Here is a 115343-nt window from a genome sequence, read left to right on the forward strand (position 1 = left end):
GATTGAAGCATTTGTTTGAGCTCTTTTTTGTTTTTTTCAAACAAAAAAAGCGAGTGCTGAAAGCTGGAAATAGCTTCAAAAAAAATTAAAAAACCAATTTTTCTGCCAAATATTTTGCGGTATAACTTTTGGTGTTTCTTGCCAAATCTTCTGGTGTGCCTTGAAATATTAGGTTTCCGCCATTTTTACCACCTTCTAAACCTAAATCTATAATATAATCTGCACATTTAATAAGTTCTATATTATGCTCAATTACAATTATGGAGTGGCCACGGGCTATAAGTGCATTAAAACTTGCCAATAGTTTTTTAATATCGTGAAAATGTAAACCTGTTGTTGGTTCGTCAAAAATGAATAATGTTTTGTCTTTTGTGGTACCTTTTACTAAAAATGAAGCCAGTTTTATACGTTGTGCTTCGCCACCAGAAAGGGTAGAGGAGGATTGCCCCAAGGTTACATAACCCAAACCAACATCTTGCAAGGGTTGCAGTTTTTTGGCAATTTTAGTTACTAAATTTTCTTTGAAAAAAGCAACGGCATCATCTATGGTTAAATTTAAAATATCATCTATGGTTTTTTCATAAAATTTTATTTCTAAAACTTCTTTTTTAAAGCGTTTGCCGCTACATACGTCACATTCTAAATGCACGTCTGCCATAAATTGCATTTCTATGGTAACTTCACCTTCGCCTTTGCAAGTTTCGCATCTGCCGCCTTCTACATTAAAAGAAAAATGTTTGGGTTTGTAGTTTCTAACTTTTGCGAGTTGTTGTGCGGCAAATAAAGCTCTAATATCATCATAGGCTTTAATATAGGTAACAGGGTTAGAACGTGAAGAACGCCCAATTGGGTTTTGATCTATAAATTCTATGTTTTTTAAGGTGTTAAAATCTCCTTTAACACTAGTATGTTGCCCAATTTTATCTCCATAACCAACTAGCTTTTTTTGCATTGTTGGGTATACTATTTTTTTTACTAATGTACTTTTACCAGAGCCAGAAACTCCTGTAATTACGCTTAAACAGTTTAGCGGAATTGTAACATCTATATTTTGTAAATTGTGTTCTCTTGCGCCAATAATTTCTATTTTGTTTTTTGAAGTTCTGCGTTTTGTTGGTACTTCTATTTTTAAATCTTCGTTTAAATATTTTGCGGTTAAAGATTCTGATTGTAAAATTTTTGCAAAATTACCTTCTGCAACTACATTACCACCAAAAGTACCTGCTTCTGGGCCAATATCTATAATATAATCTGCTTCTCGCATAATATCTTCATCATGCTCTACCACAACAACAGTGTTGCCCAAATCTCTTAAATCTTTTAAAACGCCAATTAAACGTTCTGTATCTTTTGGGTGCAAACCAATACTTGGTTCATCTAAAATATACATAGAACCAACCAGAGAACTTCCTAAAGATGTGGCCAAATTAATACGCTGACTTTCTCCACCAGAAAGTGTGTTGGAAGTTCTGTTGATGGTTAAGTAATTTAAACCAACATTGGTTAAAAACTGTAATCTGTTATTTATTTCTGTTAATAATCGTTTTCCTATTTTTTCTTGGTATTTGTCTAATTTTAAATTTTTGAAAAAATTGGCCAATTCATCTAATGGTAAAGCCACTAAGTCTGAAATGTTTTTGTTATTTATTTTAACGTAATTGGTTTCTTCTCGCAAACGTTTGCCATTACAAGTGATGCATTTTGTTTTACCTCTGTAACGAGAAAGCATAACTCTATTCTGTATTTTATAGCTTTTTTCTTCTAAAACACTAAAAAAATGGTTTATTCCGTTAAAAGATTTGTTACCAGACCAAACCAACTCTTTTTGTTTTTCTGTTAATTGAAACCAGGGTTTGTGAATAGGAATATCAAATTTATAGGCAACTTCTATTAAAGCGTCTTTGTAATGAACGTAAGACGGTGTTTTAAAAGGGAAAATTGCATCTTCCATAATAGATAAACCTGTGTTTGGTATTACTAAATCTGCATCTATTCCTATTACATTTCCATAGCCTTCGCAAGTTGGGCATGCGCCATAAGGATTATTAAAGCTAAATAAATGTGTGTTTGGTTCAAGAAAAGACATACCATCTAAATCGAATTTATTACTAAATTCTGAAACGTTATTATCTGCTAAATTCTCTATAAAACAAACTCCTTTTCCTTCAAAAAATGCAGTTTGTATTGCATCTGCCAATCTATTGTAAAAATCTTCATCGTTTTTAGTTACAATTCTATCTACAACTAAAAACAAGGGTTCGTTTTTATAATTTTCTAAAGGGAAATTTGTAATTCTATGTACTTTATTACTCCATTTTAAACGCGCGTAACCTTGCTGCTCTAAAACTTGCAAAACTGTTTTTAAGTCTCTGTTTTTATCAATAGAAATTGGTGCAAGTAAAAGTAGTTTTGTTTTGTCTTCAAACTTTTTCACAAACTTTACAACATCTGAAACCGTATCTTTTTTTACTTCGTTGCCAGAAATTGGTGAGTAGGTTTTACCAATTCTTGCAAATAACAATTTTATATAATCGTAAATTTCTGTTGATGTACCTACTGTAGATCTTGGGTTTGTAGAATTTACTTTTTGCTCAATAGCAATGGCAGGTGCAATACCTTTTATATAGTCAACCTTTGGTTTGTCTAATTTTCCTAAAAATTGGCGTGCATAAGAACTTAAACTTTCTACATAACGCCTTTGCCCTTCTGCATACAGCGTATCAAAAGCTAAAGAAGACTTGCCAGAGCCAGATAGTCCTGTAATTACTACTAATTTATTTCTAGGAATTACAACATCTATATTTTTTAAGTTGTGCAATTTTGCACCTTTTATAATGATGTTTTCTTTAGGATTAACTTGCGAAATGTCTGTCTTCATGTATCAAAATAATAAGTGATAAAATTACCAAAAAAAACACGTATTTGTAGATTTGTAAAAATCTTTTTTTGTTAAATATTTGTAATATTAGAAAATAATCTTCATATTTGTAATCATTAATCCACACAAAAACAGACGCATATAGTTAAAAATTACTTTAAAAATTATTAAAAATAATACAAAAATTAGCGGCTAGCTAATTTATAAAGTAATTCATATGCGCGAAAATAAAAACATAGATAGTATTCTTGTTAGTCAATATATAAAGGGTAAAGAAGCCTCTTTATCTGTACTAATTCACAAACACCAACAACGTTTATTTAGCTTTATTTATAGTAAAGTACAAGATAAAGATATTACAGAAGATATTTTTCAGGAAACTTTTATTAAGGTAATTAAAACTTTAAAAAAAGGAAATTATAATGAGGAAGGTAAGTTTTTACCATGGGTAATGCGTATTTCGCATAATTTGGTTATTGATTATTTTAGAAAAAATAATAGAATGCCTAAATTTAGAAATACAGACGAATTTGATATTTTTTCTGTGTTAGGTGATGGTAATTTAAATGCTGAAAAACAAATTATACAAGAGCAAATTCATGATAATGTGAGAGAGCTTGTAAATGAGTTGCCAGAAGAACAAAAAGAAGTTTTGGTAATGCGTATGTATAAAGATATGAGCTTTAAAGAAATTAGCGAAAATACAGGAGTTAGTATTAATACTGCTTTAGGTAGAATGCGTTATGCTTTAATTAATATGCGCAAATTAATAGAAAAACATAATATTATTTTGGTGAATTCATAATAAAGTAAAAAAAGCATCGTTATTAATTTAGTAACCAATAATTTAAATATAATATATGATGCAACTTTACTCCAAAAAGTCATCTAGAATTCAGATGCAACCCAAACAAGAAACAGTTCAATTTTTGATTAATTTTTCTAAATCGTTAACTATTGTAAAAACTAAATCAAAAGATTTCATTGAATTGAATTTGAATTAAGAGTGGAAAAAGCTGTAACGAAAGTTGCGGCTTTTTTTATTTCATCTTAACCTTACTAAAAGCCCCTTTGTTTTTCAGACATTTCCCCAAAGGGGAAAGTTGAGCTCATTTATGGGAAAGTTTAATATTACCTAGCAAAATAAATTTGCAACTTTTGGCCTTTGTCTAAGTCAATTTATATCACATTGAAAATCTTAGCTTCATTGCGTTTAATTTTTTTTAATAACCCTATTTTTTCTTGTAGTAATCATTTAAAACAGATTTTCTACCAATTGTTTTTGTAATAATATCATGCTCTAAATTCCAACCTCTTGCAGGAGAATATTCTCTACCATACCAAATAATCTGTAAGTGTAAATCATTCCATAATTCTTCAGGAAATAAGCGTTTTGCATCTTTTTCGGTTTGTGCAACACTTTTTCCATTAGATAAATTCCAACGAAACATTAAACGTTGTATATGTGTATCTACAGGAAATGCGGGTACACCAAAAGCTTGACTCATAACTACACTAGCTGTTTTATGGCCAACTGCAGGCAATTCTTCTAAACCCTCAAAAGATTGTGGAACTTCTCCATTATATTTTTCAATTAAAATTTTAGACAAGCCATAAATACCTTTACTTTTCATTGGCGATAAACCACAGGGTCTTATAATTGCTTTAATTTCTTCTACTGTCATTTTTACCATATCAAAAGGATTATCCGCTTTAGCGAATAATAAAGGTGTAATTTGATTTACCCGAACATCTGTACATTGGGCAGATAATAATACGGCAATTAATAAAGTATACGGATCTTTGTGATCTAGCGGAATTGGTATTTCTGGATACAATTCTTCTAATTTATCTATAACAAACTGTACTTTTTCTTGCTTGTTCATTTTGTGGTAGTTGTAAAGTTTATAATTTGTAAAGTTATAAAGTAGCTTCTAAAAATGTTAATTTAAAGTTACTTTTTTCAAAGAAGCTTTATTCAACTTTATAAACTTTGTACTTTTAAATTTTAAAACAAAATTTATGACAACACTTAAAATAGGAGATAACGCTCCAAAGTTTGAAGCAAAAGATAATGCAGGAAATACAATTAAACTTACAGATTATGCAGGTAAAAAGTTGGTTTTATTTTTTTACCCGAAAGCAAGTACTCCAGGATGTACCGCAGAAGCGTGTGATTTAAGAGACAATTACCAAACTTTTTTAGCCAAAGGTTATGATGTTTTAGGTGTTAGTGCAGATTCTGCAAAAAGACAACAAAACTTTATAAATAAAAATGAATTGCCTTTTCCTCTTTTAGCAGATGAAGATAAAGCAGTTATTGAAGCTTTCGGGGTTTGGGGCCCTAAGAAATTTATGGGCAAAGAATATGACGGAATTCATAGAACTACATTTGTTATTGATGAAAACGGAGTAATTGAAGATGTTATTACCAAAGTAAAAACAAAAGCACACACTGCCCAAATAATAACTTCTTAAAGTTACTTGTTTAAAAATGTTATAAACTCCAATTTAAATTGGAGTTTTTTGTTTTATGTTGTTTTGATTACAGCTTATTCTATTCTATCAAAAAAAGTAAGTTTATAATTTGGTAATAATTCTGGATGTGTAATTTTTAAAATATCTTTTAGCATTAAATCAGGTTTTATAGCAGAGGTTTCAAAATATAATAAACCTCCTATAGCTCCTTTTTTATTGGCATAAGTATATACCTCATTGGTTTTATAAGCATTAAAATTTTGATACTGTTTGCTAGAGTTTTGCATATCTTTTTTTGTTTCATATAAACCACAACCAATCCAATAAGTAGCATTTTTTGCTTTGTCTAAAACAGTTTCTATACTTAAAGGTAAACTGCCAGATTTTTTAGATTTTTGCCAAATGTAATTGGTGTTGGCATCTTTAAAATAGTTGGCAATAAAACTATTACCTCCAGGTGCATACCAAACATCACTAAACAAATTACCAGACAACACAGTTGGTATTTCTTTTGCTTTTAAAGCTAATTTTTTAGTAGCAAGGTATCGATGTTCTATTGCGTTAAAAATACTATCAGCCTCTTTTTCTTTATCTAATAAAACCCCAAAAAACTTTATCCATTCTGCTTTGCCTAAAGGAGTTTCTTCTAACCAATCTCCGTTGTAAATTATATTAATCCCTGCTTTTTTAATGGTTGTTAAAGATTTGTCTGTAGAAGAAACACTAAAACCAACTACTAGTTCTGGTTTTAAATCTAGCAGTATTTCTGTATTTAAAGAACTTTCTTTACCAATTTCTTTAATTTGTTTAGCATCAATTAATTTCCTAGTTTTTTCTGACGAAACGTATTTTGAGTTTGGAAAACCAATTATTGAATTTTCTTCATTTAACAACTCTAGCATTGGAATATGAGTTGTAGAAGTAACCACCATTCTCTTTACGGGAACTTTAATAATTTCGGAATTAGATTCAATACTTGTTTTCGTTTTTTTCTTTTTAATTAGATATTCAAAAACTTTATTAGAATTTTGATAAGCAGCTTTAATAATTAACTTTTTTTTTCCATTTTCTTCTACAATATTAAAACCTTTGGCATATTTAATATTAGTGTTTGATTTTTTATTTTTATCAGCTTTACTAACCTCTTTCTTACAAGAAAAAGTTATAAATAATAAAAAAAATAAAACATTAGTTTTATAGCTTTTCATTAAGAATATATTTGATTTTCTTGTTCTTGCACCCTAATAAAAGTAGTTCTTTTTGTTAATTCTTTTAGCCTACTAGCACCAACATAAGTGCATGTAGATCTAATACCACCTAAAATATCTGTTATAGTGTTTTCTGCATTTCCTTTAAATGGAACTGCAACAGTTTTACCTTCAGAGGCTCTATAGTTTGCTACGCCACCAGCATGTTTATTCATAGCAGTTTCAGAACTCATTCCGTAAAAAGCTTTAAATTTTTCTCCGTTTTTCTCTATTAATTTTCCACCACTTTCTGTGTGTCCTGCTAGCATGCCACCTAACATTACAAAATCTGCACTTCCACCAAAAGCTTTGGCTATATCTCCAGGAATTTTACAGCCGCCATCAGAAATAATATGACCACCCATACCATGAGCAGCATCCGCACACTCTATAATTGCAGATAATTGTGGGTATCCAACACCTGTTTTTAATCGAGTTGTACATACAGAACCTGGCCCAATACCAACTTTTATGATATCTGCACCTGCCAAAAGTAATTCTTCTACCATTTCTCCTGTAACAACATTACCAGCAATAATTACTTTTTTAGGATGATTTTTACGCATTTCTTGAACAAAATTCACAAAATGTTCTGAGTAACCGTTAGCAACATCTACACAAATAAAATTTATTTGTGGAAATTCTAATAAAATCTGAGATACTTTTTGCGAATCTTCTTTTCCTGTTCCTGTGCTTACTGCAATGTTGTTTAAAATTTCTTTAGATGAATTTGATGCAAAATTTCGCCATTCTTCTAAGGAATAATGTTTATGAATTGCTGTAAATAATTTGTGTTTTGCTAATGTCTCTGCCATTTCAAAAGTACCAACAGTGTCCATGTTTGCAGCCATTATTGGAATTCCTGTCCAGACAATATTACTATGTAAAAAGGTAAATTCTCTCTCTAGATTTACTTGCGATCTAGATTTTAAGGTAGATCTTTTGGGGCGAATCATAACATCTTTAAAGCCCAATTTTAAATCATTTTCTATTCTCATAAAATTTTAAAAATTATTCTGGTTAAAGATATTAAATTAGAACCTTTATTTCATAGATTATTTATAATAAAGTATATCTTTGCTGCGATTTTTGGTTTTAATATAAACATCAATTTATATTAAATTAAAAGGGAATCTGGTTAAAATCCAGAACTGTTCCCGCAACTGTAAGTTACTATTGAACTCGTTTCAGTATCTCAAAGAGAATGTTATTTATTCTTTAGCCACTGTTTAAAATTCTGAAAATTTCTTCAGCATAAAAATGGGAAGGCAAATAACATAAAAACAAGTCAGGAGACCTGCCATTAATCAAGAGTAAAAAAACTTTCGGGATAAAAGTTTATGTACTAATATTTTTCTGTACACGAAATTTACCTGATTTATTGTAAATCAAATTTATTAAAAAAATGAAAAAACAATTATTAATTGTTGGTGTATTGGCATGTAATTTTGTCAACACAAATCTTTTTGCACAAAAAAAACAGCAAAAAGAAAACGTAGAAACGTTAAATGAGGTGGTAGTTACTGCTACAAAATTTAAAACCAATAAAAAAAATATTGGTAAAGTTGTGTACAAAATAACACAAGAAACAATACAGAATAATTTAGGAAGAACGGTTGTAGATTTGTTAAACGATGTTCCTGGTGTAGAAATTAATGGTAACTTTAGTACAAAAGGACAAAATTTAGGATACTATATTAGAGGAGGACGAAATAGGCAGGTGGCTATTTTAATAGATGGTGTAAATGTAAACGACCCTTCTTCTTTTAATGGTGATTTTGATTTAAGACAAATAGATATTAATCAAATAGAAAGTATAGAAATCTTAAAGGGAGCATCATCTACATTATATGGTTCTGGAGCTGCTACTGGTGTTATAAATATTATTTTAAAGAAAGCATCAAAAAATAGTTTTGGAGGAACTTTTACAACTTCTGTGAGCACAAATTCTTCTAGTAAGAATCCTAAATTTTCTGGAGAAGAATTTACAACAAACTTTAATTTTAATGGAACTTTAGGTAAAGTAGATTATTTATTAGCATTAAATGCCAATGGTTCTAGTGGTTTGTCTGCAGCTGAAAGTACAGGAAATCAGCCGTTTGAAGAAGATAAGTTTGCAAGACAAAATGTATTGTTAAAAGTTAATTATGCTATAAATAATAAATTAAAAATTGGTTTATTGTCTAGCTATGATGAGTTTTCTACAGATTTTGATGGTTTTGATTTTGATCCTGTAACTTTTGCAAGTATTCCTGCAGATAGAGATAATAACTTGCAAAGCATTCAAAAAAGAGTAGGTGTAAATGCAGATTATACTTACAATAAAGGTGAATTAAAAATAAGAACTTTTTTAACAGAAATAGACAGAGACCAATTACCTTCTAATGATTTTTTCTATGGAGAAGTATATGGTTTTGATGTGTATAATAATTATAAATTTAGTAATCAATTTTCTTTTTTAGCAGGTTTTACTTCTCAATTTCAAGATATGATTCAAAGAACATCTTTTAGTACAATAGAAGAAGGTTCTGGAAAACAACATTTTTACGATCCTTATGTATCTTTTAATTATTTTTCTGATTTTGGTTTTAATTTAAATGCAGGAACTAGATTAAATATTCATAGTGAATATGGTAATAATTTGGTTTTTAATGTAAATCCTTCTTATAATTTTAAAATTTCGGAAAATGATTTTAAGGTTTTTACATCTTATAGTACTGCCTTTGTGGCTCCAACATTGTCAGAAATTTTTACAAAATTACCAACTGTAAATGAGTTGTTACCAGAAGAAGATATTACTATTGAAGGTGGTTTTGATGTAACTTTAGGTAGTAAAATCAATATAAATGCAACGTATTTTTATAGAGAAGAAACTAATAAAATTGGTTTTGATCCAACAACTTTTCAAACAGTAAACGATCTTGGAACTTTTTTAGCAAGAGGTTTAGAAACTGAAATTTCTTATACTGCCAATGAAAAATTACGATTTTTAGCAAATTACACTTATATAGACAGAGATGAGAATTTGTTGTTAAAAATACCTCAGAATAAATTCTTTTTAAAGGCAGATTACAATCTATCTCCACAAACATTTACTTCTTTAAGTTATAGATTTGTTGATGAAACCAAAGATTTTGGAAATGTAGATTTGGATGCTTACAGTCTTGTAGATTTTTTTATAAATCATAGCCTGTTAGAAAACACCGTTGTTTTTTATGGAAGTGTAACCAATATTTTTAATGAAGATTTTCAGGAAATAGCTGGTTTTACCACTCGTGGAAGAAATTATAATTTAGGGTTTAGATTACTGTTTTAATTGCACAGATTAAAAGTACTTCCCTTGTTTTATAAACCTTTATCAAAAAGCCTTCTCTTTTTTTAGAGAAGGCTTTTTAATTTTTGCTTAAAGTAGTGCTCTTACTTCACTTTTAATAAAATCTATAGCAGTTTCTGTGGGTGGTGTAGATTTAGAGTAATCTATCAAAACATTTTCTCTTAAATCGTTTGCAGAGTTAGAAGATTCAGAAACTTGCCTTAGTTTATTAATTACTGCGTTTTTTGCGGCTAAAATAGCCATCCATGTTTTATCAGAAATATAAATTTGTTGTACCAAATTGTGCTCATATTCCTGCTCTATATTTGCTAATAACAACTGTAAATAATCTTGAGTATTATCAGAAATTGGCTGAATGCGCATAAGCATTTTTACAGGATTTATGCGATCACAAAATAACAACATTCTTTCATTAGCTTGTAATTTTGTTGGTAAAGCTTCTTTTTTTCTTTGTGCTAAAATAGCTAGTTTTTTTTCTTCATTTTTATTGTTGATGAATCCGTTAAACATATAATAAGCTACAAAACCTGTAACTGCAGCAGGTAAAACGTATGCAATACTTTCTAAAATTTTATCTTCCATAATTTATAATAACGTTATTAGATGGGAATATAATATACCTATTAAAATAGCCAATCCAAAACTTAACAAAGTACCAATTAAAATGTATTCTGTTAATTTTCTGTCTTTAGAAGCTGTTAAATCTCCAAATCTAAAAACAGATTTTGCAGCTAATAAAAAACCAATAGCTTGCCAATTATTAGTTACAATAAAAGTAAAAATAAACAAGCGTTCTAAAATACCAATATACTTTCCTGCTTTGGCTAAAGAGGCATCTTTTTCTTTCTTTTTCTCTGGTGTCCATTGGCTAATAATTATTTTTATAAGTAATGGAGTTACATGCGTAATTAAAAATAGCGCCGTTAAAAAAAGTATGGTTTTATCATTAAAAATTAAAGATAAAGCAAATTTGTCTTGGTAATATAAAGTGGCTATTACTAAAGTAAAAATATGTAATATTTGATCTGTAAAAAACCAAATTCTTTTATTATGTTTCTTTTGAAAATAAAGTTTTGCAACATCAATAGAAAAATGAGAAATTAATAAGAATACAAAAGCAAAAGCATATTTTTCTATATCAAATTTAAGCAAGCACAAAAGTAATATGGTATGAATGGCAATATGAAAGTAGAGGTGTAAAGATTTTATTTTCCTCTTTTCTTTTTCTAAAACCCATTTTGTAGGTTGCAAAACAAAATCGCCAATAATATGTGCTAATAAAAGTTTTATAAAGAGTAGCATCCGTTTATTTTTTTATGCATTACCATTTTACGATATATTTTTTCGAATTGCATAATTTCATCTAAACCGGCTCTTTTTCTTCTTTCACTGGCGCTACTTTCAGAAATATTTAATTCTTTAGCTAATATTTTTTGGGTAGTACCTTTATTATTTAAATATTTTACAGCAAATTCTGCAGAATTTATGGTCCAATTATCCATAATTAACAAACCCAAAGCTAATGTGGTGTTTATTTGCATATTAAAGCTTTCATCATTCGTCAAAATTGCTAAATTTTGTTTTTTCACAAGCGTATCAAACGCTTTTCCACTAAAAATAAATGCTTCTCCGTTTCCTTCTGTTATCTGCTTGTAATTTGCTGTTTTATCACCAATTCCAATTCCAATTCTTACATCTAAATTTTTAATTTGTTTTAAGATTGCTTTTAATTTTATAGCAAAAAACAACGCGTTTTCAGGTTGCGTTATTTCAACTTGAAAGCTATCTCCTCTAAAAATTTCCCAAGTTTTTGGCGGTGTTCCTATTTCTTGAAAAGTTTCTTTTAATAAAGGCATCCAAATAAGAGTGTCTACATTTCTAGAATTTATAATATCTCCTGTAATAATACTTGTCATAAACTAATTTAGTTTTACAAATATAATAAAATTATTCGGCTCTTAACCCGAATATTTAATAATTCGGGTTAAAAGCCGAATTTTATAAAATTCGGGTTTTAAGGCGAATTTATATGATAATAACTTGTGAATAAAATATCTACTTTTAGCATAAAAATAAAAAGAGAGTTCTTAATTTAGTACCTTAAATTCTACAAAAAAATATCTCTTGAGCAATTACTTAGATTCTTTAAATGAACCTCAAAAATTAGCCGTTTTACAAAAAGATGGTCCAATGATAATTATTGCAGGCGCAGGTTCTGGTAAAACACGAGTGTTAACGTATAGAATTGCGCATTTAATGACGCAAGGTGTAGATTCTTTTAATATTCTATCGTTAACGTTTACTAACAAAGCCGCTAAAGAAATGAAGGCAAGAATTGCATCTGTAGTAGGCGCAAGCGAAGCTAAAAACCTTTGGATGGGCACATTTCACTCCGTTTTTGCACGTATTTTACGTTCAGAGGCAGACAAGTTAGGTTTTCCAAGTAATTTTACCATTTATGATACTCAAGATTCTGTACGTTTAATTGGTGCTATTATTAAAGAAATGGGTTTAGATAAAGAACGGTACAAACCCAAACAAATTTTAGGTAGAATATCATCTTTTAAAAACAGTTTAATTACGGTAAGAGCTTACTTTAATAATTCAGATTTACAAGAAGCAGATTTACACGCCAGCAGACCAAAAGTTGGCGATATTTATAAAGAATATGTAGACAGATGTTTTAAAGCTGGTGCAATGGATTTTGATGATTTATTGTTAAGAACCAATGAATTATTAGCCCGTTTTCCAGATGTTTTAGCAAAATATCAAGATCGTTTTCGTTACATTATGGTAGACGAGTATCAAGATACAAACCACTCACAATACATTATTGTAAGAGCTTTGGCAGATAAATTTGGTAACATTTGTGTGGTTGGTGATGATTCTCAAAGTATTTACAGTTTTAGAGGTGCCAACATTCAAAATATTTTGAATTTTCAAAAAGATTATCCTGATGTTAAAACCTTTAAATTAGAACAAAATTATAGATCTACAAGCAATATTGTGAATGCAGCAAATTCAGTTATTGCCAAAAATAAAACCAAGTTAGATAAAGAAGTTTGGACTAGTAATGATGCTGGAGATTCAATAAATGTAATGCGCACAATTTCAGACGGAGAAGAAGGCCGTTTTGTGGCACAGTCTGTCTGGGAAAACATGATGAACAATCAATTAACGCCAGACAATTTTTGTGTGTTGTACAGAACCAATTCTCAATCTAGAGCAATTGAAGATGCGTTGCGTAAAAAAAATATAGATTATAAAATCTATGGCGGAATTTCTTTCTACCAAAGAAAAGAAATAAAAGACATTTTGTCTTATTTACGTATTTTAATTAATCCAAATGATGAGGAAGCTTTAAAAAGAATTATAAATTATCCTGCAAGAGGAATTGGCGCAACAACCATAGATAAGTTAACAATAGCAGCAAATAATTACAAAAAATCTATTTTTGATATTGTAAAATATATCGATAAACTAGACATCAAAATAAACTCTGGAACTAAAAATAAGTTGCAGAATTTTATGAACATGATTTTACGCTTTCAGATTGAAGCCAAAACTAAAAATGCATTCGAAATTGCAGAATTGGTTGTAAAACAAACCCTTTTAATTAAAGATTTAGAAAAAGACGGTACACCAGAAGCGGTAAGTAAAGTAGAAAACGTACAAGAACTTTTAAACGGAATTAAAGATTTTATAACCGATAAAATAGAACAAGGAGAAGATGCTTCTTTAACATCTTTTCTAGAAGATGTGGCCTTAGCAACAGATTTCGATTCAGAAAAAAATGATGACAAACCTACGGTTTCTTTAATGACCATTCACCAATCTAAAGGTTTAGAATATGCCTATGTTTATATTGTTGGTTTAGAAGAAAATTTATTTCCTTCTGCCATGAGTATGAATACAAGAAGCGAGCTAGAAGAAGAGCGCAGATTGTTTTATGTTGCTTTAACAAGAGCAGAAAAAGTTGCCTATTTAACCTATGCACAAACCCGTTACAGGTGGGGTAAATTAGTAGATGCAGAACCAAGTAGGTTTTTAGAAGAAATAGATGATCAATTTCTATATTACATTACACCAAAAGTACCAGAACCTTCAGTTAATAGATTTGTAGATAAATCTATTTTTGATGATGCACCAAAAGGAATTCGTTTTCAAAAACCAATTCAACGCAAAAAAATGGAACGTGATTTGGCAAAAAAGAAAGAAGTTATCATTCCTAAAAACTTAAAAAAAGTATCGCAAGTTTCACCTAAAATGAATCTTTTTGATGGCGAAATTATAGTAGGTAATGTTGTAGAGCACAACAGGTTTGGTAAAGGTACTGTGGTTGGTTTAGAAGGTAAAGGGCCAGATAAAAAAGCAGAAATTCAATTTGCAACTGCAGGTAAAAAGAAATTATTACTACAATTTGCTAAATTAAAAGTAATTGGGTAATAAATTTCGAATTCTTAATTCTTAATTCATATTAATTATTTATTTTGCAACCTAAAATAACTACAAAAATAAGTTATCAGTTCTAAAGCAGCTTAGAACGCATAAAATTTCTAAAATTGATTAGAAATTTAAAAACTTCACAAAATTACATAAATGACATTCGATTTAGAATACAACTCAGAAAGACCGTTAATGATTATACCAGAATACGGCAGACATATACAAAAATTAGTAAACCATTGCGTAGCTTTAGAAACTAAAGAAGAAAGAGATAAAATGGCAAAAGCCATTGTAGATGTTATGGGTAATTTACAACCACATTTAAGAGATGTACCAGATTTTAAACACAAACTTTGGGATCAGTTGTATATTATGTCAGATTTTAAATTAGATGCAGAATCTCCATATCCTATTCCCTCAAAAGAAGAATTACAAGAAAAACCAGAAGGTTTAGCTTATCCAAAATCTGCTTCCAGATATCGTTACTATGGCAACAACATCCAAACCATGATAGATGTTGCCTTAAGTTGGGAAGAAGATGAAAAAAAACAAGCTTTAGTATTTACCATTGCAAATCACATGAAAAAATGTTATTTAAATTGGAACAAAGATACCGTAGATGATGCTGTAATCTATAACCATTTATTTGACCTGTCTGATGGTAAATTAGATTTAAGAAACTCAGAAGAAGTACTTTCAGAAAGTAAAAATTTATTAAAGAAAAGAAACTCACAAGGCCAAAATTATTCTAAAAGTAATCACAAAAAACCACACCATAATAACCAACACAAAAACAGAAAAAGATACTAATATATGGCATCATTTAAAATAGAAGGCGGACATAAATTAAACGGAACAATTACACCACAAGGTGCAAAAAATGAAGTTTTGCAAATACTTTGTGCGGTTTTATTAACGCCAGAAAGAGTAGTGGTAAATAACGTGCCAGATATTATAGATGTAAATAAATTAATTTTTATTCTTGGCGAGTTAGGTGTAAAAGTAGAAAAATTAAGTAAAAATTCTTATGCATTTCAAGCAGATGAAGTAAACCTACCTTATTTAGAATCTCAAGCATTTAAAAAAGATGGTAGTTCTCTAAGAGGTTCTATAATGATTGTTGGGCCTTTATTAGCACGTTTTGGCAAAGGATACATACCAAGACCAGGAGGAGATAAAATAGGAAGAAGACGTTTAGATACTCATTTTGAAGGTTTTATTCGTTTAGGAGCAAAATTTCGTTACAATAAAGAAGAATCTTTTTACGGAGTTGAAGCAGAGCAGTTAACAGGTGTAGAAATGTTATTAGATGAAGCTTCTGTTACAGGAACTGCAAACATTTTAATGGCAGCAGTTTTAGCAAAAGGAACCACAAAAATATACAACGCCGCTTGTGAACCTTACATTCAACAATTGTCTAAAATGTTAAATGCCATGGGAGCAAAAATTTCTGGTGTTGGCTCTAATTTATTAATTATAGAAGGTGTAGAAGCTTTAGGCGGTTGTGAGCACACCGTTTTACCAGACATGATAGAAATTGGTTCGTGGATTGGTGTTGCAGTAATGACGCAATCTGAACTAACCATAAAAAACGTTTCTTGGGAAAACCTAGGCCAAATACCAAACGTATTTAGAAAATTAGGAATCAACCTAGAAAAAAGAGGAGACGATATTTACATTCCAGAACAGGAATCTTACGAAATTCAAAATTATATAGATGGTTCCGTTTTAACAGTAGCAGATGCACCTTGGCCAGGATTTACACCAGATTTATTAAGCATTGTTTTGGTAATTGCAACACAAGCCAAAGGTACAGTTTTAATACACCAAAAAATGTTTGAAAGTCGTCTGTTTTTTGTTGATAAATTAATAGATATGGGTGCAAAAGTAATTTTGTGCGACCCACATAGAGCAACAGTTATTGGTCACAATTTCCAATCGCAATTAAAGGCAACTAAAATGACATCGCCAGATATTAGAGCAGGAATTTCGCTACTAATTGCAGCTTTATCAGCCAAAGGAACATCAATAATAAACAATATAGAACAAATAGATAGAGGTTACGAAAACATAGAAGCAAGACTAAAATCTATAGGCGCAAAAATTGAAAGAATAGCAGATTAATACATTTATAATAAGCATGTTAAATTAATTAGAAGCTATTTCCCGCTTTCCGTTATATCTTTTATCTAAAACCTCAATTTCATTGAGGTTTTAGATAAAAGGATGCCACTTCAATCGGGGCTAACCTTGTTTGCCAACAAAATTGAATTCAAAAGTTAGAAAATCAATTTCAAAGCACTAAAAAAGAAAGCAAAATAAATAGTTTTACTAAAAGATGTAAACCTGTAAACACGCAAAGCCATCCAAAAAAAAGGATTGATTTTAAATGATGTAATAAAAAATGTAAAAATAGTGTCAGTTTGACACTATTTTTTTTGTTGGCAACATATTTGACTAATTAAAACATACAATTTAACGATTACGTAGAAATGAGTAAGAAAGAAGAAATCAAAGAAGAAGAAGTTATAAACGAACAAGAAACTCCTCAAACTGAAGAAAATCAAGAGGTTGAGGTAGAAGAAGTAAAAGAAGAACCAACTGCAGAAGAATTAGTACAAGTAGAAAAAGATAAGTTTTTACGTTTATTTGCAGAGTTTGAAAACTATAAAAAAAGAACTTCTAGAGAAAGAGTAGAATTATTTAAAACAGCAGGACAAGAAATTATGACATCTTTACTGCCAGTTATAGACGATTTTGAGCGCGCTTTGTCACATATAGAAGAAGACAAAGAAGCAGAAGAATTAAGAAAAGGTGTTTTATTAATTTATAATAAATTTTACAACACTTTAGAGCAAAAAGGTTTAGCCAAAGTAGAAACCAATGCTGGCGATACTTTTGATGCAGAAATACACGAAGCAATTACACAAATACCTGCACCATCAGAAGATATGAAAGGTAAAATTATAGACTGTGTAGAAAAAGGATATAAATTAGGAGACAAAATAATTCGTTATCCAAAAGTGGTAATAGGGCAATAAATTAGACTTTAGTAATTAGCTATTGGTTTGCAAAATTTGCATACTAACAACTAAAAACTAACCACTAAAAACTAAATCATGGCAAAACAAGATTTTTACGAAATATTAGGCATTTCTAAATCAGCTTCTCAAGCAGAAATTAAGAAAGCATACAGAAAAATGGCAATTAAATATCATCCAGACAAAAATCCAGATGATAAAACTGCCGAAGAAAACTTTAAAAAAGCAGCGGAAGCTTATGAAGTTTTAAGTGACGATAATAAAAAAGCACGTTATGATCAATACGGTCATGCAGCTTTTGACGGTCCACAAGGTGGCGGCGGTTTTGGCGGCGGCGGTATGAATATGGATGACATATTCAGCCAATTTGGAGATATTTTTGGCGGCGGCGGCTTTGGTGGTGGTGGCTTTGGTGGCGGTTTTGGTGGTGGCCAAAGACAAGCTAGAGTTAAAGGAACCAATATGCGTATTCGTGTAAAACTTACCTTAGAAGAAATAGCCAAAGGAGTAGAGAAAAAGGTAAAAGTGCGTAGAAAAGTACAAGCAGATGGTGTGCGTTACAAAACCTGTACAACCTGTAATGGTTCTGGCCAACAAATGCGTGTTACCAACACTATTTTAGGTAGAATGCAAACTGCAACAACTTGTAGTACATGTTCTGGTGCAGGAGAAATAATTAGTAGTAAACCAAATGGTGCAGATGCGCAAGGTCTAATAATTAAAGAAGAAACGGTACCTATTAATATTCCTGCTGGTGTTACAGAAGGTGTACAACTAAAAGTTGGCGGAAAAGGAAATGATGCACCCGGTAAAAATGCTATTTCAGGAGATTTATTGGTGTTAATTGAAGAAATTCAACACGAAAACTTAAAAAGAGAAGGTACAAACATACATTATGATTTGTATGTAAATTTCTCTGAAGCCGTTTTAGGAGTTAGCAAAGAAGTAGAAACTGTAACAGGAAAGGTGAAAATAAAGATTGATGCAGGTACACAATCTGGTAAAATTTTACGTTTAAAAGGAAAAGGTTTACCAAGCATAGAAAGATATGGAACAGGAGATTTCTTAATTCATATTAACGTTTGGACGCCTCAAGAATTAACAAAAGAACAAAGACAATTTTTTGATAAAATGCAAAGTGATGACAACTTTGTACCAAGTCCTAATAAGTCTGATAAATCATTTTTCGAAAAAGTAAAAGATATGTTTTCATAAAAGTATGTTAAAATAATAAAATATTAACAATTATTTGTATGATTAAATTTTATACTATCAATTTTTGATATATCTTTGTATTGTTATTGAGAAATCGATAACACTTTTTCTTTTTCATAGCAATTTTCCCACTCAAATTTTTGAGTGGGTTTTTTTATAAAAGAAATTGTAATTTTGCAAAATATATAAAATTAAGCAGACTTATCTTATCGTCACACTTTTGTGTGAAGGAAAGTCCGGACACCACAGAGAATCATAGCGGATAACATCCGTCCAACGTAAGTTGAGGACAAGTGCAGCAGAAAGTATGTACAGGTTAAGCTGTAGTGAAACCAGGTAAACTCTATGAGGTGCAATGCCATGTATATTAGAACTTGAGGGCTTCTCGCTCGATTCTAAAGGGTAGGCAGATAGATTCTAAGAGTAATTTTAGAACTAGATAAATGATAAGAGCCTTAATAAGGAACAGAATTCGGCTTATTAGTCTGCTTTTTTTATATTTTTCTCAAAAAAATAGCTATATAATTCACTTTTACTCAGTTATTTTGCGAATAGTTTTTTTTTATCTATTAATTAAGGCTTTCTATTATTTAGCTTTCAAAATCTAAGTAAAAATAGTAGTTTTGCTTTTATGTGTTTTTATGAATTCTTAGAAAGAAACCTTATGAACAATACAAAAAATTAAACATAAAAAAAACTCCATTTATGAGCATTTATACTGATTATCTTAAGCAAATAGAAGATAGAAAAGGTCAAGGACTTCACCCACAACCAATTGATGGTGCAGAACTAACAAGCGCACTTATTGAACAAATTAAAGATGTAGATAATGAATACAGAGAGGGTTCTCTTAACTTTTTTATTTACAATATTTTGCCTGGTACAACAAGCGCTGCAGGTGTAAAAGCTAAGTTTTTAAAAGAAATTATACTTGGAGAAGAAACGGTAAAAGAAATTTCACCCACTTTTGCTTTTGAGCAATTATCGCATATGAAAGGTGGGCCTTCTATAAATGTTCTGTTAGATTTAGCTTTAGGAAATGATGCTGCCATTGCAGCAGAGGCAGCTAAAGTATTAAAAACTCAGGTTTTCTTATATGAAGCAGATATGGAGCGTTTAGAAAATGCTTTAAAATCAGGAAATACTATTGCTAAAGATATCATTGAAAGTTATGCGCAAGCAGAGTTTTTTACAAAATTACCAGAAATAGATGAAGAAATAGAAATTGTAACGTTTGTTGCAGGTATTGGAGATATTTCTACAGATTTGTTGTCTCCAGGAGCAGATGCACATTCAAGATCAGATCGTGAATTACACGGACAATCTATGTTTGAGCATAATAAAGAAATGCAACAAGAGCTATTGGCATTAAAAGAAAAACACCCAAATAAGCGTGTTATGTTAATTGCAGATAAAGGAACAATGGGAGTGGGTTCTTCTAGAATGTCTGGTGTAAATAATGTTGCTTTATGGACAGGGATTCCATCTAGCCCATACGTACCATTTATTAATATAGCGCCAGTAATTGCAGGAACAAATGGTATTGCTCCAATTTTTTTAACAACTGTTGGTGTAACAGGTGGTATTGGTATCGATTTAAAAAACTGGGTAAAACAAAAAGATGAAAATGGTAACACAGTTTTAGATGAAGATGGAGAAGCAATTTTAAAAGAAGAATATTCTGTTGCAACAGGTACTGTGCTTACCATAAATACAAAAACTAAAAAATTATATAAAGGAACTGAAGAGCTAAAAGATATTTCTACAGCATTAACGCCACCAAAAAAGGAGTTTATAAAAGCAGGAGGTTCTTACGCAGTTGTTTTTGGTAAAAAGTTACAAACTTTTGCATGTAAAGTATTGGGTATTGATGTTCCTCAAGTTTATGCAGCTGCAAAAGAAGTATCTATAGAAGGACAAGGTTTAACTGCCGTAGAGAAGATTTTTAATAGAAATGCAGTAGGAACTACTCCAGGAAAAACATTACATGCAGGCTCTAACGTAAGAGTAGAAGTAAACATTGTAGGTTCTCAAGATACTACTGGTTTAATGACTTCTCAAGAATTAGAAAACATGGCTGCTACAGTTATTTCTCCTATTGTAGATTGTGGTTACCAATCGGGCTGTCATACCGCTTCTGTTTGGGATGATAAGTCAAAAGCAAATATACCAAGGTTAATGTCATTTATGAACGATTTTGGATTAGTTACTGCACGTGATCCAAAAGGTAAATATCATGCAATGACAGATGTAATTCATAAAGTACTAAATGATCTTGCCGTTGATGATTGGGATGTTATTATTGGTGGAGATTCTCACACAAGAATGGCAAAAGGTGTTGCTTTTGGTGCAGATTCAGGTACAGTTGCCTTAGCTTTAGCCACTGGTGAAGCTACAATGCCTATACCAGAATCAGTAAAAGTAACCTTTAAAGGAGAAATGAAATCTTATATGGATTTCCGTGATGTAGTTCATGCAACACAACAACAAATGTTAAATCAGTTTGATGGAGAAAATGTTTTTCAAGGTAAAATTATTGAAGTACATATTGGTACATTAACTTCAGATCAAGCATTTACATTTACAGATTGGACTGCAGAAATGAAAGCAAAGGCATCTATTTGTATTTCTGAAGATGAAACATTAATAGAATCATTAGAAATTTCTAGAGATCGTATTCAAATTATGATTGATAAAGGAATGGATAATCCTAAGCAAGATTTAAAAGGATTAGTAGACAAAGCAAATACACGTATCATAGAAATTAAAACAGGAACTAAATCTGCTTTAAAGCCAGATGCAGATGCTAAGTATTACGCAGATGTTGTAATCGATTTAGACAAGATTGTAGAGCCAATGATTGCAGATCCAGATGTAAATAATGAAGATGTTTCTAAGCGTTATACGCATGACAACATTCAACCATTATCGTATTATGGAGGAACCAAAAAAGTAGATTTAGGTTTTATTGGATCTTGTATGATTCATAAAGGAGACATGCAAATTTTAGCACAAATGCTAAAAAATATTGAAAAGCAACAAGGTAAAGTAGTTTTTAATGCACCTTTAGTAGTTGCACCACCAACTTACAATATTGTTGATGAGTTAAAAGCAGAAGGAGATTGGGAAGTTTTACAAAAATATTCTGGTTTTGAATTTGATGATAGTGCACCAAAAGGTTTGGCAAGAACAAAGTATGAAAACATGCTATATTTAGAACGTCCTGGTTGTAACTTATGTATGGGTAACCAAGAAAAAGCAGAACCTGGAGATACAGTAATGGCAACTTCTACACGTTTATTTCAAGGAAGAGTTGTAAGAGATACAGGAGAGAAAAAAGGAGAATCTTTATTATCATCTACACCTGTAGTAGTTTTATCTTCTATTTTAGGTAGAACACCAACTATGGAAGAATATGAAGCTGCTGTGGAAGGAATTGTATTAACTAAGTTTAAGCCTTCTAGCAAAAATTTAGTGGTTGCTTAAAACAGTAAACTTAATAAAATAAAAAGCCTGAGTTAAATACTCAGGCTTTTTTTATAAATTACTTTTTTTGCATTACTCAGTATTAGTTAAAGAATTAAAAGAGTTTATTAACATAAAAAAGTTTTTGAATCGGTAATAATTATTTAATTTAGAACCTAATCTTTAAAATAATTTATATGGCTTTTGATATTGACATGATAAAAAAAGTGTACGCAGACGTTGCCAAACGTGTTGATGCTGCACGTGAAATTACAGGTAAACCATTAACATTAGCAGAAAAAATTTTGTACGCCCATCTTTGGGAGGGCAAACCAACAAAGACTTTTGTTAGGGGTAAGGATTATGTAGATTTTGCGCCAGATAGAATAGCTTTACAAGATGCAACTGCACAAATGGCATTATTACAATTTATGCAAGCAGGTAAAAGCAAAGTTGCGGTGCCTACAACAACACATTGTGATCATTTAATTCAAGCTAAAAATGGTGCAAGTTCAGATTTACAATCTGCCTTAAATACAAGTAACGAAGTTTTTAATTTTTTAGAATCGGTTTCTAACAAATATGGTTTAGGCTTTTGGAAACCAGGTGCAGGTATTATTCATCAAGTAGTTTTAGAAAATTATGCTTTTCCTGGAGGTATGATGATTGGTACAGATTCACATACTGTAAATGCTGGTGGTTTAGGAATGGTTGCTATTGGTGTTGGTGGTGCAGATGCTGTAGATGTTATGGCAGGAATGGCTTGGGAGTTGAAATTCCCCAAATTAATTGGAGTAAAATTAACAGGTAAACTTTCTGGTTGGACAGCTCCCAAAGATGTTATTTTAAAAGTTGCAGATATTTTAACTGTAAAAGGTGGTACAGGTGCTATTGTAGAATATTTTGGACCAGGTGCAACTTCCATGTCTTGTACAGGAAAAGGCACCATTTGTAATATGGGAGCAGAAATTGGCGCTACAACTTCTACATTTGGTTATGATGATGCTATGGAGCGTTATTTAAGAGCTACAGATAGAAGCGATGTTGCAGATGCTGCGAATAAAGTAAAAAATTACTTAACAGGTGATGCAGAAGTATATGCAAATCCAGAAGAATATTTTGATCAGGTTATAGAAATTAATTTATCTGAATTAAGTCCATTATTAAATGGGCCTTTTACGCCAGATTTGTCTACAAAAGCAGGTGCAGACATGACTGCAATTGCCAATAAAAACGATTGGCCTTTAAAAATAGAATGGGGTTTAATAGGTTCTTGTACAAACTCTTCTTATGAAGATTTATCTAGAGCTGCATCAGTTGCACAACAAGCTATAGATAAAGGTCTAGGCATTAAAGCAGAATTTGGTATAAACCCAGGTTCAGAAAAAGTAAGATATACAGCAGATAGAGATGGAATTTTAGAGATTTTTGAAAAATTAGATGCAACTATTTTTACAAATGCTTGTGGTCCTTGTATTGGGCAATGGGCAAGATATTCAGATCCAGCAAATGCGCCAAAAAACTCTATTATACATTCTTTTAATAGAAATTTTGCAAAAAGGGCAGATGGTAATCCAAATACACACGCCTTTGTAGCATCTCCAGAAATGGTTGCTGCAGTTACTATTGCTGGTCGTTTAGATTTTAATCCTATTACAGACAAATTAATCAACAAAAACGGAGAAGAAGTTATGTTAGATGAACCAACAGGTTGGGAATTACCTCCAAAAGGTTTTGAAGTAAAAGATGATGGATATTTAGCACCAGAAGAAGATGGAAGTCACGTGGAAGTAGCCGTTAAAGAAGATTCTGAAAGATTACAATTATTAACACCTTTTACCCCTTTAGGAACGGAATTAAAAGGTTTAAAATTATTAATAAAGGCAGATGGAAAATGTACTACAGATCATATTTCTATGGCAGGACCTTGGTTGCGTTTTAGAGGGCATTTAGATAACATTGCGAACAATACTTTAATTGGTGCAGTAAATGCATTTAACAGTAAAACCAACTTTGTTAAAAATCAATTAACGGGAGATTATGATGCCGTACCTGCCGTGCAAAGAGCGTACAAAAAAGAAGGAATTAAATCTATAGTAGTTGGAGATCATAACTATGGTGAAGGTTCTTCTAGAGAACATGCTGCAATGCAACCAAGGCATTTAGGTGTTGCTGCTGTAATTGTGAAATCTTTTGCAAGAATTCATGAAACAAATCTTAAAAAACAAGGGATGTTAGGATTAACTTTTGATAATGAAGCAGATTATGACTTAATTCAAGAAGATGACACATTTAACTTTTTAGATTTACATGAATTTGCACCAGATAAACAACTAATTTTAGAAGTAATTCATAGAGATAACAGTAAAGATACCCTTAAACTGAATCACACGTATAATGATGCACAAATAAAATGGTATCATGAAGGCTCTGCTTTAAATTTAATAAAAAAACAAAACGCTTAATTTTATTTTCAACCAAACAATATTAAAACTCCTGAAGAAATTCAGGAGTTTTTTTGTAAGTAATCGTTTTTATGTTAGACTATAAAGGTATTAAATCAAAATAAAAACATGAAAAATATATGGTTCTTTGATAATGTAAACTTATTCAAGCTGCTTTGTCCTCATAAATTTAAAGAATACCAAAAATGCCACACTTTTGATTCATACAAAAAGAGTGACTATGTTTATTTTGTAGAGGATGCAGCAAATAAAGTTTTTCTAATTCAAAAAGGAAAAGTAAAAATTGGTTATTACACAGAGGAAGGAGAGGAAGTAGTAAATGCAATACTTACTAAGGGTGAATTATTTGGAGAGAAAGCAATTTTAGGTGAAGAAAAGAGGAATGAGTTTGCTCAATCTGTAGATAATGCTACATCTATTTGTCCTATAGGTATTGATACGATGCATAATTTAATGCGAGACAACAAAACTTTCAGTTTAAAAATATATAAATTTTTAGGATTACGTTTTAAAAAGTTAGAACGCAGATTACAACTTATTTTATTTAAGGACACTAAAACACGTTTTTTAGAATTTACTAAAGAGTTGTGTGAAGAGTATGGTTATGATTGTGAAAAAACTGGCGATAAAATAATCGTTCATCCTTATACTCAGAAAGATATAGCTTCTTTAATTGGTACTTCTAGATCTAACTTAAATGTACTTATGAATGAGTTAAAAGAAGAATGTATCATCAATTTTAACAGAAAAGAATTAAGAATTTTACAAAAAATAGCCTAAGTGTTCGCTAGCTAACATTTAAAGACAATCTTAACCTTTAATTTTGTCTACAACATTAAATTAAAATAATAACAATTAAATATAAATAGTAATAAGATGAAAAAAGTATTAAATTTAGCAATGGTATTCGCTTTAACAGCATTTTTTGTAGCATGTAGCGATAATGAAGAAAATGTACCAACTACAGGTAACTTAACCGTAGATTTTACAGGTCTAGAAACTTTAGGAGCAGATTTTGTTTACGAAGGTTGGTTAATAGTAGATGGGACACCTGTAAGTACAGGAACTTTTACAAGTGTAACTTTTCCACAAACTTTTACAGTAGATATTAATGATTTAGAAGATGCAACAAATTTTGTATTGTCTATAGAACCTACAATAGATCCAGATCCTGCACCAGCAGCAACTAAAGTTTTAGCAGGAGCTTTTTCTGGAAACTCTGCAAGTGTAAATTCAGATAATATTGTAGTAGATGCAGCTGGAGATATTAAATCGCTTGGAGCGTCTTGGGGAAAGTATATTTTAGCTACACCTACAGATATGGATGATTCTAATGAAGCTAGTGGAGTTTGGTTTTTAGATAATTCTAATGCACCACCAGCAGTTGCAGGTTTAGGTTTACCAACTTTAGCAGCAGGTTGGAAATATGAAGGTTGGGTTGTTTTAAATGGTACACCAGTAAGTACAGGTGTGTTTAGCTCGCCAGTTGGTGCAGATGAAAACGCTGCAACTTCAATTTATAAAGGAACAAGTGGTAATGGACCAGGTTATCCAGGAGAAGATTTTGTAATGGGTAGTGCTGCAGGAGTAGATTTTCCAACAGACATCAAAGGAGCAACAGTTGTAATTTCTGTAGAGCCAAGTCCAGATAATAGTCCAGCACCTTTTGCTTTAAAACCTTTAGCACACATGGTACCTGCTAGCGCAGCAAACCATACTGTTATTGATATGGGAGCAGGACCGTTAGCTGTTTTAACAGGAACAGTTAGAAGATAATAATTTCAATTAGAAAAGATTTTAATTAAAAGAATTAATTAAGATTTCGAGATCAAAAAGTGCAAATATTTAATATTTGCACTTTTTTGTTTTTATAAACATTCGTATGATATGTATTGAAAATTATAACTGTTAAAAAGGAGTAAATTATCTTTATAGCCTTTTTTTAGATTGATTTACGCGAACATAAAACTAGCTTATAAAATAGAAACAAGCCTTTATTTTACTCAAAACTAAATAAAAACCAAATACTAAATCCTATTAAAAAAACAATGCCAATTACACTTATAAATTTAAGTAGTACAGAAGGTTGATGTTCTTTTGGAGTATGTTTCCCAGAAATTAGTATAAAGTTTAAGATGGCATAAAAAGGTGCTGTTAAAAAGGATAATATGGTAGCAATTTTTACTAATAAGCCCATATTAGCCAAAAAGAAATTAAGAATTAAAAACGTTCCTGAAAACAATAAAAGAATCCAAAACCAATACCCATATTTTAATTTTTTATTCAGTAATAATTTTGTAGTTCTATTCATTGCTCTAGGCGATGCGTCTAATGTAGTAATAGTGGTGCTAAACATTGTGATAAAGGCAGCTACTGCAATAAATATGTAAGAAAAATCACCTAAGTTTTTGGTGTAAAGTTGAATTAGTTGTTGTGCAAAAATGCTACCTTTATTAGAAAAAGCTTCACCAGATTTATACATTACTAAAGCGCCTAAAAGCACAAAACAGATTCCTAAAAAAAGTGCACTAATATAACCTATATTAAAATCTGTAATAGCGTCTTTTGTTTTTGTTTTAGTTACTGTAGTTTTATCTTTTTCTATAGACCAAATAGAATGCCAAATAGAAACATCTAATGGTGCAGGCATCCAGCCTAAAAAAGCGATTAAAAATGTTAACTCTGCTGTGCCAGAGGGTATAATTTGGGTTACATTAAAAGCCTCTTTTGTATTAAATAATGCAATAAAAACGGCTATAACTGTACTTATTGTTAAAATAGCAATTATATACTTCATTAAATTGTCTAACAGTTTATATTTTCCTATCAGTAATATTAAAAGACTAATTAACATTAGTACTGTAGACCAGATAACTAAATTGTTTTCTACATTAAAACTGCCAAAAAGTTGTGTTGCTAAACCTGCAGTAACAACAGTTACAGCTCCTTGAATAGTAAACATTGTGGCAAAATTTATAATATAATAAGTAATTAAAACACCTTTCCCTAACTTGTTATAGCCATCCAATAATGTTTCTCCAGTTGCTGTTGCATAGCGTGGGCCAAATTGAAAAAACGGATATTTAAAAAGATGCACTAAAAAAAGTGCCCAAATTAAACCAAAACCAAATTCTGCGCCTGCTCTTGTAGATTGCACTAAATGAGATACACCAATTGCTGCACCAGCAAATAATAATCCAGGACCTAAAGATTGTAAAAAAGATTTTTTCATTGCTTGTAAAATTTAGAAAAAGCAGTTTTTTTGTAATTTAAAATTTTGATTCTTACTAAATTTACAAGAACTAAATATTTTTAGAAATTTTTAGTATTAAAATAAAATTTTGAAATTAATTCTTCTTAATAATTTCAGAAAGTAATTTTTTTGCTCTAAGCAATTTAACTTTTACATTATTCATAGGTTCGTTTATATGCTCAGAGATTTCTTTATAACTTAATTCTTGAAAGTAACGCAATTGAATTACTTCTTGGTATTTTGGTTTTAGTTGTTTTATGTCTCTTAATAATTTTGCCAAATTTTGCTCTCTAATAATTTTATCTTCTGGAGTAGGGCTTTCATCTGCCACTAACAAAACTTTTTCTTCTTGCTCTTTTGTAGTTTCAAAAGCAATAGAGCTATTTTTCTTACGTAATAAATCAATAAATACATTTTTAGAAATGGTTATTAACCAAGTTTTAAAAACATACTTGTCATCAAAAGTATTAATTTTATCAAAAGCTTTAGAAAATGTTTGTATGGTAATGTCTTCTGCTTCATTCTCACTTTTGGTTTTTTTAAGTTGATAACCGTAAACAGCTCCCCAAAATGAGTTTAGTAAAAATCTAAAAGCAGCTTGATTGCCATTTTTAGCTTTTGTTATGTTTTCTTGAAGTTTAATTTTATTTATTTCCAATGATTGGGTTTTGAAATCAAATTAGCGATAAAGATACTAAATTGAAATAACAACAAACCGATTTCTAAAAAAGGAAGAAAATAAACAATTTTTGATTCTTTTAATTTTTTAGCTGAAAAACCAACCACTAAAAATTGCACGAAATAGTAGGTAAATACAATTGGTAAAATTATTTTCCAAGAATAAATAGAAAATGAAAATATAGCTAAAATTAAAAACAACACTTTAGTGATAAAAAATAAACCAAGTAAAAATTTATGTTTGGTTTTATAGTAATTGGCGGTAGAAATATGGCGTCTTTTTTGTTGAAACCATGCTTTAAAAGAGGTTGGTGCTAAAGATGCTGTATAACTGTTTGCCCTTGTGCAAATTGTAGTATTTTTTTTATTAGCGGCATCTTGTATAAACAAATCATCATCTCCAGATTTTATTTTTATATGTTTTATAAAACCTTTTACATTAAAAAAATCTGTTTTTGTGTAGGCTAAATTTCTTCCAACAGCCATATAAGGCGATCCTAGTTTTGCATAACTAAAATACTGTATGGCAGTTAACAACGTTTCAAAACGTACAAATAAATTTACTAAAGTTTTTTCTTTTTTATATTTTCCATATCCTAAAATAATGGTTTTAGTATCAGAGAAATTTTTTGTCATGTTTGCAATCCAATTTTTAGAAACGGGTTTGCAATCTGCGTCTGTAAACAACAAATGCTCATGTTTTGCAGCTTTAATTCCTAACGTTAACGCATATTTTTTGTTCCCCCAAAAGGCCTCAGTATTTTTTACATTTATAATTTTAATGTTTGCATTTTCTGCTTTAAAAGTTTCCATTACCTCTAAAGTCTCATCAGAAGACGCATCATTTATTAGAACAATTTCGAAGTTTTTGTAATTTTGTTCAATAATAAAAGGTAAGAATTGCTGAATATTTTGAGCTTCATTTTTAGCACAAATAATTACAGAAATAGGAATTTCTTTTGTACTATTTTTTGGTTTTTTATCAGTAAATAAAAAAGTTGTAAAAAATAGATAATAAACAATTTGAATGCCTGCAAATACCACAAGGGCGTAGAAAACTACAGGTAAAATCATTTAAAAATAAGAATTAATTATGTTGTGGTTCTGCACAATCTGCATATTGCTCTGGTGTTTTTCCACAAAAACCACAATTTTCTCCTTCTTTATTTAACATTGGATTTTGACTTGCACAAGTACCCGCAAATTTGCCATCTTTTTTTGCCCAAATTTTAATTGCAATTCCAGCAACGCCCAAACCTAATAATCCTAAAGTAAGTAGTAATAATTTCATACATTATAATTGTAAAGCAAAGATACATATTCTTATTTTCTTTTAAAAAAACTTAACAATTATTTATACGCATACTTTTATACTTGACATAGCCAAGTTTAAAGAATATTTACCTTCTTACTTTTGTAAACTTTAAAAATTAGTTTTTTAAAGATATTAAAACAGGCAAGAGAAAAACATTAAAACTATTTTCTTGAATAGCCACTAATATAAATAGTAAATTGTCAAAAAATTGAAAATAAATTTTACTTAAAAGTGTTTTGTCTTGAATGAAGAATTGAGAGTTTTAAGGACAAAAAGAAGTTAAAAAAAATAAATTTCTAAAAAATTTAAGATTTTTTGTAAGTTTTGAAAAATTATTACAACTAAACATGTATTAGTTAAAATAATTTTGGGGGATTTTATTTTAATGAAACAAAACCTATCATTAATTTGGTAGGTTTTTCTTTTTAATATTTACATCAAACTTTATATAAATTTCAATCTTTTTGAAGTGAGTAGTTATGGTTTTATGAAACATTTGAAAGTTTTCTAAAGCTTTTGCTCTCTATCTTTTAATAAGCAACAAATTAGTTCCTTCAGAAATTGAAAAAAATCTTTTTTTAGCAACAGTTATAATTCATAAAAAAAAGTAATAAAAATATAATGTATTGTAAAAATATCAACACCAGAGGTATTTTAATTTTTAACTGATATTTTTTGTAATATTTTCAATCAAATTTGTGTTGCTTGTGCAAATTTTTATTGGAATTCTAAAAACGCCAAAACTACCAAAACTAAACTAAATAGTAATAATTTGATAAAAATAGATGATTATGTAAAGATTTAATTTCAACGTTTTATAATATCCACAATGCTAAGGTGACTTTGTTAATTTTATGGTGTCCTAATTATGTGAAATAAATTATAATCAAAAAAACTATGGAAACAGTAACAGATTCTTTAAAAAATTTTTTTAACTCCATTTCTTCTGGTTTAGGAGATTGGGGTTTACAGTTAATAGGTGCAATAGCAGCATTAATAATTGGGCTTTGGATTGTTAGAATAATAATGAAAGCGGTTGCAAAAGTATTAGAAAAGCGACGTATGGATGAAACCTTACAACCATTTTTACTAACTACTTTAGGCTTTATTCTTAAATTGTTATTAATAATATCTATAGCAGGTATTGTGGGCTTACCAATGGCATCTTTTGCTGCACTTTTAGCAGGTGTAGGTGTAGCTATTGGTGCTGCATTTAATGGTTCTTTAGGGCATATAGCTTCTGGTATAATGTTATTAATTTTTAGACCTTTTAAAGTTGGTGACTTAATTAAAACGAACGGAGCTTTTGGTTTTGTAAAAGAAATTTCTGTTTTTGTAACGATTATAGAAACTTTTCAAAATGAAACTGAAATTATACCAAATTCAGCTATTACGGCTAATAAAATTACCAATTTAACAAAAGTAGGAAACTTAAGGATAGATATGCCTTTTGGAATTAGATATGGTGCAGATATTGAAAAAGCAAAAGAAATTGTTTTAAATGTACTTATTAGTGATATAAACGTACTTAAATTAGAAGGATTAATTCCTAGAGTTGCAGTGCACAATTTAGGTGCTAATGGCATAGAATTATTGGCATTACCTTATGCGAATTGTAATAATTATTGGGATGTATATTGGGATACAAGACAAAAAATTGTAGAAGCTCTTGCTAATGCAGGTTATGAGGCTCCACTACCTCAACGTGTTGTAACAATGACAAAATAAAAAGGGTAATAATAAATACAATAAAAAAAATGCAGTTATTAAAAATAACTGCATTTTTTATTAAGAATAATCTTTTAAGATTTTACGCTTTATAAAATTGGTGTTTTTATTCAATTTTGATATTTTAAACCAATTAAAGCCAATGTTTAAGCAATAATATTTACTTCAATTTCTAAAGAAATTTTAAATTGTTTTAAAATAGCAGCTTGTATTTTTTTCGCTAGTTGAAAGATTTCTAAACCTGTTGCATTGCCATAATTTACCAAAACTAAAGCTTGTTTTTCGTGCACACCATAGGCTCCAAAACGCTTTCCTTTAAAGCCAGCTTGTTCTATTAGCCATCCAGCAGGAACTTTAATTTCAGTTTCAGAAATTTTGTAACTCGGAATATTTGGGTTTTCTTTCTGAATTTCTAAAAATAATGCTTTAGAAATTACAGGGTTTTTAAAAAAACTACCACTATTTCCAATTTCTTTAGGATCTGGTAATTTAGATTTTCTAATAGCAATTACAGCATCAGAAATATTTTTAAGAGTTGGTTTTTTAATATTATTTAAAGCTAATTGCGTTTCAATAGCACCATAAGAGGTGTTTAGCAAATGCTTTTGTTTTGTAAGTTTAAAACCTACAGCTGTTAAAATATATTTCCCTTTATGAGAAGTTTTAAAAATAGAATCTCTATAACCAAATTTACAGTCTGTATTAGAAAAAGAAACTAATTTACCAGTTTTTATCTCTAATGCTTCTACTTTGGTAATTGTATCTTTTACTTCTACACCATAAGCACCAATATTTTGTATAGGACAAGTACCAACATTACCAGGAATTAAAGATAAATTTTCTATACCACCAAAATTATTATTTACACACCAAAGTACAAAATCGTGCCAATTTTCTCCTGCGTTTACTGTTAAATGTACACAATTTTCATCTTCTTTATCTATAGAAATACCTTCAATAGCTATATGCACAACTAATTTTTCTATATCTTTTGTAAGTAACATATTACTGCCGCCAGAAATTAAAAAAATATCTTTTTCTATCTTTAAAAGCTCTTGCAATTCATAAACAGAAGTAATAGAAATAAAACGTTTTGCAGAAACATCAATACCAAAAGTATTGTACTTTTTAAGTGATATGTTTTTTAAAATTTTCAATTAATTAGGGTATTGTTTTAAAGCTTCTGCTAAAATTTCTACAGAACGTTCTAAATCGCTTTTATTTAAAACATAAGCCATTCTTATTTGATTTTTTCCTTCTCCTTTGGTAGAATAAAAACCACTTGCAGGCGCTACCATTACGGTTTCATTATTTACGTGAAAACTTTCTAGAATCCACTGTGCAAAATGGTCTGTATCTTTAACAGGCAATTCTGCTACACAGTAAAAAGCACCTTTTGGTTTCGCAACTTTTACACCGTTAATTTTTTCTAATGCTGTAATTAAAGTATTTCTTCTTTCTACGTACTCTTCAATTACATCATCAAAATAAGATTGTGGCGTATCTAAAGCAGCTTCACTTGCTAATAAGGCGTATGTTGGCGGACTTAATCTTGCTTGTGCAAATTTTATAGCAGTTTTAATAAATTCTTCATTTTTGGCAACAATACAACCAATTCTTGCACCACACATACTATATCTTTTAGAAACAGAATCTATAACTATAGCATTGTTTTCTATACCTTTTACAGATAAAACAGAGGTGTGTTTTAAACCGTCGTATGTAAATTCTCTATACACTTCATCTGCAATTAAAAATAAATCGTGCTTTAAAACAATTGCTTTTAGTTTTTCTATTTCTTCATCAGAATATAAATAACCTGTTGGATTTCCTGGGCTACAAATTAAAATTGCTTTTGTTTTAGAGGAAATTAATTTCTCGAATTCTTCAATCTTTGGAAGTGCAAAATTGTCTTCAATTTTAGAAATTACAGGCACTACTTTTACACCAGAAGCAGTAGAAAAACCATTGTAATTTGCATAAAAAGGTTCTGGAATTATAATTTCATCTCCAGGATCTGTAATACTACCAATGGTAAAAAATAAAGCTTCAGAACCACCTGTTGTTGCAATGATATTATTATGATTAACGTCTATATTATTTTTCTTGTAATATTTAGCCAATTTAGTTCTGTAAGTTTCAGAACCTTCAGATCTAGCATAAGATAAGGTTTTTATATTGTTGTTTTTTACTGCATCTAAGGCAATTTTTGGTGTTTTAATATCTGGTTGTCCAATATTTAAATGAAAAACATGTACCCCTCTTTTTTTTGCGTCTTCTGCATAAGGAACTAATTTTCTAATGGGAGACGCTGGCATTAATTGTCCTTTTTTAGATATTTTAGGCATATATTTTTCTTTTTTTATTGAAGTTACAAATTTGCGAAAATATTTTGGGTTTTATTGTGAAATTGTTAAATCTTTAAAGGTTAAAGTTTTGTAAAAATGAAATAAAATAAATGAAGATGTTGTATTTTTAATAACCGAAAAAAATATTTCCTTTGAGCAAAAAACACATCTTTTTATCCGTTCTTTTTCTCTATGTTTTTTCCGGAATTTTTGCTCAGAATAATTTTAGTTTTTTAGATAAAACCCAAAAAAAACAATCCGTTTCTTTTCAGTTAATAAATAATTTAATTGTTATTCCTGTAACGGTTAATGGTAAAGAATTATCTTTTATTTTAGATTCTGGCGTTAATAAAACTATTATTTTTAATTTAACTAAAAATGATAGTATTGGGCTGTTAAATACAGAGAAAATAGTTTTAAGAGGTTTAGGAAACGGAGAACCTGTAGCAGCATTACTTTCTACAAAAAACACCTTAAAAATTAAAAATATTAAAAGTTCTAATGAAGCTGTTTATGTAATTGTAAAAGATTTTTTTGATTTATCTAGTAGAATGGGTATTACCATAAATGGTATTATTGGGTATAATTTAATTAGAGACTTTATAGTTAAAATTAATTACAGAACTAAAAGAATTACATTTTACAATTCTAAAAAATACAAACTTAAAAAATGCAAAAAGTGCGAAATTTTACCAATACAATTGTTTAGAAAGAAACCTTATTTAGATGTAAGTGTGCAATTAGATACTATAGGCAGCAAATTTACAAAAGTAAAAATGTTAATAGACTCTGGTGCCAGTGACGCTTTATGGCTTTTTGAAGATTCTAAAACAAACATAAAAACACCAAAATTATTTTTTAATGATATTTTAGGTGAAGGTTTAACAGGCGCTATTTATGGCAACAGAAGTAGAATTCCAAAGCTAAAAATTGGTAGCTTTACAATAGACAAACCCACAATTTCTTTTCTGGACACTATAGCTTCAAAAAATGCTAGAATTTTTGAAGAAAGAAACGGCAGCATTGGTGGCAATATTTTAAAACGATTTAAAGTATGGTTAGATTATAGAAATAATAAAATAATGTTGAAAAAAAATAAATCTTTTAAAAAAGGGTTTCAATACAACATGAGTGGTTTAGATGTTATTTATAACGGTAAACAATTAGTAAAAGAAAAAAAATATAACGCAGCAAAAGATGGCTACAATAATAAAGTAGGAAGTGGTAATAAAGCGGTAAATTTTGTAACAAGTTATTCTTACAAATTTAAACCTTCTTTTAAAATTAAGGCTATTTTAAAAAATTCTCCTGCAGACAATGCCGGCTTATTACCAGACGACATCATTTTAAAAATTAATAATAAAAAATCTTACGAACTAAAGTTAAGTGACATCATTGCAATCTTTCAAGAAAAAGACAATAAAAAAGTTAATCTTGTAATTGAAAGAAATGGTATTGTAAAAAAGTTTAATTTCCGTTTAAAACAAAGAATTTAATTTCCATTAAGCATGCTCTTTTCTTTTTCTAACGTAATAGGTTTATCTACAAAACCTCTAATTTTAACCATTTTTCTTGGTTGTTTAGCATTAGACATAATGGTAATTTGTTTAGAAAAACCGCCAACTCTTTTGGTATCATAAGAAACTTTAATTTCTCCTTTTTCACCTGGCATAATTGGTTTTTCTGGTTTTTTAGGCACTGTACAACCACAAGAAGATTTAATACTTGTTATAATTATAGGAGCATCACCAACATTTGTAAATACAAAAGTACGTTGGCCATTAGAGCCATTTGCAATTTTTCCATAATTAATGGTTTCTTTTTCAAATTTAAATTCTTGAGAATTTATAGAAAAACTAATAAAAAAAAATGCTAAAAATGTACCGAAAACTTTCATATGTTTAATATTTTGATGTAAAAATAATGTTATTTTTTTGTTTTAAAAAATCAACCTCTAATTTTCTCCACAAAATAGATAATTGTATTTTTGCTAACTAAATATCAAAAACGATACCAAAGTATGACAATTCCATCTAAATATGATGCTAGTAAAGTAGAAGATAAATGGTACGATTACTGGATGAAAAACAATTATTTTCATTCTACACCAGATGAAAGAGAGCCTTATACAATTGTAATTCCGCCACCAAACGTAACTGGGGTTTTACACATGGGGCATATGTTAAATAATACAATACAAGATGTTTTAGTTCGTAAAGCTAGATTATTAGGTAAAAATGCTTGTTGGGTTCCTGGTACAGATCATGCATCTATTGCAACAGAAGCCAAAGTTGTTGCCAAATTAAAAGAGCAAGGTATTGCTAAAAGTGATTTAACTAGAGAAGAATTTCTAAAGCACGCTTTTGATTGGAAAGACGAATATGGTGGAATTATTTTAGAGCAATTAAAAAAACTAGGCGCTTCTTGTGATTGGGAAAGAACTGCTTTTACCATGGATCCAGAAATGTCTGAATCTGTAATTAAAGTTTTTGTAGATTTATACAACAAAGGTTTAATTTATAGAGGATACAGAATGGTAAACTGGGATCCTGAAGCTAAAACTACACTTTCTGATGAAGAAGTAATTCATGAAGAAAGACAAGGTAATTTATATTACTTGGAGTATAAAATTGAAGGTTCTGAAGAAACATTAACCATTGCAACTACGCGTCCAGAAACTATTTTTGGTGATACTGCAATTTGTATCAATCCTAATGATGAGCGTTTTACACATTTAAAAGGTAAAAAAGCAATTGTACCTTTATGTAATAGAATAATTCCTATTATAGAAGATGAATATGTAGATCTAGAATTTGGAACAGGTTGTTTAAAAGTTACGCCTGCACATGATGAAAATGATAAGAATTTAGGAGACAAACACAATTTAGAAGTAATTGATATTTTTAATGAAGACGCTTCTTTAAATTCTTTTGGATTACATTATAAAGGTAAAGATAGGTTTGTTGTTAGAAAAGAAATTGCCAAAGAATTAGAAGAAATTGGTGTTTTAGTTAAAACAGAAGTGCATACCAATAAAGTAGGTACATCAGAGAGAACAAAGGCAGTTATAGAACCAAGATTATCAGATCAATGGTTTTTAAAGATGACAGATTTAGCAAAACCTGCTATTGATGCTGTTTTAGGAGAAGATGCTGAAATTAACTTAGTACCTAAAAAGTTCGAAAATACCTATCGCCATTGGATGGAAAACGTGCGAGATTGGAATATTTCTCGTCAACTTTGGTGGGGACAACAAATTCCTGCTTATTTCTATGGAGATGGAAAAGAAGATTTTGTTGTAGCAGAAAGCATCGCAGATGCTTTAATTCTTGCAAAACAAAAAACCAACAACCAACAACTAACAACCAAAGATTTACGTCAAGATGAAGACGCACTAGATACATGGTTTTCTTCTTGGTTGTGGCCAATGTCTGTTTTTGATGGAATTAGAAATCCAGAAAACGAAGAAATTAAATATTATTATCCAACAAACGACTTAGTTACAGGACCAGATATTTTATTTTTCTGGGTGGCACGTATGATTGTTGCAGGTTATGAATATAAAGCCGCAAAACCATTTGAAAATGTATACTTAACAGGTTTAGTAAGAGATAAGCAACGCCGCAAAATGTCTAAATCTTTAGGAAATTCTCCAGATGCCTTAAAACTGATAAGAGAATTTGGTGCAGATGGTGTAAGAGTTGGTTTATTATTAAGTGCACCTGCAGGAAATGATATTTTGTTTGACGAAGATTTATGCCAACAAGGTAAAGGTTTTGCTAATAAAATTTGGAATGCTTTCCGTTTGATAAAAGGTTGGGAAGTAGACGAAACCATAGCACAGCCAGAAACTTCTAAAATTGGTTTAAAATGGTATGAAGCAAAGTTTCAAAAAACGTTAGCAGAAATAGAAGACCATTATGCTAAATACAGATTATCTGATGCATTAATGGCCATATATAAATTAATTAATGACGATTTTTCGTCTTGGTTATTAGAAATTGTAAAGCCTGCATATCAACAACCAATAGACAAAACTACATTTAACGCTATTATTGAAGTTTTAGAAAACAACTTAAAAGTATTGCACCCATTTATGCCGTTTTTAACGGAAGAAATTTGGCAATATATTTCAGATAGAACAGCAGAAGAAGCATTAATAATAGCAAAATATCCTGTAGTTAAAGATTTTGATGCTGAAATTATTACAAATTTTGAATTTGCAACTGGCATAATATCAGGAATTAGAACCATTAGAAAAGATAAAAACATCTCTTTTAAAGATGCAGTAGAATTGTTTGTTATTGATAATGAAAAAAACACCAAACAATTTGATGCCATAATACAGAAATTAACAAATACGGCAGTTATTAATACAGTAGAAGAAAAAGTAGAGGGTGCATCTTTTAGAGTAAAATCTAATGAATATTTTGTACCAGTTTCTATTGATAACATAGATGTTGAAGCAGAAATAGAAAAACTTTCTGGCGAATTAAAAAGAGCACAAGGTTTTTTAATTGGTATTCAAAAGAAACTATCTAACGAACGCTTTGTGGCAAACGCACCAGAAAAAGTAATAGCTTTAGAACGCAAAAAAGAGGCAGATACACTTGCAAAAATCCAAACGATTAATGGAAGTTTAAAATCTTTAAAATAACAAAAAAGGCTCCCAAACGGGAGCCTTTTTTAAATTGTAGTATTAAGCTTTTATCTTAATCTTTTCAGGGTTTTTGTAGAGTTGCATTATAGTAAAAGCACTAATTACAGAAGATGCCATACCTTCTATTAATAAAGTAATTACAACTTCTGCAAGTGATAGATTACCACCAATTAGAAAAGAGTTATTCATAACCGCTAAAAAATTAGGGTTCATCAATTCAATATAAAAAATAACTCCAGTAATAGATAATAATACGGCAATTACAGCTGTTCTAATACCTATTCCTAAATTATTTATATAACTTGTTTCTTCATTTTTTAAAACACTTTCTTTTATCGCATTTTGAACTCCAAAAAATACAAAAGCTAAATTTAAGAAACGTAGGTATGGATTATCGGCTACACCTAAATACTTACATAAAAGAAAATAACTTCCAATTAATAAGGTAATATACAATGCATTTTTGGCAACAATTTGGTCGTTTTTCATTTTGTTTAATTTTTTTAATTAATAGTTAAACAAATTTAAGAACTATTCTTATTAAAAGCTCTTAAATAAATTATAAAACTGCTGTTTTTTATAATATTAAAGAAATTAAAGCACATTTTATTTTGGCAAAAACTAACCGAGAAATACTATCTTTGATTAGATAATATGTTTTTATGAAAATTATAGCAATGATTCCTGCACGATACAGTGCAAGCCGTTTTCCTGGTAAATTAATGAAAGATTTAGGAGGTAAAACAGTAATTCAAAGAACTTATGAAGCTTCTGTAAATACCAATTTATTTGATACCGTTTACGTTGTTACTGATTCTGAAATTATAAGAGAAAATATAGAAAAAGCAGGCGGAAATGTTATAATGAGTAAAAAAGAACACGATTGTGGTTCTGATAGAATTGCAGAAGCTGTACAAAATATAGCGGCAGATATTGTAATTAATGTACAAGGAGATGAACCTTTTATAGACGAACTCTCGTTGGCAAAATTAATCACTGTTTTTAAAGAAGACAAAAATAAAGAAGTAGATTTAGCTTCCTTAAAAGTACAAATTACCAATCCAGAAGAAATAGCAAACCCTAACAATGTAAAAGTAATTACAGATGTAAATAATTTGGCAATCTATTTTTCTAGAAGTGTAATTCCGTTTCATAGAGACCAAAATGTAAATGTAAAGTATTACAAGCACAAAGGGGTTTATGCTTTTAGAAAACAAGCATTGTTAGATTTTTATAACACACCAATGACGCCTTTAGAGGCTTCAGAAAAAATAGAAGCCATTCGTTATCAAGAAATTGGTAAAAAAATAAAAATGGTAGAAACTTCTGTAGAGGCTGTTGGTATAGATACACCAGAAGATTTAGAAAAAGCAAAACAACACTTAAAACTGTAAAAAATGCCTTCACAGATAAAAGTAATTGCTTTTGATGCAGATGATACCCTTTGGGTAAACGAAACCTATTTTAGAGAAGCAGAAGAAGAATTTGCAGTATTACTTTCTAAATATGAAACCAAAAATAAAATAGATCAAGAATTATTTAAAACCGAAATTAAAAACTTATCCATTTATGGTTATGGCATTAAAGGTTTTGTACTTTCTATGGTAGAATGTGCTTTAGAAATATCTAATTATAATTTACCACAAACTACCATAAATAAAATTTTAAATATTGGGAAAGCAATGTTGGCAAAACCAATTGTTTTATTAGATGGAGTAGAAGAGGTGTTGCAAAAATTACAAGGCAAATACAAATTAATTGTTGCCACAAAAGGAGATTTGTTAGATCAGGAAAAGAAACTAGAAAAATCGAACTTGCTTAAATACTTTCATCACATAGAAGTAATGAGCAATAAGAAAGCCAAAGACTACCAAAAATTAATTGGGCATTTAGATATTAAACCGAATCAATTTTTAATGATTGGCAATTCTTTAAAATCAGATGTACTACCTTTATTAGAAATTGGTGCAACAGCAATACATATTCCCTTTCATACCACTTGGATTCATGAGAAAGTTTCTAAACAAGAATTAGACCATGCAGATTATGTAACGTTAACAAATATCAAAGAAGTTTTAGCGCTCTTTTGAAATTTTAAACTAAATTTGTGCATTCAAAAAAACACACATTATGGCAAGCATTAAAAATTTAAAAAAAGACATTAATTATACTTTAGGAGATATTATTAGTTACGTTTCAGAAAAAATGCAGGGTTCTGCAGATAGAAAACAAGGCGAAGCAGTAATAGACGAAACTATTGAAACGTTTGATGCTTTAATTGCACAAGTGCATGCAAAAGCAGAAAACAAAAAAGCACATTTTAAGCAAGTTAGTGCAGATTTAGAGGCAAAAGCTTTAGCACTTATAGAAAAAGCAAATGCTTTATAAGCTTAACATATTTTAAACATTTTTTAACAGACCACTAAAGCTATTTAGTGGTTTTTTGTTTATTTTTACAAATGTTAAATACTAAATAACCATTTGTTTACGTTATCTAGTTAAAAAATAAACTATGGCAAGAGCAATGTTTGAATACACTAAAACTGTGTTGCAGAAAGTAAGTTTTAATTCAGAATTATTTTGTAGAGAATTAGATAAAGCACTAAAAAGGCTTTTACCCTATGAAGTAAGTGAATTAAAAATTTGGTTAGCATCTTTTACAGCTAACAAACCAGAACTTACCGTTTGTATGACACTAATTAAATAACAAAAAGAGGCTTTTAAAGCCTCTTTTTTATTTTTTTATATTAAGAAATTTGCTTTAGCTTTTGTAAAATTAAGAATGTAATAAGTTTCCTACAAAAAAAGAAGACAAGTTATTTTATCTAAAAAATAACAAAGCAATACAGTTAGTTAAATAATTTTCTTTTTTCTTATTATAACTATGCTGTTTGTACCAATTATTGTTTTTTAAATTATAGATCACCTTTAAAAGATAAGTTTGATAATTATAGAAACAAAACAAAAGCTAAATTCCATAAACTATTAGAATTAGCAAAAAACAAATTTAGATAGCACTAATAATATCGTACTTTGTAATTATTTGGTAATTGCCATCTTCTAAATCTACCAAAACAGCCTGATTTTCTATACTTATCAATTTAGAAATAGCTTCTAATTTAGCCGTTTTAGAAACTATAGGATAAGGTTTACCCATAATATGTTTAATAGGTTTATTTGCAATATTTCTATCATTCATAAAATGATGAATTAAAACAGATTCGTCTAAAGAACCTACAAAACCGTTGGCATCTTTTACCGGTAATTGAGATATTTTTAAGCTTTTCATACGTTCTATAGCATGAGAAACCAATTCTTCTGTTTGTACTGCCAATAATGGTTTATCATTATGGTTTGCTACCAAATCTGCCGCTGTTTTTATATCTTCTTCTACAAAACCTCTATCGCGCATCCAATCATTATTAAACATTTTACCAACATATCTACTTCCATGATCGTGAAATAAAACCACCACAACATCGTCTTTTGTAAAATGCTCTTTTAACTGCAACAAACCTTTTACAGCAGCTCCAGCAGAATTTCCTAAAAACATACCTTCTTCTTTTGCCAAACGTTGCGTGTAAATAGCAGCATCTTTGTCGGTTACTTTGGTAAAACCGTCTATTACTCCAAAATTTACATTTTTTGGTAAAATATCTTCACCAATGCCTTCTGTTATGTACGGATAAATTTCATTTTCGTCAAAAATACCTGTTTCGTGGTATTTTTTAAAAACAGAACCATAGGTATCAATTCCCCAAACTTTAACGGTTTTGCCTTCTTGTTTCGCTTTCATTTTTAGGTAACTTCCTACGCCAGAAATGGTACCTCCAGTTCCTACACCAACTACAAAATGTGTAACTTTTCCTTCGGTTTGTTCCCAAATTTCTGGTCCTGTGCTTAAAAAATGCGCTTTACAATTGCTAGGATTATCATATTGATTAACATACCAAGAGTTGGGTGTTTCTTCTCCCAAACGTTTAGAAACCGAGTAATAAGATCTAGGATCATCTGGTTCTACGTTTGTTGGACAAACCACAACTTCTGCGCCAACAGCACGTAAAATGTCTATTTTTTCTTTAGACTGTTTGTCTGCCATTACAAAAATACATTTATAACCTTTTATAATTGCCGCCAAAGCCAAACCCATTCCTGTATTTCCAGAAGTTCCCTCTATAATTGTTCCGCCTGGTTTTAAGCGGCCATCTGCCTCTGCATCTTCTATCATTTGCAATGCCATACGATCTTTTACTGAGTTTCCTGGGTTAAAAGTTTCGTATTTAGACAGCACCAAACATGGCAAATCTTTGGTTAAAACATTTAATTTTACCAAAGGCGTATTGCCAATAGTTTCTAAAATATTTTTTGCGTATTTCATAGTTATGTGTTCTATTACAAAGATAATTTATTTTTTAGGCGTTACCTCGCAGAAAAATGCGAGGTCGTGCTTTCCATTATATCTTTTTATTATTTTGTCTTTTTTAAAAAATAATTTACATTAAATAAATTATTTGCTTTTAAAGATACAAAATGAAATCGGCAATAAAAAGGATGCCATTGCAATCACTAACGCAGAAAATCTAATAGCTAATGGTTTTGCCAAAAGTTACTAGATTTTCTGCGTTAGCGATTGTAGCAATTGTTTGAACTCTTTTGTGCTTTTTTCTAGCACAAAAAGTGAGTGCGAAAAGCGCGCCCAAGCTTTTTCTGCTTGGGAACGCCCAAAATATTATTTTAAAAAGATTCTATAATCATTAAATACAATGGCATTCCTAACGTAATGTTAAACGGAAATGTAATTGCCAACGCCATAGGTATGTACAAACCAGGATTTGCTTTGGGCGCAGCTAATTTCATGGCTGCTGGCACTGCAATGTAAGAAGCACTTGCTGCTAAAATAGACATTAATAATCTGTTGCCAATTTCTTCTATAAATAAACCGCTAATTACGGCTACCAAACAACCGTTAATTAATGGAATTATAATGGCAAAAGAAAGTGTAAACCAACCTTTTTTAATTAAAGCTTTTAATTTGCCACCGCTAGTTATTCCCATATCTAATAAGAAAACAGCTAAAAAGCCTTTAAAAATATCTGTGGTAAAAGGTTTTATACCAGCTGCTTGTAAATCGTTTGTAAAATAGCCTACAAATAAACTACCAATAATTAAAACCACAGAACCGTTGGTTAAAGAATGGTGAATAACCTTTTTAAAAGACATTTTATCTTTTTTGTTTTTATTATTTAGGGCTATTAATAACACACCTACAATAATAGATGGTGCTTCCATTAAAGCCATAACTGCAACCATGTGCCCACCAAAAGGTATGTTAGAGAGTTCTAAAAAAGATATTGTGGTTACAAAAGTTACGGCACTTACAGAACCGTAAGCGGCTGCAATTGCTCCAGAATTTTCTACACTAAGTTTTATTCTTAAAATAAAGTAGCAGTAAATAGGTACTATTAAGGCTAAAAAAATTCCAAAAAATAGAGAGCCAATAATTTCTGAGGTAATTTCGCTATGTGCCAATTCTTGTCCTCCTTTAAAACCAATGGCTAATAAAAGGTATAAAGAAATAAATTTAGAAGAATTTTCTGGTATTTTTAAATCGCTTTTTAAATTAACAGCAATTAAACCTAAAAAGAAAAATAATAAAGCGGGGTTTGTTAAATTGTCTACTAAGTAATGTAAATCCATGTGTTGTTTTTTGGTGAAATACTTGTTTATTGGTTTGTTTTAATCTTGGACAAAGAAATGTTATTTATTTCATCTATTTTTATTTATAATTATTATGTAATACATAAATATTTTTTATGAACTACATTTATCATCAAAAAAAATGCGAATATTTTAATTCGGCACTTTTATGATTTATAGGAATTTGGCGTTTTTTCTTTTGTTAAATTGACTAAAAAATGTTGAAATAAGTAATTATTTGATGTTAAAATGTTTTTAAAAATGTAGTTTTTAAGCAAGCAAAACAAATAAATATCTTTACATTTATATGAATTATGTTTTACATAAAAATATTTTATGAATTATACTTTACATCAATTAGAAATATTTAGAAAAATAGCAGAAGTTAAAAGTGTTACCAAAGCTTCTGAGCAACTTTTTTTAACGCAACCTGCGGTTTCTATTCAGTTAAAAAATTTTCAGGACCAATTTAATTTACCGCTTTTTGAGGTGGTTGGTAGAAAATTATACATTACAGAATTTGGCGAAGAAATTTCTAAAACAGCTGCTAAAATTTTAGAGCAAGTTGCAGCAATAAATTACAAATCTGCACAGTTTGAAGGTGAATTGGCAGGAAAGTTAAAAATTGCAATTGTTTCTACTGCAAAATATGTAATGCCTTTTTTTTTAGCAGATTTTATGAAACAAAATGAGCGTATAGATTTAACAATGGACGTAACCAACAAAATGGCTGTTATTAGAAGTTTAGAAAATAACGATTGTGATTTTGCAATGGTTTCTACCATTCCTAAAAAGCTAAATATAGATCGTATAGAACTCATGAAAAACAAACTTTATTTTGTAGCGAATAAAGATTTTATTGTTTCTAAAGATAGGCTTTCAATTAAAAACTTAAATGAAAATGTATTTATTTTTAGAGAGCAAGGTTCTGCAACACGTTTGGCTATGGAGCGTTTTTTGGTAAAACATAAAGTACAAATAAATAAAAAGATAGAATTAACATCTAATGAAGCATTAAAGCAAGCAATTATTGCTGGTTTGGGTATTTCTATTATGCCAATAATTGGTATTAAAAATGAGTTACAAACAGGCGAATTGCAGATTTTAGATGTTAAAAATTTGCCATTAGAAACCAATTGGAATTTAATTTGGTTGAAAACTAAAAATTTATCTATGGTGGCTAAAGCATTTAAAAAACATATTGAAGAGGAGCAACAAATAATAACAGCAAAACATTTTTCTTGGGTTTTTAACGCATAAAATCTAATTTAAAAGTAGGGTAGCAGCTCTTTTTTTTGGTTTTGAAATGTTGTTTTTAACAAGTATTTAAAACTTTCCTTTGTATCTTTGTAAATCTAAATTAAACAATACAAAATGGCAATAGAATCTGCAGTATTACCAGAAAGACCTAAAAAACCAAAATGGTTGCGTGTAAAATTACCTGTGGGTAAAAAGTATACAGAACTTAGAGGTTTGGTAGACAAATACAAATTAAACACCATTTGTACTAGTGGAAGTTGCCCAAATATGGGCGAATGTTGGGGAGAAGGTACTGCCACTTTTATGATTTTAGGAAATATTTGTACGCGTTCTTGTGGTTTTTGTGGTGTAAAAACAGGAAGACCAGAAACGGTAGAATGGGACGAACCAGAAAAAGTTGCACGTTCTATTAAAATAATGAGTATTAAACATGCAGTTATTACTTCTGTAGATAGAGACGATTTAAAAGATGGAGGTTCTATTATTTGGGCAGAAACTGTAGATGCAATTCGTAGAGCAAATCCTACTACTACATTAGAGACTTTAATTCCAGATTTTCAAGGAAACACAAAACAAATAGACAGAATTATAGAAGTTGCGCCAGAAGTAGTTTCACATAATATGGAAACTGTTAGAAGATTAACCAGAGAAGTTAGAATACAGGCAAAATACGATAGAAGTTTAGGTGTTTTAAAATATTTAAAGGAAAACGGAATGCGAACTAAAACAGGTTTAATGTTAGGTTTGGGAGAAAAGGAAGAGGAAGTAATACAAACCATGAAAGATTTACGCGCTGTAAATTGTGATATTATTACCATTGGCCAATATTTGCAACCTACTAAAATGCATTTACCGGTTAAAGAGTTTATTACACCAGATCAATTTAAGAAATATGAAACACTTGGCTTAGAAATGGGCTTTATGTATGTAGAAAGTGGCGCGTTAGTGCGTTCTTCTTACAAAGCACATAAGCATGCACAAGATTTATAAAAAATATTTAATTCAAAACAGACTTTGGCATAAGGTTTGAAGTTTATTAATTGAAAGCAACCTAGTAAACTGTTTTCATTGTGTAAATTATTTGAATTAGTTAGTAAAAAAAGCCATCTCTTTTGAGATGGCTTTTTGATTGTAAAGTGTGTAAGTACTTAATTTTTTATAGGTTTTCTTCCTCTACCATATTTGCGCATTAGTTTTCTGGCAAATTCTCTTTCTGTTAATTGCAATTTTAATATTTTTTTATAAGGTAAAAACTGAGCAGCTTCTTTAACAAAATTTTCTTTTTCGCTTACCATTTCTTGCTCTAATTTTAATTTTAGCAATACCATTTTTTCTGCTGTAGTTTCATTTAAACTGCTTAAATCATCTGGGTTATTTAGTTTTTTTCTAATTTCTGCTCTTCCTTTGTTTCTTAAGTAGTTTAGCTTTTCTGTATGTTTATTATATACAGGCCAAAACTTTTGTGCTTCACTAGAAGTTAGTGCCAATTGCTCTGTTAAATAGGCAATTTTTAAGGAGTTAATTTTTTCTTTAGTTTGTATTTTATCTTGTGCAAAAGATAAAAAAGCAACTAATATTAAGGCAATACTTAAAATATGCTTTTTCATTTTAATAGTTTTCGTTTAATAAATAGGTATTGTCTGTATTAATAATATATTCTTCTATAGCATCATTTTTTAAATCTGTAAAAACAAATTCTTCTTCGTTTAAAATGGATTCATTTAAAATTGTTGCAAAATCTTCTGTGGTAAATTCGCTGGAGTTTTCTACAATCCAATTTTCTATATCTGTTTGCGCTAATTTGTTAAAATCTGCTGTGGTAGCAGTTGTATTAAAAAAGTTTAAACTTAAAAATAGTGCAATTGTGGCTGCAACACCAATAGCACTATATTTTAAAATACGTTGTTTTAAAGAAATTACTTTTACTTCTTTTTCAATTTTAATGTTGTCTAAAATAGTATCTTGTATAGTGTTAAAATAAGCATCAGGAACTTTAAAACCAGTTTTTGTAGGTAATTTTTCTTTAAAAATAAGGGTTTCTATATTATCTTCCACTTTAGAAAAATAATTTTCTGGAGTTGTAAAACCTGTTTCTTTTTTAAGAATAGATTTTAAATAATCTTCGCTATTTTTAATTTCGTTTTCCATGTTATTCTTTAGACACTAATTATTGTAAAAAGTTTAATTTTGGGTATTTTTAATATAATTTTCTATTTTTTTAACGGCATGAAAATAAGAGGCTTTTAATGCACCAACAGAGGTTTCTAAAATATTAGAAATTTCGTTGTACTTAAGTTCATCAAAATATTTCATATTAAAAACCAATTGTTGTTTTTGCGGTAAAGTTGCAATCGCTTTTTGTAGTATTAACTGAATTTCATCACCAGAAAAATATACATCGCTTTCTAAAGTTGCCGCCAACTGTTCATTTATTGCTGTAATATCTACGTTTCTTTCTTTAGCTCTTTTATTAATAAAGGTAATGGCTTCATTAGTGGCAATTCTATACATCCAAGAGAATAATTTACTTTTTCCGTTAAATTTATGGATGTTTTTATAGATTTTTATAAATGTATTTTGCAATACATCATCTGTATCATCATGAGAAATTACAATTTTACGAATGTGCCAATACAAACGTTCTTTATATTGCGTTATTAGCTGTCTAAAAGCTTTTTCTTTACTTTTAGGGTTGGTAAGTTGTGCTATAAAAGTAATTTCGTCTATCAAGAAATTGTTTTTAGGTTAGACAAAATTATTTGGTAAAGGTTTAATTATAAATTACTATTTTTTTATTCTAGTTCTAGAGTAACCAAATAAACGTTTTTGTTTTATAATTTCAGGAATGCCTTCTGGTAACATTTCTTCCCACCCTTTTTCTCCATTAACAATCATTTTTAGGACAGTTCTAGAAAAAATATCCATATTTTCTTTTTTAAAATCGTCAATATTAACCAAACGCCCATTGTTTTTAAAGAATTTGTACAATTCTTTCATTCTTGGATGCACTTTTAAGTTTTCGCTATTAATATATTCTCCAGAATCTTGGTCGTGGTAAGGGTACATGTATACTTTTAAATCTCTGTAGAATAGTTTACCAAAGGCTTCTAAAATACCACCACTTAAATTACGATAATATTTTTCATCAAAAATTTGAACTAGGTTGTGCACTCCCATAGCAAGTCCCATTCTTTCTTTGGTAAATTCACTAAAGTATTCTACCAATTTAAAGTATTGTTGAAAACTGGTAATCATTACATTTTGTCCTAAAGAACAAAGCAATTCTGCTCTATCTAAAAAGTCTCTTTCGTTAATTTTACCTTCAGCAGTAAGGTTACTTAAAGTAATTTCGAAAATAATTTGAGTTTTTTCTTCTTTAACCTTATTTTCTGCTAAAAACAGTTTTTTAGATTGGTCAAACATATCCATATTTACCTTGGTAACAGGTCTAAAACTACCTCTTAAAGCTAATATGTTCTTTTTATACAATACTTGTGCTGGTAATAAATTGTTACCATCTGGTCCAAACATAACGGCATTTGTCATTCCGTTTTTTACCAATTGTAAACTCATTAAGCGATTGTCTACATACATAAAGCGTGGTCCAGAGAAATTAATCATATCAATTTCTAATTGGTCTTGACTTAGATTATGATAAAAAGATTTTACCAATTCTTTAGGATTGTCATTTAAATAAAATGCACCATAAATAAGGTTTACACCTAAAATACCTAAAGTTTCTTGTTGTAAACGTGCGTCTGTTTCTTTAAAACGGAGGTGTAAAATAATTTCATTGTAATCTTCTAATGGATCTAATTGAAAACGAATACCAACCCAACCATGACCTTTAAATTTCTTGGCAAAATCGATGGTGGTTACTGTGTTTGCATAACTAAAAAACAATTTATCTGGATGTTTTGTTCTACTTAAACGGTCTTCCATCAAATGAATCTCATGACTCAACATTTTCTTTAAACGCGGTTGTGTAACATATCTATTGTCAGATTCTGTTCCATAAATAGCATCAGAAAAATCTTTATCATAAGCACTCATTGCTTTTGCAATTGTACCAGAAGCAGCACCAGATCTAAAAAAGTTTCTTGCCGTTTCTTGTCCTGCACCAATTTCTGCAAACGTTCCGTAAATATCAGAATTTAAATTAATGCGAAGTGCTTTACTTTTTGTAGTTGGTACACTACTAATTTCTTGATCTCCTTTTAAAGAAATGGCCATAAAATAGGTTTTTTATTAGTTCTAACAAATGTAAGTAATAACTATGCAATCAGTCAATTTTATACTATTTTTGTTTGAATGAAAATTGATAAAAAACTGTTAAAACTTACTTTTTTAGGTACAGGCACATCTCAAGGAATACCTATGATTGCTAGTAAAGATCCTGTATGTTTGTCTACAGATTTAAAAGACAAGCGTTTGCGGTCTTCAGTTTTAATTTCTTACAATGAAAAGAATTATGTTATAGATTGTGGACCAGATTTTAGGCAACAAATGCTTAGAGAACATATAGATTTGGTAAACGGTGTTTTATTTACACATGAACATGCAGACCATACAGCTGGTTTAGATGATTTAAGACCTTATTGTTATAAAATTGGAGAAATGCCAATTTTTTTAAATGATAGAACATTGCAAAGTTTAGAACAACGTTTTCAATATATATTTTCTAAAGAAAACAGGTATCCAGGTGCACCAAGTGTACAACCTAATATTGTAGAAAACGTTCCTTTTTTAATTGATGATTTAGAAGTGATTCCTATACAAGTACAACATGGTAATTTACCTATTTTAGGCTACCGAATAAAAGGAGTTGCTTATTTAACAGATTTAAAAACAATAGATAAGTTAGAAAAGGAAAAACTTAAAAATTTAGATGTTTTAGTAGTAAATGCTTTAAGAATTCAAGAACATCCTACCCATTTTAACTTGCAAGAAGCTTTAGATTTTGTGGCAGAAATTAAACCTAAAAAAGCTTATTTTACACATATTAGTCATAAACTTGGTTTTCATAAAGAAGTTTCTAAAATACTACCTAAAAATGTGTTTTTAGCTTTTGATGGCTTAAAAATAGAAATCTAAATTTTAACAAAATAAATTTTAGTGTATATTTGTTTATAATGCAAGCATTTAATTTAATTAGGTTTGCGTTACATTAATCGCATAACCAAATAAAATTTATTTAAAAATAGTATAACATGTCCGACAAAAAGAATCCTGAAGAAGATAAACAGCAAGTAGATAGCAGAATTGCGGCCGTAAGAGATCTAATCTTTGGAGAAAATATTCAACAATATAACACTGAATTTGAAGATGTTTTTAATAGAATTAAAGCATTAGAAGATAATACAGAGAAAAAAATAAGTAATTCTGTAACGGATTTAGAAAACAAATTAGCCGATTTAGAAAGTTTAATGGAGCATAAAATAGCCGATTTAAATGACGATTTGGATAAAAAAATTGCTGATTTAGAGGATGAAAAGACAGATCGTAGAAAATTAGGTAAAGCTTTAGAAAAGATTGCACAAATGTTGCAAGAATAGATGAAAGAAAAAACTGTAAATACTGTTAAAGACAATCGTTTTGAGCTCTTAAAAGAATTGCTTTTAGAAGACGATAGAGAAAAATTTACAGCACTTAGCGAAGAAATAGTTCAAAGAGAAAAACTATCAAAAAAAGTAAATCCGCTTATAGATAGTAAAATAAATGATCTTCGCCAAAATTTTCCAGAATATTTTGGAAGTACAATAACAGAAACTATAAAGACTCAAATTAGAGATTCTCAGGACGAAGTTGTAGATGCTTTATACCCAATTATGGGTAAACTAATTAAAAAAGCAATTGTTAGTGAAATTACAAAACTGTCTGAAAGAATTAACAAAACCATTTCAGAAAAGTTTTCTGTAAAACAAATGTTTAGACGTTTTATAAAAGGGAAAAACACAGATGCAGAAGATGTTTTACAAGAAGTATTTGAAGCCAGTATAGAACAAGTTTTTATTATTGAAAAAGATTCTGGTTTGCTTTCTGGTAGTTATTCTAAGGGAGATATTGCAGATAAAGATATGGTTTCTGGAATGTTAACAGCTATTAAATCTTTTGCAGAAGATGCGTTCTCTAAAGAAAATCAGAATTTAGAAGACATCAAGTTTGATAATTTTCAGTTGACCATAAAAAATTTTAAAACCATTTACATTGCTATTGCCACTTCTGGCGTTTTAACTACAGATTTTAAAGAAAACTTAGCAGATAATACCAATAATTTAGCAGAAATTATTCTTAGAGAACGTAAATATTTAGAAGATGAAACAAAGTTAAATGTAATGATTGAAAGACATTTAATAGCTTAAAAATAGAATATTACAAATGATAGCTAAAAAAGTTTTATTGGTTGGTAATTTTGGAGTTGGTAAAACTTCTTTAATTCGCCGTTTTGTTTTAAATGAATTTTCCGAAGACTATATAAGTACCATTGGAGTTAGAGTAAGCTCTAAAATTGTTTCTTATCAGAATAAAGATATAAAACTTTTAATATGGGATGTAGCAGGTACAAGCGAAGATGAAAAAATACCAAAAGCTTATTTTTTAGGAGCAAGTGCAGCAATGTATGTTTTTGATTTAAGCAGGGAAGAAACCTATAATAATATAGAAGCGTTTTTAGATTCTATAAAACAATTATCCAACCTAAAAGAAGTTACCATTGTAGGAAATAAAAAAGATTTATTAACAGCAGAAGAGTTAAAAACAGTAACAAATGCCATTACTGTACCAATTGATTTAGTTACAAGTGCTAAAGAAAATGATAATGTAGCAGACGCATTTTTACAATTAGCATCACAAGCCATAAAATAAAGTATTTTGATACCTAAGAATATTGCATCTATTTTTATACAAATTACAACTCAGTTTTCTGGGGAAATAATAAGTATAGATGCAGGTAATTTAGTTAAAGAAGAATTCAAAATACAAGATTCTATATATAAAGTTTGCCCTTTTTTATTGGGTACCTTAGAGGCTTTAGAAAAAAATACACCGTTTTTATTAGAAGGCATGCTTATTGTTGCAAAAAATAAAGAATATAATGTAGATATAGAGTTGCTTAAGCAAGCAAATGCTGTAACTGTTTTAATACATAACAGAACAAGCGTTTATAAGTTTGTAGATCAACTAAACCAAAATAGAAACGATCTATTTTTTTTGAAAAGAGAAATAGACCAGAAAAATAAAGAATTAGAGGAACTTAGAAAAATTGCAGACAAAGCTAACGAACAAAAAACCCGTTTTTTAGCAATGATGAGCCATGAAGTTAGAAACCCACTAAACGTTATTTTAGGATATTCTAAAATGATTTCTGAAGAAGATATCAATGTAAAAGTTAAAGAATACAGCAAACTCTTATCACTTTCTGGAGAACATTTAAAAGTTATTGTAAATGATATTTTAGATTTATCTAGAATCGAAGCCGGTAAATTAAGCTTAGAAAACAAACCAATACAAATTGCAGATATTGTAAAAAATTGTTTTGAAAACTATAACTATCAAAATAAAAACGATAATGTTTGCTTATCTTTTAGCAACCATAAAAACTTACCAGAATGGGTTTTAGGAGATGATGTTCGTTTAAACCAAGTGCTTTCTAATTTACTTTCTAACGCTTTAAAATTTACGGAAAAAGGAGAAATTAAAATAGAGGCAAAAGTAGTTCAGGAAACCGAAGAAGAAGTTCATATTGGGTTTTTAGTTGCTGATTCTGGAAGAGGAATGACAGAAAAACAGGCTTCTAAGATATTTGATGAGTACACACAAAACAAAAAAAGCGATAATAGAGTTTTTGGAGGAGCTGGTTTAGGTTTGTCTATCGTAAAACGACTTTTAAAAGCTATGAATGGTAAAATAACCGTAAATAGCGAACTAAATGTTGGAACCACTTTTACAGTAACCATACCTTTTTTAAAAGTGAAAAGTGATAATTATAACAATAAAGAGATTGTTATAAACGATATACCTAAAGAAATTGAATTAGAAGGAAAACGTATTTTGGTTGCAGATGATGATTTTTTAAACCAAACCATAGTTGCACACATTTTAAAGAAAGAAAAAGTAAATTTTACCCTCGTAAAAGATGGTTTAGAGGCTTTTAATATGTTAAAAAAAGAAGTTTTTGATCTGGTGTTATTAGACATACACATGCCAAATATCACAGGAGAACAATTGGTACAAAAAAAGCAAGAATTTTTTAATAATAACAAAACAATTCCTTTTTTAGCCTTAACCGCAAACACCACAAAAGAAGATTTAGAACGTTACAAAAATATTGGTTTTAAGTCTGTTATTGGTAAGCCATACACACCTGCCCAATTTACTAAAATCATTAAAACAGCTTTAAATTAAGCTTTACTTTTACGTAAAGCAATTAAACCCAAAACAGGGCCTATTGCAAGAAACACAAATATATAGATTTCTGAAAGTTGCATTTTTAAATAACCAATTAGTTGTATGCTAATTATGGTAATAGAAAATCCTAAACAATTTACTATAGTTAAGGCAGTACCTCTATCTTTTTCAGGTGCATTTTTAGCCACTAGAGTAGACAGTAAAGGAGAATCTGCAATAACAACCATGCCCCAAAAAAGTAAAAATAAAACAAAAATAATTTCATTTTTTATGCTAAAAAATAATGGTGAGATTAAACAGCAAAAACAAGATAACAATAATATATAAAATGCCGTTTTTTTAGTGCCGTATTTTTTAGCAATAAAACTACCAAAAACACAAGCTAAGCTACCAATACCAATTATTAAAAAAGATAATAATGGTATGTTAAAATTTGTTATTTGTTGTTTATTGCTATAAATTTCTAAAATTATGGGTACAAACGCCCAAAAAGCATAAAGCTCCCACATGTGCCCAAAATAACCAAATGCCGCTTTTTTAAAGTTGATGTTTTTAAAGACATCGAAACAAACAGACAAATTTAATTTTTTTGCTTTTTTTCTATAAGGACCATTAGGTACTAATAAAAACATTAAAAAACCTCCAAAAATTGATAGACTAGAAGTAGTAATTACTATAGTTTGCCAGCTAAAATTGGTAAATAAATCTTTTAATAAATGTGGCAACGCAGTGCCCAAAACCAAAGCACCTACTAAAAAACCCAAAGAGGTGCCTAAACCTTCTTTAAAATAATCGGTAGCAATTTTCATTCCAACAGGATAAATTCCTGCTAAGAAAAAACCAGTAAAAAAACGTAATATCAATAATGTAATTATAGTTTGGTTGTGAAATGTAATACCAAAATTGAATAAAGCACCTAATAAAGCACATATAAAAAACACTTTAGATGGCGAAAAACGATCTGCAATTGTAAATAATGCAAAACTTAAAGTACCACTTATAAAACCAAATTGCACAGCTACAGTAAGGTGTGCTAAATCTGTACTTTTTAAATTATAAGAAGCTATTAAATCATTAATTATTCCGTTTCCTGCAAACCAAAGAGAGGTGCAAAAAAATTGTGCAATAACTATAGTTAGTAAAATTAATTTTGGCTGTTTCATTGGTCACGTAAAAGTATTGAAAAGTAGAGAATAAACAATTTTAATTTTTTAAGAAATCCGTTTGTTTGGTTATCTTTGAAATAATGAAGAATATAAAAATCATAGAATGTCCTAGAGATGCAATGCAAGGAATAAAAACACACTTTATTGCTACAGAAAAAAAAGCATTGTATATCAATTCGTTATTAAAAGTAGGTTTTGATACTATAGATTTTGGCAGTTTCGTTTCGCCTAAGGCAATACCACAAATGAGAGATACTGCAGCAGTTTTAAGTAAGTTAGATTTATCTAGCACTCAAAGTAAACTGTTAGCTATTATTGCTAATGTAAGAGGTGCAAATGATGCCTCTCAATTTGAAGAGATTGATTATTTAGGATATCCATTTTCAATTTCAGAAAATTTTCAAATGCGTAATACGCACAAAACAATTGCAGAGTCTGTAAAAACTTTAGATGAAATTTTAAATATTGCTAGTAAAAGTAACAAGCAAGTAGTTACCTATTTATCTATGGGTTTTGGAAATCCTTATGGAGATCCTTGGAATGTTGATATTGTTGGTAATTGGACAGAAAAACTGGCTCAAATGGGTGTAAAAATTGTGTCACTTTCAGACACTATTGGTAATTCTACGCCAGAGGTTATTAATTATTTGTTTTCAAACTTAATTCCACAATACACAAACATAGAATTTGGCGCGCACTTGCATACCACGCCAGATAAATGGTTCGAAAAAGTAGATGCCGCTTTTAAAGCAGGTTGTTTACGTTTTGATGGTGCTATAAAGGGTTATGGCGGTTGCCCAATGGCAAAAGATGAATTAACAGGGAATATGCCAACAGAAAAATTATTGTCTTATTTTACTGCACAAAAGGCAAATACCAATTTAAAACCAATGAGTTTTGAGAGTGCATATAATAAAGCGTTAGAGGTTTTTTAAAAATTTTGGAACTTACTCCTTTAAAAAATCGACTATAATTTTATTAATTTCTTTCGGTTTTTCCTCTTGTATAAAATGTTTTGCTTCAATAATATGAATGTTTTCGTCTTTTATTTTTAGCGCTTTTATTAACTTATTTTTCTGTGGATTAATTTGCAGCATTTTATCATATTTTCCCCAAATTAATACAACAGGTAGGTTTAAGCTTGTGATAAGGTTACTATAATCTGGCAGCGCATTGCAGGTTTTGCTAAAAAAATAATACATTGCTTTTGTTTTTCCTTCTCTTAAAGGTATTTTGTAACCTTCAATTTCATTTTCTGTAAGATTATTTTCCATTAATCCACTTTTAAATAAACCATTTAACAATAGGTTAGTGGTAATTCCATTTCTATACATCCACATACTTGTTTTCGCAAAAAAACCTCTTTTCATTCTAATTGGTGGCTTAAAACCCTCTTCATAAATTATAGTATTCAATAAAATTAATTTTTCTATTCTTTTTTTATCCTGTTTCAATAGCTCCCAAGTCCATAAACCTCCTGCATCATGCGTTATATGAGTCCAAGTATTTATTTTTAAACCATTCATTAATTCTAGAATTCTTTTGCCATGATTATGCGCATTGTAAAGATCATAACCATCAGGATTATCACTATTACCAAACCCTAACATATCTGGCGCAATAACTCTAAATCCTTCAGCAACTAATTCATCAATCATTTTTCTATAGAGCCAAGAAGAAGAGGGTACACCGTGTAAAAGTAAAATTACGTTGCCTTTCCCTTTGTCTATATATTTTATATTTCCATCAGAAGATAAAAAAGATTTCTGGTTTTCTTTAAAACTAGCATAAGTAAGAGCAGTAGTATTAAGACTTGTTTTAGCCGATTTACAACTTGTAAAACTCATTACAATAATTAATATGTAGAAAAACTTAGTTCTCATAAAAAAACATTTAAAATTTATTAAGAACTTAAAAATAGGTTTTAAAAAAGAGTTTTGCGCAATATTCTTAGAAAAATTTAGAAATAGGAACTTTTATAGCCGTTTTAAATTTTTATTTTAATTTATTCTAAATAAGGTTTGATTAATTAAAGTTGTGTTGTATATTTGCCAAAAAACAAATAAATTATCTATAATTAATCTAAATAAAAATGAGAAAAGTAATTCTTTCCTTAGCAATTGTATCAACAATTATTTCGTGTACCAAAGATGAAGAAATTAATACAGTAGCACCTGCAACTTACAGTTTTGAGAGAAATGGAGAAACTACCGTTAATTTTAGTGGACAAACTACTAGAATACAAATGGCAGACGAGTTTGCAGCCGCTTTAAATAAACCAGAAACAGAAACAGTTGCTTCCTTAAATGCTAAATTTTCACACACGGCAGGAGAACAAAATTTTTCTAGTTTAGAGTTAAACGCGTCTTCTAAAAATGTGAGAAGTAAAGTAGCAGCTTCTATAGATTATTTTTCTGCAAATACAACAGATGCAGCTATTATAAGGGCAGATTTTGATGCGTGGATAGAAGGACAAGTAAATGAGGTATATCCAAATTGGAACCAAGATGCAGCAAAAGGAGTTGCAGGACAATTGCAAGAAGCTGGTGGTGGGCCAATTAGATGGATAAACGCAAAAGGTTTAGAGTATGACCAAGCCATTGTAAAAGGTTTAATTGGTGGTTTAATGGTAGATCAAATACTTAATAATTATTTAAGTACAAGTGTTTTAGATGAAGCTAGTAATATTGCAGATAATAATGGTAATGTTACGTTAAATGGTGAAAATTATACTTCTATGGAGCATTTTTGGGATGAAGCTTTTGGTTATTTATATGGCAAAGAACCAGATGCAACAGCGCCTGTTTTAAATGTAGATCAATATTTAAATAAATACGTAAATCGTTTAAATAACGATACAGATTTTGATAGCATGCCACAAGAAATTTATGATGCGTTTAAATTAGGAAGAGCTGCCATCGTAGCAAAAGATTACAATACTAGAGACGAGCAAGCAAATATTCTTAGAGAAAAAATTTCTGAATTAATAGGTATTAGAGCCGTTTATTATTTACAGCAAGCAAAAAACACTTTGGCAAATGACAAAGCATCTGCTTTTCATGATTTATCTGAAGGTTTTGGATTTATTTATAGCTTACAATTTACAAGACAACCCAACACAGCAATACCTTACTTTACTAAAACAGAAGTAGATGGTTTTTTAAGCACTTTAATGCAAGGTGATGGTTTCTGGGATATTACTAATGAAACTTTAGATGAAATGTCTGCTACAATTGCAGCTAAATTTAAGTTTACTGTAGCACAAGCTGGTAGTTAATTTTATTTTTAATTAAAAAAAACGTTACAAATGTTTAAAAAAATTTCAATTCTTTTTCTTTCTGTTTCCATTTTTGTTGGATGTAATTCTTCTGAAGAACCAGAACCTACAGTTACAGATAATTTTGATAGGCAAGCCATGTTAACCAATATTACAGATAATATTATACTACCTGCTTACGAAGATTTTAGTACAAAAATGAATGCTTTAAAATCTGATGGGACAACATTTGCGAGCACTCCAACCTTAACTAACCTAGAAAATTTAAGAACTTCTTGGTTAGTTGCCTATAAATCTTGGCAACATATAGAAATGTTTAATTTAGGGAAGGCAGAAGAACTGGAGTATTCTTTTTACATGAATATTTACCCATTAACGGTTTCTGATGTTGAAAACAATATAGCAACTGGAAGTTATGATTTAAACAGTTCAAATAATCACGATGCACAAGGTTTTCCTGCTTTAGATTATTTATTATTTGGAGTTGCAGATTCAGATACAGCAATACTTGCAAAGTATGAATCAACACCAAACGGAAATAACTATGCTAAATATTTATTAGATGTATTAAGCCAGATGAATACGTTAACAGAACAAGTAGTTTTAGATTTTAAATCTAATAGAGATTCTTTTGTTACAAGTACTGCTAATACTGCCACAAGTAATGTAAATAAACTAATAAACGATTATATTTTTTATTACGAAAAAGGCTTAAGAGCTGGTAAATTTGGCATACCTGCAGGTATTTTTTCTAGCACACCTTTACCAGAAAAAGTAGAAGGTTATTACAGTAAAATTTATTCTAAAGATTTAGCACTAGAAGCTTTGTCTGCAGTAAAAATAATTTTTAAAGGTGATTCAAATACTACAAGTTTTGCACAATATTTAGAAGCCTTAAATAGAGGAGATTTAGCATCAAGCATAAAAAACCAATTTGAACTTGCTAATACTCAAATTAATACACTTAATGTAAACTTTTCTGAACAAGTAAATACTGATAATTCTGCAATGTTAAAATCTTATGACGAACTGCAAAAAGCAGTAATTCTACTCAAACTAGATATGTTGCAAGCCTTAAACGTAAGTGTAGATTACAGAGATTCAGATGGAGATTAATATAAAAAACACCCAATTTATTTAAATAAGTTGGGTTTTTTATGAAGAAAAAACTATTAAAATACAACTTTAAAGAACAAACAAACGCTGCTCCTTTAGCAGTATTTCGTTTGTTTTTTGGGTTGATGATGTTTGCGAGTATTATTCGTTTTTGGGCAAATGGTTGGATAGAAAAATTATATTTAGCACCAGAATTTCATTTTTCTTATTATGGTTTTGAGTGGATAAAACCATTGGGGAATTACACATATCTATTATTTTTAATTTGTGGTTTAGCTGCTATTTTTGTAGCAATTGGATTTAAATATAGAATCGCAATAATTACCTTTTTTCTATCATTTACGTATATAGAATTAATGGACAAAACCACCTATTTAAATCATTATTACTTTATTAGTATTTTAAGTTTTTTAATGATTTTTTTACCCGCAAACGCAACTTTTTCTGTAGACAATTTCATCAACAAAAAACAATATAAAAATGTACCAAAATGGACAATTGATAGTATAAAATTACTCTTAGCAATTGTTTATTTTTATGCAGGTTTGGCAAAATTAAACTCAGATTGGTTGTTAAGAGCACAACCTTTAAAAATTTGGTTGCCTTCTAAATACGATTTACCTTTTATTGGAGAAAACTTATTACAACAAAACTGGTTTCACTTTGCCATGAGTTGGTCTGGTATGTTGTATGATTTGGCAATACCTTTTTTACTACTGTATAAAAGAACTCGTTTTTTAGCCTTTCTTGTGGTTATTTTCTTTCATGTTTTTACTAGAGTTTTGTTTCCAATTGGCATGTTTCCTTATATAATGATTGTTTCTGCACTTATCTTTTTTGATGCCAAATTGCATTTGAAAATTATTCATTTTATTAAAAAATATATCTTAAAAGGCAATTTAAAAACCACTATTTTTTCTAACAGAATTGCAGCAAACACAAACATAAAATCAGTAGAAAATTATAATTTTTCTAGAAATAAAAGAAAAATATTTGTGCCAATTTTTACCTTATTTTTTGCAATTCAGCTTTTACTTCCTTGGCGTTACTTGTTGTATCCTGGAGAATTATTTTGGACAGAAGAAGGTTATCGTTTTTCTTGGAGAGTTATGTTAATGGAAAAAGCAGGAAGCACCAATTTTAAAATTAAAAATTTAGAAACCGGTAATTATTTTATGGTAAATAATAGCGATTTCTTAACTTCTTTTCAAGAAAAACAAATGAGTTTTCAGCCCGATTTTATCTTAGAATATGCGCATTTTTTAGGAGATCATTTTACAAAACAAGGCCATAAAAATGTAGCTGTTTTTGCAGAAAGTTATGTGGCACTTAATGGCAGATTAAGTACAAGATTTGTGAATAATACTGTAGATTTGTACAAAATTAAAAGAACCTTTAAACATAAAGAATGGATCGTTCCGTTTCAATCAGAAATAAAAATAAAAGGCATTTAAAACATGAAAAATAAAATTATTATTGCCTTTTTTTTGTGCTTTCAAGCTGCAATTTATAGTCAATATAAAATTACTGGTTTTGTAGTTTCTGAAACCAATAAACCAATAAATAAGGTTCAAATTTACGACGAAAATGGCGGTTTATTAGGTCAAACAGGTGTTTTAGGTAAGTTTAGCTTTTCAACTTCAAAAAAAGAAATTCCTTTAATTTTTTATGTCGAAAACTATCGCTTAAAAAATGTGTATGTTCAATTAAAAGCATATGCCAATTTAAAGGTTACTTTATCTTATTTCTCTGAAAATTTAAGCGAAATTCAATTAAAAGCAAGAAAAGAAAAGGTTTTTGAGTTAAAACGTTTGAAAGATGTAGAAGGCACAGCAATTTTTGCAGGAAAAAAGACAGAAGTTGTTTTGGTAAATCAATCTGCAGCAAATTTAGCTTCTAATAATGCAAGACAAATTTACAACCAAATTGCAGGTTTAAATATTTTTCAGAATGATGATGCTGGTTTGCAATTAAATATTGGTGGTAGAGGTTTAGATCCCAATAGAACTGCTAATTTTAATACGCGTCAAAATGGTTATGATATTAGTGCAGACGTTTTAGGATATCCAGAAAGTTACTACACACCAGCAAGCGAAGGTTTAGATGAAATACAAATTGTTAGAGGCGCAGCATCTTTACAATATGGTACTCAGTTTGGTGGGCTCATTAATTTTATCACTAAAAAACCAAGTACAAAACCTTTAGAAGTTATTACTAGAAATACAGCAGGTAGTTTTGGTTTGTTTACAAATTTTACTAGTGTTAGTGGTACTAAAGGAAAGTTTTCTTACTATTCTTACTTCAACTATAAAAAAGGAAACGGTTTTAGACCCAACTCTAATTTTGAGTCTAAAAATGCATTTGCACATTTGGCATACAAACCCAATGATAAAAATACGTTTTCTGCAGAAATTACGTATTTAGATTATTTGGCGCAACAAGCAGGAGGTTTAACAGATAGAACTTTTAATGAAAACGCTTTGCAAAGTAACAGAGCAAGAAATTGGTTTCAGGTAGATTGGTTTTTATATAATTTAAAATGGGAATATCAACTTACGCAAAACACTAATTTTTCTTTTAATTTCTTCGGATTAGAGGCGTCTAGAAAAGCGGTAGGTTTTAGAAATAGAAGAGTAGATTTACCAGATCCAGGTGGCGCAAGAGAATTATTAATTGGTAATTTTAGTAATTTTGGTTTTGAAGCTAGAGTTTTAAAAAAATACGTTATCGCCAATAAAAAAGCCACTTTTTTAGTTGGTTCTAAGTTTTATAAAGCAAATAATAGCGATTTTCAAGGACCAGGTTCTGCAGATGCAGATGCTAATTTTTCTTCTGCAATAAATGATTTTCCAGATTATAGAATACAAGGAGATTTTAGAAATCCCAATTTAAATTTGGCTTTTTTTGGAGAAAATATATTTTATATTTCAGATAAATTATCGGTAACTCCAGGAGCAAGAGTAGAGTATATAAAGACAGCAAGTAATGGTTTAGGAATTATTACCAACCAAGATGCTGCAGGAAACCCAATAGGAAGTATAGAAAATTTTGTAGATGATGTTAAAGAACGTTCTTTTGTTTTATTAGGCATTGGTACTAGTTACAAAAAGAATACTTCTTTAGAATTTTATGGCAATATTTCTCAAAATTATAGATCTATTACTTTTTCAGATTTAAATATAATCAATCCGTCTAATGCTGTTGATGTAAATTTAGAAGATGAAAACGGTTTTTCTACAGATATTGGAGTTAGAGGAAATTGGAATAATTTTTTATCTTATGATGTAAATTTATTTGGTCTTTTTTACAAGAACAGAATTGGTTTTTTGTTTACTGAAATTCCGCCAGTAAATAATTTAGGGCAACTTAGAACCAATATTGGTGATGCAAGAATTTTAGGTTTAGAATCTGTTTTTGATTTTAATTTAAAGAAAGTTTTACAAATGAATAATGATTTTGTCTTGAATTATTTTATAAATACTTCTTTTATAAATTCTGAATATACACAAGCAATTACCAATGGTATTTTAGGGAAACAAGTGGAATTTGTACCCAATATAAATTTAAAAACAGGACTTAAATTTGGCTATAAAAATTTTAGCACAAGCTTGCAATACACCTATTTATCTAGCCAGTTTACAGATGCACAAAACTCTGGTTCTGGAGATATAAGTGGTATTGTAGGAGAAATACCTGCTTATTCTATTGCAGATTTTTCTATTGCATACAAATATAAATTTGCAAAATTAGAAGGTGGCGCAAATAATTTTTTGAATACCAAATACTTTACAAGAAGAGCAACAGGTTACCCAGGACCAGGTATTATACCTTCTGCACCAAGAAATTATTATGTAGGTTTAGAAGTGAAATTATAACAATTATTATTTAAAATCATTTCAAATAGTTAAAATTCTTTACATGATTTTGAAAAAAAGCATTTCTATTATATCTTAGTGGTAAAATTAGAAAACATGTTACAACCAATTGATATTCAGCAAAAACTAATAGAAATTAGAAGCAAACAAACCAATTCTAATAACACTTTATCTTGGGTACAATCTATCTTTGATGAGATTGATGTGCAACAAAATTCGGTTTTAGAAAGACTTTCTAAATCACCAATACAGAGAAATTTAAATTCTTTTAATATTGATAAAGTTTCTTCAGACGCTATTTTTCATATTTCTCAGATAGAAAAAATATGTGTAGATTATCGTTTACGATTCTTAGATACAAAATATTTTAAAGGAGATTATCCACAAGAAGTAATCTCTAAAATAAATGCTATAGAGAAAGAACACAATACTGTTTTAGACGGTTTTAAAATCATAGCACCTTCTAAATTATTTACTTTAAATGAAGCAGATGATCCATTATTATTTGCTCCAATGGGAAATGGATACTACTATTTGATACACAAATGGGGTACAGATTTACATCCTTTAAGAAAAGCAAAGTTTTGGGCTATTAAAAATGTAGAAAATTTACTTATTGCAGTTTTACTTGCCAGTATTTTAGGTACAGTTGTAACTAAAAATTTGTTTTATGGAGACATGTCTAACTTTGGCGAACTGGCAATTTTATTCTTATTTTTTGTAAAGGGAATTATTGGTATGTTTTTCTTTTATGGCGTGGCTTCTGGTAAAAACTTTAGTGCTTATTGTTGGACTAGTAAGTACAATAAAATATCTTAACTATTTATTTACTTCTAACTCAATTAATAATTGTAAATTTGCACGCAATTAGACTTTAATTGCACATGACAGCACACGAAAATAAAATTTTAGGAGAAGGACTAACATACGATGACGTTTTATTAGTACCCGCTTTTTCTGAAGTACTTCCAAGAGAAGTTAGCATTCAAACAAAATTTACAAGAAATATTACCATTAATGTACCAATTGCTTCTGCAGCAATGGATACTGTAACAGAATCTGCCTTAGCTATTGCAATTGCAAGAGAAGGTGGTATTGGTGTTTTACACAAAAATATGACAATTGAGCAACAAGCTCAGGAAGTTAGAAAAGTAAAACGTGCAGAGTCCGGTATGATTTTAGATCCTGTAACTTTACCTTTAACAGCAACAGTTTTAGATGCCAAAGCAAATATGCGAGAGCATGGTATTGGAGGAATACCTATTGTTGATGATAAAGGAATTTTAAAAGGAATTGTTACCAACAGAGATTTACGTTTTGAACACGATAGCAAAAGACCAATAGTAGAAGTTATGACAAGTGAAAACTTGGTAACTGCTGCTGTAGGAACTTCTTTAAAAGATGCAGAGTTAATTCTTCAGCAACATAAAATAGAAAAACTTTTAATTATTGATGATCATAATATTTTAAAAGGCTTAATTACATTTAGAGATATTACCAAGGTTACACAGAAACCAATTGCAAATAAAGATTCATTTGGTAGATTAAGAGTTGCAGCTGCGTTAGGCGTAACTTCAGATGCTGCAGATAGGGCAGAAGCACTAGTTAATGCAGGCGTAGATGCTGTAATTATAGATACAGCTCATGGCCATACAAAAGGTGTGGTAACTGTTTTAAAACAAGTAAAAGCTAAATTTCCAGAATTAGATGTTGTTGTAGGAAATATTGCCACTGCAAGTGCTGCAAAATATTTAGTTGAAGCAGGTGCAGATGCTGTAAAAGTTGGTATTGGACCAGGTTCTATTTGTACAACCAGAGTAGTTGCAGGAGTTGGTTTTCCTCAGTTTTCAGCGGTTTTAGAAGTTGCAGCTGCTATAAAAGGTAGTGGAGTTCCTGTAATTGCAGATGGTGGAATTAGATATACAGGAGACATACCAAAAGCAATTGCAGCTGGTGCAGATTCTGTAATGTTAGGTTCTCTTTTAGCTGGAACAAAAGAATCTCCAGGAGAAACAATTATTTACGAAGGAAGAAAATTCAAATCTTATCGTGGTATGGGATCTGTGGAAGCTATGAAACAAGGTTCTAAAGACAGGTATTTCCAAGATGTAGAAGCAGATATTAAAAAATTAGTACCAGAAGGTATTGTAGGTAGAGTACCTTATAAAGGAGATCTTTTTGAAAGTATACATCAATTTATTGGTGGTTTACGCGCAGGAATGGGCTATTGTGGTGCAAAAGATGTGGCTACATTAAAAGAAACTGGGCAATTTGTTAGAATTACCGCAAGCGGAATTAATGAAAGTCACCCACATGATGTTGCAATTACTAAAGAATCTCCTAATTATAGTAGAAGATAGTCTTTTATAAAAATAGATATTTAAAAGCTCAAGATTTAGTTCTTGAGCTTTTTTTTTTTGATAAAATTTAAATGTTTAAACACTTTCTTTTAAAACTGCAATTTCATCTCTTAATTTTGCAGCTTCAATAAAATCTAAAGATTTTGCGGCAGCTTCCATTTTTTTACGTGTATCTCTTATGCGTTTTTCAATTTCTTCTTTTGGTAAATATTGCAAATCTTGTTCTGCTGCTACTTGTTTCGCATTGTCGTAATGATAACTAGAAACTGCAGATTTTGTTAAAGTATCTTCTATTTTTTTGTTGATTTGCGTTGGTGTAATATTATGTTTTGTATTGTAGGCTATCTGTTTTTCTCTTCTACGATCTGTTTCATCCATGGTTTTTTGCATGCTATCTGTAACTTTATCTGCATACATTATAGCCAAACCATTTACATTTCTTGCAGCTCTACCTACAGTTTGTGTTAACGATTTTACATTTCTTAAAAAACCTTCTTTATCTGCATCTAAAATAGCAACTAAAGATACTTCTGGTAAATCTAAACCTTCTCGTAATAAGTTTACACCAATTAAAACATCAAACAAACCTTTACGCAAATCTTGCATAATTTCTACACGTTCTAAAGTATCAACATCAGAATGAATGTATCTACAACGAATATTTACTCTTGTAAGATATTTGGTTAATTCTTCTGCCATTCTTTTGGTAAGTGTTGTAGCCAAAGTTCTTTCATCTTTTTCTACACGCAATTGAATTTCTTCAATTAAATCATCTATTTGATTCAAACTAGGTCTTACTTCAATTGGTGGATCTAACAAACCTGTGGGCCTAATTACCTGTTCTACAAAAACACCTTCTGTTTTTTGTAATTCATAATCTGCGGGAGTTGCAGAAACAAAAATGGTTTGATTTTGGATAACTTCAAATTCATCGAACTTTAAAGGTCTATTGTCCATTGCTGCAGGTAAACGAAAACCGTATTCTACTAAATTTTCTTTTCTACTTCTATCTCCACCATACATAGCATGTGTTTGTGGCACTGTTACATGGCTTTCATCAATCACCATTAAGTAATCATTTGGAAAATAATCTAACAAACAGAAAGGCCTTGTACCAGGTTCTCTGCCATCTAAATATCTCGAATAATTTTCAATACCAGAACAATAACCCAATTCACGTATCATTTCTAAATCGAATTCTGTACGTTCTTTTATTCGTTTTGCTTCTAAATGTTTGCCAATTTCATTGAAAAAATCTACCTGTTTCATCATATCTTCTTGAATCTGATGAATTGCATTTTGTAAAACATCAGGAGAAGTTACAAACAAGTTTGCGGGATAAATGTGTAATTCTTCAAAAGTGTTTATAATGGCATTGCTCTCTAAATCGAACAATTCTATTTCTTCAATTTCATCACCAAAAAAGTGAACTCTATAGCCATTATCTCCATAAGATGGGTAAATGGTAACTACATCTCCTTTTACTTTAAATGTACCGCTTTTAATTTCATGTTCTGTTCTAGAATATAAACTTTGCACCAATTGATGCAAAAACTTCGTTCTAGAAATTAGTTGCCCAACTTCAATAGGAATTACGTTTTTCTTAAATTCTGTAGGATTTCCAATACCATACAAACAAGAAACAGAGGCAACCACCAAAACATCTCTTCTGCCAGAAAGTAGGGAAGAGGTTGTGCTTAATCGCAAACGTTCAATATCTTCATTAATAGATAAATCTTTTTCTATATACGTTCCTGTAACTGGTATATAGGCTTCTGGTTGGTAGTAATCATAATAAGAAACAAAATACTCAACCGCATTTTCTGGAAAAAACTTTTTAAATTCTGAATATAATTGTGCTGCTAAGGTTTTATTATGTGCCAAAACCAAGGTTGGCTTTTTTACATTTTTAACCACGTTAGCAACAGTAAAAGTTTTACCAGAACCAGTAACTCCTAATAAGGTTTGGTATTTTTCTCCACTATTTATTGCTTCAGAGAGTTCTTTAATAGCTTGGGGTTGATCTCCAGTTGGAGAAAATTCAGATACAAGTTTAAAATTCATACTGTAAAAATACGGATTGTAATTGTATTTTTATTTTCTGATTGAGGTTTTTATCTGTTAATAATTTATCTTCTTAATAAAGAAAAATTACCTTTTTTATGAATTGTAGGTTTGCTAGTATCTGCAGGAATTAAGGTGATGTTATACCAATAATCATCAGAAGATAGCAATTTGCCATTAAAAGTACCATTCCAGCCACCAGATTCTAGCGGAATTTGTGCTACCAACTTACCAAATCTATTAAAGATATTTATACTACTATTTGGATAAAAAGCTTTGTTTGCACCTTTTACTACCCAAGTATCATTTACACCATCGCCATTAGGCGTAAAAAATTTAGGAAACTGTAAAACAGATATTTGTAAAGTAGTATCTGGCGAACAACCGTTTTTATCATTTACAATAATGGTATAAATTCCACCTGCTAAGTTTTCAAAAATAGGTTCGTCTTGAAAAAGTGTTGTGGTATTATCATCATCGTTTCTTAAAGCAAATTGATAATCTCCTATGCCTAAATTATTGTTGATGACATCTATATTTACCGATAAATTATTTTCTGAACCAATATTATTTCCTTCATCTACAACGGTTACAAATTCTGGTAATAAAATAGCAGGGTTTGATTCGTTTACAGAAATAATTTCTGTTCTAGAACAATTGGTGCCGTTTGTGGTTGTTGCAGTAACTGTGTAATTTCCACCAACAACAACATCTAAAGTTTGAGAATCTCCTACAACGTTTCCAGCCATATCTGTCCATTCATAAGTATAAATTTCTCCAGGATTTTCTGCGGAAATCGTTAAAGGAGTATTATTTAAACACACAATTTGTGGCGATGTTACACTAAAATCTGGCAATGGATTTACAATAACATCAAAAGTAGCATCATCATTTACACAAAAAGTTGCTTTATTTTGGATTCTTACAAAAATGGTTTCTGTGGATAAGGTGTTTGTATAAGGAGATAAAATAGCATCAGCACCAGAAGATGCATTTGCAGGTGAATTATGAAAGGTAACAATAAAATCGTCTGGATCTTGAGCGTTTCCTAAAAGCGCAGGAATTTGACTGTCTAAATCTATGTTTTGAATAATTCCGTTTGCATCATCGCCATCAATAGCATCATCACAAAAAGAAAGATTAGAAACAGGATTAAAAGTAGGTTCTGGATTTACTAAAACATCAAAATTAGAAATACCATTGGCACAGCCTGTTGTATTATTTACAATACGCACAAATATGGTTTCTCTGTTTGGTGCTAGATTAGTATAAGGAGACATTAAAGGCAAATTACCACTTTGTGCATCTGCTAAACTTCTATGATAAGTTACAGTGTGATTTGAAAGATCTTGATTTCCTAAAATAGTAGTTGTTTGAGATTCTAAATCTATAGATTTCGAGAATCCATTTCTTGCAGAACCATCAGAATTGTCATCACAAACTTCTAAATCTGAAACAAAATTAGCCACAGGAACAGGATTTACAATTACATTAAAAGAAGTTTGACTTGTATAACAGCCTGTAACATTATTAGTAACTCTTACAAATATTTCTTGAGAATTGGCAACTGTATTTTCAAAAGGAGAAGCAATAGAAGCTTTGCCTGTGTTTGCATCTGTAGCTGTTAAATGATAGGTTACTGTAAAATCTGCAGCATCTTGTGTCCCTAAAATAGCCGTAGTTTGGTTTTCTAAATTAAAGTTTTGCACAATTCCATTGGTGTTCATTCCATCTTCGTTATCATCACATAATTCTAAATTAGATACTGTTGTTGCCATGGGTACAGGTATTGTTCTTAAAAAAAGTTCTCCAGTTCCAGAACAGGCATTGTTGTTTATATTGGTAATTTTAAAAAATATAGTTTGCCTTACATTATTAGAAGGGAAATTTGTATTTCTATAATTAGAAATATCTGTAATTGCATTAATAACAGTTGTTCTGTCTTCTTGAGTTTCAAAATAGCTTACGGTTAAGCTTGGGCGCAAAGTTGCAGGGAAAAAATTAAGAATTTCGTTTCTTGATTCACTAAAATCAAAATTTGTAATTCCATCCGTGTCATTATTTAATGGACCATCTGTTCCATCAGCTTGTAAAAAATCATCACATACTCCAGCAAATTCTCTATTATATTCAACATCATCAGAAGCATCTACTTGTAAAATAATTTTAGAAATAGCAAAGCAGCCAGCGTTAGAAATTGTTCTAACCCATGCTTCTCCTGCAGTGTCTACAGGATATCTTAATGGATCTGAAATTACATCATTACCAGCAATAGCTTGTGTTTCTGTTTCAAAATATTCAAAATCTTGATTTGCAGCATCCGTAGAAATAAAATTTTCTGCTTGTGTTAAATTTATTGTAGAAATTTGATCTAAATCATTATCACATTGTAACAAATCTACCTCACTAGCTACAACAGGTTTTTGATTTATAAACAGTGTAATTGCATTTGAAGTAAACGGACAACTGTTGCCAGTTCTATTTAATACAACACGGTATTGTTGGTTATTGAAAGCGATTGGTGTATTTGTAATTTGCAAACTGTTCGTAGTTGCTCCATTATAGGTAGCATTATTTGTAATGGTATTAAATGTTGCTCCATTATCTAAAGAAACCTCCCATTGAAAACCATCTGCTGTAGTCTCAATTTCTATGGAGTCTGTGCCATCTTCGCAGAAAATAACATCTGTAAAAGGTGTGGTAATATTAATAGGAGCAGAGGTTGTGTAGTTTGAATTTGGGTTAGTGTAACCATCTGAGTTATTTAAAACTTTTCCATTTGCATCAACAGTAAACACAGTTGAATCTAAAATTCCATCATCATTTGCATCAGTAAAGCCGGCTTCATTTGTATCAAAACAATTGTCATTATCTGCATCTAATTCTGTAAAATCTGGTTCTAAATCGCCATCTGTATTTCTAACAACATAATTTAAAGATAAAACCTTTGCATCTGGATTGGTTTCTAAATTATCTACCAAACCATTTGCGCCAACTAAAGAATTTGCATTATCTATAAAACCATCAAAATTTAAATCTAAATTATGGCCAGCTTCTGTGGTGTCAAAAATTCCATCATTATCAGCATCAATATCTATATAATTAGGGATACCATCTACGTCTGAATCTAAATTATTTGTAGTTGTAAAAACATCATCTAAACCATCTAAATTGGTGTCTGTTCCTACAAGTATTATTTCTAGCCCAGAAGCTTCTATAATATCTGGAATTCCGTCATTATCTGAGTCTAAATCTAACATGTTTTCTATACCATCTCCGTCAGAATCTAAAGAAAAACATGTAAGTTTTACATTACCATTAAATGTTGAACTTGCGGTTAAGTTTACAGATTGATGCTCAAAATTAAATTCATCTACTTGATTGGCAACAAATTGAAAAGTAGCATCTGCACCATTTAGATTTTCTTTATATTGAAATCTTATTTCTGAAGCAGAGATTTGTGTTATGTTATTCTCAAATTCATTATCAAAATTAGTGTCTACTAACAATTGATCATCTGGATCTAAAAGTGTAATATTTTTATTGTTTGGGCCAATTTTTACAATAAAATATTCACCTTCTGAAATGGTATGATTGTTAGCCGTATTTTGTGAAAATTTAATATTTACATTTTGTGCAAAATTTAATTGATAACTTAAATTAGAATCTGTAACGGGTGTAATTACAGATTGAAAATTACCCAAGTTGTCTCCTGTAAAATTGTTAGTGCTTTCTGAAGCAGTAAAAATGCTTGTAGTTGTGTTGTTGGTAGTATTATCTGTAAATATAATTACAGGTGCATTAATATTTGTAAGGTTTACATTTGCGTCTCCAATAGATTCATCACAATTTAAAATACCATCGTTGTCTAAATCTACGTCTAAATTGTCTATAATTAAATCTCCATCATAATCATCTGGACAAATACTTACTGGGATTTCTGTAGAAATAAAATCTTCACCTGGGTTACAAATAATATTACCTACAAGTCTATATCTACCTGGTTCTGTTTCTATGGGTGTGTATGCATTTGCTGTACTTCGCGTTTCCCATATTCCTGTGATTTCATTAAAATATTCCCATTTAAAACTGTCAAATAATGTAGTGTTAGAAGCCTCTAAAGTTACATTTGGTATGCAGTTACCCAAAGCCATAACGCTAGTATTAAAGTTAATTTCTGGAGCTGTTAAAAACCCAGAATAAAAACTTCCAGAAGTAGCAGCACCATTTTGATTAAAATAGGCACAATACAATTCTTCACTACTTTCTACACTAATATTACCTGTAAGTCCTGTTACTTTGTAAGTTACATAATCTGCGTTTCCAGTAACTGTGTTTGGACCAATTGGATTAAAAGTATTTATAGGGTTTCCATTAATTAAAATGGTAGCATCACTATTGGCTACTATGGTTACACCACCCGTAAAAGTTCCACCACCAATTCTATCTATTTGTGCAATATTGTCTACATTCCCTCTGCTTTCACAGCTTAAAGGCGGTACAAAAAACATTCCTTGATTTGCTTCACTAGGTTGCCCATTATTACCTAAACCACCAATACCTTGGTAAGCAAATACGGGTTTAGATGTTTCTACATACATATTATCATTGTTAGAATATAGATCTCCTTCAATAACTCTAAATTCTCCACTATTTATAATATCAATAGCATTGTTTTCCACACGAATTTCTGTGTCGTCTTCATGTGCAACAATTAAAACATTTTCCCATTGGTCTGTACCACTACCTCTCACAAAAATATATTCTGTACCAACTTTACTAAAATCTACAATTTGGTCTAAACCATAATCTCTAGCACCTCCAGTGCCAAAACTACCATTTGCAGAACCAGAATTTACCACTATATTCTTATTTGATTGTATTAGAGTTCCTATTAAACCATCTCTATTTGTAGTATTTGTATTTGCGTTTGTTGCAACAATATAACTTTCACCTTCATTTAAAGTAATGTCTGGTATATTTGCACCACCATTAAAGTTTTCTATTGCAATTCCTGTTGGTAAATCAGAAAAGTTAACTAAAGTATTGTCTTCTGTAGCCATTACAGAAATAAAATTTAGATAGTTAGATTGTGGGTTTTCGTTAGTAAACATACCTGCTCTAAAAACAGTACCTAAAGCAGCAGAACCTTTACTAACTAAAGCCCCTGCTTGCGAATTATTACCACCAGCTCTAACTCTTATAGATACGTAAATTTGTCCTCCTGTGGCTTCTACAATGTAACCTTTATCGTTGTGAACATTGCTGGTTTGGTTAGGCGCTACAAATAGTTGACTAGGACCATTACCAATAGTAATTTCTTGAGGTGTGTCTTTAGAGACAACTCCAGTAATATCATCATTAGAGCCTACTTGTGTAATTGTGTAACTTACATTTTGTGAACTTGGTGTAGAAATATAAATATATTGGTCATTAGGTCTAGAGCTACCTTCATCTGCATAGGTTAATGGTGGTATAAAATGCTTTTGACTTAGTTGTGCATTTATTTTTACAATTGAAAAAAAAGCAACTATAGATAATAAAAAAGTAGTTTTAGATATAGACATTATGCGATTTAATATTATGGAATAATTAATTAAAAATAACAAGAAATTTATATGATTAGATAATTCTTTGTAAAAATCTTTAATTATTTGTAACAAATAACGAATAATTGCAACATATATTTAAAGTAAATACTGTTTTTTTTCAAAAAAAATAACGAAATTGCTAGACTTTAAAAATTATTCAACTTAAAAACTAAATTAATATGGCTGATGAATTTGATTTGTTAGAAACAAACTCAACACAAAAAACAGAAAAAGTAGACGTAAATTGGGGTAAAGCAATTGACACCATGAAATCTAAATTGTCTCAAGAAGAAGATCCAGAAAAACGTCAAAAAATATTAAACGCCACTTTAGATGATGTGGTAGATATGGCAGAAAAAGACAGGTCTTCTTTATTAGATGCTATAAAAGATTTAACAGATTATCAAGATGAAGTTGGTATTAAATTCGAGGGTTTTTCGGCTTTAAATGAAGCAGAACAAAAAGTAATAGATGATGCGCAAAAAGGCTTAGAAAGAGCTAGAATTGAATTAGAAGACGCCCAAAATAAACCAGATACTTGGTGGAATAATCTTTGGGGACGTAAATCTAAAATAGCAAAAGAAGAGGTTGAGTTTGCAGTCGCAGAAAAGTTAAGAGCAGGAGCAGATAATAAAGCAAAAGCTTTGTTTCAGCAGCGTATAGAAAGTGCAGATGTGCAAACATTATTGGGTGAGCTTTCTTTTAAATCTCAAGCAGCAGTAAATCGTTTAAAAAATAGAGAAGTAGAAATAAAAGAAGTAGAAGAAAAACTAAAAACGGCAATTGTAGAAGCTTCTAAAAACCATACAAAAGCCTTAGAAAAAAAGAAAGAAGTAGAAGATAAATTGGAAGAGCAATATGCACTTTTAAAGCAATCTAGACAAGAGTTAGACGAAATTGCAGACAAACAATCTACAGCTTATTCAGAAGCTATTGGTAAGGTAACCAGTATAGAGCAAAAAGTAGAAGAATTAGAGGGTTTAAAAAACGCTTACACAACGTTGGCAGCTTCCAAAGATAGTTTTGTGCACAAACATAATTTAACCATTAAAGTACTAACTTCTTTACGTTCTAATTTACAGACACATAGAGCAAAATTAAAGAGTGATACAGAAGAAAGATTAAAGTATTACGATGGTTATATTGTTGCATTAAAAGCAAGAACAGATCAAGAATTTGCAGCTATTTTAGAACATTTAGGTGTAAAAACAGATGAGCATATTGGAGAAACTTTGGCTTCTATGCATTCTGCAAGTGCAAGAGCAAGACAAGATATGATGGACAATATTCCTGTGCACGAAAAAGTTATGACAGGCGTTTACAGCACATATGCAGAGGCTTTACAAGAAATCCGTGAGAAAGATGTAGACATTCAAAAGAACTTTGCAGACAGATATGGTATAGATATGAAAGAGATTTTTGAAGATTATTACAAAGCAGATGCAAATGCGCCAAAAGGTAATGATGATGAACCTACAGAAGCACCAAAAAAAGAATCTTCTAATGATGATTTGCTTTCTTAAATAAGTAAGCAGTTTACAGTAGGCAGTATTCAGTCACAAACTGACTGCCAACTGTGGACTGAATACTGCCAACTGGTTAATTATCAGTAAACTATTTTATTGTTTTTAAATACATTTAATAAATATAAATTATATTTGTAAAAAATAAATATAAAATGGCAACATTTACGTCTTCATTACCAGATAATTTATTAGATAGATTATCTAATTTGGCAAAAGAATTAAAACTTCCTAAAAATAAGTTAATGCAGCAGGCTTTAGAATTGTATTTAGAGCAGTTAGAAAAAGCTAGTTATATACAATCTTATAAAATGGCTTCAGAAGATAAAGACATTCTTGCAGTTGCAGAAGAAGGTTTACAAGATTATTTTAATCAAGTAAACAATCTAAACTAAAATGAAACAAGGTGAAATTTGGGAATTGTATCTAAATCCAACAAAGGGAAGCGAACAAAGTGGTAGAAGACCTGCAGTAATTATAAGTGGTAATATGTTAAATACATATTTGCAAGTGGTTATTGTTTGTCCTTTAACAACAAGTATCAAAAACTATAAAGGCAATCTTATTTTAGAGCCAAATAAAAATAACGGATTAGAAAAAACATCAGAAGTACTCACTTTTCATGTGCGTTCTGTTTCTAAAACTAGGCTAGATAAAAAGATTGGTAAAATTCCTATGGAAAAAGTATCAGTCATAAAAAAAACGCTAAACGATATTCTTAAATTTTAATAATGATTACAACACCTCTAGATTCTGCACTTTTAGACTCCAAAGAGCAATACGTTTTTTACCATAAAATGGTAGATTTTGTATTAAAAGAACTCATTGTAAGTGTACAACAAGAGCAATTGTGCACACAACAAGAGTTACTTCTTTTTAAGCAATATTCAGATTTGTTATTATATTCTATAGAAGCAATGCGTATTAAATATATGTATGACGAAGAGGATAATATGAAAGTAGATTTAACAGATTCTGGTTTCCCAAATTATTTAGAATTCAGGTATTTGTTTAACGATTTAGAATTAAGAAACCAATATTTAGACAAGCTTACAGATACAGAAACGTTAAAGGAAGAATTTTTAGACACACTGTTAAGAAAAAAGCAAAAAGTTAAAAGAAGTAGGCTTTTTCAAGCTTCGTCAATTATTTATTATCAATCTGTAAATCAGAGATATATTTTTAACAGATTTGTGCAAGGGAAAATCATAGAAACACCAAAGCATAAAAATGGTAATTTAATGACCAGTTGGAGCTTTTATGATGTTTCTACAAACAGACCTTACATTTGTTTTATGTATTTTACTTATGATGGAACTCGTATAAATGATGAGAAAGAAAACATTTATCAAGCATTAAAAGAGAGTGCAGACAGAGAAATGCCTTTAGATACCATGGCGTATAATATTGATAGGAAATTACCTAAAATTCAACCAAAACATATTAAAAGAATAGATTTAGGACCATTTCACAATGTATTTGCAAAAGACGAAAACGAAATTACACATGCTATTTTAGGTGGAATTGCAAGAAAAGAAATTCCTTTAGAAAGTTATGCTTTATCTCTTAAAATTGATGAGGTTTTTTCTGGAAACACGTTTACAGAAGGTGGTTTTTTCTCCAAACAAACCTTACAAAAATGGAGCGAAGTTATCCATCAAAAATATGTTTTAGCACCACACAGAATTATACAATTATTACACAATAGAGCACCAGAGGTTTTACATAAATTGGCTAAAGAACCAATTGAATTGGCGAGTTTAAAAATTGATAAAATTTAGTTTAGGCTAAAAGAGTTCAAGATTTTAAAATCTATTAGTTTTAGAAAATTTAAAAATTAGAAAAAGAAATAAATAGTTGAATTTATTAAAGGATTAAAACCATCAACTATAAACTAAAAACTGCAAACCAAATATGCAACATAACTCAACTTTCCCTATAAAACAAAACGAATTAGACATGCTTCGCGATGAAGCTTCTGGTTATTTAAAATCTATTCAATGGGAACAAAGTAATAGAGCAAAAAATAGAGATAATGATGCAAAGGACAGTTCTATTTTACTGTATTTGTCTAGAGCAAATAATGGCAGTAATGTAGAAATTACATCGGTTTCCAAAACTATTTTAGGATTAAAAAAACGATTATTACCAGATTCTATTGCTATTCCTGTCTTTTTAAATCAGACTTTATATGCTGTACAAGAAGGTATTACTTTAGGTATATGGATAAAAGATTCTTATTATGATGCGTCTGGTTTATCTTCTTTAAATGAACGTAAATCGGCTTTAGATAATTCAGAAAAAAGAGCTTACGAAAGTAAATTACAAACAGCAACTGCGTTTCAATTATTTGCGACTTCCTATAAGATTTTATTCGATTTAAAACCACATGCTTCAGACGATTTATCTGTAATGAAACAGAAATTTGCAGGCATTCCAGAAGTATCTTTTACATCACCTTTAAAAGGAATTGCCTGTGCCTTGTTTTACTATGATAAATATTTAGGACATCCAGATATTGTAAAAACAGACAAAGATGTTATTGATTTTACAGTGGTTTATTTTGAAGCTTTTATAGACGAAATTCAGCTTAGAAAAAGCACTCTAGAATATACAGAAACCATTACAGATAGAACTTACAAGTTAGAAAAAACCGATTTTGCAGTTTCTGGTTGGGAAAATGTTTTTTCTGGAACGGCGAAAAGTATTGAGTTTAATAAAATTCAGTTTGAGCAAATTGTAGGAAATAAAGATGCCAAACATTTTGCACGCAGATTAACAGAACGTATGTTAAGTTACGATTTTGATGCAAAGAAAAATCCGTTTCAAGAATTAGGCGGTTTTATGCCCGTTTTTATGGGTTATGGAATTCCAGGAACAGGAAAATCTATGCTTATTGCAGCCATTGCAACGCGTTTAAAAGAGCATGCAGATAATTTAGATATTCCGTTTTTGTTTCATCCAATGCCAGATACATTAATAAGCACTTTTCAAGGTGGTTCTGCAGAAAAAATGGTAGAATGGATGAAGCCAATGCAAGATCCAACCAAATTAATTTTTGCACCTATAGATGATGCAGAAAATAATTTACAAGAAAGAACAGCACAAGGCGTTTCTGCAGGAGTTAAAGAAGTTATTGGTGTCTTTTTGCGTTATACAGAAGGTGCTTATGCTGTTAATTATGGAAATTCATCCATAGGGCTTTTTACCAATTTGCCAGAAATGTTAGACAAAGCTGTTATTTCTAGAGTGCAAGGACGTTTTAAGATTGATGGAGCAAGAACAGAAAACGATTTTATAGATCAAGATTATATTTGGTGGAAGAAATTTGAGAAAACCATGCCAGATTTTGTGAATATGCAAAATCCAGAAAATTATAAGTTTTTAAAAGATCAAGGATTGGCAAAAAGTATGGGCGATGTTTTAGGTTCTGTAGCAAAACCATCAGAAGAAAGAGTTTTAGAAGCTTATGACAAAGCAGAAAAACAGCACAAAACAAATTCGCATTTATTTTTTGCCAGTTTGTACAAAGAAATTCAGCAGATATTTCCTTTCTTTTCATCTAGAGATGTTAGAAACATACAATCTGCCATTTCTTTACGATTAACAGATTTTGATTTAGAACCCAATTGGTTTGAAAACCCAGAAATTTACTTCAAAAAAAATTATGAAACTAAATTTAACATGTTGCAAGAATTAATGAAAGCCAATATGAAAGGTTTAGATTTTTCTGAAATTAGAAGACAAGAAGTTGTACGTTATTTAGATAATGTGGCAACTATTGCAGATACAGATTTTAAGCGAAAAGTAGATGCTAGAGTAAACCAAATGAATATCGATTTAAAAGCGAGAGAAAATTTTAATAGTGAGCAGTAAAAAAATAAATAACGTAGTTTCTAAAACTATTTCTAATATTTGGGCAAAATTAGAACAAGTCAGTTTTGATTTTACCTTTAAAAACGGAAAAACAGAACGTTTAACGCATGAAGTTTATGGAAAATCAGACGGAGTAGCAGTTTTGTTGTACAATCCAATAACAAAAAAAGTAGTTTTGTCTAACCAGTTAAGAATACCCATGTATGTTGCAGGTGTAAAAAATGGTTTTTCTATAGAGGTTGTTGGTGGTGCAATCGATAAAAATGAATCACCAGAAAAAAGTGTTATTAGAGAAACTAGAGAAGAAATAGGTTATGTTATTTCTGAAGTTGAGAAAGTAAGTACTGTTTTTTTGTCTCCAGGTTTAATGAGAGAACAAGTACATTTATACATTGCAACTTATAAGGAAGAAGATAAATTAGAAAATGAAGGTGGAGGTTTAGCAGCAGAAAGTGAAGAAATAGAAGTTATAGAAACAGATTTTTTTGATGCTTTACAAATGATAGAAAATCAAGAAATAATAGATGCAAGAACCATTATGTTATTGTATCATCTAAAAATTAAAAATTTAATTGCGTAAAAAAAAGTCCTTTCCTTTGGAAAGGATTTAGGATAGGAAACCCAAGAGATTTTAGACGTAAGAACGATTATGTTATTGTATCATCTAAAAATTAAAAATTTAATCGAGTAAGAAAAGTCCTTTCCTTTGGAAAGGATTTAGGATAGGAAACTCAAGAGATTTTAGACGTAAGAACGATTATGTTATTGTATCATCTAAAAATTAAAAATTTAATCGAGTAAGAAAAGTCCTTTCCTTTGGAAAGGATTTAGGATAGGAAAATCAAGAAATAATAGATGCAAGAACCATTATGTTGTGGTATCATCTAAAAATTAAAAATTTAATTGCGTAAATAAAGTCCTTTCCTTTGGAAAGACTTTAAGCAGAATGTATATTTAAAATAATTAGACCATTAGAATTTATATGTTAGAAGAATTTGAAAATTATTATAAAAGATTTGAAAAGGCAAGTGTAGGTAGAAGAATAGGAGCTTTTTTAATTGATTTTTTTATTTACTATGTAATAGGTCTTGTTTTGGGGCTATTTTTTGATACGAGTAGCGAAAGTATATTTAGTTATCAATTAGATGGTTTACCTGCAGTATTTGTTTTTTGTTGTATGCTATTTTTATGGCCTGTTAGCGAAGGCATTTGGGGACAAACAATTGGAAAACGTTTTTTAGATATTCGCGTAGTAAATAAAAAAAATGAGCAGATAAATTTGGGGCAAGCATTTGGCAGATTCTTTTTAGGTTTTTTAGATTTTTTCTTATTAATTGGTATTATTGTAGCGCTTATAAATAAAAATAATCAACGAATTGGAGACTCTGCAGCAGGCAGTTTTGTGGTAAAAAGTAAATTTAATGGATAAACTAAAACAAGCCAATTTATACAGAAACGAACTAATTTTAGTAAACGGAAAATTGGTAGAACGTTACAATAAATGTTTACAAAAGTTAGGTTTTACTCCAACTAAATTAATTTCTTTTTCTATAGATGGTATGGGGTGGAGCCCAGAAATTGCAGAAGAAAAACAAGAGAAATTTTATTTAAATAATGGAGAAGCAAATACACATGCAATTATAATTACACCAAAACAAAAAGGAATTGCGTTGTACAATCCTTTTCATTCTTTTGATAAAGAGTTACTAAAAATTGTTTTTAAAACACACGCAGAAAAAATAAAAAACATTACCAGAGATGCTGCTTTATGTTTAGATTTTGATCAAAAAATAGATGCTTTTTACGAACCTTTAGATATTTTAAAGTATAAAGAAATTACGGTTAAATTTCATTTAATAAATGATTTAAAAAAGGCAAAACAAGATCAATTAGCATTAATTGAAGACTTTAATAAAGATCAAAATTTTATTGATGAAAAAATTCATCAAAAATTATTAGAATCTGCAAAAAAATATGGCGATTTAAGAACCAGAACTTTAGATTTAGAACCTGTTCTTTTTAATACACAATCTTTTTACACAAAAGCTTTTGGCGGTATTTATTTGCTTAAAGATTTAGCAATACCTATTTTGGTTTTTGAAGATTTAATCGTTTATAAAGATGCTATTAAAGACACTACTCATAATGTTTTAATGTATCATATTTCACACAGAGAATTGTTAGACAAAATAAAATCTTACAATGTAATAGAATTAGATTTAGAAGAACCCATCACCAAAAAACGTCATAAAAGAATTCAGCAATTTATGCTGGCAGAACATCTGAAAGAAAGTTTACATCCTACCAAAAAGATATTAGGAGATGTTATTTTGTTTAAAAAATATTTGAATAAAATAGAGGTTACAGCACGTAAAAAAGTAATGGGCTTGTCTATTTTTTTTGAAAAACAAAAGCTCACCAAACATATAAAGCCAGAAGAGGTTTTACATACAGAAATGCTAAATGCATTATACAAACCACACTCTTCTCTAAATGCAAATGAGCAAGATTTAATTTGGAGTTTATTAGTAAATATAGCGCCAAAAGATGTGTTGTTTTTGTATTGGTACAACAAAGAACGATTTTATTCCATCTTTGCGTCTTTAGAAGATACTACACAAGATTGGGTAATTGAAACCATTAAAAATGGGTTTTAGGAGGAAGAGTTGGAAGTTGGAAGTATGAAGTTGGGAGATGGAAGAGTAAAGTTGGGAGTTTGATAAAAAAGTTAGAAAAATTGTATATTTAGAAAAAGAAAAAAATGAGTTTTAAATTTGAAAATTTAATTATTTGGCAGAAATCTATGGATTTGGGCGAACATATGAATTTACTCACAAAAAAATTTCCAAAAGAAGAAATTTACAACCTTTCATCTCAGTTAAGAAGAGCTTCAGATTCTGTTGCTTTAAATATTTCTGAAGGTTCAATATTACAATCAAATGCAGAATATAGAAAGTTTTTAGGGTATTCTATTCGTTCTTTAGCAGAAGTTGTTATTTGTTTACATAAAGCAATAAGAAGAAATTATCTTTCAAAACAAGATTTCCAAATTCATTATAAAAACGGTTTCGATTTAATGAATATGACAATTGCCTATAGAAATAAAATAAAATAATAGTCAGAAGTTTGAAGTATCAAGTTGTAGTAAAAAAAATAAACCCAGAAAATTTTAATTATAAATCATCAATAAAAAATCATGATAAACCAACTTCAAACTACAGAACATATGAGTAAGAAACTTCTCACTCCTTACTTCTAACTTCATACTTCAAACTTCCAACTTCCAACTAAAAACAAAACCATGACACTAGAACTAATTACATTTATTGCAGCAATACTTTTAGGTGCAGTAATTTACTGGAGAGAATCTCAAACAAACGCTGTTTATAGATTTTTTAATAAATTAATGAATTCTAAAGAATTACAAATGAAAGCAGATAACAAAAAAGGTTTTGTTTATCAGCAAAACTTATTATTAAGATTGGTGTATATAACATCATTATTTTTAGTTGTGGTTTTAATCACTCGTTTTTTAATTCCAATAGATATGGCAACAATATCACTTTTTGCATCTATGATTTTTGGTACTTTAATAGGAACGTATTGTGCAGGTTTTATTTTTAAATCATCAGTAATAATAGAAGAAAGCTCAGATTCTTTAGAAGGAAAACTAAAAGATGTTATAGAAAAAAGTAAAGATTTTGTAGAAGATTTAACTACAAAAGAACCAGAGGTAATAGAAAGGGCGCAAAAAGAGATAGAAAAACCAAAAAAGCAAGAGAAAAGCGCAAGAGATCGTTTAAAAGACAAAGGTTTTTTAAAGTAGCATAAACTGTGAAGTTGGAATCAGGAAGAGTAAGATGGAGGTAAGTTTAAAAAAGAATAATAAAATAATAAAATAAGAAAATAATAATTAAGAGTTGGAAACTTCAAACTTCAAACTTCCCACTCCAAGCTTCAAACTTATATTTATGATAAAAAATTACTGGAATAAAGGTGTAAAACAAAAAAAAAGAGTAGTACTTTTTAGTATTATTTTAATAGGATTGTTATTTTTTTTAAGAGACGATTATCAGCCAGCATTATTATTTATTAGAAAATTTATATTTATAACTCTCTTAGTACTTTTAGTTTTAATTTTAGGAATAAGAAACTTTAGAAAATCTGTAAGTACAGGTAAAAGAATTGGTATTTTATTAGTGTTAACTGCTTTTTTTGGTATCCTTTATTACGTTGGTTTTGGTTTAAAGTTTTACGATTATATGAAAACCTACAATGTTTTTAACGATTTACAAAAAGTTGAAATTGTAGAATTACCAATCACACAAAACGAAAGAATTCAACCGCTAAGAAATATTTTTTCCATGGCAAATGAATCTGTTGGAGAAACAAAAGACGTTTCTTTACCACATTTGGTAAGAATAGAAGACCATAATCAATGGACAATGGCCATACAGCCCACAGAAAAATATTATTGGCAAGGTTTAAAAGACAATACAGAAGAAGTTTTTTCGGTTTCTAGTACCACACCATTTCCACGTTTTTCATCAGAAAATAGAATTCCAGTTACGTTTTCTATTGGCGAATCTTTAAAGTTTAGCAGAAATACATACAATGCAGTTGTGCAACGCCTAAATCCTTGGATGTTATTCAATTATGAACCAAGTGATACCTATTATATGAAAAATGATAAAGGTGCTTGGGTGCAAGTAGTTAGCTTAATTAAATGGAAAGGTTTTTTCTTTCCATACCCAACTTTTGGTGGTGTTATGGTTATAGAAAACGGAGCGCATAATTTTAAAGATTATTTAGAAAGAATTGCCATTGGTAAAGGAACTTACATTGCGCCTTCAGAGATGAAAAATCACAAATATTTAACAAGGCAAAACACATTGGCAGAAAAAGTGTCGCGTTTGCAAGCTGAAAGTTTAAAGTTTTTAGCCGGTTTTTCAGATCCTTTACCTTGGAAAATGAAAACAGCCGTTAAAATTCCAAATTTACCAAACGACCAAAATCAGCAACCATTTGTAACCGATTTTAATTTTTCTAGCACCAATATTGGCGCTTACAATGGCTTGTATCATTGGTTTGGTTTAGAGCCAGTTGGTAAGGAAAGAACAAGTTTAACTTTTAGCGTTTTTATACCAGCAGACGGTTCAGACAAGGTGTATTATTATGATCATGCCTCTAAAAAAGAAGGATATGCAGGCGTTTCTGCAATGCCTTTAAAAGTTATAGAATCTCGTAAAGAGTACGATTGGTCTGTAAACAAACCCGTAGAATTTAGACCGTATATTAAAGAAATTGCCGGCAGAAAAAGAATGTTTTTCTTGGGTACAATTTCTGCAATTCAAAAAGAAAATGCACAGTTTGATGGTTCTGCAACGCCAGATTTGGCCTTAATAGATAGCGAATATAGAGATGTAGTTTGGATAGATGCAAAAAAACCAAGCACTTGGAAAGAAGAGGTTTACAAACAACTAAATGAGGCTTGGAGAAGTAGTGAAACGCAAAACATTTATTTCGAAAAAGAAAAAACTATTTTAGAAACCAATCGTGCTGTTTTAGACTCTATTAAGCTAATTTCTAAACAAGTAAAAGATTTAGAAAAAATTAAAAAGCTACAAAAACAAATAGATTCTATAAAATTGAATTAACTTTTTTAGAAGCTATTTCCCGCTTTTCGTTATATCTTTTATCTAAAACCTCAATGAAATTGAGGTTTTAGATAAAAGGATACCACTGCAATCGGGGCTAGCATTGTTTGCCAATTCATTTTCTATTTTAAGTTTTAATTGTTTTTCTAACTAATTTATTACTTTAGAAAAAGCTAACTTTGTTATTCTAATAATCCATCAATGAAAATTACAATATTTACCCTATTATTCTCAGTTATTTGTATGAACGCACAAGACAAACTACCCTATTATCAAATTCCAGAAATGGAAGAAAATTACACCGCACAAAATACAGTAGGTAGAATGTTAGATGGTTTAGGATTTAGATATTATTGGGCAACAGAAGGTTTAAGAACAGAAGATTTAGCATACCAACCCAAAGGAGAAGGAAGAGATTGTTTAGCAACAGTTACACATATTTACGATTTGTCTAATATGATGTTAAGACTTACAAAAACTACCGTAAAACAAACAAAAACAAAAGAAGAAATGTCTTTTTTAGAAATAAGAAAACAAACTTTGTTAAATATAGAAACGCTAAGTAATGTTATAAAGTCTACTAAAGATTTGGTCATATTTTCAGTTAAAAAAGATGGCGAATTAAGTATTCCTTTTTTTAATGTTATAAATGGGCCAATTGCAGATGCACTATGGCATACAGGTCAATTGGCAAGTTTTAGACGTTCTTCTGGCAATCCTATCAACTCAAAAGTAAATCATTTTTCAGGCACAGTTAGAGCGTAGTAATTGTAATACAAATTCATTAAAAATTTAGTATTTTTATAAATTATAGTTGCAATAAAATTAACGTTAAAATTATAAAATAGTTTTTGAAACCTATGAATGTTCAACAACAAATAGAACAACTTCGTAACGAATTAAATACACACAATTACAACTATTATGTGTTAGATAACGCTACAATTTCAGATTTCGATTTTGACATTAAATTAAAAGAATTAGAAAAGTTAGAGCAAGAAAATCCTATTTTTTTCGATTCTAATTCACCAACTCAAAGAGTAGGAGGTACCATAACCAAAAATTTTAATACACTAGTTCACAAAAACAGAATGTATTCTTTAGACAATTCGTATTCTAAAGAAGATTTACAAGATTGGGAAAAAAGAATTCAAAAAGTTTTAGGTACCACAGCAATAGAATACACTTGCGAACTTAAATTTGACGGAGCTTCTATAAATTTAACGTATCAAAACGGTCAGTTTGTAAAAGCAGTTACTAGAGGAGATGGCTTTCAAGGAGATGAAGTTACCAATAATATCAAAACAATTCGGTCAATTCCGTTAACAATTACCAAAGATTTTGTTTCAAATTTTGAAATGCGCGGAGAAATTATTTTGCCTTTAGATGGTTTCAATAAAATGAACCAAGAACGATTGGCAAAAGGAGAAGAAGCGTACAGAAACCCAAGAAATACGGCAAGTGGTAGTTTAAAATTACAAGATAGTACAGAGGTTGCCAAAAGACCTTTAGACTGTTTATTGTATCAAGTAGTTACAGAAGAACGCAAATACAAAACACATTTTGAGAGTTTAGAAAATGCTAGAAAAGTGGGTTTTAAAGTGCCAAAAACCATAACATTAGCAAAATCTATTTCAGAAGTTTTTGAATTTGTAAATTATTGGGATGCCAAAAGACACGATTTACCTTATGAAACCGACGGAATTGTAATTAAAGTAAATAATTTACAGCAACAAGAGGAATTAGGTTATACGTCTAAAGCCCCAAGATGGGCAATTGCTTATAAATTTAAAGCAGCACAAGTTGCTACTATTTTAAAAGAAATTACTTATCAAGTGGGCAGAACAGGAGCAATAACACCTGTAGCTAATTTAGATCCTGTACAATTGGCAGGAACAACTGTAAAACGCGCTTCTTTGCACAATGCAGATCAAATTGAGAAATTAGATATTAGAGAAAATGATACTGTTTTTGTAGAAAAAGGCGGAGAAATTATTCCCAAAATTATTGGAGTAGATTTTTCTAAAAGAGCAGAAAATACAAAACCTACAATTTATGCAACTCATTGCCCTGAATGTAATACTGCATTGGTTAGAACAGCAGGAGATGCAAAACATTATTGTAAAAATGAATTTGGTTGTGCACCACAAATAACAGGTAGAATTCAGCATTTTATTTCTAGAAAAGCCATGGATATTGATGGTTTAGGTGGCGAAACTGTAGATTTGTTAAGGAAAGAAAATTTAATTTCTAATTATGCAGATTTATACGATTTAAAAGTAGAACAAATTGTGCCTTTAGAACGTATGGCAGAAAAATCTGCTCAAAACATGATTTTAGGAATAGAGAAATCAAAAGAAATTCCGTTTGAAAAAGTACTTTTTGCTTTGGGAATTAGATTTGTTGGTGAAACTGTGGCTAAAAAATTAGCAAAACATTTTAAATCTATAGAAAATTTAATGGCAGCTTCTTTTGAAGAATTAATCAATGTAGATGAAATTGGTGATAGAATTGCACAAAGTATTATTGATTTTTCTGCTGATGAAGGAAACGTAAATCTCATAAACCGACTAAAATCGGTTGGTGTACAATTGGCTGTTTCTGCAGAAAGTTTAGCAAATCAAACCAACAAATTAGAAGGACAAATATTTGTAGTTTCTGGGGTTTTTCATCAAATGTCTAGAAACGAATTGAAAAAAGCCATAGAAGATAATGGTGGAAAAGTAAGTTCTTCAATCTCTAAAAAGACCAATTTTATAGTTGCAGGAGATAACATGGGACCTTCAAAATTAACAAAGGCACAAGATTTGGACGTAACAATTATTTCTGAACAAGATTTTGTAAATAAAATCAGTTAAATAGAATTTTGGCATTTATTTTGTTTCTAAAAACCTAAGAAAACTAATCATTTAAAACCTTTGAAAACTATTATTTACATATTGCTATTATTTTTATCGGCATTTGCTTTTTCGCAAAAGCAAGAGGCAGATTCTTTGCCAACAAATACCAATGTAGACGATTATATTTTTGTAAAACCAGGAGATTCTGTGGTTATTCAATTGAAAGAAATTACCTTATTGCCAAAACCAAAATTCAATTCTAAAAAAGACATTCGTTATTATTTGTGGTTTAAAAGAAAAGTGTTTAAAGCATATCCATTTGCACAATTGGCATCTGAAAGGTTAGATTCTTTAAATAATAGGTTAACTAAAATTTCATCCAAAAGAAAAAGGAAAAAGTATACCAAACAAATACAGAAATATGTAGAAGGAGAGTTTACAGACCAAATAAAAAAAATGACGACTACAGAAGGTCGTTTGCTTATCAAACTAATTCATAGACAAACAGGTAAAACTGCGTTTGATAATATTAAGGCAGTAAGAAATGGTTGGAAAGCATTTTGGTACAACACCACAGCCAATGTGTTTAAATTATCTTTAAAAGACACCTATAATCCTGCAGTTGTAAATGAAGATTTTTTAATAGAACAAATTTTACAACGTGCATTTGAAGATGGCAGATTAATTGCACAAAAATCGAAATTAGAGTTTGATTTTTTAGAAATAGCCACAAAGAAAAAAAGCGTAGTAAATGTAGAAGAGTATAAAGCTATGTTTGCAAAAATGCGAAAGAAAAAGAATAAAAAAAAGAAGATAAAGTAATGCTTTAGCTTATTATTTCGCCAGTTTTACAAGGTTTAGAAGGCTTAAGTAAAACCACGTTACCTGCAGTATTGTAAATTCCCAAAACCAAAACTTCACTCATAAAATTTGCTATTTGTCTGGGTTTAAAATTTACAATGGCACTTATTTGTTGATTTAAAAGTTCTTCTTTTGTGTATAAATTTGTTATTTGTGCGCTAGATTTTTTTATGCCCAAAGCGCCAAAATCAATTTTTAATTGATATGCTGGTTTTTTAGCTTTTGCAAAATCATTTACACTAATAATAGTGCCAATTCTAATATCAACTTTTAAAAAATCATTAAAAGAAATTTCTGGTTTCTTTTCCATAGAAATTAAAATTATTTTTTAAATAATTTTTGAATTACCCAAAGTGGTCCTATCAATAAAAATTGTAAATCTTTTATAAAAGAAGGTTTTTTTCCTTCCACTTTATGGCCCCAAAATTGACCAATCCAACCTACAACAAAAATAGCAATAGATGCAAAAAGTAAATTCGTGTGGTGTCCCAACCAAAAATTACCAACTATGCAAATAAGCATTACAAAAAGCATATTTAAGAAATACCAAAAACCTAATTGTAAGTAAAATAAAGAAATTATAAGACCAACTACCACTGCCCAATTTTCAAAAATGGGATTATAAAGACCAAAATTTTCTTCTAAAATAATTGTAGGAATACTCACTAAAAACCCAACAACACTAAAGAAAATTATGGGTACACAAATATAATGTACCAATTTGTTGGTTTCGTTTTGATGACTAATAGCGTATTCATTAAACCATTGTTCTGCAGTTTTCATAAATTAAAAAGTATAATTTAAAGATAATAATTATTTTGAATAAGTGAAATACGAATTGTTATAATGTGTTAAAAATAATTTTGTTTAATTAATATTAATTATTTTTAAACAAAATTTTTAAATTATGAAAGTTTCTATTTTTACCTACATAGCCATTACAACAGTAATTTTGTTTTTTGTAACGGTTTTGGCATCATTAAATTTTTCTTTTAGTTGGGTGTTTTATTTGACGGTTATTGGGCAATTGTTTGTGTTAATTATGGTGTACAAAGTTTTAAAAGACAAGTATACAACTAGCAAAACATTCGAAGATTTTTACGAAGATCATCCAATTCCTAAAGAAAATTTTAGGTAATTAGGTAAAGTGCATTTCAGAATTATTTTTAAATTAAAATATGTAATTCCTAATCGATTGAAAAAAAGAAAATTTAAATAATTTGTTTACTGAGCAAAGAAGTTACATCTTTTTGATTTAAATGTGTTTGTCAACTTTACTTTTATCACATACTTTCTACAAATTCTAAAAATACTTTTTTGTGCAATTCTAAATCTAATTTTGCAGAAAGAGATGTTCTTACAATATAATCTTTATCACCTTCTTTAGTAGTACCTTGTGTAGATGTTGCAGGTATGGTCCAATAACAACCTTTCAATTGGCCATAACTCACACAAAATTTACTTTCATCTGGAATTCTAGAAATCATTAAATTGATTAATTTCAAATTTAACGCTCTTTTATAGGTTTCTTTTTCTGCTGCAGAATTTCCTTTTGTAGGTAAATCTAAAGAAAAAACAGAAGGCATAAAGCCTTGTTTTGCCAGTTCTTCTGAAACAAAATTAATTTTAGCTTTGGGTAAAACGGCTTTAATATAATTTACAAAATCTCTTGTGTTTAGATAAGCATCTGCAATACGTTTGTTCATAGAAGGCAATTGCGCAGCTAAGACCTCATATTGAAATGCAGTTGCTTCATTATTACAAATGGCTAAATGTTTGGCTATATTTTGCATTAAATAAGAAGCATTTTCATTAGAAACACAATAACCAGCAGTACATTTTCCACCACTAGGAAACTTAGAGCCACTTGCATAAGCAATGGTTTTTACAGTAGATAATATTTTATTTTCACCTAAAAATAAGTAATTAGGACAAAAAGTTTGGTCTAAAATAAATACAGTACCAATTGCTTTAGCACCTGTTTTTGTAACTCTTTCTTTCGCTAAAACAGCTTTTAAATCTTCTAAATTTGGTACTTCAACCCTTGGGTTTGTAGGAATTTCTGCAATAATATAAGCTATGGCGTCTTCGTTTGCAATTTTATCTAAAACAGTTTCAAGACTGTTTACCATATCATTTTCACCATCTACAGGTAAATCTACAATGGCAACATTGTTAATACAGGCAGCCACACGTCTTGCTTGGTCATTTGTGCCACCATAGCAATTGGGCGGCACAACAAATTTTATAGCTTTTTTAGGATGTTTTTGTTGCGCATCAGCAACTAAACCCATCATAATTGCATATTGCATAGATAAACCACTAGAAGCTACTAATGGTTTTGTGGTAGTTCCTGTAATTTGTTGTAATAAATTATTTACACTTTTTTTATTTTGTTCAAACGCGTCTGTATCCAGTTTATTTTTAACACCAGAAACCAAATTTTGTAAGGCTAGTAAACAATTTTCTGGTGTTATAGCAATAGATTCTCTTCTTCGTACATGCTGAATTGCTGCAACGTATTTTGTGTTCTTTGTTTCATTGATCAATAAAACACTGCCCAATGTAGTGTTGGTATTTACGTAAAAATCGATATTGTTGGTTAACTTAAAATTGGTAATATGCTCTTTTTCTTGAATAAAAATAGTACTTCCATTAAAAGCAGGTATAGCTTCACCTTGTTTAACTTTTACAATTTCAAAATTAAAATTGTAAACAGTTTTTAAAGTTTTTTCATCAAAATTGGCTGGTAATGCAGTGGTGTAAAGAATTCTAGTTTTTGTATTTGATAGTAGGTTTTCTCTTAAAATGGCCAAAATTGGCATTGTTTTAGAGTCAAAAGCAATTACATTTTCATTGGGTAATTGTTGTGTTTTGGCAACAAACCATTCCAAAACACAAGAAAGGGGATGGCCTAATCTTATATAATCATAAGCCGTTGGCAAATTAGCTAAGGCTTTTGTGTTTGTACTATTGTTTTCAAACAAAGAATTGAAACCTTCTAAAAAAGCTGTTTTGGCCAATTTTTCATTGTAAATATCCAAACGATGCGTGGTAAGTTTTAGCCAATCTTCTGGTATGTTTTTTAATACATTTGTTATAAAATCTATGGTTTGTTGAATTGGCATTTCAGTTCGTTTTTTATCAAATCAAAGATATAATAATTCCCTTTTTTTTCTGAAGTATTAAAGGCTAATTATTTACTAATAACTTTATCTGTTATGGTGTTTAAAGCATTGCTAATCTTTTCTAAAACAGCATCATTTCCTTGTATATTGTGTCTTTCTTTTAAGTATAAAGGACTGTTATATGCAATTTTAGTTGCATTATCACTACCTAAATATACTATTATTTTTTGAGGTAAATCTAGGCCAATTGTTTGGTTTTCTTGCATTAAAGGAGTTCCTAATTTGGGATTTCCAAATAGTATAATTCGCGTGTCATTCAATTTTAAATCTACAGAAGCTGCGTTATTGCTATGATTTAATTGTAGTAGTATTTTTAAATTTGGATTGTTTTCTAAAATTGTTTTTAATTTTGTGTAGGTAGTTTCTACATTAAAAGGGCTGGTTTTAATAATAAGTCCGTTGTTCATCTTTTTAGTATTACATGATATTAAAATAAGGCTGTATAAAATAATCCATTTGATAGATTTCATTGTGATATGGTTTTTATTTTTGGGTTTGACGCTTTTTTAGCTATTCAATTACATTATTAAGCTTGTTATTTTAGTTCCTTAAAAACAAAGCCAATTTACTTTTTTTCTACAAGCTTTTATTTTTCTAAAGTAAAACTTTTTGGTTTGGTGTTCTTATTTTACTTGTTTTAATTAAAATTATTTGGCTTGTAAACTTGTTAGACCTAAAGTTTTTATTGATTTACTTTTGCAAAATCATCATTTTCAAAGTGATTTTTTACCATATTTTTCGATTTTCAACAATAAGTTTAAATGGATGTATTTTTGTTGTTTTGTAGCAGTTTAGATTGAATAATGTGTTTTAAAAACGATAAGCCCTAGATTTTAAAACAATTGAATCATCTTAAAAACAAAAAGGGAAACGCTTCAAAATAACTACTATACATATTGAATTAGCAACAAAATCGAATCTAAACTTTATAAAGTTGAATAATAGAATTATTTCTAAAAATAAAATGAATTACAGAAGCAAATGGTATTATAATCTATAAATTTGTAATCAATTAAAAATGCAAAAGAATATGTTTAAAGGAGTAATTTTTGATTTAGATGGCACGCTTGTAAACTCTTTAGGAGATATTACTAATGCCATAAATACAGTGTTAAAAACACACAATTTTCCAACACTTACCGTTCAAGAATGTCAAAGTTTTATTGGTCATGGTGTTAAAGATTTGGTGGTAAAAGCTTTACCTAAAGATCACAGGAGTGATGAATGGATTAACCGTTGTTTTCATGAAATGTTGGCGGTTTACAGAGACAATTGCACAATAAAAACAGAATTGTACCCTGGTATTAGTAATTTGTTGGATGAGTTAACAGCGCGTAAACTAAAGTTAGCCGTATTTTCTAATAAAGCAGATGAACTTACTAAAAAGGTTGTAAAAGCAGTGTGTTCTAAATGGAATTTTGAAGTTGTAGAAGGTTTAAAAATAGAAGCGCTAAAAAAACCAAATCCTACTGTTGCCATAGAAATTAGTAAAAAGTTAAACATACCTGCAGAACAACTTATTTTTGTTGGAGATACAGATGTAGATATAATTACAGCTAAAAAATCAAATATGTATCCCGTTGGCGTAGTTTGGGGCTACAGAACTAAAGAAGAATTAGTTTTAAGCGGAGCAAAGTATATGTTAGAAAACCCGCTAGATTTAATTCAGCTTTTAGAAAGCAACAAAGCTTCATAATTATTTGTATTTTTTTAGCAAAAACTAGTGTATTTTTTAAATATCATTTTAAAGTGATGTTTTCTTTGCGTTATTATTACATTTTATAAGAATGTGTACTATTTTAGTTTTAATGAAATTATGATCTTAATAAAAGAAAAATTAATTTTCTAAAAAGTATAGACGTCATATTTTAAAACAATTTAAATTATTGATAAACAGTATTATAAAGTTAAATTTAACCGTTAGAAATAATACTTGAACCCTGATTTTTATAGTTTAAACTCAATAAATCCTTATTTTTGAAGTTAGAATATAATTTCAAGAAAAAAAGCAAAAAAAATGGCAAATACATTATTTGACAAAGTATGGGATTCACACGTTGTACGTAAAGTTAAAGACGGACCAGATGTGTTTTTTATAGATCGTCATTTTATCCATGAAGTTACAAGTCCTGTAGCTTTTTTAGGATTAGAAAGTAGAGGAAACAGTGTTGTATATCCTGCAAAAACTTTTGCAACTGCAGATCATAATACACCAACAATAAATCAGCATTTACCAGTAGCAGACGCTTTGTCTGCAAATCAATTAGATGCTTTAGAAAAAAATGCAGCAAAACACGGTATTTCTCACTGGGGTTTAGGTGATGAAAATAACGGAATTGTGCATGTTGTAGGTCCAGAAAACGGAATTACGTTACCAGGAGCTACCATTGTTTGTGGAGATTCTCATACATCAACTCACGGAGCTTTTGGTGCTATTGCTTTTGGTATTGGTACTTCTGAAGTAGAAATGGTGTTGTCTACACAATGTATAATGCAACCAAAACCAAAATCGATGCGTATTAACGTAAACGGTAAATTAGGTTTAGGTGTTACTCCTAAAGATGTTGCTTTATATATAATTTCTAAGCAAACCACTTCTGGCGCAACAGGTTATTTTGTTGAATATGCTGGTGATGTTTTTGAAAACATGTCTATGGAAGGACGAATGACTGTTTGTAACTTATCCATAGAAATGGGTGCCAGAGGAGGAATGATTGCTCCAGATGAAAAAACATTTGAATATTTAAAAGGACGTTCTCAAACGCCAAAAGGAGCAGATTGGGACAAAGCCATGAAATATTGGGAAACTTTATATTCTGAAGACGATGCAAAATTTGATGTAGAATTTAATTATGATGCAGCAGATATTGAACCAATGATTACTTATGGTACAAACCCAGGAATGGGAATGGGTGTTACAAAATCTATTCCAAATGCAGAAAATGTAGAAGGTGGTGTAGAAACGTACAAAAAATCTCTAGGATATATGTCTTTTAGTGAAGGCGATGCTATGATTGGTAAAGAAATAGACTTTGTGTTTTTAGGTTCTTGTACTAATGGTAGAATAGAAGATTTTAGAGCATTTTGTTCTATTGTAGAAGGACGTAAAAAAGCAGATAATGTTACAGCTTGGTTGGTACCAGGTTCGCATAAAGTTGTAGATCAAATAAAAGCAGAAGGTTTAGATAAAATTATAGACGAGGCAGGTTTTGTATTAAGAGAACCAGGTTGTTCTGCATGTTTGGCAATGAATGATGATAAAATTCCATCAGGGAAATTATCTGTTTCTACTTCAAATAGAAATTTTGAAGGAAGACAAGGACCAGGATCTAGAACATTATTAGCATCTCCATTAGTAGCAGCAGCATCTGCAGTTGAGGGAGTTGTTACAGATCCAAGAACGCTTCTTGTTTAGTTTGCAGTTCCAAGTAAGCAGTATTCAGTCAAAAACTGATCTTCTGTTTATTTAATAATATTTACAATAAATAAAATTACTGCCAACTGAATACTGGCAGAACGAATACTTAAAAACATGGCTTACGATAAATTTAATGTACTAACAAGTACAGCATATCCATTACCAACAGAAAATGTAGATACAGATCAAATTATTCCTGCGCGTTTTTTAAAAGCTACAGAGCGTAAAGATTTTGATATCAATTTTTTTAGAGATTGGAGATTTGAACAAGATGGAACACCAAAACCAGATTTTCCATTGAATAAAGAAATATATGCAGGTTCTAAAATTTTAGTAGGAGGTAGAAACTTTGGTTCTGGTTCTTCTAGAGAGCATGCAGCTTGGTCTGTGTATGATTTTGGTTTGCGTTGTGTAATTTCTTCTGCATTTGCAGATATTTTTAAAAACAACTGTTTAAATGTTGGGGTTTTACCTGTACAAGTTTCTCCAGAATTTGCAGATACTTTGTTTGATGCTATTATGGCAGATCCAAAAACAGAAATTAAAGTAGATTTACCTAACCAAACCGTTACTTTAGTAGCAACTGGTCAATCAGAATCTTTTGATATCAATAGCTATAAAAAAGACAATATGTTAAATGGTTTTGATGATATTGATTATTTAAAAAATATCGAAAATGAAATTTCTGCATTTGCAGAAACAAGACCGTTTTAAAGAAAATAATCTTTTACAAACTCAAAGAAACATACAGTTTACTAATGATAAGCTTACTTAAAAATGTTGCACTGAGTTTGTAAAAGTGATTTAAGTTGAAACTGTTATTTCTGTAGAAGTAGGAATCGGATAAAAATTGTACAAGATTTGTTATTTCATTCAAAACAAGAAATCACATAAAGTTGCATCATTTTTAAAACCAATATTATAAGATTTCTCTTAAAGTCTAAATGACAGAGTTCTCTTTTTTGTTCTTTTGATAAATAAAAAATAATGGCCAAAAGAAAAATAGAAATAATGGATACGACACTGCGTGATGGCGAACAAACATCAGGAGTGTCGTTTTCAGTTTCCGAAAAACTAACAATTGCTAAACTATTGTTAGAAGAATTAAAAGTAGATCGTTTAGAAATCGCCTCTGCTCGTGTTTCTGATGGTGAATTAGAAGCAGTAAAAAAGATTACTGCTTGGGCAACTACTGCTCAATTTTTAGAAAAAATAGAAGTGTTAACCTTTGTTGATGGCGGAAAATCTATAGATTGGCTGTTAACTTCTGGTGCTAAAGTACAGAATTTATTAACCAAAGGTTCTTTAAATCACTTAACCCATCAACTTAAAAAAACACCCAAACAACATTTTGCAGATATCAAAGCAAACATTGCTTTAGCCGCAAAAAACGGCATTAAAACTAATGTTTATTTAGAAGATTGGTCTAACGGAATGCGAGATTCTAAGGCTTATGTTTTTGAATATTTAGATTTTTTGGTTACCCAAGATATTGAGCGTATTTTATTACCAGATACTTTAGGTGTGTTAACACACACAGAAACGTATAATTATATTACAGAAGTTCGAGAAAAATACCCAAATGTACATATCGATTTTCATGGTCATAATGATTATGATTTGGGTGTTGCCAATGTTCTGGAAGCTGTAAAAGGAGGTGCAGATGGTTTGCATTTAACCATAAACGGTATGGGAGAACGTGCAGGAAATGCACCAATGGCAAGTGTTATTGCTGTTATTAATGATTTTTTAAAGGAAGTTGAAGTAAATGTTAACGAAACTGCTTTAAATAAAGTAAGTAAGTTGGTAGAAACGTTTTCAGGATTTAGAATACCTGTAAATAAACCGGTTGTGGGTGCTAATGTTTTTACACAAACAGCAGGAATCCATGCAGATGGAGACAATAAAAAGAATCTTTATTTTAATGATTTAATGCCAGAGCGTTTTGGCAGAAAACGAAAATATGCTTTAGGAAAAACTTCTGGAAAAGCTAATATTCAAAAGAATTTACAAGATTTGGGCTTAAGCTTAAATGATGAAGATTTAAAGAAAGTTACCAAAAGAATTATAGAATTAGGAGATAAAAAAGAAGTGGTTTCTCAAGACGATTTACCTTATATAATTTCTGATGTTTTAGATTCTGATACCATAGAAAAACGTGTGGTTGTAGAAAACTATGTTTTAGGCCATGCAAGAGGTATGAAACCGTCTACAACTTTACAATTAAGGGTAGAAGGTGTGCAATATGAAGCACATGCACAAGGAGACGGACAATTTGATGCATTTATGAATGCATTGCGTAAATTGTACAAAACGCATAGCAAAAAAGACTTACCAGATTTAATAGATTATGGAGTTAGAATTCCTCCTGGTAGTCACTCAGATGCTTTATGTGAAACCATTATTACTTGGAAAAGAAACGAAAAAGAATTTATAACACGTGGTTTAGATTCAGATCAAACAGTATCTGCTATTAAAGCCACAGAAAAAATGTTGAATATAATTTAAAATAGCTGTCATTACGAAGGAAGAATAACTGAAGTAATCTTTGTTTAATTATCAGATTGCTTCTTACCTCGCAAAGACTAAATAACAAACAAACATGAAATTAAATATCGCATTATTAGCCGGAGACGGAATTGGACCAGAAGTAATAGATCAAGCAGTAAAAGTATCTGATGCTGTTGCAAAAAAGTTTAATCATGAAATTACTTGGAAACCAGCCTTAACAGGTGCTGCTGCCATTGATGCAGTTGGAGAACCTTACCCTGATGAAACGCATGAAATTTGTGTATCTTCAGACGCTGTATTGTTTGGTGCAATTGGGCATCCAAGATTTGATAATGATCCTTCTGCAAAAGTAAGACCAGAACAAGGTTTGCTTAAAATGCGTAAAAAATTAGGTTTATTTGCAAATGTTAGACCAACATTTACATTTCCTTCATTATTAGATAAATCACCTTTAAAAAGAGAACGTATTGAAGGTACAGATTTGGTTTTTTTACGTGAATTAACAGGTGGAATTTACTTTGGTGAAAAAGGTAGAAGAGACGAAGGAGAAACAGCTTATGACAATTGTGTTTACACAAGAGCAGAAGTGCAAAGAATTGCAAAAAAGGGTTTTGAATTGGCAATGACACGTGGTAAAAAATTATGTTGTGTAGACAAAGCTAATGTTTTAGAAACTTCGAGATTATGGAGAGAAACAGTGCAGGCAATGGAAAAAGATTATCCAGAAGTTGAGGTTGCTTATGAGTTTGTAGATGCAGTGGCTATGCGTTTGGTACAATGGCCAAATAGTTATGATGTTTTAATTACAGAAAACTTGTTTGGAGATATTTTAACAGATGAAGCTTCTGTAATTTCTGGTTCTATGGGTTTAATGCCTAGTGCTTCTTTGGGAACAGATATTGGTTTGTTTGAGCCAATTCATGGTTCTTACCCACAAGCAACAGGTTTAAACATTGCCAACCCAATGGCTACCATTTTATCTGCAGCCATGATGTTTGAAAACTTTGGTTTACAAGAAGAAGGAAAAGCCATTAGAGATGCTGTAAACAATGCTTTAGATAAAGGTATTGTAACAGAAGATTTAGCAGATGGAGGTAAAGCTTACGGAACCAAAGAAGTAGGAGATTGGTTAGCCGAAAATATCTAGAAATAGATTTATAAAGAATTGAAAAGCGCTCTAAAAAGAGCGCTTTTTTAGTTTTGTAAAGCGAAAGTTAAAAATGTAGAACTGCCTTTTCAAATAAAAAACTCTCAAGTTTTCACTTGAGAGTTTTTCTGTTTTTTAAAAATAAAAACAATTTACATTGCGCCCCATTCTTTTAAAGAAGCTTTGTTCATTTTTACATAACCAGCATTGTTTGCTTTTTCCGCTAATGCTAAAGATTGTTTTGCGGCAGCAATGGCAGTAGCTGTTTTACCTGCTTTTGCATGTATTAAAGATTGTTGTCTTAAAAACCAAAAACGAGGCTTGTCAGATGTCATTTTTACAGCAGTATCAATCCATTCTTGTGCTTTATTAATGTCTTTTCCTGCTTGTAAATAATATACAGCTGCGCCATACATATCGTTTGCAGTTGGCCCGTTCATTACTTTATTAATACTACTAGAAACCATTTTATCTGTTGGCGTTTCAAATTTTAAACCTACATAAGTGTTTTCCCACATGATACCTAAAACTGCAGAATTGTTGGTTAAATCATCAAAAGTAATGGTAAAAGTTTCAATGGTAGATTTTACTTTTTGAGCATCTACAGTTACTTTTGCAGCAACTTTAGCATCATCCCAATTTCTTGGTGTTCCCCAGTTTGTAGCGTCTGTATACAACATAATATCCCAAGTTTTTTTACCAGGAATGGTGTATACAGCATAAGTACCCGCTTTTAGCGTTTTACCATTAACCATAAAATCTGTAGAGAAGGTTAATTTGGTATTTGCATTAGCACCTGTTCTCCAAACTTTACCATAATCTTGTAGACCTCCAAAGATTGTTCTTCCTTTCATACTTGGTCTAGAGTATTCTAAAGTTACATCTGTTAACCCAACTTTCTGCTCAATCTTTTGAGATGGACTTGGTGCAGGAGTTTCAATTTGTGCATTGGTTACATAAGTTACAGCCAATACAAATAAGCTTAATATTATTTTTTTCATGATATAAATTATTATTTGCTTCAAAATTACAATTTCAAAAAACTGAATCTGTTAACAAAAGCTTAAATTAAAGTGCTGTATCTTTGCTTTAATAATTTTAGAAATAGTTATTATAAAAATGGATAAAATAAGTATTTTAGGCTGTGGTTGGTTAGGGAAACCCTTGGCAGTTTCTTTTTTAGAAAGTGGTTTTTCTGTTAAAGGATCTACAACTTCTATAGATAAAATTAAAGTTTTAGAAAAGCTAAATATTGAAACCCATTTAGTAAACATTACAGAAGTAAAAGGGTTAAATGCTTTTTTAGATGCTGATATTTTAATAATTGCCATAACTTCCAAAGATATTGATGCTTTTAAAAATTTAATTGCTCAAATACAAGAATCAACAATTAAAAAGGTGATTTTTATAAGTTCTACGTCTGTTTATCCTAGAAAAAATAAGGTTATGAATGAGGAAGATGAGGTTGTAGAAAATCATCCTTTAGTAACTATTGAAAATTTATTTACAGAAAACACTTTTTTTACAACAACAATTATACGTTTTGCAGGTTTATTTGGTGGCGATAGACATCCTGCAAATTGGTTTAAAAATGGTAGAAAAATTCCACAACCTAAAGGTTTTGTAAATATGATTCATAGAGAAGATTGTATTGCTATTATTCAAGAAATTATCAAACAAAATTGTTGGAATACTACGTTTAATGCTTGTGCAAATCATCATCCTACAAGAAAAGATTTTTATTTGAACGCAAGAGCAAGTAAAGGTTTAGAAATGCCTGTTTTTGAAGATAATGAAGTGTATGAATGGAAAATTATTGGTTCTAAAAGGGTACAAGATGTTTTAGGATACACTTTTAAACATGATAATTTATTGCAGATATAAGTTGGTTGTTTCAACTTAAAGATGCAGCATTTTATTAAAAGTTTACAAGTTTTTTCTTTCAAAAAAAAATGCCGTATAAAGTTTTCTAATGAAGATAACTGCCAATTGTTAACTGTACTTTATTTTTCTAAAATAATTAAAAATAAAGCCGAAAGCAAATAACAAAACTAAGGGCAAGCCAACATTTAAAAATTGCCAAAAACTACGTTCTTTAAACGTTTTTTGTTTGTCTAACATTCTAATCTGTAAAGATTTGTTTCTCAAGGTCATTAAGCCAGCATCGTCTAACAAATAATCTACAGCATTTAGCAGAAAATCTTTATTTGAAAAAGTTTGGTTGGTCCATTTATCACGATTTAAATCAAATGGTTTTCCTTTTAAAAGTTGATTTTTACTAACATCGCCATCAGCAATTACAATCATTTTATTAGCTGTAGACTTTTCTTTAAATAAATTGGTTACAAAAGGTTTTACACGGTTTTTGTATGCCGAATTAAATTCGCCTTCTAACAAAACAGAGAATAGTTGATAACCACTTTTATAATCACTTTCTACCACTTCATTGGCAATAGACTGTAGCTCAATTATGGCTGGTGTACCTATTTTTTGTGTTAATAAAGAACTAACCAGTAAAGGTGTTTTTTTAAGATTGTTTTTTAAGGTATCTATTTGATTTGCAAATTGTAATCTTAAATTACCAATATTTTTGGTAATGGGATGTTTTGCATTACCATTTACCAACGGATGATAAAACCAATCTAAATTTTTAAACTGTGTTTGGTTGCCAATAACACCTGTAGCTACTGGTATTTGTGCGCTATATAAATCTTTTACCAAAGCATTATTAATTCTTATGCCGTAAGCAAATAACAAATCGGTTAAATTTAAATCTACTGGATAGGCTAGCATTTTACCATTATTGGCTAAACTATCTTGTTCAGCTTGTAAATTGTCTAACATCCACAAAGTTTTACCACCATTTGTAATAAATTGATCTAACGTAAATTTTTCTTTTTCAGTAAACGCCTGTGTAGGTTTTGTAATTATAGCCAAGTCTAAATTGTTTAAATCTGTTAAGGTTTGTTGGGCATTACTAGCAACAGAATCTAAAGTAAATTTGGCTAATCTGTATTTTTTAGCAACTTGGCTTAAAAAACTATATTGATAAATGTCTTCCAATTGACCATTACCTGTTATAATGGCAATTTTTTTTCTTTGTTTTGACGTAACATTGTTAATTGCATTAGCAAAACCATATTCTAAATTTTCTATAGCTTTTTGCAATTGTTCTTCCTGTGATGTTGCAATGGCAGTTGGTAATAGAGATACAATTTCAGTTTTTTTACCATAATTTATTGCTGCCCAAGGAAAAATAATGGCTTCAGATAATTTGCCATCCTCTTCCACAGTTAATTGACTTGGCATCATGCCTTTTTTTATCAATTTTTCTCTTATATTATCTGGGTTTTTAAAAGAAAAGGTAATGTTTTTATTTACAGCACTTAATTCTTCTAAATATTGGCGTGTTTCTGTTTGTAGTCTTTTAAATTCTGATGGGAATTCGCCTTCTAAATAAACAGTGATGTACAAAGATTTATCAACCTTATTTAATACCGTTTTTGTAGTTTTAGAAATGCTGTAACGCTGGTCTGCTGTTAAATCAAATCGTTTATAAAAAGATTGGCTTATAAAATTTAAAGCAAATAAAACGATAAATAAAATTGCCGTATTTTTTAGATTTTTATTCATTGTCTAATTTGGTTTTAGTAATAAATAAAAAGAAAAAGGTTACACTTACAAAGTAAATTAAATCTCTAGTGTCTATAACACCTCTAGAAATACTTTTAAAATGTTGATGAATTCCAAAATTTTTAAGGCTTAAATTATTATCAACCAAATTAGCAATAGCATCAAAACCGTAATAAAAAAAGAACGTGATAAAAACACCTAAAATAAAAGCCACAATTTGGTTTTTAGATATTGTGGACGTAAATAAGCCAATGCTAGTATAGCTTGCTGCTAAAAAAAGTAAACCAATATAAGACCCTATAGTACTACCAAAATCTAAGTTTCCTGCAGGATTTCCTAAACTATAAATGGTATAAACATAAGTAAGTGTTGGTAATAAAGCAATAATAACAAGTAGGAGTGAAGCCCAAAATTTACCCAATACAATTTGCCAATTAGAAATGGGTTTTGTTTGAAGTAATTCTATGGTTCCTGTATTTAATTCTTCTGAAAAACTTTTCATAGTAATTGCAGGTATTAAAAACAAAAACACCCAAGGAGCTAAATAAAAAAACGGATTTAAATCTGCAAAACCTGCATTTAGAATATTAAAATCGTCTTTAAAAATCCAAAGAAACAAGCCATTAACTAACAAGAAAACCCCAATTACCAAATACGCAATTGGGCTTGCAAAAAATGAGTTGAATTCTTTTTTTAGTATTGCTATCAAATTTTATTATTTATTTTTAAGAGTTTCTAAAGTTTTTTTAATTTCCAAATTCTATTATCTGGTATACCCAAATCTCTTCTTTCTGGTTGATATTTAAAATGATGTTTCTCTAACAACGCAATAGAAGCTAAATTATTTTTATGGGTAAAAGCTTCTATCGTTTTTAGTTTTAATTTACTAAAACCAAACTGTAAAACAGCTTTTAAAGCTTCACTCATTATTCCTTTGTTTTGATATTTTGGCTTTAGTTTGTAACCAATTTCAGCATATTGATCTGCTGTAGAAATTTGGTGTAAAACAATACTGCCAATAGTTTGTTTTTCGAATTTTATCAACCAAAAAACACGACTTTTATTTTTATAAAGCTGATCAAAATTCATAATAAAAGTTTTGGCTTCAGCTAAAGTTTCAACTCTTTTAGTTACTATAAACTTGTTAATTTCTTCGCTTGAACGCAGTTTAAAAACTGCTGTAACGTCGTTATGGTTATTTAAATCCGGCTTTTTTAAAACTAAGCGTTCCGTTTTTATTTCAGGAAAAATTTTAAAGTCGAAATTCATTTCACCACTTTTATTTTGCTGCTTCATAATTTAAAGAAACTAAACCAAACTTGCTTTCTTATCAACACTCCAAGCTTCTGGTTTATTGTTAAAGTAGGTTTTGGTTTCTTGCCAAGTTTCTTTAAAGAAAACTGAATTTCTATAATTTTCTAAATCAGATGCTGTTTGCCAATAAGAATAGGTAAAAAAGATTTCAGTATTATTTTTGTCTTGATATAGTTCTAACAATTGGCATCCTTTAGAAGCTTTTATGCGTTCTTTTTTGGCTTCAAACATTTCTAAAAATGCAGGAATATGCTTTTTGTGAAAACTCATTTTTACAATTCTTACCAACATATATTTATTTACTTTAAGGTAATATATTCCTCTTTAGGTTCATTAATAAAATTAATGGTAATAGCATCTCTATAATCTAAACCCAATAAAGAACTTGCGCCACCAACAGTGCCCAAATTACTCCTATAAATGGCTAATTCTAAAAAAGAGGCAGAATTAAAAAGGGCTAACTTGTGCCCTTCATATTGTTGGTTGGTATATGCAGGGTTGCTAGCAACTTCATTATATTTCGTAAAAATTTTAGTAAAAATGTGCTTTTTTGCTAAAATTTGATAGTTTCTTCCTTTACCAATATCTGTAAACATTTTTTTGGTAATGTTGGTTATGGCATTTCCATAATTATCAATATAAATAATACCACCAATAATTTGTGTTTCTTCTTGGTTTGCTTTGGGTTGTATTTCTATAATTTTTTTAAAATCTGTTATTTCTTTTCCAATAACTGCCAAATTTCCGCCTCTGGCGATAAAACAAGCCACTTGCACAAAAACGTCTAAAACCGGAAAACTACTTTCTATTCTATCATGAATATTAATTTCTACAATTCTAGATGGTTTAATTTCTGAGGCAATCATAGCAATTAATCCGTTGTCTGGACACACAAAAAAATGACCATCTAATTCTAAAGCAATATGTTTATTGTGTATGCTCAATTCAGAATCTACACCAACAATATGTATGGTTCCTTTAGGAAAACTTTTATAAGAGTTTTTTAAAATATAAGCCGTTTGTGTAATGTTAAAAGGAGATATTTCGTGCGTAATATCAACAATTTTAGCTTCTGGTAATTCTGAATAAATTGCACCTTTAACAGCGCCAACAAAGTGGTCTTTTGTCCCAAAATCTGTAGTAAGAGTTATAAAAGACATGGTTATTTTTCTGTTAATTAAGTTGTGAAAAAGTTATTTGATATTTTATACAAATCTAGTGAATTTAGAAATTTTATTAGTTATTTTTATTTGAAATAAAATAACCTTTTCTAAAAAACAATAATTATTTGAACGAGCGCGTAATAGAGTTAGAAGAAGTAAATCCAAAAGATTTTTTTGGTGCCCATAATAGTACTATAGAACAATTAAAAAGATATTTTCCGAAATTGAAAATTGTGGCAAGAGGTGCTAAAATTAAAATTTATGGAGCTGTAGATGATTTAGATGAATTTGAAATTCGTTTAGAACGTTTAATTAGGTATTATGAACGCTACAATAAACTAGACGAAAATAGTATTGAGCGCATATTAACATCAACCGGAAATGAAGAAAAAACAACTGCCGCAAAAAACGCGAAAGATGTTTTGGTACATGGCGTTTCTGGTAAACTAATTAAGGCGCAAACTCAAAATCAGCGTAAAATGGTTAGTTTAATGGCTAAAAATGATATGCTTTTTGCTGTTGGTCCTGCTGGAACAGGAAAAACCTATACAGCCGTTGCTTTAGCTGTAAAAGCATTAAAAGAAAAAGAAGTTAGGCGTATTATTTTAACAAGACCTGCTGTAGAATCTGGCGAAAATTTAGGGTTTTTACCGGGCGATTTAAAAGAGAAATTAGATCCTTACATGCAACCTTTATATGATGGTTTAAGAGATATGATTCCGCATGAAAGATTAGAATCTTATTTAGAAAAAGGCGTAATACAAATTGCACCTTTAGCATTTATGCGTGGTAGAACTTTAGACAATGCATTTGTGATTTTAGATGAAGCCCAAAACACAACACATGCCCAAATGAAAATGTTTTTAACAAGAATGGGTAAAAGTGCAAAGTTTATAATTACAGGAGATCCTGGTCAAATAGATTTGCCAAGAAAACAAGTATCTGGTTTAAAAGAATCTTTATTGGCTTTAAAAGATATAGAAGGTATCGCTCAAGTATATTTAGATGATAAAGATGTGGTAAGGCATAAATTGGTTAAAAAAATAATTACTGCGTACAAAAGTATAGAAACAGAATAATGAAGTTTAAAAAGAAAAAATTAGATTTACAAGACTTATTCTATATTGCTTATTTGTATTTAATTATTTTAGGAATTGTTAGTGATGCTATTTTTTACGGAATTTTTGGAATTTCTTATTTAAATTATACAACCATTTTAGATGCTTTAATTTCTCCCATAAGTTTGTTAATAAACAATTGGGTATTGGCAGTTGCTCTAGGAATTATGTTTACTTTATTGTATGTGTATTTAACAAAATGGGCTCCAAAATTGTATAAAAAATTAAGGGTAAAGAAATGGTACCAAAAGTTGTATAATATTGAGAAATACGATAAAAGATATGCAGCTTTAGAAAATAAAAAGAATCTTTTACCAGGTTTAATGTTTTTGTTTTTTCTGTTGTTTGTTTCTATGAGAACTGGCTTGGGACTTGGTTTAAAGCACAAATATCAAGAGAAAGAAATTGTACCAAATTATACACTAATATTTAAAAATAATGAAAGATTAGATGTTAGAAAAGTTGGCCAAAATTCTGCATATTTCTTCTATTTTATTCCTGGAGAAAAAGTAATTACAGCAACACCAATTGCAGACAATTTAAAGCAAATAAAAGTATTGCAAAAGAAAAAGAAATAAAGCTAGAAAAGCGTATTTTTGCAGCCAGCAACCACAAAATAAAAACCATCAACTAAAAAAGATGAATACAATTAACGAAACAAATTTTAAGTTTCCCAAACAAAAATCTGTTTATAAAGGTAAGGTTAGAGAAGTTTATAATATAAATGACGACCTTTTGGTAATGATTGCCACAGATAGATTGTCTGCGTTTGATGTGATTTTACCGCGTCAAATTCCGTTTAAAGGACAAATTTTAAATCAGATTGCAACTAAAATGATGAATGATACCGCAGATATTGTTCCCAATTGGTTGATTGCAAATCCAGATGAAAATGTTGCTGTAGGGCATTTGTGCGAACCTTTTAAAGTAGAAATGGTAATTAGAGGTTATCTTTCTGGGCATGCTGCTAGAGAATATAAAGCAGGCAAAAGAATGCTTTGTGGTGTTGCAATGGCAAACGGTTTGGTAGAAAATGATAAATTTCCTGAACCTATAATAACACCTTCAACCAAAGCAGATAATGGTGAACATGATGAGGATATTTCTAGAGAAAACATACTTTCTCAAGGAATTGTTGCTGAAGAAGATTATATTGTTTTAGAAAAATATACCAGAGCTTTGTTTCAAAGAGGAACAGAAATAGCAGCAAAAAGAGGCTTAATTTTAGTAGATACCAAATACGAATTTGGTAAAACTAAAGAAGGTGAAATTGTATTGATAGATGAAATTCATACACCAGATTCATCGCGTTATTTCTATGCAGAAGGTTACCAAGAAAGACAAAATAAAGGAGAAGCACAAAAACAATTGTCTAAAGAATTTGTAAGACAGTGGTTAATAGAAAACGGTTTTCAAGGAAAAGAGGGCCAGCAAATTCCTGCAATGTCAGATGAAAAAATCTTAGAAATTTCTAATAGATATATAGAATTATACGAGCAAATTACAGGAGAAAGTTTCGTAAAAGCTTCCACAGAAAATGTGTTGCATAGAATTGAGAAGAATGTACTTCAATTTTTAGACAAATAAATTTTTAAAACTTTTACGATTTAAATAAACACTAATTTTAGTTTTATGTTTTTGGTTTTATTCAAAACTAATAACAAACAACTAACTAACAACTAACAACAAATAACTAACAATTAAAAAATGATTATAGAACCAAGAACAAGAGGCTTTATTTGTTTAACATCACATCCAACAGGTTGTGCGCAAAATGTAAAAGACCAAATAGCTTATGTAAAATCCAAAGGAAAAATAGAAGGTGCAAAAAAAGTATTAGTAATTGGCTCTTCTACAGGTTTTGGGTTGGCATCTAGAATAACCAGTGCTTTTGGTTCAGATGCTGCTACTATTGGTGTATTTTTTGATAAACCTGCCACAGAAGGCAGACCAGGTTCTCCAGGATATTACAACACTGCCGCTTTTGAGCAAGAAGCACATGCAGCAGGTTTGTATGCAAAAAGTATAAATGGCGATGCTTTTTCTAATGAAATAAAAGAGCAGGTTGTAAATTTAATTAAAGAAGATTTAGGTAAAATAGATTTGGTAATTTACAGTTTGGCTTCGCCAATTAGAAAACACCCAGTTAGTGGTAAAAGATTTAAATCTACTTTAAAACCAATAGGAGAAGTTTTTACCAATAAAACGGTAGATTTTCATACAGGTAACGTATCAGAAATTTCTATAAATCCTGCAGAAGGAGAAGATGTAGCAAATACAGTTACTGTAATGGGCGGCGAAGATTGGAAAATGTGGATGGATGCTTTGCAAGAAGCAAATGTTTTAGAAGAAGGTGCAACAACTGTTGCGTATTCTTACATTGGCCCAGACGTTACAAAACCGGTTTATAGAAATGGAACAATTGGTGCAGCTAAAGATCATTTAGAAGCCACAGCTTTTGAAATTGCAGAAGATTTAAAAACAATAGGAGGTAAGGCTTATGTTTCTGTAAATAAGGCATTGGTTACACAAGCAAGTTCTGCAATTCCTGTAATTCCATTATACATTTCTTTATTATTTAAAATAATGAAAGAAAAAGGAATTCATGAAGGTTGCATAGAACAAATACAGCGTTTGTATAGCCAACGCTTATTTGGTGGTAGTTTAGATTTAGATGATAAAGGCAGAATAAGAGTAGACGATTGGGAAATGCGTGAAGATGTACAAGCAGAAATTGCTGCACTTTGGCAAAAAGCAACTACAGAAAACTTAGCAGAATTAGGAGATTTAGAAGGCTACAGCAATGAGTTTTTTAAATTATTTGGCTTTAAAGTACCAGGAGTAGATTACACAGCAGATGTAAATGAAGTGGTTGCCATACCAAGTGAGCAGTAAAATTAAAACACATAACTTATAGAAACCTCACAGTTGTTTAAATGCTTTTAAATACTGTGAGGTTTTTTGTAAAATAGCATTTTTTTGAAAGCAGTTACTATAAAACAATTAAAAGACGAATTATCTTATAAATCTGCAAATGAGTTAAAAGAGCTGTGTTTGCATTTGGCAAGATTTAAAAAAGAAAATAAAGAGCTACTAACGTACTTATTATTTGAATCTGCAGATGAAGAAGGCTATATAGCAACAATAAAAGAAGAGGTAGATGAACAGTTTGCTGCCATAAATACCTATAGTTTTTATTATATTAGGAAAAGTATGCGTAAAATTTTAACTTCTATAAAAAAACACATTCGTTATTCTAAGAAGAAAGAAACAGAAGCAGAATTGTTGTTGTATTTCTGTAAAAAGTTGAAGGAATTTAAACCTTCAATAAAAAGAAGTATACAATTGCAAAATGTTTTTGATACACAACTAAGAATGTCAAAAAAAGCGATAGAAAAATTACATGAAGATTTACAATACGACTTTCAACTAGAAGTAGATAATTTATTAGAAGATGCATAAGGAAAGACCAATTTTAGAAAATATTATTAAAGAAAATATGTCTGTAACAGAAGTTTTTCAGAACAAAACTTTAAGACCTGTTATAAAAATGCAGCATCATTTGCTTATACAATCTTTTAAAAATTACCTTTTTAAAAGAAAAATAGATTTTTCGACTTTAACAGATCAAAAGAAAAAAAGCAAGATTAAAGGTATTTTTACAAAAGATATCAATTATAAAAATTTTACTTTAGGACTTATTGTAGGAGATTTTACTGCGGAAGAGTTTCATTTTTATGCTAATAATTCATCAGAAATAAATAGAAGAATATTACAAATAATTACAAAGCGCATACAAGATTCAATAAAAGAATTGCATTAAAAAAACCGTTGCTCCTCAGCAACGGTCTATCAATCAACCAAAAAACTTCTTATGTTAAATAAACAGATCGCTTTAAAAATCTGTTTATAAGAAGTATTCTATTTTATTTACAATACAAAGATAGTTAATTATTGTTTAGTAATTATTATAAAAAGTTAAACAAAACTTAAAAAACTCATAAAAAAGGAGCTATAGTAAAACTATAACTCTTTATATTTAAGTTGATAAGAAATTATTTTTTAGCCAATAAATTCTTTTGATATTTTCCTTGCACAACATCAACAATAACTAAAATAGCAATTACAAAATAGAACGTTGTTTTGCTCATAGGTACAATTTCTTCTCCAAATATTTTAATGTGCGCTAAATGGCCACCTTCTGTAACCAGCATAATACCAACAATAAAAAGTATAAACAAACCTAAAACTTCATACATTCTGTTTTTAGCAAGAAAAACAGAAACTCTATCTGCCAAAAACAACATTAAAAGTCCGCTAGCAATTATGGCAATAGCCATAATTATAAAGGCAGTTGTGCTATTTTCTATTTCGCTAGTTAAGCCAATTGCTGCTAAAATGGAATCAAAAGAAAAAACTAAATTCATAATAACAATACTTACAATTGCAGCATTTGCTGTTTTTTTTCCTCGTGTGTCAACCATTTCAGAGTTTTCTAAATTGGGTGTAGCAATCATATGCCAAATTTCTTTTATAGCTGTATAAATAATAAAACCACCACCAAAAAGTACGATAATACTATGGCCATTAAAAGCAAATTTTATAACATCTTTTATGCCACCCGTTAAAAAGGCAAATGGCTCTTGAAAATAATCTATAATAGAAACCAATAAAAACAACAATACAATTCTTAAAACAATGGCTACTAAAATTCCTACTTTTCTTACTCGTTTTTGCTCTGTTTCTGGTGCTTTCTTAGATTCTAAAGAGATGTATAATAAATTATCAAACCCTAAAACGGCTTGTAACATTACTAACATTAATAAGGTAAATATGTTTTCTAACATTTTATATTTTTTTAGTTGAAGTTTTCAAAGGTATTTTTAAAGAATGTATTTTGCAATTTTTATTTTATATAGTTTTAAGGTTATCTTTTTAGTTATAATAAATATTTCCATAAAATTCTTAGACTTACAAAAGCTATTAAAACTGCCGTTGCTTTTTTAAGTTGAATGGGCGTAAAAAAATTAGTACTAAATCTACTACCTATTTGTCCGCCAATAAAAACAGTTATTAATAAAACTCCGGTTAAACTCCAATCTACATAAAAGTTTATGTTCGCGTATTGCCCAATTAAACCAGCAATAGAATTCACTAAAATAAAAACACTGGCAGTGGCTGCAATTTTTTTGGGCGTATTCCATTTTGTAAAGTGTAAAAGAGGTGCTAAAAATACGCCTCCACCAATGCCAACCATTCCAGAAATAAAACCAATAAATCCGCCAAAACCACTATTTACAATTTTGTTTTGGTTTATGGTGTTATTAGGTTTTGTACTATTTTTTTTAGAAAACCACATGGTTAATGCAGCAAAAAGTAAGGTAAAGCCCAATAAAATGAAAAAGAAATTTTGACTAATTAATAATTTTCCACCTAAAAAAGAAAAAGGGATGCTAAAGAAAACTAACGGAATTATTTTTTTCCATTCAATCTCTTTTTGTCTATGAAATAAAAAAACATTTCCAGAAACCACTACAATATTACACAATAAAGAAGTTGCTCTAATTTGTGTAAAAGCAATTCCTGTTAAAGCTAAAATTGCTAAATAACTAGAACCACCGCCAAAACCCACAGCAGCATATAAAATAGCAATAAAAAAAAAGGAAACTATAATTGGCCAAAATTGAAGAAAAACTTCAAACATATATCGATTTTTGGTAAAACTAATTTACAAAGCTTAATGGCAATATATTAGTAAATAATTAAAATTTGTTAATTGTTTTAGTCAGCTATAGCTTTAATATTTTTTACAATAAAAACGTAATCTTGATAGTCTCCATTTTTAGCTTCCTCAAAACAGACCAAGTATTCGTTTGCTATTTTATTTCCCGTTTTGTCTTTAACTTCATAAATTCTAACTGCATGAGCCGCCTTTTTTTTATGGTAGCGTTTGTTATATTTGTCTTGAGAATATGCTGTATGTGACGGACTAGTGGTATAAAAACCAAATTTACTTTGTTCGGGATTAAAACTAGTTTTACCCACTAAAAGTTTAGGGTGTAACGTTTGATGTTCTGGGTAATTTTTAGAACCTGCTAAAATACCAACTTCGTGTTTTTTTACAACATCATTATCTCTAGTATAATAACCAAAAGGGAGTTTAAAAGCAGGACTGTATCTAGCTATAGGTACCATTTTTACAGCTTTATTACCTGCTTTTACAAATAATGTTTGTGACAGTTCATCACCCTGTAACTTAGGGTTTGTAGTGTTAGATAAACCAGACCAGCCTAAATTAATATTATAATCCAGCAATTGAACAATATCGTACAAAGGTGGTTCATTTTTTCCTTCTAAAGCTTTGGTGCTTAATCCTCTTAATTTATATACTATTTCTTTTTGATTTTTAAAATTTAAAATAAGAGAGTCTTTAACTGCACCAATAAAATTTTGTTGGGGTTGAAAATTAATTGTGAGTATGATAGATTTTTTTTCACCAGTTGGAATCAATTTTATTTTCCAAAAATCTTTGTGAGTTCCTTTTACCTCAGATGAAATAAGTGCCACCTCTTTTTTGTTGGATGTAAAAAAAATGGTGTCTGTTTTACTAGTATTTCCCTTAATTGCAGAAAGTAAAATTGTTTTACTAGTTGCAGATTGAAATATCTTTTGATAAGATTTACACGAAAACAAAAAAGTAAACCCCAGAAAAACCAAAGTAGAAAGAGATAATTTAAAACGTTTCATAAGAAATATTGATGTTGTAATAAATAAAGATTCGTTTAGTAAAATTGAAAAAAAAAAAGACAAACTTTAAAGATTAAACAATAAATTTTATCTTGCTGATAAATTTACTTTTTTCCATTAACTATTATTACGCAATTAACTAAAAAATGAGCAATTATCACATAAAACATATAGAAGAATATTATAAAGTATATCGAAAATCTGTAAGAGAACCAGAAAATTTTTGGGAAGAAATAGCAGAAGAACATTTTTTATGGCGTAAAAAATGGGACAACGTTTTAGATTGGGATTTTGCTAAACCTCAAGTAAAATGGTTTGAAGGTGCAAAATTAAACATAACAGAAAATTGTATAGACAGGCATTTAACCACAAGAGGAGATAAAACCGCCATTTTATTTGAACCAAATAATCCTAAAGAAGCGGCAGAACACATTACCTACAAACAATTGCACACAAGAGTAAATCAGTTTGCCAATGTTTTAAAAGAAAACGGAATTAAAAAAGGAGATAGAGTTTGTATTTATGTGCCTATGATTCCAGAATTGGCAATTGCAACATTAGCCTGTGCAAGAATTGGAGCCATTCATTCTGTTGTTTTCGCAGGTTTTTCATCAACAGCATTAGCCACAAGAATAAACGATTGTGATTGTAAAATGGTTATTACTTCAGATGGTTCTTTTAGAGGAGCAAAAACAATCGATTTAAAAGGAATTGTAGATGAAGCTTTAGAAAATTGTTCTGGAGTAGAAACAGTTTTAGTTGCAAAAAGAATCAATACTAATATAACAATGAAACCTGGCAGAGACAAATGGTTACAACCTTTGTTAAACAATGCATCAAAAGAATGTGTGGCAGAAATAATGGATGCAGAAGCCCCATTATTTATATTATATACTTCTGGTTCTACAGGCAAACCAAAAGGTATGGTGCACACCACAGCAGGTTATATGGTATATACAGCATACACTTTTAAAAACGCATTTCAATATAGAGAAAACGATGTCTATTGGTGCACAGCAGATATTGGTTGGATTACTGGGCATTCTTACATTGTCTATGGACCTTTAGCAAACGGGGCAACAACCGTTTTATTTGAAGGAGTACCAAGTTACCCAGATTTTGGTAGATTTTGGGAAATTATAGAAAAGCACAAAGTAAATCAATTTTACACAGCACCAACAGCCATTAGAGCTTTGGCAAAACACGGCTCCACACTTGTAGATAAATACAATTTAACTTCTTTAAAAGTACTAGGTTCCGTTGGAGAACCTATAAACGAAGAAGCTTGGCATTGGTATAATGATAATATTGGTAAAAACAAAAGCCCAATTATAGATACTTGGTGGCAAACAGAAACTGGCGGAATGATGATTACACCAATTCCTTACGTAACTGCCACAAAACCAACCTATGCAACACTGCCATTTATTGGTGTACAACCTTGTTTAATGGACGAAAACGGACAAGAACTAAAAGGCAATCAAGTAGAAGGTAGGTTGTGCATAAAACACCCTTGGCCAAGTATTGCAAGAACCATTTGGGGAAATCACGAGCGTTATAAAGAAACCTATTTTTCCGCTTATAAAAACATGTATTTTACAGGCGATGGCGCGTTAAGAGATGAAGTTGGTTATTACAGAATTACAGGTAGAGTAGATGATGTAATTATTGTTTCTGGCCACAATTTAGGAACTGCACCAATAGAAGACGCCATAAATGAGCATCCTGCAGTTGCAGAATCTGCCATTGTAGGTTTTCCTCATGATATAAAAGGAAGTGCTTTGTATGGTTATGTAATTTTAAAAGACACCGGAGAAAGCAGAAATCACGATAATTTGCGCAAAGAAATCAACCAAATAATCACAGAACATATTGGTCCAATTGCAAAATTAGATAAAATTCAGTTTTCAGAAGGCTTGCCAAAAACACGTTCAGGAAAAATTATGAGACGTATTTTACGTAAAATAGCGTGTAATCAAATGGATAATTTAGGCGATACCAGCACACTTTTAAATCCAGAAGTTGTGCACAGTATTATAGATAAAAGATTATAAATTTTAAAAAGAAAACAAACCTCAAAGAATATAATTTATTTTCTGAGGTTTTTTTAGAAGCTATTTCCCGCTTTTCGTTGCAATCTTTTTTTATGCTATTTTGTAAAAGTCATTGCGAGTTTACGAAGCAATCTTTCTATTTAAAGCAGATTACTTCAATCGTCCCTCATTCGTAATGACACTTCTAAAAAATAAAAAAAAAGGATTTACACTGCAATCGGGGCTAAGTCCGTTTGCAAGCTTTTATCAATTTATTATTGTTTTGGTTTTATTAAAAACGTTTTTTTTTTTTGAGATTTGGTTCAACTCATAATTTAAAATATTCACAAAAAAATATCAAATGAAGAAATTAATGACAATTTATCAAGAGAATTCAAAATTGTATAAAACCCTATCAATTTTTGGCTTGTATATTGGAGCCATAGTAATGTTTTATTTATTGATTAGAGGAAAGGTTTCATAAAGAGTTTTATATCTTCCTAAAAAATATTAAATATTACCAATAAAATGTACTTTTCAGACCTCATAGGTTTTTAAAACCTGTGAGGTCTTTTATTTTATCTTAACTTTGTAATTATGTCGGTATTCATTCAATGGCATATAAATTGACAAATACAATTCATGCAACACTTAAAAGAATCTAAAAAAAGTAAAACCAAACCCAAAGTAACCTTAAAACAAGCGTTTAAAACCATTATTTGGCCAAGGCGAAATTTGGTATTTATTGGTTTAATTTTAATAATTATTAGAAGTTTATCGGGTTTTGTATTGCCATTACAAAGTAAAGTTTTGTTAGATGAGGTTGTGCCTAACAAAGATTTTAACCAATTGTATCTTGTAATTGGTGTAGTAATTGCTGCCATTTTGGTGCAAGCAATTACATCATTTTTACTTACAAAAATATTAAGTATTCAAGCACAATATTTAATA

General features: G+C 29.9%; 100 protein-coding genes, 1 other RNA gene and 1 riboswitch (1 of these 102 running past the window's edge). Of the genes, 63 read left to right on the forward strand and 38 right to left on the reverse strand.

Annotated elements, in window-relative coordinates; genetic code table 11:
• Positions 1–85: 85 nt before the first annotated feature.
• Complete coding sequence (gene uvrA / locus Q0762_RS03310; RefSeq protein WP_298763538.1) at positions 86–2878, reverse strand: excinuclease ABC subunit UvrA; 2793 nt, start codon at positions 2876–2878, stop codon at positions 86–88.
• 217 nt (positions 2879–3095) lie between these two features.
• On the opposite strand from uvrA, the gene Q0762_RS03315 reads away from it, so the two are divergent.
• Entirely contained in the window at positions 3096–3683 is a 588-nt protein-coding gene (locus tag Q0762_RS03315; RefSeq protein ID WP_298763539.1) for a sigma-70 family RNA polymerase sigma factor, read from the forward strand.
• A gap of 427 nt (positions 3684–4110) precedes the next feature.
• On the opposite strand, the gene nth is transcribed toward Q0762_RS03315, so the two are convergent.
• Positions 4111–4764, reverse strand: coding sequence for an endonuclease III (nth, locus tag Q0762_RS03320; protein ID WP_298763540.1), 654 nt, complete (start codon positions 4762–4764; stop codon positions 4111–4113).
• A 136-nt stretch (positions 4765–4900) separates the two neighbouring features.
• On the opposite strand from nth, the gene bcp reads away from it, so the two are divergent.
• Positions 4901–5356: a thioredoxin-dependent thiol peroxidase gene (gene bcp / locus Q0762_RS03325; RefSeq protein WP_298763542.1), complete on the forward strand. Its 456-nt coding sequence runs from the start codon at positions 4901–4903 to the stop codon at positions 5354–5356.
• Between the two features lie 74 nt (positions 5357–5430).
• Here the strand turns inward: bcp and Q0762_RS03330 are convergent, their stop codons facing one another.
• Both Q0762_RS03330 and guaC read right to left on the reverse strand, forming a co-directional pair.
• On the reverse strand, positions 5431–6564 hold the full coding sequence (locus Q0762_RS03330) for an ABC transporter substrate-binding protein (protein WP_298763545.1): 1134 nt from the start codon (positions 6562–6564) through the stop codon (positions 5431–5433).
• Positions 6564–7601, reverse strand: coding sequence for a GMP reductase (gene guaC, locus Q0762_RS03335; protein WP_298763547.1), 1038 nt, complete (start codon positions 7599–7601; stop codon positions 6564–6566). The genes Q0762_RS03330 and guaC overlap by 1 nt, the downstream gene beginning before the upstream one ends.
• A 75-nt stretch (positions 7602–7676) precedes the next feature.
• Positions 7677–7923, forward strand: a riboswitch (cobalamin riboswitch).
• An 85-nt stretch (positions 7924–8008) separates the two neighbouring features.
• Between guaC and Q0762_RS03340 the strand changes: the two genes are divergently transcribed.
• Positions 8009–9919 carry a TonB-dependent receptor plug domain-containing protein gene (locus Q0762_RS03340; RefSeq protein ID WP_298763550.1) on the forward strand — a complete coding sequence of 637 codons (1911 nt, stop codon included), beginning with the start codon at positions 8009–8011 and terminating at the stop codon, positions 9917–9919.
• A gap of 87 nt (positions 9920–10006) precedes the next feature.
• On the opposite strand, the gene Q0762_RS03345 is transcribed toward Q0762_RS03340, so the two are convergent.
• From Q0762_RS03345 to Q0762_RS03355, 3 genes are read right to left on the reverse strand one after another with little or no spacing between them, the layout of a single operon-like run.
• Positions 10007–10519 (reverse strand): hypothetical protein, encoded by a 513-nt coding sequence (locus Q0762_RS03345; protein WP_298763551.1) that lies wholly within the window; start codon positions 10517–10519, stop codon positions 10007–10009.
• A gap of 3 nt (positions 10520–10522) precedes the next feature.
• Complete coding sequence (locus Q0762_RS03350) at positions 10523–11239, reverse strand: DUF3307 domain-containing protein (protein WP_298763552.1); 717 nt, start codon at positions 11237–11239, stop codon at positions 10523–10525.
• On the reverse strand, positions 11224–11853 hold the full coding sequence (locus Q0762_RS03355; RefSeq protein WP_298763553.1) for a SatD family protein: 630 nt from the start codon (positions 11851–11853) through the stop codon (positions 11224–11226). The genes Q0762_RS03350 and Q0762_RS03355 overlap by 16 nt, the downstream gene beginning before the upstream one ends.
• Positions 11854–12061: 208 nt before the next feature.
• On the opposite strand from Q0762_RS03355, the gene Q0762_RS03360 reads away from it, so the two are divergent.
• The 10 genes from Q0762_RS03360 (at position 12062) to Q0762_RS03405 (ending at position 26345) form a co-directional block, all read left to right on the forward strand.
• On the forward strand, positions 12062–14383 hold the full coding sequence (locus tag Q0762_RS03360) for an ATP-dependent helicase (protein ID WP_298763554.1): 2322 nt from the start codon (positions 12062–12064) through the stop codon (positions 14381–14383).
• Between the two features lie 153 nt (positions 14384–14536).
• A complete protein-coding gene (locus tag Q0762_RS03365; protein WP_298763555.1) occupies positions 14537–15193 on the forward strand; it encodes a DUF4290 domain-containing protein in 657 nt (218 codons plus the stop codon).
• A 3-nt stretch (positions 15194–15196) separates the two neighbouring features.
• Positions 15197–16507 (forward strand): UDP-N-acetylglucosamine 1-carboxyvinyltransferase, encoded by a 1311-nt coding sequence (gene murA, locus Q0762_RS03370; protein WP_298763556.1) that lies wholly within the window; start codon positions 15197–15199, stop codon positions 16505–16507.
• A 368-nt stretch (positions 16508–16875) separates the two neighbouring features.
• A complete protein-coding gene (locus Q0762_RS03375; RefSeq protein ID WP_298763557.1) occupies positions 16876–17424 on the forward strand; it encodes a nucleotide exchange factor GrpE in 549 nt (182 codons plus the stop codon).
• A gap of 78 nt (positions 17425–17502) precedes the next feature.
• The gene (dnaJ, locus tag Q0762_RS03380) at positions 17503–18639 is read left to right on the forward strand and encodes a molecular chaperone DnaJ (protein WP_298763558.1); all 1137 of its coding nucleotides are present in this window, start codon (positions 17503–17505) and stop codon (positions 18637–18639) included.
• A 192-nt stretch (positions 18640–18831) separates the two neighbouring features.
• Positions 18832–19135: RNase P RNA component class A (rnpB, locus tag Q0762_RS03385), an RNA gene on the forward strand.
• Positions 19136–19344: 209 nt separating this feature from the next.
• The gene (locus Q0762_RS03390) at positions 19345–22125 is read left to right on the forward strand and encodes a bifunctional aconitate hydratase 2/2-methylisocitrate dehydratase (RefSeq protein WP_298763560.1); all 2781 of its coding nucleotides are present in this window, start codon (positions 19345–19347) and stop codon (positions 22123–22125) included.
• Between the two features lie 176 nt (positions 22126–22301).
• Complete coding sequence (locus tag Q0762_RS03395) at positions 22302–24569, forward strand: aconitate hydratase (protein WP_298763561.1); 2268 nt, start codon at positions 22302–22304, stop codon at positions 24567–24569.
• Between the two features lie 108 nt (positions 24570–24677).
• On the forward strand, positions 24678–25349 hold the full coding sequence (locus Q0762_RS03400) for a Crp/Fnr family transcriptional regulator (RefSeq protein WP_298763562.1): 672 nt from the start codon (positions 24678–24680) through the stop codon (positions 25347–25349).
• A 96-nt stretch (positions 25350–25445) separates the two neighbouring features.
• Positions 25446–26345 (forward strand): anti-sigma factor, encoded by a 900-nt coding sequence (locus Q0762_RS03405; RefSeq protein ID WP_298763563.1) that lies wholly within the window; start codon positions 25446–25448, stop codon positions 26343–26345.
• A 223-nt stretch (positions 26346–26568) separates the two neighbouring features.
• Here Q0762_RS03405 and Q0762_RS03410 read toward each other — a convergent pair whose 3' ends face one another.
• The 4 genes from Q0762_RS03410 to Q0762_RS03425 all read right to left on the reverse strand — a co-directional run bounded on the left by Q0762_RS03410 (position 26569) and on the right by Q0762_RS03425 (position 29791).
• Entirely contained in the window at positions 26569–27801 is a 1233-nt protein-coding gene (locus Q0762_RS03410; RefSeq protein WP_298763565.1) for an NRAMP family divalent metal transporter, read from the reverse strand.
• Between the two features lie 115 nt (positions 27802–27916).
• Positions 27917–28480, reverse strand: a complete 564-nt coding sequence (locus tag Q0762_RS03415; protein WP_298763566.1) for a sigma-70 family RNA polymerase sigma factor — start codon at positions 28478–28480, stop codon at positions 27917–27919.
• Positions 28471–29574 carry a glycosyltransferase gene (locus Q0762_RS03420; protein WP_298763568.1) on the reverse strand — a complete coding sequence of 368 codons (1104 nt, stop codon included), beginning with the start codon at positions 29572–29574 and terminating at the stop codon, positions 28471–28473. The genes Q0762_RS03415 and Q0762_RS03420 overlap by 10 nt, the downstream gene beginning before the upstream one ends.
• 13 nt (positions 29575–29587) lie before the next feature.
• Complete coding sequence (locus Q0762_RS03425; protein ID WP_298763570.1) at positions 29588–29791, reverse strand: membrane or secreted protein; 204 nt, start codon at positions 29789–29791, stop codon at positions 29588–29590.
• Between the two features lie 921 nt (positions 29792–30712).
• Between Q0762_RS03425 and Q0762_RS03430 the strand changes: the two genes are divergently transcribed.
• Positions 30713–31543, forward strand: coding sequence for a mechanosensitive ion channel domain-containing protein (locus tag Q0762_RS03430; protein WP_298763572.1), 831 nt, complete (start codon positions 30713–30715; stop codon positions 31541–31543).
• A gap of 146 nt (positions 31544–31689) precedes the next feature.
• Here the strand turns inward: Q0762_RS03430 and murB are convergent, their stop codons facing one another.
• Positions 31690–32700, reverse strand: coding sequence for a UDP-N-acetylmuramate dehydrogenase (gene murB / locus Q0762_RS03435; protein ID WP_298763573.1), 1011 nt, complete (start codon positions 32698–32700; stop codon positions 31690–31692).
• Positions 32701–33891: a pyridoxal phosphate-dependent aminotransferase gene (locus Q0762_RS03440; RefSeq protein ID WP_298763575.1), complete on the reverse strand. Its 1191-nt coding sequence runs from the start codon at positions 33889–33891 to the stop codon at positions 32701–32703.
• A gap of 152 nt (positions 33892–34043) precedes the next feature.
• Here Q0762_RS03440 and Q0762_RS03445 point away from each other — a divergent pair, with 152 nt between their 5' ends.
• Entirely contained in the window at positions 34044–35387 is a 1344-nt protein-coding gene (locus Q0762_RS03445) for an aspartyl protease family protein (RefSeq protein ID WP_298763578.1), read from the forward strand.
• On the opposite strand, the gene Q0762_RS03450 is transcribed toward Q0762_RS03445, so the two are convergent.
• Entirely contained in the window at positions 35384–35788 is a 405-nt protein-coding gene (locus tag Q0762_RS03450; RefSeq protein WP_298763582.1) for a DUF1573 domain-containing protein, read from the reverse strand. The genes Q0762_RS03445 and Q0762_RS03450 overlap by 4 nt on opposite strands.
• A 123-nt stretch (positions 35789–35911) precedes the next feature.
• On the opposite strand from Q0762_RS03450, the gene Q0762_RS03455 reads away from it, so the two are divergent.
• Positions 35912–38548: a valine--tRNA ligase gene (locus Q0762_RS03455; RefSeq protein WP_298763585.1), complete on the forward strand. Its 2637-nt coding sequence runs from the start codon at positions 35912–35914 to the stop codon at positions 38546–38548.
• A 42-nt stretch (positions 38549–38590) separates the two neighbouring features.
• Here the strand turns inward: Q0762_RS03455 and Q0762_RS03460 are convergent, their stop codons facing one another.
• On the reverse strand, positions 38591–39040 hold the full coding sequence (locus Q0762_RS03460) for a hypothetical protein (protein WP_298763588.1): 450 nt from the start codon (positions 39038–39040) through the stop codon (positions 38591–38593).
• A gap of 173 nt (positions 39041–39213) precedes the next feature.
• On the opposite strand from Q0762_RS03460, the gene kdsB reads away from it, so the two are divergent.
• The 4 genes from kdsB (at position 39214) to Q0762_RS03480 (ending at position 41258) form a co-directional block, all read left to right on the forward strand.
• Positions 39214–39945: a 3-deoxy-manno-octulosonate cytidylyltransferase gene (gene kdsB, locus Q0762_RS03465; protein ID WP_298763591.1), complete on the forward strand. Its 732-nt coding sequence runs from the start codon at positions 39214–39216 to the stop codon at positions 39943–39945.
• Between the two features lie 3 nt (positions 39946–39948).
• On the forward strand, positions 39949–40641 hold the full coding sequence (locus tag Q0762_RS03470; protein ID WP_298763593.1) for an HAD family hydrolase: 693 nt from the start codon (positions 39949–39951) through the stop codon (positions 40639–40641).
• A gap of 40 nt (positions 40642–40681) precedes the next feature.
• The gene (locus Q0762_RS03475) at positions 40682–40939 is read left to right on the forward strand and encodes a hypothetical protein (RefSeq protein WP_298763596.1); all 258 of its coding nucleotides are present in this window, start codon (positions 40682–40684) and stop codon (positions 40937–40939) included.
• 124 nt (positions 40940–41063) lie between these two features.
• Positions 41064–41258, forward strand: coding sequence for a hypothetical protein (locus Q0762_RS03480; RefSeq protein WP_298763599.1), 195 nt, complete (start codon positions 41064–41066; stop codon positions 41256–41258).
• A gap of 300 nt (positions 41259–41558) precedes the next feature.
• On the opposite strand, the gene Q0762_RS03485 is transcribed toward Q0762_RS03480, so the two are convergent.
• On the reverse strand, positions 41559–42929 hold the full coding sequence (locus Q0762_RS03485) for a pyridoxal-phosphate dependent enzyme (protein WP_298763602.1): 1371 nt from the start codon (positions 42927–42929) through the stop codon (positions 41559–41561).
• 356 nt (positions 42930–43285) lie between these two features.
• The gene (locus Q0762_RS03490; RefSeq protein WP_298763606.1) at positions 43286–44248 is read right to left on the reverse strand and encodes a sodium-dependent bicarbonate transport family permease; all 963 of its coding nucleotides are present in this window, start codon (positions 44246–44248) and stop codon (positions 43286–43288) included.
• A 336-nt stretch (positions 44249–44584) separates the two neighbouring features.
• Between Q0762_RS03490 and Q0762_RS03495 the strand changes: the two genes are divergently transcribed.
• Both Q0762_RS03495 and lipA read left to right on the forward strand, forming a co-directional pair.
• The gene (locus tag Q0762_RS03495; RefSeq protein ID WP_298763609.1) at positions 44585–45508 is read left to right on the forward strand and encodes a LysR family transcriptional regulator; all 924 of its coding nucleotides are present in this window, start codon (positions 44585–44587) and stop codon (positions 45506–45508) included.
• 114 nt (positions 45509–45622) lie between these two features.
• Positions 45623–46498, forward strand: coding sequence for a lipoyl synthase (gene lipA / locus Q0762_RS03500; RefSeq protein ID WP_298763612.1), 876 nt, complete (start codon positions 45623–45625; stop codon positions 46496–46498).
• Positions 46499–46656: 158 nt separating this feature from the next.
• Here the strand turns inward: lipA and Q0762_RS03505 are convergent, their stop codons facing one another.
• The 4 genes from Q0762_RS03505 to Q0762_RS03520 are packed head-to-tail and all read right to left on the reverse strand — an operon-like array spanning position 46657 to position 49741.
• A complete protein-coding gene (locus tag Q0762_RS03505) occupies positions 46657–47115 on the reverse strand; it encodes a hypothetical protein (RefSeq protein WP_298763615.1) in 459 nt (152 codons plus the stop codon).
• Between the two features lies 1 nt (position 47116).
• Complete coding sequence (locus tag Q0762_RS03510; RefSeq protein WP_298763617.1) at positions 47117–47656, reverse strand: hypothetical protein; 540 nt, start codon at positions 47654–47656, stop codon at positions 47117–47119.
• Between the two features lie 33 nt (positions 47657–47689).
• Complete coding sequence (locus Q0762_RS03515) at positions 47690–48238, reverse strand: RNA polymerase sigma factor (RefSeq protein WP_298763619.1); 549 nt, start codon at positions 48236–48238, stop codon at positions 47690–47692.
• A gap of 54 nt (positions 48239–48292) precedes the next feature.
• The gene (locus Q0762_RS03520; RefSeq protein WP_298763621.1) at positions 48293–49741 is read right to left on the reverse strand and encodes a TonB-dependent receptor; all 1449 of its coding nucleotides are present in this window, start codon (positions 49739–49741) and stop codon (positions 48293–48295) included.
• 78 nt (positions 49742–49819) lie between these two features.
• On the opposite strand from Q0762_RS03520, the gene Q0762_RS03525 reads away from it, so the two are divergent.
• From Q0762_RS03525 to Q0762_RS03545, 5 genes are all read left to right on the forward strand, one after another.
• Positions 49820–50602, forward strand: a complete 783-nt coding sequence (locus tag Q0762_RS03525) for an MBL fold metallo-hydrolase (protein ID WP_298763624.1) — start codon at positions 49820–49822, stop codon at positions 50600–50602.
• A 116-nt stretch (positions 50603–50718) separates the two neighbouring features.
• A complete protein-coding gene (locus Q0762_RS03530) occupies positions 50719–51063 on the forward strand; it encodes a hypothetical protein (protein ID WP_298763627.1) in 345 nt (114 codons plus the stop codon).
• Positions 51064–51870: a cell envelope biogenesis protein OmpA gene (locus tag Q0762_RS03535; RefSeq protein WP_298763630.1), complete on the forward strand. Its 807-nt coding sequence runs from the start codon at positions 51064–51066 to the stop codon at positions 51868–51870.
• Positions 51871–51886: 16 nt separating this feature from the next.
• A complete protein-coding gene (locus Q0762_RS03540) occupies positions 51887–52372 on the forward strand; it encodes a Rab family GTPase (RefSeq protein WP_298763633.1) in 486 nt (161 codons plus the stop codon).
• A gap of 6 nt (positions 52373–52378) precedes the next feature.
• Positions 52379–53911 carry an ATP-binding protein gene (locus Q0762_RS03545; RefSeq protein WP_298763636.1) on the forward strand — a complete coding sequence of 511 codons (1533 nt, stop codon included), beginning with the start codon at positions 52379–52381 and terminating at the stop codon, positions 53909–53911.
• Here the strand turns inward: Q0762_RS03545 and Q0762_RS03550 are convergent.
• On the reverse strand, positions 53908–55077 hold the full coding sequence (locus Q0762_RS03550; protein WP_298763638.1) for an MFS transporter: 1170 nt from the start codon (positions 55075–55077) through the stop codon (positions 53908–53910). The genes Q0762_RS03545 and Q0762_RS03550 overlap by 4 nt on opposite strands.
• An 83-nt stretch (positions 55078–55160) precedes the next feature.
• On the opposite strand from Q0762_RS03550, the gene Q0762_RS03555 reads away from it, so the two are divergent.
• Positions 55161–56015, forward strand: coding sequence for a hydroxymethylglutaryl-CoA lyase (locus Q0762_RS03555; protein ID WP_298763640.1), 855 nt, complete (start codon positions 55161–55163; stop codon positions 56013–56015).
• A gap of 12 nt (positions 56016–56027) precedes the next feature.
• Here the strand turns inward: Q0762_RS03555 and Q0762_RS03560 are convergent, their stop codons facing one another.
• Positions 56028–56963 carry an alpha/beta hydrolase gene (locus Q0762_RS03560; protein ID WP_298763643.1) on the reverse strand — a complete coding sequence of 312 codons (936 nt, stop codon included), beginning with the start codon at positions 56961–56963 and terminating at the stop codon, positions 56028–56030.
• 209 nt (positions 56964–57172) lie between these two features.
• Here Q0762_RS03560 and Q0762_RS03565 point away from each other — a divergent pair, with 209 nt between their 5' ends.
• The 6 genes from Q0762_RS03565 to guaB all read left to right on the forward strand — a co-directional run bounded on the left by Q0762_RS03565 (position 57173) and on the right by guaB (position 65708).
• Positions 57173–58357 (forward strand): DUF4856 domain-containing protein, encoded by a 1185-nt coding sequence (locus tag Q0762_RS03565; RefSeq protein ID WP_298763646.1) that lies wholly within the window; start codon positions 57173–57175, stop codon positions 58355–58357.
• A 30-nt stretch (positions 58358–58387) separates the two neighbouring features.
• Positions 58388–59473, forward strand: a complete 1086-nt coding sequence (locus Q0762_RS03570; RefSeq protein ID WP_298763649.1) for an imelysin family protein — start codon at positions 58388–58390, stop codon at positions 59471–59473.
• A 41-nt stretch (positions 59474–59514) separates the two neighbouring features.
• Positions 59515–60927, forward strand: coding sequence for an HTTM domain-containing protein (locus Q0762_RS03575; RefSeq protein ID WP_298763652.1), 1413 nt, complete (start codon positions 59515–59517; stop codon positions 60925–60927).
• A gap of 3 nt (positions 60928–60930) precedes the next feature.
• Positions 60931–63348, forward strand: coding sequence for a TonB-dependent receptor (locus Q0762_RS03580; RefSeq protein ID WP_298763654.1), 2418 nt, complete (start codon positions 60931–60933; stop codon positions 63346–63348).
• A gap of 96 nt (positions 63349–63444) precedes the next feature.
• Positions 63445–64167 (forward strand): hypothetical protein, encoded by a 723-nt coding sequence (locus tag Q0762_RS03585; RefSeq protein ID WP_298763656.1) that lies wholly within the window; start codon positions 63445–63447, stop codon positions 64165–64167.
• 65 nt (positions 64168–64232) lie between these two features.
• A complete protein-coding gene (guaB, locus tag Q0762_RS03590) occupies positions 64233–65708 on the forward strand; it encodes an IMP dehydrogenase (protein ID WP_298763658.1) in 1476 nt (491 codons plus the stop codon).
• A 75-nt stretch (positions 65709–65783) separates the two neighbouring features.
• Here the strand turns inward: guaB and uvrB are convergent, their stop codons facing one another.
• The gene (gene uvrB, locus Q0762_RS03595; RefSeq protein WP_298763661.1) at positions 65784–67772 is read right to left on the reverse strand and encodes an excinuclease ABC subunit UvrB; all 1989 of its coding nucleotides are present in this window, start codon (positions 67770–67772) and stop codon (positions 65784–65786) included.
• Between the two features lie 65 nt (positions 67773–67837).
• Positions 67838–73339: a T9SS type B sorting domain-containing protein gene (locus Q0762_RS03600; protein WP_298763663.1), complete on the reverse strand. Its 5502-nt coding sequence runs from the start codon at positions 73337–73339 to the stop codon at positions 67838–67840.
• 203 nt (positions 73340–73542) lie between these two features.
• Between Q0762_RS03600 and Q0762_RS03605 the strand changes: the two genes are divergently transcribed.
• The 14 genes from Q0762_RS03605 to Q0762_RS03670 all read left to right on the forward strand — a co-directional run bounded on the left by Q0762_RS03605 (position 73543) and on the right by Q0762_RS03670 (position 88081).
• Entirely contained in the window at positions 73543–74886 is a 1344-nt protein-coding gene (locus Q0762_RS03605; RefSeq protein WP_298763665.1) for a microtubule-binding protein, read from the forward strand.
• Between the two features lie 155 nt (positions 74887–75041).
• The gene (locus Q0762_RS03610; RefSeq protein ID WP_298763667.1) at positions 75042–75281 is read left to right on the forward strand and encodes a ribbon-helix-helix domain-containing protein; all 240 of its coding nucleotides are present in this window, start codon (positions 75042–75044) and stop codon (positions 75279–75281) included.
• A gap of 1 nt (position 75282) precedes the next feature.
• The gene (locus tag Q0762_RS03615) at positions 75283–75615 is read left to right on the forward strand and encodes a type II toxin-antitoxin system PemK/MazF family toxin (RefSeq protein WP_298763669.1); all 333 of its coding nucleotides are present in this window, start codon (positions 75283–75285) and stop codon (positions 75613–75615) included.
• Between the two features lie 2 nt (positions 75616–75617).
• Positions 75618–76667 carry a hypothetical protein gene (locus Q0762_RS03620; protein WP_298763672.1) on the forward strand — a complete coding sequence of 350 codons (1050 nt, stop codon included), beginning with the start codon at positions 75618–75620 and terminating at the stop codon, positions 76665–76667.
• A gap of 133 nt (positions 76668–76800) precedes the next feature.
• On the forward strand, positions 76801–78762 hold the full coding sequence (locus Q0762_RS03625; protein WP_298763675.1) for an AAA family ATPase: 1962 nt from the start codon (positions 76801–76803) through the stop codon (positions 78760–78762).
• Positions 78752–79342, forward strand: coding sequence for an NUDIX domain-containing protein (locus Q0762_RS03630; protein ID WP_298763677.1), 591 nt, complete (start codon positions 78752–78754; stop codon positions 79340–79342). The genes Q0762_RS03625 and Q0762_RS03630 overlap by 11 nt, the downstream gene beginning before the upstream one ends.
• A gap of 402 nt (positions 79343–79744) precedes the next feature.
• Positions 79745–80191 (forward strand): RDD family protein, encoded by a 447-nt coding sequence (locus Q0762_RS03635; RefSeq protein ID WP_298763679.1) that lies wholly within the window; start codon positions 79745–79747, stop codon positions 80189–80191.
• The gene (locus tag Q0762_RS03640; protein ID WP_298763682.1) at positions 80184–81419 is read left to right on the forward strand and encodes a DUF6638 family protein; all 1236 of its coding nucleotides are present in this window, start codon (positions 80184–80186) and stop codon (positions 81417–81419) included. The genes Q0762_RS03635 and Q0762_RS03640 overlap by 8 nt, the downstream gene beginning before the upstream one ends.
• Before the next feature lie 104 nt (positions 81420–81523).
• The gene (locus Q0762_RS03645) at positions 81524–81877 is read left to right on the forward strand and encodes a four helix bundle protein (protein ID WP_298763684.1); all 354 of its coding nucleotides are present in this window, start codon (positions 81524–81526) and stop codon (positions 81875–81877) included.
• A gap of 186 nt (positions 81878–82063) precedes the next feature.
• Positions 82064–82588, forward strand: a complete 525-nt coding sequence (locus Q0762_RS03650) for a hypothetical protein (RefSeq protein WP_298763687.1) — start codon at positions 82064–82066, stop codon at positions 82586–82588.
• A 145-nt stretch (positions 82589–82733) separates the two neighbouring features.
• A complete protein-coding gene (locus Q0762_RS03655) occupies positions 82734–84419 on the forward strand; it encodes a hypothetical protein (protein ID WP_298763690.1) in 1686 nt (561 codons plus the stop codon).
• 201 nt (positions 84420–84620) lie between these two features.
• A complete protein-coding gene (locus tag Q0762_RS03660; RefSeq protein ID WP_298763691.1) occupies positions 84621–85184 on the forward strand; it encodes a hypothetical protein in 564 nt (187 codons plus the stop codon).
• A gap of 95 nt (positions 85185–85279) precedes the next feature.
• Entirely contained in the window at positions 85280–87277 is a 1998-nt protein-coding gene (gene ligA, locus Q0762_RS03665) for an NAD-dependent DNA ligase LigA (RefSeq protein WP_298763693.1), read from the forward strand.
• Positions 87278–87337: 60 nt separating this feature from the next.
• Complete coding sequence (locus tag Q0762_RS03670; RefSeq protein ID WP_298763696.1) at positions 87338–88081, forward strand: DUF4294 domain-containing protein; 744 nt, start codon at positions 87338–87340, stop codon at positions 88079–88081.
• Positions 88082–88085: 4 nt separating this feature from the next.
• Here Q0762_RS03670 and Q0762_RS03675 read toward each other — a convergent pair whose 3' ends face one another.
• Both Q0762_RS03675 and Q0762_RS03680 read right to left on the reverse strand, forming a co-directional pair.
• Positions 88086–88430 (reverse strand): tRNA-binding protein, encoded by a 345-nt coding sequence (locus Q0762_RS03675; RefSeq protein ID WP_298763700.1) that lies wholly within the window; start codon positions 88428–88430, stop codon positions 88086–88088.
• An 11-nt stretch (positions 88431–88441) separates the two neighbouring features.
• Entirely contained in the window at positions 88442–88903 is a 462-nt protein-coding gene (locus tag Q0762_RS03680) for an Mpo1-like protein (protein ID WP_298763703.1), read from the reverse strand.
• Between the two features lie 124 nt (positions 88904–89027).
• Between Q0762_RS03680 and Q0762_RS03685 the strand changes: the two genes are divergently transcribed.
• Positions 89028–89258 carry a hypothetical protein gene (locus Q0762_RS03685; protein WP_298763706.1) on the forward strand — a complete coding sequence of 77 codons (231 nt, stop codon included), beginning with the start codon at positions 89028–89030 and terminating at the stop codon, positions 89256–89258.
• Positions 89259–89403: 145 nt separating this feature from the next.
• On the opposite strand, the gene Q0762_RS03690 is transcribed toward Q0762_RS03685, so the two are convergent.
• Together Q0762_RS03690 and Q0762_RS03695 are read right to left on the reverse strand one after the other, a co-directional pair.
• Complete coding sequence (locus tag Q0762_RS03690; RefSeq protein WP_298763708.1) at positions 89404–91248, reverse strand: cystathionine beta-synthase; 1845 nt, start codon at positions 91246–91248, stop codon at positions 89404–89406.
• A 68-nt stretch (positions 91249–91316) separates the two neighbouring features.
• Positions 91317–91778, reverse strand: coding sequence for a DUF302 domain-containing protein (locus Q0762_RS03695; RefSeq protein ID WP_298763711.1), 462 nt, complete (start codon positions 91776–91778; stop codon positions 91317–91319).
• Between the two features lie 548 nt (positions 91779–92326).
• Here Q0762_RS03695 and Q0762_RS03700 point away from each other — a divergent pair.
• From Q0762_RS03700 to leuB, 5 genes are all read left to right on the forward strand, one after another.
• Positions 92327–93004, forward strand: coding sequence for an HAD family hydrolase (locus Q0762_RS03700; protein ID WP_298763712.1), 678 nt, complete (start codon positions 92327–92329; stop codon positions 93002–93004).
• A 321-nt stretch (positions 93005–93325) separates the two neighbouring features.
• Positions 93326–94723, forward strand: coding sequence for a 3-isopropylmalate dehydratase large subunit (gene leuC, locus Q0762_RS03705; RefSeq protein ID WP_298763715.1), 1398 nt, complete (start codon positions 93326–93328; stop codon positions 94721–94723).
• A 117-nt stretch (positions 94724–94840) separates the two neighbouring features.
• Complete coding sequence (leuD, locus tag Q0762_RS03710; RefSeq protein WP_298763718.1) at positions 94841–95440, forward strand: 3-isopropylmalate dehydratase small subunit; 600 nt, start codon at positions 94841–94843, stop codon at positions 95438–95440.
• A gap of 273 nt (positions 95441–95713) precedes the next feature.
• The gene (locus Q0762_RS03715) at positions 95714–97234 is read left to right on the forward strand and encodes an alpha-isopropylmalate synthase regulatory domain-containing protein (protein ID WP_298763721.1); all 1521 of its coding nucleotides are present in this window, start codon (positions 95714–95716) and stop codon (positions 97232–97234) included.
• Between the two features lie 94 nt (positions 97235–97328).
• On the forward strand, positions 97329–98384 hold the full coding sequence (gene leuB / locus Q0762_RS03720) for a 3-isopropylmalate dehydrogenase (RefSeq protein ID WP_298763723.1): 1056 nt from the start codon (positions 97329–97331) through the stop codon (positions 98382–98384).
• 152 nt (positions 98385–98536) lie between these two features.
• Here leuB and Q0762_RS03725 read toward each other — a convergent pair whose 3' ends face one another.
• Positions 98537–99385, reverse strand: a complete 849-nt coding sequence (locus tag Q0762_RS03725) for a DUF2911 domain-containing protein (protein ID WP_298763726.1) — start codon at positions 99383–99385, stop codon at positions 98537–98539.
• Between the two features lie 118 nt (positions 99386–99503).
• Here Q0762_RS03725 and Q0762_RS03730 point away from each other — a divergent pair, with 118 nt between their 5' ends.
• Positions 99504–100268: an NAD(P)H-binding protein gene (locus Q0762_RS03730; protein ID WP_298763728.1), complete on the forward strand. Its 765-nt coding sequence runs from the start codon at positions 99504–99506 to the stop codon at positions 100266–100268.
• Positions 100269–100376: 108 nt separating this feature from the next.
• Here the strand turns inward: Q0762_RS03730 and gldG are convergent, their stop codons facing one another.
• The 5 genes from gldG to Q0762_RS03755 are packed head-to-tail and all read right to left on the reverse strand — an operon-like array spanning position 100377 to position 104491.
• Positions 100377–102017, reverse strand: a complete 1641-nt coding sequence (gene gldG / locus Q0762_RS03735; protein ID WP_298763730.1) for a gliding motility-associated ABC transporter substrate-binding protein GldG — start codon at positions 102015–102017, stop codon at positions 100377–100379.
• The gene (gene gldF / locus Q0762_RS03740) at positions 102010–102726 is read right to left on the reverse strand and encodes a gliding motility-associated ABC transporter permease subunit GldF (protein WP_298763733.1); all 717 of its coding nucleotides are present in this window, start codon (positions 102724–102726) and stop codon (positions 102010–102012) included. The genes gldG and gldF overlap by 8 nt, the downstream gene beginning before the upstream one ends.
• Before the next feature lie 26 nt (positions 102727–102752).
• Positions 102753–103313 (reverse strand): GNAT family N-acetyltransferase, encoded by a 561-nt coding sequence (locus Q0762_RS03745; RefSeq protein WP_298763736.1) that lies wholly within the window; start codon positions 103311–103313, stop codon positions 102753–102755.
• Between the two features lie 12 nt (positions 103314–103325).
• Complete coding sequence (locus tag Q0762_RS03750; protein ID WP_298763738.1) at positions 103326–103622, reverse strand: antibiotic biosynthesis monooxygenase family protein; 297 nt, start codon at positions 103620–103622, stop codon at positions 103326–103328.
• An 8-nt stretch (positions 103623–103630) separates the two neighbouring features.
• Positions 103631–104491 carry an SAM-dependent chlorinase/fluorinase gene (locus Q0762_RS03755; protein WP_298763741.1) on the reverse strand — a complete coding sequence of 287 codons (861 nt, stop codon included), beginning with the start codon at positions 104489–104491 and terminating at the stop codon, positions 103631–103633.
• 128 nt (positions 104492–104619) lie between these two features.
• Between Q0762_RS03755 and Q0762_RS03760 the strand changes: the two genes are divergently transcribed.
• The 6 genes from Q0762_RS03760 to Q0762_RS03785 all read left to right on the forward strand — a co-directional run bounded on the left by Q0762_RS03760 (position 104620) and on the right by Q0762_RS03785 (position 109435).
• Positions 104620–105573 carry a PhoH family protein gene (locus Q0762_RS03760; protein WP_298763743.1) on the forward strand — a complete coding sequence of 318 codons (954 nt, stop codon included), beginning with the start codon at positions 104620–104622 and terminating at the stop codon, positions 105571–105573.
• Positions 105573–106190 (forward strand): hypothetical protein, encoded by a 618-nt coding sequence (locus Q0762_RS03765; protein WP_298763745.1) that lies wholly within the window; start codon positions 105573–105575, stop codon positions 106188–106190. Before Q0762_RS03760 ends, Q0762_RS03765 begins: the two co-directional genes overlap by 1 nt.
• Positions 106191–106251: 61 nt before the next feature.
• Positions 106252–107199: a phosphoribosylaminoimidazolesuccinocarboxamide synthase gene (locus Q0762_RS03770; RefSeq protein ID WP_298763748.1), complete on the forward strand. Its 948-nt coding sequence runs from the start codon at positions 106252–106254 to the stop codon at positions 107197–107199.
• Between the two features lie 120 nt (positions 107200–107319).
• The gene (gene fabV, locus Q0762_RS03775) at positions 107320–108507 is read left to right on the forward strand and encodes an enoyl-ACP reductase FabV (RefSeq protein WP_298763750.1); all 1188 of its coding nucleotides are present in this window, start codon (positions 107320–107322) and stop codon (positions 108505–108507) included.
• 84 nt (positions 108508–108591) lie between these two features.
• On the forward strand, positions 108592–109074 hold the full coding sequence (locus Q0762_RS03780) for a hypothetical protein (RefSeq protein WP_298763752.1): 483 nt from the start codon (positions 108592–108594) through the stop codon (positions 109072–109074).
• A complete protein-coding gene (locus Q0762_RS03785) occupies positions 109067–109435 on the forward strand; it encodes a glyoxalase (RefSeq protein WP_298763754.1) in 369 nt (122 codons plus the stop codon). Before Q0762_RS03780 ends, Q0762_RS03785 begins: the two co-directional genes overlap by 8 nt.
• Positions 109436–109667: 232 nt before the next feature.
• On the opposite strand, the gene Q0762_RS03790 is transcribed toward Q0762_RS03785, so the two are convergent.
• The 3 genes from Q0762_RS03790 to Q0762_RS03800 all read right to left on the reverse strand — a co-directional run bounded on the left by Q0762_RS03790 (position 109668) and on the right by Q0762_RS03800 (position 112359).
• On the reverse strand, positions 109668–110459 hold the full coding sequence (locus Q0762_RS03790; protein WP_298763756.1) for a tellurium resistance protein TerC: 792 nt from the start codon (positions 110457–110459) through the stop codon (positions 109668–109670).
• A gap of 92 nt (positions 110460–110551) precedes the next feature.
• The gene (locus Q0762_RS03795; protein WP_298763759.1) at positions 110552–111316 is read right to left on the reverse strand and encodes a sulfite exporter TauE/SafE family protein; all 765 of its coding nucleotides are present in this window, start codon (positions 111314–111316) and stop codon (positions 110552–110554) included.
• 77 nt (positions 111317–111393) lie between these two features.
• Complete coding sequence (locus Q0762_RS03800; protein WP_298763761.1) at positions 111394–112359, reverse strand: hypothetical protein; 966 nt, start codon at positions 112357–112359, stop codon at positions 111394–111396.
• Between the two features lie 146 nt (positions 112360–112505).
• On the opposite strand from Q0762_RS03800, the gene acs reads away from it, so the two are divergent.
• Together acs and Q0762_RS03810 are read left to right on the forward strand one after the other, a co-directional pair.
• Entirely contained in the window at positions 112506–114413 is a 1908-nt protein-coding gene (acs, locus tag Q0762_RS03805) for an acetate--CoA ligase (RefSeq protein WP_298763763.1), read from the forward strand.
• A gap of 621 nt (positions 114414–115034) precedes the next feature.
• Positions 115035–115343, forward strand: partial view of an ABC transporter ATP-binding protein gene (locus Q0762_RS03810; RefSeq protein ID WP_298763765.1) — the 5' end (the start) only. 1458 nt of this gene lie beyond the right edge of the window; 309 of the gene's 1767 nt are visible here — the first part of the coding sequence; it begins with the start codon at positions 115035–115037; its stop codon lies beyond the right edge, outside the window.

It is taken from the genome of uncultured Polaribacter sp., from assembly GCF_947495205.1.
Taxonomy (GTDB): domain Bacteria; phylum Bacteroidota; class Bacteroidia; order Flavobacteriales; family Flavobacteriaceae; genus Polaribacter.

What these genes read in the sequence shown, in the direction of transcription:
- uvrA (WP_298763538.1), bottom strand. Translation starts at nt 2,878, where the DNA reads ATGAAGACAGACATTTCGCAAGTTAATCCTAAAGAAAACATCATTATA.
- Q0762_RS03315 (WP_298763539.1), top strand. Translation starts at nt 3,096, where the DNA reads ATGCGCGAAAATAAAAACATAGATAGTATTCTTGTTAGTCAATATATA.
- nth (WP_298763540.1), bottom strand. Translation starts at nt 4,764, where the DNA reads ATGAACAAGCAAGAAAAAGTACAGTTTGTTATAGATAAATTAGAAGAA.
- bcp (WP_298763542.1), top strand. Translation starts at nt 4,901, where the DNA reads ATGACAACACTTAAAATAGGAGATAACGCTCCAAAGTTTGAAGCAAAA.
- Q0762_RS03330 (WP_298763545.1), bottom strand. Translation starts at nt 6,564, where the DNA reads ATGAAAAGCTATAAAACTAATGTTTTATTTTTTTTATTATTTATAACT.
- guaC (WP_298763547.1), bottom strand. Translation starts at nt 7,601, where the DNA reads ATGAGAATAGAAAATGATTTAAAATTGGGCTTTAAAGATGTTATGATT.
- Q0762_RS03340 (WP_298763550.1), top strand. Translation starts at nt 8,009, where the DNA reads ATGAAAAAACAATTATTAATTGTTGGTGTATTGGCATGTAATTTTGTC.
- Q0762_RS03345 (WP_298763551.1), bottom strand. Translation starts at nt 10,519, where the DNA reads ATGGAAGATAAAATTTTAGAAAGTATTGCATACGTTTTACCTGCTGCA.
- Q0762_RS03350 (WP_298763552.1), bottom strand. Translation starts at nt 11,239, where the DNA reads ATGCTACTCTTTATAAAACTTTTATTAGCACATATTATTGGCGATTTT.
- Q0762_RS03355 (WP_298763553.1), bottom strand. Translation starts at nt 11,853, where the DNA reads ATGACAAGTATTATTACAGGAGATATTATAAATTCTAGAAATGTAGAC.
- Q0762_RS03365 (WP_298763555.1), top strand. Translation starts at nt 14,537, where the DNA reads ATGACATTCGATTTAGAATACAACTCAGAAAGACCGTTAATGATTATA.
- murA (WP_298763556.1), top strand. Translation starts at nt 15,197, where the DNA reads ATGGCATCATTTAAAATAGAAGGCGGACATAAATTAAACGGAACAATT.
- Q0762_RS03375 (WP_298763557.1), top strand. Translation starts at nt 16,876, where the DNA reads ATGAGTAAGAAAGAAGAAATCAAAGAAGAAGAAGTTATAAACGAACAA.
- dnaJ (WP_298763558.1), top strand. Translation starts at nt 17,503, where the DNA reads ATGGCAAAACAAGATTTTTACGAAATATTAGGCATTTCTAAATCAGCT.
- Q0762_RS03390 (WP_298763560.1), top strand. Translation starts at nt 19,345, where the DNA reads ATGAGCATTTATACTGATTATCTTAAGCAAATAGAAGATAGAAAAGGT.
- Q0762_RS03395 (WP_298763561.1), top strand. Translation starts at nt 22,302, where the DNA reads ATGGCTTTTGATATTGACATGATAAAAAAAGTGTACGCAGACGTTGCC.
- Q0762_RS03400 (WP_298763562.1), top strand. Translation starts at nt 24,678, where the DNA reads ATGAAAAATATATGGTTCTTTGATAATGTAAACTTATTCAAGCTGCTT.
- Q0762_RS03405 (WP_298763563.1), top strand. Translation starts at nt 25,446, where the DNA reads ATGAAAAAAGTATTAAATTTAGCAATGGTATTCGCTTTAACAGCATTT.
- Q0762_RS03410 (WP_298763565.1), bottom strand. Translation starts at nt 27,801, where the DNA reads ATGAAAAAATCTTTTTTACAATCTTTAGGTCCTGGATTATTATTTGCT.
- Q0762_RS03420 (WP_298763568.1), bottom strand. Translation starts at nt 29,574, where the DNA reads ATGATTTTACCTGTAGTTTTCTACGCCCTTGTGGTATTTGCAGGCATT.
- Q0762_RS03425 (WP_298763570.1), bottom strand. Translation starts at nt 29,791, where the DNA reads ATGAAATTATTACTACTTACTTTAGGATTATTAGGTTTGGGCGTTGCT.
- Q0762_RS03430 (WP_298763572.1), top strand. Translation starts at nt 30,713, where the DNA reads ATGGAAACAGTAACAGATTCTTTAAAAAATTTTTTTAACTCCATTTCT.
- Q0762_RS03440 (WP_298763575.1), bottom strand. Translation starts at nt 33,891, where the DNA reads ATGCCTAAAATATCTAAAAAAGGACAATTAATGCCAGCGTCTCCCATT.
- Q0762_RS03450 (WP_298763582.1), bottom strand. Translation starts at nt 35,788, where the DNA reads ATGAAAGTTTTCGGTACATTTTTAGCATTTTTTTTTATTAGTTTTTCT.
- Q0762_RS03455 (WP_298763585.1), top strand. Translation starts at nt 35,912, where the DNA reads ATGACAATTCCATCTAAATATGATGCTAGTAAAGTAGAAGATAAATGG.
- Q0762_RS03460 (WP_298763588.1), bottom strand. Translation starts at nt 39,040, where the DNA reads ATGAAAAACGACCAAATTGTTGCCAAAAATGCATTGTATATTACCTTA.
- kdsB (WP_298763591.1), top strand. Translation starts at nt 39,214, where the DNA reads ATGAAAATTATAGCAATGATTCCTGCACGATACAGTGCAAGCCGTTTT.
- Q0762_RS03470 (WP_298763593.1), top strand. Translation starts at nt 39,949, where the DNA reads ATGCCTTCACAGATAAAAGTAATTGCTTTTGATGCAGATGATACCCTT.
- Q0762_RS03475 (WP_298763596.1), top strand. Translation starts at nt 40,682, where the DNA reads ATGGCAAGCATTAAAAATTTAAAAAAAGACATTAATTATACTTTAGGA.
- Q0762_RS03480 (WP_298763599.1), top strand. Translation starts at nt 41,064, where the DNA reads ATGGCAAGAGCAATGTTTGAATACACTAAAACTGTGTTGCAGAAAGTA.
- Q0762_RS03485 (WP_298763602.1), bottom strand. Translation starts at nt 42,929, where the DNA reads ATGAAATACGCAAAAAATATTTTAGAAACTATTGGCAATACGCCTTTG.
- Q0762_RS03490 (WP_298763606.1), bottom strand. Translation starts at nt 44,248, where the DNA reads ATGGATTTACATTACTTAGTAGACAATTTAACAAACCCCGCTTTATTA.
- Q0762_RS03495 (WP_298763609.1), top strand. Translation starts at nt 44,585, where the DNA reads ATGAATTATACTTTACATCAATTAGAAATATTTAGAAAAATAGCAGAA.
- lipA (WP_298763612.1), top strand. Translation starts at nt 45,623, where the DNA reads ATGGCAATAGAATCTGCAGTATTACCAGAAAGACCTAAAAAACCAAAA.
- Q0762_RS03505 (WP_298763615.1), bottom strand. Translation starts at nt 47,115, where the DNA reads ATGAAAAAGCATATTTTAAGTATTGCCTTAATATTAGTTGCTTTTTTA.
- Q0762_RS03510 (WP_298763617.1), bottom strand. Translation starts at nt 47,656, where the DNA reads ATGGAAAACGAAATTAAAAATAGCGAAGATTATTTAAAATCTATTCTT.
- Q0762_RS03520 (WP_298763621.1), bottom strand. Translation starts at nt 49,741, where the DNA reads ATGGCCATTTCTTTAAAAGGAGATCAAGAAATTAGTAGTGTACCAACT.
- Q0762_RS03525 (WP_298763624.1), top strand. Translation starts at nt 49,820, where the DNA reads ATGAAAATTGATAAAAAACTGTTAAAACTTACTTTTTTAGGTACAGGC.
- Q0762_RS03530 (WP_298763627.1), top strand. Translation starts at nt 50,719, where the DNA reads ATGTCCGACAAAAAGAATCCTGAAGAAGATAAACAGCAAGTAGATAGC.
- Q0762_RS03535 (WP_298763630.1), top strand. Translation starts at nt 51,064, where the DNA reads ATGAAAGAAAAAACTGTAAATACTGTTAAAGACAATCGTTTTGAGCTC.
- Q0762_RS03540 (WP_298763633.1), top strand. Translation starts at nt 51,887, where the DNA reads ATGATAGCTAAAAAAGTTTTATTGGTTGGTAATTTTGGAGTTGGTAAA.
- Q0762_RS03550 (WP_298763638.1), bottom strand. Translation starts at nt 55,077, where the DNA reads ATGAAACAGCCAAAATTAATTTTACTAACTATAGTTATTGCACAATTT.
- Q0762_RS03555 (WP_298763640.1), top strand. Translation starts at nt 55,161, where the DNA reads ATGAAGAATATAAAAATCATAGAATGTCCTAGAGATGCAATGCAAGGA.
- Q0762_RS03560 (WP_298763643.1), bottom strand. Translation starts at nt 56,963, where the DNA reads ATGAGAACTAAGTTTTTCTACATATTAATTATTGTAATGAGTTTTACA.
- Q0762_RS03565 (WP_298763646.1), top strand. Translation starts at nt 57,173, where the DNA reads ATGAGAAAAGTAATTCTTTCCTTAGCAATTGTATCAACAATTATTTCG.
- Q0762_RS03570 (WP_298763649.1), top strand. Translation starts at nt 58,388, where the DNA reads ATGTTTAAAAAAATTTCAATTCTTTTTCTTTCTGTTTCCATTTTTGTT.
- Q0762_RS03575 (WP_298763652.1), top strand. Translation starts at nt 59,515, where the DNA reads ATGAAGAAAAAACTATTAAAATACAACTTTAAAGAACAAACAAACGCT.
- Q0762_RS03580 (WP_298763654.1), top strand. Translation starts at nt 60,931, where the DNA reads ATGAAAAATAAAATTATTATTGCCTTTTTTTTGTGCTTTCAAGCTGCA.
- Q0762_RS03585 (WP_298763656.1), top strand. Translation starts at nt 63,445, where the DNA reads ATGTTACAACCAATTGATATTCAGCAAAAACTAATAGAAATTAGAAGC.
- guaB (WP_298763658.1), top strand. Translation starts at nt 64,233, where the DNA reads ATGACAGCACACGAAAATAAAATTTTAGGAGAAGGACTAACATACGAT.
- uvrB (WP_298763661.1), bottom strand. Translation starts at nt 67,772, where the DNA reads ATGAATTTTAAACTTGTATCTGAATTTTCTCCAACTGGAGATCAACCC.
- Q0762_RS03600 (WP_298763663.1), bottom strand. Translation starts at nt 73,339, where the DNA reads ATGTCTATATCTAAAACTACTTTTTTATTATCTATAGTTGCTTTTTTT.
- Q0762_RS03605 (WP_298763665.1), top strand. Translation starts at nt 73,543, where the DNA reads ATGGCTGATGAATTTGATTTGTTAGAAACAAACTCAACACAAAAAACA.
- Q0762_RS03610 (WP_298763667.1), top strand. Translation starts at nt 75,042, where the DNA reads ATGGCAACATTTACGTCTTCATTACCAGATAATTTATTAGATAGATTA.
- Q0762_RS03615 (WP_298763669.1), top strand. Translation starts at nt 75,283, where the DNA reads ATGAAACAAGGTGAAATTTGGGAATTGTATCTAAATCCAACAAAGGGA.
- Q0762_RS03620 (WP_298763672.1), top strand. Translation starts at nt 75,618, where the DNA reads ATGATTACAACACCTCTAGATTCTGCACTTTTAGACTCCAAAGAGCAA.
- Q0762_RS03625 (WP_298763675.1), top strand. Translation starts at nt 76,801, where the DNA reads ATGCAACATAACTCAACTTTCCCTATAAAACAAAACGAATTAGACATG.
- Q0762_RS03635 (WP_298763679.1), top strand. Translation starts at nt 79,745, where the DNA reads ATGTTAGAAGAATTTGAAAATTATTATAAAAGATTTGAAAAGGCAAGT.
- Q0762_RS03640 (WP_298763682.1), top strand. Translation starts at nt 80,184, where the DNA reads ATGGATAAACTAAAACAAGCCAATTTATACAGAAACGAACTAATTTTA.
- Q0762_RS03645 (WP_298763684.1), top strand. Translation starts at nt 81,524, where the DNA reads ATGAGTTTTAAATTTGAAAATTTAATTATTTGGCAGAAATCTATGGAT.
- Q0762_RS03650 (WP_298763687.1), top strand. Translation starts at nt 82,064, where the DNA reads ATGACACTAGAACTAATTACATTTATTGCAGCAATACTTTTAGGTGCA.
- Q0762_RS03655 (WP_298763690.1), top strand. Translation starts at nt 82,734, where the DNA reads ATGATAAAAAATTACTGGAATAAAGGTGTAAAACAAAAAAAAAGAGTA.
- Q0762_RS03660 (WP_298763691.1), top strand. Translation starts at nt 84,621, where the DNA reads ATGAAAATTACAATATTTACCCTATTATTCTCAGTTATTTGTATGAAC.
- ligA (WP_298763693.1), top strand. Translation starts at nt 85,280, where the DNA reads ATGAATGTTCAACAACAAATAGAACAACTTCGTAACGAATTAAATACA.
- Q0762_RS03675 (WP_298763700.1), bottom strand. Translation starts at nt 88,430, where the DNA reads ATGGAAAAGAAACCAGAAATTTCTTTTAATGATTTTTTAAAAGTTGAT.
- Q0762_RS03680 (WP_298763703.1), bottom strand. Translation starts at nt 88,903, where the DNA reads ATGAAAACTGCAGAACAATGGTTTAATGAATACGCTATTAGTCATCAA.
- Q0762_RS03685 (WP_298763706.1), top strand. Translation starts at nt 89,028, where the DNA reads ATGAAAGTTTCTATTTTTACCTACATAGCCATTACAACAGTAATTTTG.
- Q0762_RS03690 (WP_298763708.1), bottom strand. Translation starts at nt 91,248, where the DNA reads ATGCCAATTCAACAAACCATAGATTTTATAACAAATGTATTAAAAAAC.
- Q0762_RS03695 (WP_298763711.1), bottom strand. Translation starts at nt 91,778, where the DNA reads ATGAAATCTATCAAATGGATTATTTTATACAGCCTTATTTTAATATCA.
- Q0762_RS03700 (WP_298763712.1), top strand. Translation starts at nt 92,327, where the DNA reads ATGCAAAAGAATATGTTTAAAGGAGTAATTTTTGATTTAGATGGCACG.
- leuC (WP_298763715.1), top strand. Translation starts at nt 93,326, where the DNA reads ATGGCAAATACATTATTTGACAAAGTATGGGATTCACACGTTGTACGT.
- leuD (WP_298763718.1), top strand. Translation starts at nt 94,841, where the DNA reads ATGGCTTACGATAAATTTAATGTACTAACAAGTACAGCATATCCATTA.
- Q0762_RS03715 (WP_298763721.1), top strand. Translation starts at nt 95,714, where the DNA reads ATGGCCAAAAGAAAAATAGAAATAATGGATACGACACTGCGTGATGGC.
- leuB (WP_298763723.1), top strand. Translation starts at nt 97,329, where the DNA reads ATGAAATTAAATATCGCATTATTAGCCGGAGACGGAATTGGACCAGAA.
- Q0762_RS03725 (WP_298763726.1), bottom strand. Translation starts at nt 99,385, where the DNA reads ATGAAAAAAATAATATTAAGCTTATTTGTATTGGCTGTAACTTATGTA.
- Q0762_RS03730 (WP_298763728.1), top strand. Translation starts at nt 99,504, where the DNA reads ATGGATAAAATAAGTATTTTAGGCTGTGGTTGGTTAGGGAAACCCTTG.
- gldG (WP_298763730.1), bottom strand. Translation starts at nt 102,017, where the DNA reads ATGAATAAAAATCTAAAAAATACGGCAATTTTATTTATCGTTTTATTT.
- Q0762_RS03745 (WP_298763736.1), bottom strand. Translation starts at nt 103,313, where the DNA reads ATGAAGCAGCAAAATAAAAGTGGTGAAATGAATTTCGACTTTAAAATT.
- Q0762_RS03750 (WP_298763738.1), bottom strand. Translation starts at nt 103,622, where the DNA reads ATGTTGGTAAGAATTGTAAAAATGAGTTTTCACAAAAAGCATATTCCT.
- Q0762_RS03755 (WP_298763741.1), bottom strand. Translation starts at nt 104,491, where the DNA reads ATGTCTTTTATAACTCTTACTACAGATTTTGGGACAAAAGACCACTTT.
- Q0762_RS03765 (WP_298763745.1), top strand. Translation starts at nt 105,573, where the DNA reads ATGAAGTTTAAAAAGAAAAAATTAGATTTACAAGACTTATTCTATATT.
- Q0762_RS03770 (WP_298763748.1), top strand. Translation starts at nt 106,252, where the DNA reads ATGAATACAATTAACGAAACAAATTTTAAGTTTCCCAAACAAAAATCT.
- fabV (WP_298763750.1), top strand. Translation starts at nt 107,320, where the DNA reads ATGATTATAGAACCAAGAACAAGAGGCTTTATTTGTTTAACATCACAT.
- Q0762_RS03785 (WP_298763754.1), top strand. Translation starts at nt 109,067, where the DNA reads ATGCATAAGGAAAGACCAATTTTAGAAAATATTATTAAAGAAAATATG.
- Q0762_RS03790 (WP_298763756.1), bottom strand. Translation starts at nt 110,459, where the DNA reads ATGTTAGAAAACATATTTACCTTATTAATGTTAGTAATGTTACAAGCC.
- Q0762_RS03795 (WP_298763759.1), bottom strand. Translation starts at nt 111,316, where the DNA reads ATGTTTGAAGTTTTTCTTCAATTTTGGCCAATTATAGTTTCCTTTTTT.
- Q0762_RS03800 (WP_298763761.1), bottom strand. Translation starts at nt 112,359, where the DNA reads ATGAAACGTTTTAAATTATCTCTTTCTACTTTGGTTTTTCTGGGGTTT.
- acs (WP_298763763.1), top strand. Translation starts at nt 112,506, where the DNA reads ATGAGCAATTATCACATAAAACATATAGAAGAATATTATAAAGTATAT.